The 114584-nt window shown below is 60.7% G+C and carries 98 protein-coding genes, 1 tRNA gene and 7 pseudogenes (2 of these 106 only partly in view); 71 read left to right on the forward strand and 35 right to left on the reverse strand.

The window, feature by feature from the left end; all coding sequences use genetic code 11:
* From ACPDZI_RS05080 to galE, 10 genes and pseudogenes are all read left to right on the forward strand, one after another.
* Positions 1-128: the 3' end of a DUF1365 domain-containing protein gene (locus ACPDZI_RS05080; RefSeq protein WP_438834127.1), read on the forward strand. It extends 655 nt beyond the left edge of the window; only the last 128 of its 783 coding nucleotides appear in the window; the start codon falls outside the window, past its left edge; the stop codon is at positions 126-128.
* Entirely contained in the window at positions 128-1384 is a 1257-nt protein-coding gene (locus ACPDZI_RS05085) for a cyclopropane-fatty-acyl-phospholipid synthase family protein (RefSeq protein WP_323899562.1), read from the forward strand. The genes ACPDZI_RS05080 and ACPDZI_RS05085 overlap by 1 nt, the downstream gene beginning before the upstream one ends.
* Before the next feature lie 2 nt (positions 1385-1386).
* Positions 1387-1866 (forward strand): DUF2878 domain-containing protein, encoded by a 480-nt coding sequence (locus ACPDZI_RS05090; RefSeq protein WP_146061059.1) that lies wholly within the window; start codon positions 1387-1389, stop codon positions 1864-1866.
* Complete coding sequence (locus ACPDZI_RS05095) at positions 1863-2081, forward strand: TIGR02450 family Trp-rich protein (protein WP_011705034.1); 219 nt, start codon at positions 1863-1865, stop codon at positions 2079-2081. Before ACPDZI_RS05090 ends, ACPDZI_RS05095 begins: the two co-directional genes overlap by 4 nt.
* The gene (locus tag ACPDZI_RS05100) at positions 2038-2589 is read left to right on the forward strand and encodes a chalcone isomerase family protein (protein WP_236662919.1); all 552 of its coding nucleotides are present in this window, start codon (positions 2038-2040) and stop codon (positions 2587-2589) included. The genes ACPDZI_RS05095 and ACPDZI_RS05100 overlap by 44 nt, the downstream gene beginning before the upstream one ends.
* The gene (locus tag ACPDZI_RS05105; protein ID WP_438834128.1) at positions 2589-3146 is read left to right on the forward strand and encodes a DUF3833 domain-containing protein; all 558 of its coding nucleotides are present in this window, start codon (positions 2589-2591) and stop codon (positions 3144-3146) included. The genes ACPDZI_RS05100 and ACPDZI_RS05105 overlap by 1 nt, the downstream gene beginning before the upstream one ends.
* A 123-nt stretch (positions 3147-3269) precedes the next feature.
* A complete protein-coding gene (locus ACPDZI_RS05110; RefSeq protein ID WP_011705037.1) occupies positions 3270-3737 on the forward strand; it encodes a Dps family protein in 468 nt (155 codons plus the stop codon).
* Between the two features lie 287 nt (positions 3738-4024).
* Positions 4025-5674 (forward strand): hydroxylamine reductase, encoded by a 1650-nt coding sequence (gene hcp / locus ACPDZI_RS05115; protein WP_438834129.1) that lies wholly within the window; start codon positions 4025-4027, stop codon positions 5672-5674.
* Positions 5675-5788: 114 nt separating this feature from the next.
* Positions 5789-6809 (forward strand): annotated as a pseudogene (locus tag ACPDZI_RS05120) (FAD-binding oxidoreductase).
* 85 nt (positions 6810-6894) lie between these two features.
* Positions 6895-7908 (forward strand): UDP-glucose 4-epimerase GalE, encoded by a 1014-nt coding sequence (gene galE, locus ACPDZI_RS05125; protein ID WP_438834130.1) that lies wholly within the window; start codon positions 6895-6897, stop codon positions 7906-7908.
* 65 nt (positions 7909-7973) lie between these two features.
* Here the strand turns inward: galE and ACPDZI_RS05130 are convergent, their stop codons facing one another.
* On the reverse strand, positions 7974-8723 hold the full coding sequence (locus tag ACPDZI_RS05130) for a DsbA family protein (RefSeq protein ID WP_438834131.1): 750 nt from the start codon (positions 8721-8723) through the stop codon (positions 7974-7976).
* A gap of 198 nt (positions 8724-8921) precedes the next feature.
* On the opposite strand from ACPDZI_RS05130, the gene ACPDZI_RS05135 reads away from it, so the two are divergent.
* The 11 genes from ACPDZI_RS05135 (at position 8922) to ACPDZI_RS05185 (ending at position 19526) form a co-directional block, all read left to right on the forward strand.
* Positions 8922-9009: transfer RNA gene (locus tag ACPDZI_RS05135), tRNA-Ser, on the forward strand.
* Positions 9010-9573: 564 nt separating this feature from the next.
* Positions 9574-10344, forward strand: coding sequence for a LuxR family transcriptional regulator (locus tag ACPDZI_RS05140; protein WP_168966236.1), 771 nt, complete (start codon positions 9574-9576; stop codon positions 10342-10344).
* Between the two features lie 230 nt (positions 10345-10574).
* A complete protein-coding gene (gene hcp1, locus ACPDZI_RS05145; RefSeq protein WP_005332563.1) occupies positions 10575-11093 on the forward strand; it encodes a type VI secretion system effector Hcp1 in 519 nt (172 codons plus the stop codon).
* A gap of 187 nt (positions 11094-11280) precedes the next feature.
* Positions 11281-11568 (forward strand): hypothetical protein, encoded by a 288-nt coding sequence (locus ACPDZI_RS05150; protein WP_438834132.1) that lies wholly within the window; start codon positions 11281-11283, stop codon positions 11566-11568.
* A 10-nt stretch (positions 11569-11578) separates the two neighbouring features.
* Positions 11579-13624 (forward strand): type VI secretion system tip protein VgrG, encoded by a 2046-nt coding sequence (locus ACPDZI_RS05155; protein ID WP_438834133.1) that lies wholly within the window; start codon positions 11579-11581, stop codon positions 13622-13624.
* Positions 13624-14493 (forward strand): DUF4123 domain-containing protein, encoded by an 870-nt coding sequence (locus ACPDZI_RS05160; protein ID WP_438834134.1) that lies wholly within the window; start codon positions 13624-13626, stop codon positions 14491-14493. The genes ACPDZI_RS05155 and ACPDZI_RS05160 overlap by 1 nt, the downstream gene beginning before the upstream one ends.
* Positions 14490-16337 carry a toxin VasX gene (locus tag ACPDZI_RS05165; RefSeq protein WP_438834135.1) on the forward strand — a complete coding sequence of 616 codons (1848 nt, stop codon included), beginning with the start codon at positions 14490-14492 and terminating at the stop codon, positions 16335-16337. The genes ACPDZI_RS05160 and ACPDZI_RS05165 overlap by 4 nt, the downstream gene beginning before the upstream one ends.
* The gene (locus tag ACPDZI_RS05170; protein WP_438834136.1) at positions 16334-17668 is read left to right on the forward strand and encodes a hypothetical protein; all 1335 of its coding nucleotides are present in this window, start codon (positions 16334-16336) and stop codon (positions 17666-17668) included. Before ACPDZI_RS05165 ends, ACPDZI_RS05170 begins: the two co-directional genes overlap by 4 nt.
* Positions 17668-18399: a hypothetical protein gene (locus ACPDZI_RS05175; RefSeq protein ID WP_438834137.1), complete on the forward strand. Its 732-nt coding sequence runs from the start codon at positions 17668-17670 to the stop codon at positions 18397-18399. Before ACPDZI_RS05170 ends, ACPDZI_RS05175 begins: the two co-directional genes overlap by 1 nt.
* A 60-nt stretch (positions 18400-18459) precedes the next feature.
* A complete protein-coding gene (locus ACPDZI_RS05180) occupies positions 18460-18726 on the forward strand; it encodes a hypothetical protein (RefSeq protein ID WP_438834138.1) in 267 nt (88 codons plus the stop codon).
* Positions 18726-19526, forward strand: a complete 801-nt coding sequence (locus tag ACPDZI_RS05185) for a hypothetical protein (RefSeq protein ID WP_438834139.1) — start codon at positions 18726-18728, stop codon at positions 19524-19526. Before ACPDZI_RS05180 ends, ACPDZI_RS05185 begins: the two co-directional genes overlap by 1 nt.
* 448 nt (positions 19527-19974) lie before the next feature.
* On the opposite strand, the gene ACPDZI_RS05190 is transcribed toward ACPDZI_RS05185, so the two are convergent.
* A complete protein-coding gene (locus ACPDZI_RS05190) occupies positions 19975-20883 on the reverse strand; it encodes a LysR family transcriptional regulator (protein WP_438377851.1) in 909 nt (302 codons plus the stop codon).
* 109 nt (positions 20884-20992) lie between these two features.
* Between ACPDZI_RS05190 and budA the strand changes: the two genes are divergently transcribed.
* Together budA and alsS are read left to right on the forward strand one after the other, a co-directional pair.
* Positions 20993-21772: an acetolactate decarboxylase gene (gene budA, locus ACPDZI_RS05195; protein ID WP_044799392.1), complete on the forward strand. Its 780-nt coding sequence runs from the start codon at positions 20993-20995 to the stop codon at positions 21770-21772.
* Between the two features lie 27 nt (positions 21773-21799).
* Complete coding sequence (gene alsS / locus ACPDZI_RS05200) at positions 21800-23470, forward strand: acetolactate synthase AlsS (protein WP_438834140.1); 1671 nt, start codon at positions 21800-21802, stop codon at positions 23468-23470.
* A gap of 97 nt (positions 23471-23567) precedes the next feature.
* On the opposite strand, the gene ACPDZI_RS05205 is transcribed toward alsS, so the two are convergent.
* Complete coding sequence (locus ACPDZI_RS05205) at positions 23568-24143, reverse strand: DJ-1 family glyoxalase III (protein WP_438834141.1); 576 nt, start codon at positions 24141-24143, stop codon at positions 23568-23570.
* 33 nt (positions 24144-24176) lie between these two features.
* Positions 24177-25124 (reverse strand): ketopantoate reductase family protein, encoded by a 948-nt coding sequence (locus ACPDZI_RS05210; RefSeq protein WP_438834142.1) that lies wholly within the window; start codon positions 25122-25124, stop codon positions 24177-24179.
* Between the two features lie 357 nt (positions 25125-25481).
* Between ACPDZI_RS05210 and ACPDZI_RS05215 the strand changes: the two genes are divergently transcribed.
* Complete coding sequence (locus ACPDZI_RS05215) at positions 25482-25964, forward strand: YajQ family cyclic di-GMP-binding protein (RefSeq protein ID WP_011705055.1); 483 nt, start codon at positions 25482-25484, stop codon at positions 25962-25964.
* Positions 25965-26066: 102 nt separating this feature from the next.
* On the opposite strand, the gene ACPDZI_RS05220 is transcribed toward ACPDZI_RS05215, so the two are convergent.
* From ACPDZI_RS05220 to ACPDZI_RS05245, 6 genes and pseudogenes are all read right to left on the reverse strand, one after another.
* Entirely contained in the window at positions 26067-26873 is an 807-nt protein-coding gene (locus ACPDZI_RS05220) for a nucleoside-specific channel-forming Tsx family protein (protein WP_171282339.1), read from the reverse strand.
* A 156-nt stretch (positions 26874-27029) separates the two neighbouring features.
* Positions 27030-28409 carry an AmpG family muropeptide MFS transporter gene (locus tag ACPDZI_RS05225; RefSeq protein WP_073349185.1) on the reverse strand — a complete coding sequence of 460 codons (1380 nt, stop codon included), beginning with the start codon at positions 28407-28409 and terminating at the stop codon, positions 27030-27032.
* Between the two features lie 85 nt (positions 28410-28494).
* Positions 28495-28824, reverse strand: coding sequence for a hypothetical protein (locus ACPDZI_RS05230; protein WP_202010944.1), 330 nt, complete (start codon positions 28822-28824; stop codon positions 28495-28497).
* Between the two features lie 116 nt (positions 28825-28940).
* Positions 28941-29491, reverse strand: a pseudogene (locus tag ACPDZI_RS05235) (peptidylprolyl isomerase).
* 15 nt (positions 29492-29506) lie between these two features.
* Positions 29507-30079 (reverse strand): YajG family lipoprotein, encoded by a 573-nt coding sequence (locus tag ACPDZI_RS05240; RefSeq protein ID WP_011705058.1) that lies wholly within the window; start codon positions 30077-30079, stop codon positions 29507-29509.
* A gap of 24 nt (positions 30080-30103) precedes the next feature.
* Complete coding sequence (locus ACPDZI_RS05245) at positions 30104-31246, reverse strand: methyltransferase (protein ID WP_073349189.1); 1143 nt, start codon at positions 31244-31246, stop codon at positions 30104-30106.
* A gap of 206 nt (positions 31247-31452) precedes the next feature.
* On the opposite strand from ACPDZI_RS05245, the gene ACPDZI_RS05250 reads away from it, so the two are divergent.
* The 9 genes from ACPDZI_RS05250 to nqrM all read left to right on the forward strand — a co-directional run bounded on the left by ACPDZI_RS05250 (position 31453) and on the right by nqrM (position 39302).
* Positions 31453-31761, forward strand: coding sequence for a BolA family protein (locus tag ACPDZI_RS05250; RefSeq protein ID WP_011705060.1), 309 nt, complete (start codon positions 31453-31455; stop codon positions 31759-31761).
* A 440-nt stretch (positions 31762-32201) separates the two neighbouring features.
* Entirely contained in the window at positions 32202-33545 is a 1344-nt protein-coding gene (locus tag ACPDZI_RS05255) for a Na(+)-translocating NADH-quinone reductase subunit A (RefSeq protein WP_011705061.1), read from the forward strand.
* A 3-nt stretch (positions 33546-33548) separates the two neighbouring features.
* Complete coding sequence (locus ACPDZI_RS05260) at positions 33549-34778, forward strand: NADH:ubiquinone reductase (Na(+)-transporting) subunit B (protein WP_011705062.1); 1230 nt, start codon at positions 33549-33551, stop codon at positions 34776-34778.
* Positions 34768-35556, forward strand: a complete 789-nt coding sequence (locus tag ACPDZI_RS05265) for a Na(+)-translocating NADH-quinone reductase subunit C (RefSeq protein ID WP_011705063.1) — start codon at positions 34768-34770, stop codon at positions 35554-35556. The genes ACPDZI_RS05260 and ACPDZI_RS05265 overlap by 11 nt, the downstream gene beginning before the upstream one ends.
* Entirely contained in the window at positions 35549-36181 is a 633-nt protein-coding gene (locus tag ACPDZI_RS05270) for an NADH:ubiquinone reductase (Na(+)-transporting) subunit D (protein ID WP_005303545.1), read from the forward strand. Before ACPDZI_RS05265 ends, ACPDZI_RS05270 begins: the two co-directional genes overlap by 8 nt.
* 3 nt (positions 36182-36184) lie before the next feature.
* Positions 36185-36781, forward strand: a complete 597-nt coding sequence (gene nqrE, locus ACPDZI_RS05275) for an NADH:ubiquinone reductase (Na(+)-transporting) subunit E (protein WP_005303538.1) — start codon at positions 36185-36187, stop codon at positions 36779-36781.
* A gap of 17 nt (positions 36782-36798) precedes the next feature.
* Positions 36799-38022: an NADH:ubiquinone reductase (Na(+)-transporting) subunit F gene (nqrF, locus tag ACPDZI_RS05280; RefSeq protein ID WP_011705064.1), complete on the forward strand. Its 1224-nt coding sequence runs from the start codon at positions 36799-36801 to the stop codon at positions 38020-38022.
* Between the two features lie 3 nt (positions 38023-38025).
* The gene (locus ACPDZI_RS05285) at positions 38026-39066 is read left to right on the forward strand and encodes an FAD:protein FMN transferase (RefSeq protein ID WP_073349191.1); all 1041 of its coding nucleotides are present in this window, start codon (positions 38026-38028) and stop codon (positions 39064-39066) included.
* An 11-nt stretch (positions 39067-39077) separates the two neighbouring features.
* Positions 39078-39302: a (Na+)-NQR maturation NqrM gene (gene nqrM, locus ACPDZI_RS05290; RefSeq protein WP_011705066.1), complete on the forward strand. Its 225-nt coding sequence runs from the start codon at positions 39078-39080 to the stop codon at positions 39300-39302.
* A gap of 87 nt (positions 39303-39389) precedes the next feature.
* Here the strand turns inward: nqrM and ACPDZI_RS05295 are convergent, their stop codons facing one another.
* On the reverse strand, positions 39390-39602 hold the full coding sequence (locus tag ACPDZI_RS05295; RefSeq protein ID WP_076361099.1) for a hypothetical protein: 213 nt from the start codon (positions 39600-39602) through the stop codon (positions 39390-39392).
* Between the two features lie 132 nt (positions 39603-39734).
* Between ACPDZI_RS05295 and dinB the strand changes: the two genes are divergently transcribed.
* The 6 genes and pseudogenes from dinB (at position 39735) to rlmM (ending at position 46337) form a co-directional block, all read left to right on the forward strand.
* Positions 39735-40787, forward strand: coding sequence for a DNA polymerase IV (dinB, locus tag ACPDZI_RS05300; protein ID WP_187268120.1), 1053 nt, complete (start codon positions 39735-39737; stop codon positions 40785-40787).
* A gap of 68 nt (positions 40788-40855) precedes the next feature.
* Complete coding sequence (locus ACPDZI_RS05305) at positions 40856-42997, forward strand: methyl-accepting chemotaxis protein (protein WP_438834143.1); 2142 nt, start codon at positions 40856-40858, stop codon at positions 42995-42997.
* A gap of 283 nt (positions 42998-43280) precedes the next feature.
* Positions 43281-44201 (forward strand): transcriptional regulator GcvA, encoded by a 921-nt coding sequence (locus tag ACPDZI_RS05310; protein WP_005303519.1) that lies wholly within the window; start codon positions 43281-43283, stop codon positions 44199-44201.
* Positions 44194-44831: pseudogene (locus ACPDZI_RS05315) on the forward strand (alpha/beta fold hydrolase). The gene ACPDZI_RS05310 and the pseudogene ACPDZI_RS05315 overlap by 8 nt, the downstream one beginning before the upstream one ends.
* Before the next feature lie 32 nt (positions 44832-44863).
* A complete protein-coding gene (locus ACPDZI_RS05320) occupies positions 44864-45250 on the forward strand; it encodes a DUF423 domain-containing protein (protein ID WP_146062294.1) in 387 nt (128 codons plus the stop codon).
* Positions 45243-46337 (forward strand): 23S rRNA (cytidine(2498)-2'-O)-methyltransferase RlmM, encoded by a 1095-nt coding sequence (rlmM, locus tag ACPDZI_RS05325; protein WP_016349849.1) that lies wholly within the window; start codon positions 45243-45245, stop codon positions 46335-46337. Before ACPDZI_RS05320 ends, rlmM begins: the two co-directional genes overlap by 8 nt.
* A 70-nt stretch (positions 46338-46407) precedes the next feature.
* Here the strand turns inward: rlmM and ACPDZI_RS05330 are convergent, their stop codons facing one another.
* The 7 genes from ACPDZI_RS05330 to queF all read right to left on the reverse strand — a co-directional run bounded on the left by ACPDZI_RS05330 (position 46408) and on the right by queF (position 55527).
* A complete protein-coding gene (locus tag ACPDZI_RS05330; RefSeq protein WP_438834144.1) occupies positions 46408-46848 on the reverse strand; it encodes a hypothetical protein in 441 nt (146 codons plus the stop codon).
* Between the two features lie 121 nt (positions 46849-46969).
* Positions 46970-47977 carry an isocitrate dehydrogenase gene (locus ACPDZI_RS05335; RefSeq protein WP_438834145.1) on the reverse strand — a complete coding sequence of 336 codons (1008 nt, stop codon included), beginning with the start codon at positions 47975-47977 and terminating at the stop codon, positions 46970-46972.
* Between the two features lie 146 nt (positions 47978-48123).
* Complete coding sequence (xni, locus tag ACPDZI_RS05340) at positions 48124-48927, reverse strand: flap endonuclease Xni (RefSeq protein WP_168966200.1); 804 nt, start codon at positions 48925-48927, stop codon at positions 48124-48126.
* 130 nt (positions 48928-49057) lie between these two features.
* Positions 49058-50413 carry a nucleotide 5'-monophosphate nucleosidase PpnN gene (gene ppnN / locus ACPDZI_RS05345; RefSeq protein WP_011705076.1) on the reverse strand — a complete coding sequence of 452 codons (1356 nt, stop codon included), beginning with the start codon at positions 50411-50413 and terminating at the stop codon, positions 49058-49060.
* 150 nt (positions 50414-50563) lie between these two features.
* Positions 50564-52183, reverse strand: coding sequence for a diguanylate cyclase (locus ACPDZI_RS05350; RefSeq protein WP_438834146.1), 1620 nt, complete (start codon positions 52181-52183; stop codon positions 50564-50566).
* A gap of 90 nt (positions 52184-52273) precedes the next feature.
* Positions 52274-54544: a hypothetical protein gene (locus ACPDZI_RS05355; protein ID WP_017408616.1), complete on the reverse strand. Its 2271-nt coding sequence runs from the start codon at positions 54542-54544 to the stop codon at positions 52274-52276.
* A gap of 134 nt (positions 54545-54678) precedes the next feature.
* Entirely contained in the window at positions 54679-55527 is an 849-nt protein-coding gene (gene queF / locus ACPDZI_RS05360; RefSeq protein ID WP_438834147.1) for an NADPH-dependent 7-cyano-7-deazaguanine reductase QueF, read from the reverse strand.
* Positions 55528-55684: 157 nt separating this feature from the next.
* Between queF and syd the strand changes: the two are divergent.
* A pseudogene (gene syd / locus ACPDZI_RS05365) lies at positions 55685-56232 on the forward strand (SecY-interacting protein).
* A gap of 69 nt (positions 56233-56301) precedes the next feature.
* Here the strand turns inward: syd and ACPDZI_RS05370 are convergent.
* The 5 genes from ACPDZI_RS05370 to ACPDZI_RS05390 all read right to left on the reverse strand — a co-directional run bounded on the left by ACPDZI_RS05370 (position 56302) and on the right by ACPDZI_RS05390 (position 59167).
* The gene (locus ACPDZI_RS05370; protein ID WP_438834148.1) at positions 56302-57087 is read right to left on the reverse strand and encodes a Zn-ribbon-containing protein; all 786 of its coding nucleotides are present in this window, start codon (positions 57085-57087) and stop codon (positions 56302-56304) included.
* 3 nt (positions 57088-57090) lie between these two features.
* Complete coding sequence (locus ACPDZI_RS05375; RefSeq protein ID WP_016349858.1) at positions 57091-57387, reverse strand: hypothetical protein; 297 nt, start codon at positions 57385-57387, stop codon at positions 57091-57093.
* Between the two features lie 88 nt (positions 57388-57475).
* Positions 57476-57712 (reverse strand): DUF2789 domain-containing protein, encoded by a 237-nt coding sequence (locus ACPDZI_RS05380; RefSeq protein ID WP_438834149.1) that lies wholly within the window; start codon positions 57710-57712, stop codon positions 57476-57478.
* A gap of 57 nt (positions 57713-57769) precedes the next feature.
* Complete coding sequence (locus tag ACPDZI_RS05385) at positions 57770-58069, reverse strand: DUF3301 domain-containing protein (protein ID WP_011705083.1); 300 nt, start codon at positions 58067-58069, stop codon at positions 57770-57772.
* A gap of 69 nt (positions 58070-58138) precedes the next feature.
* Positions 58139-59167 (reverse strand): DUF3549 family protein, encoded by a 1029-nt coding sequence (locus ACPDZI_RS05390; RefSeq protein WP_438834150.1) that lies wholly within the window; start codon positions 59165-59167, stop codon positions 58139-58141.
* Between the two features lie 262 nt (positions 59168-59429).
* On the opposite strand from ACPDZI_RS05390, the gene ACPDZI_RS05395 reads away from it, so the two are divergent.
* The 6 genes from ACPDZI_RS05395 (at position 59430) to ptsG (ending at position 65770) form a co-directional block, all read left to right on the forward strand.
* On the forward strand, positions 59430-59765 hold the full coding sequence (locus ACPDZI_RS05395) for a YqcC family protein (protein ID WP_005303485.1): 336 nt from the start codon (positions 59430-59432) through the stop codon (positions 59763-59765).
* A complete protein-coding gene (gene truC / locus ACPDZI_RS05400; protein ID WP_029303719.1) occupies positions 59762-60535 on the forward strand; it encodes a tRNA pseudouridine(65) synthase TruC in 774 nt (257 codons plus the stop codon). The genes ACPDZI_RS05395 and truC overlap by 4 nt, the downstream gene beginning before the upstream one ends.
* Before the next feature lie 76 nt (positions 60536-60611).
* The gene (locus ACPDZI_RS05405) at positions 60612-61052 is read left to right on the forward strand and encodes a flavodoxin (RefSeq protein ID WP_438834151.1); all 441 of its coding nucleotides are present in this window, start codon (positions 60612-60614) and stop codon (positions 61050-61052) included.
* A 528-nt stretch (positions 61053-61580) separates the two neighbouring features.
* On the forward strand, positions 61581-62855 hold the full coding sequence (locus tag ACPDZI_RS05410) for a maltoporin (RefSeq protein ID WP_039212957.1): 1275 nt from the start codon (positions 61581-61583) through the stop codon (positions 62853-62855).
* A gap of 182 nt (positions 62856-63037) precedes the next feature.
* Positions 63038-63907: a MalM family protein gene (locus ACPDZI_RS05415; RefSeq protein WP_438834152.1), complete on the forward strand. Its 870-nt coding sequence runs from the start codon at positions 63038-63040 to the stop codon at positions 63905-63907.
* A 432-nt stretch (positions 63908-64339) separates the two neighbouring features.
* Positions 64340-65770 carry a PTS glucose transporter subunit IIBC gene (gene ptsG, locus ACPDZI_RS05420; RefSeq protein ID WP_016349865.1) on the forward strand — a complete coding sequence of 477 codons (1431 nt, stop codon included), beginning with the start codon at positions 64340-64342 and terminating at the stop codon, positions 65768-65770.
* A 182-nt stretch (positions 65771-65952) separates the two neighbouring features.
* Here the strand turns inward: ptsG and ACPDZI_RS05425 are convergent, their stop codons facing one another.
* The 4 genes from ACPDZI_RS05425 to map form a co-directional block, all read right to left on the reverse strand.
* Positions 65953-66336, reverse strand: coding sequence for a DUF3461 family protein (locus tag ACPDZI_RS05425; RefSeq protein ID WP_011705091.1), 384 nt, complete (start codon positions 66334-66336; stop codon positions 65953-65955).
* Between the two features lie 127 nt (positions 66337-66463).
* On the reverse strand, positions 66464-67291 hold the full coding sequence (gene dapD / locus ACPDZI_RS05430) for a 2,3,4,5-tetrahydropyridine-2,6-dicarboxylate N-succinyltransferase (RefSeq protein ID WP_005303473.1): 828 nt from the start codon (positions 67289-67291) through the stop codon (positions 66464-66466).
* A 166-nt stretch (positions 67292-67457) separates the two neighbouring features.
* Complete coding sequence (gene glnD / locus ACPDZI_RS05435; protein ID WP_168754599.1) at positions 67458-70112, reverse strand: bifunctional uridylyltransferase/uridylyl-removing protein GlnD; 2655 nt, start codon at positions 70110-70112, stop codon at positions 67458-67460.
* Between the two features lie 97 nt (positions 70113-70209).
* Positions 70210-70998 (reverse strand): type I methionyl aminopeptidase, encoded by a 789-nt coding sequence (map, locus tag ACPDZI_RS05440; protein ID WP_438834153.1) that lies wholly within the window; start codon positions 70996-70998, stop codon positions 70210-70212.
* 359 nt (positions 70999-71357) lie between these two features.
* Here map and rpsB point away from each other — a divergent pair, with 359 nt between their 5' ends.
* The 21 genes and pseudogenes from rpsB to pdxY all read left to right on the forward strand — a co-directional run bounded on the left by rpsB (position 71358) and on the right by pdxY (position 97868).
* Positions 71358-72086, forward strand: coding sequence for a 30S ribosomal protein S2 (gene rpsB / locus ACPDZI_RS05445; protein ID WP_005303470.1), 729 nt, complete (start codon positions 71358-71360; stop codon positions 72084-72086).
* 104 nt (positions 72087-72190) lie between these two features.
* On the forward strand, positions 72191-73072 hold the full coding sequence (tsf, locus tag ACPDZI_RS05450) for a translation elongation factor Ts (protein WP_016349867.1): 882 nt from the start codon (positions 72191-72193) through the stop codon (positions 73070-73072).
* Positions 73073-73143: 71 nt separating this feature from the next.
* On the forward strand, positions 73144-73878 hold the full coding sequence (gene pyrH, locus ACPDZI_RS05455) for a UMP kinase (protein WP_011705095.1): 735 nt from the start codon (positions 73144-73146) through the stop codon (positions 73876-73878).
* Positions 73879-73972: 94 nt separating this feature from the next.
* On the forward strand, positions 73973-74530 hold the full coding sequence (frr, locus tag ACPDZI_RS05460; protein ID WP_011705096.1) for a ribosome recycling factor: 558 nt from the start codon (positions 73973-73975) through the stop codon (positions 74528-74530).
* A 72-nt stretch (positions 74531-74602) separates the two neighbouring features.
* Entirely contained in the window at positions 74603-75379 is a 777-nt protein-coding gene (uppS, locus tag ACPDZI_RS05465) for a polyprenyl diphosphate synthase (RefSeq protein ID WP_438834154.1), read from the forward strand.
* Positions 75380-75405: 26 nt separating this feature from the next.
* Entirely contained in the window at positions 75406-76263 is an 858-nt protein-coding gene (locus ACPDZI_RS05470) for a phosphatidate cytidylyltransferase (RefSeq protein ID WP_005303453.1), read from the forward strand.
* A gap of 63 nt (positions 76264-76326) precedes the next feature.
* Positions 76327-77520 carry a 1-deoxy-D-xylulose-5-phosphate reductoisomerase gene (gene ispC, locus ACPDZI_RS05475; RefSeq protein ID WP_438834155.1) on the forward strand — a complete coding sequence of 398 codons (1194 nt, stop codon included), beginning with the start codon at positions 76327-76329 and terminating at the stop codon, positions 77518-77520.
* An 82-nt stretch (positions 77521-77602) separates the two neighbouring features.
* On the forward strand, positions 77603-78955 hold the full coding sequence (rseP, locus tag ACPDZI_RS05480; protein WP_438834156.1) for a sigma E protease regulator RseP: 1353 nt from the start codon (positions 77603-77605) through the stop codon (positions 78953-78955).
* Between the two features lie 34 nt (positions 78956-78989).
* The gene (bamA, locus tag ACPDZI_RS05485; RefSeq protein WP_039212963.1) at positions 78990-81413 is read left to right on the forward strand and encodes an outer membrane protein assembly factor BamA; all 2424 of its coding nucleotides are present in this window, start codon (positions 78990-78992) and stop codon (positions 81411-81413) included.
* A 148-nt stretch (positions 81414-81561) separates the two neighbouring features.
* Positions 81562-82074, forward strand: a complete 513-nt coding sequence (locus ACPDZI_RS05490) for an OmpH family outer membrane protein (RefSeq protein ID WP_011705101.1) — start codon at positions 81562-81564, stop codon at positions 82072-82074.
* Between the two features lie 3 nt (positions 82075-82077).
* Entirely contained in the window at positions 82078-83097 is a 1020-nt protein-coding gene (lpxD, locus tag ACPDZI_RS05495; protein ID WP_011705102.1) for a UDP-3-O-(3-hydroxymyristoyl)glucosamine N-acyltransferase, read from the forward strand.
* A 24-nt stretch (positions 83098-83121) separates the two neighbouring features.
* A complete protein-coding gene (gene fabZ, locus ACPDZI_RS05500; RefSeq protein WP_010634777.1) occupies positions 83122-83583 on the forward strand; it encodes a 3-hydroxyacyl-ACP dehydratase FabZ in 462 nt (153 codons plus the stop codon).
* 5 nt (positions 83584-83588) lie between these two features.
* The gene (gene lpxA, locus ACPDZI_RS05505) at positions 83589-84380 is read left to right on the forward strand and encodes an acyl-ACP--UDP-N-acetylglucosamine O-acyltransferase (protein WP_438834157.1); all 792 of its coding nucleotides are present in this window, start codon (positions 83589-83591) and stop codon (positions 84378-84380) included.
* A complete protein-coding gene (lpxB, locus tag ACPDZI_RS05510; RefSeq protein ID WP_263675772.1) occupies positions 84373-85512 on the forward strand; it encodes a lipid-A-disaccharide synthase in 1140 nt (379 codons plus the stop codon). Before lpxA ends, lpxB begins: the two co-directional genes overlap by 8 nt.
* A gap of 75 nt (positions 85513-85587) precedes the next feature.
* The gene (rnhB, locus tag ACPDZI_RS05515; RefSeq protein WP_268030229.1) at positions 85588-86178 is read left to right on the forward strand and encodes a ribonuclease HII; all 591 of its coding nucleotides are present in this window, start codon (positions 85588-85590) and stop codon (positions 86176-86178) included.
* Positions 86179-86216: 38 nt separating this feature from the next.
* Positions 86217-89695: pseudogene (gene dnaE, locus ACPDZI_RS05520) on the forward strand (DNA polymerase III subunit alpha).
* Between the two features lie 16 nt (positions 89696-89711).
* Positions 89712-90663: pseudogene (gene accA, locus ACPDZI_RS05525) on the forward strand (acetyl-CoA carboxylase carboxyl transferase subunit alpha).
* A gap of 402 nt (positions 90664-91065) precedes the next feature.
* Positions 91066-92586: a lysine decarboxylation/transport transcriptional activator CadC gene (gene cadC, locus ACPDZI_RS05530; RefSeq protein ID WP_438834158.1), complete on the forward strand. Its 1521-nt coding sequence runs from the start codon at positions 91066-91068 to the stop codon at positions 92584-92586.
* Positions 92587-93385: 799 nt separating this feature from the next.
* The gene (gene cadB / locus ACPDZI_RS05535; protein WP_438834159.1) at positions 93386-94720 is read left to right on the forward strand and encodes a cadaverine/lysine antiporter; all 1335 of its coding nucleotides are present in this window, start codon (positions 93386-93388) and stop codon (positions 94718-94720) included.
* A 77-nt stretch (positions 94721-94797) separates the two neighbouring features.
* On the forward strand, positions 94798-96930 hold the full coding sequence (locus tag ACPDZI_RS05540; RefSeq protein ID WP_438834160.1) for a lysine decarboxylase CadA: 2133 nt from the start codon (positions 94798-94800) through the stop codon (positions 96928-96930).
* 72 nt (positions 96931-97002) lie between these two features.
* A pseudogene (gene pdxY / locus ACPDZI_RS05545) lies at positions 97003-97868 on the forward strand (pyridoxal kinase PdxY).
* 9 nt (positions 97869-97877) lie between these two features.
* On the opposite strand, the gene ACPDZI_RS05550 reads toward pdxY, so the two are convergent.
* Both ACPDZI_RS05550 and ACPDZI_RS05555 read right to left on the reverse strand, forming a co-directional pair.
* On the reverse strand, positions 97878-99299 hold the full coding sequence (locus ACPDZI_RS05550; RefSeq protein ID WP_438834161.1) for an MATE family efflux transporter: 1422 nt from the start codon (positions 99297-99299) through the stop codon (positions 97878-97880).
* 106 nt (positions 99300-99405) lie between these two features.
* Entirely contained in the window at positions 99406-100314 is a 909-nt protein-coding gene (locus ACPDZI_RS05555) for a LysR substrate-binding domain-containing protein (RefSeq protein WP_438834162.1), read from the reverse strand.
* Positions 100315-100818: 504 nt separating this feature from the next.
* On the opposite strand from ACPDZI_RS05555, the gene ACPDZI_RS05560 reads away from it, so the two are divergent.
* A complete protein-coding gene (locus ACPDZI_RS05560; protein WP_175610219.1) occupies positions 100819-102114 on the forward strand; it encodes an HAAAP family serine/threonine permease in 1296 nt (431 codons plus the stop codon).
* Positions 102115-102291: 177 nt separating this feature from the next.
* A complete protein-coding gene (gene yjeH, locus ACPDZI_RS05565; protein WP_263675777.1) occupies positions 102292-103572 on the forward strand; it encodes an L-methionine/branched-chain amino acid transporter in 1281 nt (426 codons plus the stop codon).
* 40 nt (positions 103573-103612) lie between these two features.
* Here the strand turns inward: yjeH and ACPDZI_RS05570 are convergent, their stop codons facing one another.
* The 4 genes from ACPDZI_RS05570 to ACPDZI_RS05585 all read right to left on the reverse strand — a co-directional run bounded on the left by ACPDZI_RS05570 (position 103613) and on the right by ACPDZI_RS05585 (position 108921).
* Positions 103613-104152 (reverse strand): GNAT family N-acetyltransferase, encoded by a 540-nt coding sequence (locus ACPDZI_RS05570; RefSeq protein ID WP_438834163.1) that lies wholly within the window; start codon positions 104150-104152, stop codon positions 103613-103615.
* An 83-nt stretch (positions 104153-104235) separates the two neighbouring features.
* The gene (locus ACPDZI_RS05575) at positions 104236-105978 is read right to left on the reverse strand and encodes an ABC-F family ATP-binding cassette domain-containing protein (protein WP_438834164.1); all 1743 of its coding nucleotides are present in this window, start codon (positions 105976-105978) and stop codon (positions 104236-104238) included.
* Positions 105979-106342: 364 nt separating this feature from the next.
* Entirely contained in the window at positions 106343-106780 is a 438-nt protein-coding gene (locus ACPDZI_RS05580; protein WP_016349890.1) for a PliI family lysozyme inhibitor of I-type lysozyme, read from the reverse strand.
* 110 nt (positions 106781-106890) lie between these two features.
* Entirely contained in the window at positions 106891-108921 is a 2031-nt protein-coding gene (locus ACPDZI_RS05585; RefSeq protein WP_438834165.1) for a M13 family metallopeptidase, read from the reverse strand.
* A gap of 128 nt (positions 108922-109049) precedes the next feature.
* On the opposite strand from ACPDZI_RS05585, the gene tilS reads away from it, so the two are divergent.
* On the forward strand, positions 109050-110390 hold the full coding sequence (gene tilS / locus ACPDZI_RS05590; RefSeq protein WP_438834166.1) for a tRNA lysidine(34) synthetase TilS: 1341 nt from the start codon (positions 109050-109052) through the stop codon (positions 110388-110390).
* A gap of 75 nt (positions 110391-110465) precedes the next feature.
* Here tilS and ACPDZI_RS05595 read toward each other — a convergent pair whose 3' ends face one another.
* Complete coding sequence (locus ACPDZI_RS05595; protein ID WP_102989180.1) at positions 110466-111386, reverse strand: GGDEF domain-containing protein; 921 nt, start codon at positions 111384-111386, stop codon at positions 110466-110468.
* A gap of 100 nt (positions 111387-111486) precedes the next feature.
* On the opposite strand from ACPDZI_RS05595, the gene ACPDZI_RS05600 reads away from it, so the two are divergent.
* Positions 111487-113439, forward strand: coding sequence for a monovalent cation:proton antiporter family protein (locus tag ACPDZI_RS05600; RefSeq protein WP_187268144.1), 1953 nt, complete (start codon positions 111487-111489; stop codon positions 113437-113439).
* Between the two features lie 85 nt (positions 113440-113524).
* Here ACPDZI_RS05600 and ACPDZI_RS05605 read toward each other — a convergent pair whose 3' ends face one another.
* Positions 113525-114584 carry the 3' portion of a patatin-like phospholipase family protein gene (locus ACPDZI_RS05605; protein WP_024946021.1) on the reverse strand. It continues 86 nt past the right edge of the window, so the window shows 1060 of its 1146 coding nt (coding positions 87-1146); its start codon lies off the right edge, out of view; the stop codon is at positions 113525-113527.

Here is a 114584-nt window from a genome sequence, read left to right on the forward strand (position 1 = left end):
AGGGGCTGGTGGCCCTGCTGGCCCGCTGGCCCTGGATGACCATGAAGGTGCTGCTCGGGATCTACTGGCAGGCCCTGCGTCTTTTTATCAAACGAACACCCATTTTTAGCCATCCGGAGAGCCGCTAATGGAACTTGTGCAATCAACCCTCTCTGCCTCTTTCATCGACAAGGGGGCCAGGCAACTGCTGCTCAATCTGCTGGGGCGTCTCGAACATGGCCAGCTGCTGCTGCGGGATGGCGCTGAGCGCCACAGTTTTGGCGTGGCGGGCACCGATTTGCACGCCGAGCTGGTGGTGCAGGATCCGGCCTTCTATCGCCGCCTGCTGCTGGGGGGCAGCATCGCTGCCGGGGAAACCTGGGTGGAGGGGCTTTGGACCAGCCCGGATCCGGTGGCACTGGTGCGCTTGCTGGCCCGCAACCTGGCGCTGCTCGATTCCCTTGAGCGGCGCCTCGGCTGGCTCAGTTTCCCGTTCAACAAGGTGCGTCACTGGCTTAACCGCAATACCCTGACCGGGTCGCGCTCCAACATCGCCGCCCACTACGATCTCGGCAATACCCTCTATCAGGGTTTTCTCGACAGCCACATGCAGTACTCGAGCGCCATCTATCCCCATGCCGAGGCCACTCTCGAAGAGGGGCAACAGGCCAAGCTGCGTACCATCTGCGAGCGGCTGGCGCTCGGCCCTGAGGATCATCTGCTGGAGATTGGCACCGGCTGGGGCGGCCTCGCCGTCTATGCGGCCCGTCACTACGGCTGCCGGGTGACTACCACCACAATCTCCCGGGCCCAGCACGATTACGCCAAGGAGTGGATTGCGCGGGAGGGGCTGGGGGATCGCATCACCTTGCTGCTGGAGGACTACCGCAAGCTGGAGGGCAGTTACGACAAGCTGGTCTCCATCGAGATGATCGAAGCGGTGGGTCACGCCTTCCTGCCCGACTATTTCCGCCAGCTGTCGCGGCTGCTCAAACCCGGTGGTCGCCTGCTCATTCAGGCCATCACCATCGCCGATCAACGCCATGCCCAGTATTTGCGCGGGGTTGATTTCATCCAGCGCTACATCTTCCCCGGTGGCTGTCTGCCGAGCGTCTCCCAGATGGCGGGTCTGCTAGCGCGCGAGACCGACATGCAGCTGGTGCGGCTGCACGATCACGGCCACCACTACGCCCGTACTCTGGCTCACTGGTGCGAGCGCTTCCTGGCGCTGGCGCCCGAGCTGCCAGCCCTCGGCTACAGCCAGGACTTCATCCGCTTGTGGCACTTCTATTTCGCCTACTGCGAAGGGGGCTTCTGGGAGCGCACCATCAGCCTGGTGCAGCTGGAAGCGGCCAAACCGGGCCCACTCGGCTGGAGTGGAGATCTGCCCGTCGGCGGTCGCTGATCATGTGGCAGTGGGCCCATCTGCTGGGGTTCAACCTCTACTGGTTGCTGGCGGTGAAGTGGCAGCAGCCGGGCCCGCTGCTGGCACTGCTGCTGCTTCATTTTCTCTTCTCTCCCCGCCGCTGGCACGACTGGCGGCTCATCCCGGTCGCCCTTGCCGGCAGCCTGCTCGATGCCCTGCTCTGGCAACTCGGGCTGTTTTATTTCAACACCGGTTTTCCACTCTGGTTGGTGCTGCTCTGGTGCGGTTTTGCCCTGACCCTCTGCCACGGCCTGCGTTGGTTGCGGCCCTTGCCGCGCTGGCAGCAGGGGCTGTTCGGCATGGTGGGGGGGGCCTCCTCCTATGTGGCGGGAGCTGCCATGGGGGCAGTACACTTACCTTGGGGCATCGGGATCAGTGCGGCACTGCTGGCGGTGATCTGGATGTGGTGGTTACCCGTACTCCTGTGGGTAACGGTCAAGCTGGAGGGTGAAGCGAGATGAACACCTTTTCGACCGACACCTTGTTGTTTTCCAAATGGACCAAAGAGAGCCGGCACGAGCTGACCGAGCGTTTCTATCTGGTGGTGGCCTGTCAGCGTGACGCGCAGGGGCAGCTGCAGCAGGTGGTGATGCAGGACATCAACACGCTGCTGGAACAGGAGATGGACTGGCATGAACTCGAAGATCCCGCCCATTGGCACATGGGGTGGAATTAGCCTGCTGCTGGCAGGCTTGAGCCTACCGCTGACCCCTTTCGCCCAGACCGGGCAAGCCCTAGTTACTCCCTGGCAGCAGCTGCAGCCGGTCGGGCGCGGCGAGATGAGCTGGCTCTGGTTCAAGCTCTATGACGCCACCCTCTACAGCGAGAACGGCCGCTATCGGCCGGGTCACTATCCTCAGGCGCTCAGCCTTACCTACGCCAGAGCCATAAAGCGGGACGATCTGTTGAGCGCCACCGCCGCCGAGTGGCAGCGACTGGGGCTTGGCAGCGAGCAGCAGCGTCAGGGCTGGCTTGGTCAACTCGCCGCGCTCTGGCCCGATGTTCAGGCGGGTGACCGACTTACCTTCTATGCCGACAGGGGCGGTGCGGGCCATTTCTGGTGGCGGGACAAGCCGCTCGGCACCCTTGCCGATCCGCAATTTTCGGCGGCCTTTCTTGCCATCTGGCTGGCACAAGGGAGCCGCGATCCGGCGCTCACCCGCCGCCTGCGGGGAGAACGCTGATGCAAAAAGGATTCATGAAATACACCCACGCCTGTCGCTACCTGCTGTTGTTGCCGCTGCTGCTGTTGGCTGGTTGCGGCAGCAGTCTGGAGGATTATCGCGGCCAGGGCCCTGAATGGGATCTCGCCCGCTTCTTCAATGGCAAGCTGACGGCGCACGGTCTGGTGACCGATCGCAGCGGCGAGGTGACCAGCCGTTTTCGGGTGGAGATGCGCGGGCACTGGCAGGGGGGAAAAGGGGAGCTGTTCGAGCAGTTCTACTTTGATGACGGGCGCCAGCAGACCCGCACCTGGTTTTTGAGCAAGGGGGCGGATGGTCACTGGCGCGGCACGGCGGCCGACGTGGTGGGGGAGGCGGTAGGCAAGACGGCAGGCTTTGCCCTCAACTGGCGCTATCAGCTCGATCTGGCGCTGCCTGACGGCAGCGTGGTGCGGGTGAGTTTCGATGACTGGATGTACCTGCTGGATGAAGATCGCCTGCTCAACCGGGCTGCCATCAGCAAGTTCGGCATCCAGCTGGGGGAGGTGATCCTCTACATCGAGCGGCAGCCTGACTGAGCCGCCTTGCCGGCAGGCTACACGGATGATAGCCGTACTCTATCAATCAGTTAGATCCTAACTATTACCTTTTGAGTCTGATGAGTTCTAAGATGACCAGGTCGTCAAATCTGGAGGTGAAACATGAAGAGTCCGATTGGTCTTGATACCGTTCAATCACAAGCGCTGGCCGCCGAGCTGAACAAGTTGCTGGCCAGCTACCAGATCCTTTACATGAACGTTCGCGGCTTCCACTGGAACATCCGCGGCAACCAGTTCTTCGAGCTGCACCTTAAGTTCGAAGAGATTTACAACGACCTGCTGCTGAAGGTCGATGCTCTGGCCGAGCGCATCCTGACCCTGGATGGCGTGCCGCTGCACAGCTTCAGCGACTACCTGAAAGTTTCCGCCATTCCCGAGCAGAAGGGGCTGCACGACGGTCGTGCCTGCGTCGAATCCCTGCTGGAGAGTTTCCGCGAACTGCTGGTGGCCCAGCGCCGCATTCTGGGGCAGGCCGCCGATGCCGGTGATGAAGGGACTGCGTCCATTCTCTCCGACTATGTGCAGCAGCAGGAGAAACTGGTCTGGATGCTGCGCGCTTACCTGGCCTGATAGTTAACCAGGCCGGACGCTGCGAAGTATGCCGGCTTGATGAAGTGAAGGGCTGGATCTGCCTGACTAGACGCCAGCCCGACCCATTCCGTTATCGTGTTCTGTTGCAAACCTGAGTTGTCTCTCCTTTTATCCACCCGCTTGCCGCCCTGTTTGGGCGGCTTTTTTGTTTTTGATCTGCATCAATGAAAATTGAATTGGCAAATTGAATGCCTATTAAGTTCTGAGCCGTAGGAATAGAATCGCCACAAAACAAACAACTGAAATGTCCAATTAGGAGAGGCATGATGTTTTGTGTGCAATGTGAACAGACAATTCGTACCCCGGCAGGCAACGGCTGCGCCTATGCACAAGGCATGTGCGGCAAGACGGCGGAAACCTCCGACCTGCAGGATGTGTTGATCTATACCCTGCAAGGGCTCAGTGCCTGGGCCCTGGCGGCCCGCGAGCACGGCATCGTCGACAGCGAGATCGACGTCTTCGTGCCCAAGGCCTTCTTCGCCACCCTCACCAACGTCAACTTCGACTCCGCCCGCATAGTGGCGTATGTCAACCAGGCGCTGACCTATCGTCAGCAACTGGCCGCCAAGCTGGCACCGCTGGCGGTACAGGCCGATGCACTGTCCGCTGCCGCCCGCTTCGAGCCGGGTGCCGATCTGCTGGCCCAGTTGGCCCAGGCGCCGCAGACCGCAGTCAACCGCGGCAAGAACGAGGTCAACGAAGACATCATGGGGCTGCGCCTGCTCTGCCTCTACGGCCTCAAGGGCGCCGCCGCCTACATGGAGCACGCCCGGGTGCTGGATCAGCAGGATGCCGGAGTAGCCGCCGAATTCCATCGCATCATGAGCTGGCTCGGCACGGATCCGAGCGATCTGGATCCGCTGTTCAAGTGCGCCATGGAGATTGGCTTGCTCAACTTCAAGATCATGGAGATGCTGGATCTCGGTGAAACCACCGCTTTCGGCCACCCCGAGCCGACCCAGGTTCGCGTCACTCCGGTACCGGGCAAGTGCATCCTGGTCTCCGGTCACGACATGGTGGATCTTAAGCTCATCCTGGAGCAGACCAAGGGCACCGGCATCAAGGTCTACACCCATGGCGAGATGCTGCCGGCGCTGGCCTACCCCTTCTTCAAGCAGTACCCACACCTGGTGGGTAACTATGGCTCCGCCTGGCAGAACCAGCAGAAGGAGTTTGCCAACTTCCCGGGCGCCGTGGTGATGACCTCCAACTGCATCATCGACCCGAACGTGGGCAACTACTCGGATCGCATCTTCACCCGCTCCATCGTCGGCTGGCCGGGCGTGACCCATCTGGAAGGGGAAGATTTCTCCGCCGTGATCGCCAAGGCGCAAGCGCTGGAAGGCTTCAAACACGTTGAGCTCGAGCACTTCATCACCATCGGCTTTGCCCGCAACGCCCTGATGCAGGCTGCCCCAGCGGTGATCGACAAGGTCAAGGCCGGCGAAATCAGCCACTTCTTCCTGGTCGGTGGCTGTGACGGTGACCGTGCCGAGCGCGCCTACTACACCGAGTTTGCCAAGGCGATCCCGCAGGACAGCCTGCTGCTGACCCTGGGCTGCGGCAAGTACAAGTTCAACAAGCTCGATTTCGGCGACATCGGCGGCATTCCCCGTCTGCTGGACGTGGGTCAGTGCAACGATGCCTACTCTGCCATCCAGCTGGCGCTGGCGCTCTCCGAGGCGTTCGAGTGCGGCGTCAACGATCTGCCGCTGACCCTGGTGCTCTCCTGGTTCGAGCAGAAGGCCATCGTCATCCTGCTCACCCTGCTGGCGCTGGGTGTGAAGGACATCCGTACCGGCCCGACCGCCCCGGCTTTCCTCACCCCGGCTCTGCTCAAGGTGCTGGAAGAGCAATTTGGCCTGAAAGGAACCACCACCGCAGAAGCCGATCTCGCCGAGATTCTGGCGGCCTGAGCGGCGCCATATCCGCCTTACACGCTCAGCATGTTGTAAGCCTTTGGCGAGCCTGATGGCTCGCCTTTTTTTAACGACACCTGTCCAACATTTTTCAGCAAGAGGAGCCTTGCGATGACCTCCACCTCCCTCACCCTCAGGTGCATCGGCCCGCCGGGCGGATACCCACGATGTGTCTAGCTGGCAGTTCGTGCCGCAGACGGGCAGCCTGCCTGCCGTGCTGGCTGGCCAGTGCGTGACGCTGCACACCGAGATTGACGGCAAGCCCCACTGCCGTGCCTATACCCTCTCTTCCAGCCCGCAGGATGCCTGCTGGCAGGTCACCATCAAGGATGTCGGACTGGTCTCCCACCATCTGCACCAGACCCTGCAAGTGGGGGACGAGATCCGGGTGGATGGCCCCTTCGGCGACTTCAACCTGACAGCCTTGCCCTGCGAGCAGCCGCTGCTCTTGAGCGCCGGTTCCGGCATCACCCCCATGTGGGCCATGCTGCGGGACGAGCTGGCCAAACGGCCGGATGCAGACATCCGCTTCATTCACAGCGCCCGCTCGCCGGAGGATGTGATCTTCGCAGATGACCTGGCTGCGCTGGCCGCTGCCCATTCCGGCGTGCGCCACGCTTTAGTGCTGGAGAAAGTAGGGGAAGAGGCGCCGACGGCTTATCCCTGGGTTGGCCGGCTCACACCGGAGATGCTGAGGGAACTGGCGCCAGACCTGCTGGCGCGCCACGTCTATCTGTGTGGCCCAGCCCCCTACATGACCGCCGTCTGCACCATGCTGGCGGAGCTGGGACTGCCGGCAGCACAGTTGCACCAGGAGTCGTTCGGCCTGCCTGCTGGAACATCGAGTGCGGCGCCAGTTGCGGCCGGCAGCGACCACTTCTGGCTGACCCTCAAAAAGAGCGGCAAGAAGGTGAAGATCCTGCCGGGTCAGACCCTGCTGGCGGCACTGGAAGGGGCGGGTGAGACCATGATGGCGGCCTGCCGTGCCGGGGTGTGTGGGGCCTGTCGCTGTACCACGGAGGGAAAAATCGAGCGCCAGAGCGTAATGACCCTGAGCGCGCAGGATTTCGAGCACGGGGTGGCTCTGGCCTGTTCCTGTACCGCCAGCGGGGATGTCAGCGTCGACTATTGAAGCGCGTTCCTGGCATCTCGCGCTTTTCCCGAGTGGGCCAGGCAGGTAGACTCAGCTCCAGTTTCAGTCGAAGACGGGATAAAAAATGACAATTCTGGTTACAGGGGGCGCCGGCTATATCGGCTCCCATACCCTGGTTGAACTCTTGAACGTCGGGCAGCAGGTCGTGGTGCTGGACAACCTCTCCAACTCTTCTCCCGAATCGCTCAAACGGGTCGAGCGGATCACCGGCAAGCCGGTCATCTTCGTCGAAGGGGATGTGCTGGATCGGGCTTGCCTGCAGCAGCTGTTTGCCGCCCACCAGATCGAGTCGGTGATCCATTTCGCCGGGCTCAAGGCAGTCGGCGAGTCGAGCCAGATCCCGCTCACCTACTACCAGAACAACATCACCGGCACCCTGGTGCTGTGCGAAGAGATGGCCAACGCCGGCGTGTTCCGGCTGGTATTCAGCTCCTCGGCCACCGTTTACGGCGATCCGGCTTCGGTACCGCTGCGGGAAGATTTCCCCACCAGCGCCACCAACCCTTATGGCCGCTCCAAGCTGATGGTCGAAGAGATCCTGCGCGATCTCGCCAAGTCCGATCCGCGCTGGGCCATCGTGCTGCTGCGCTACTTCAACCCGGTCGGTGCCCACGAGAGCGGCCTGATTGGTGAAGATCCCAACGGCATCCCCAACAACCTGCTGCCCTATATCAGTCAGGTCGGCGTGGGCAAGCTCAAGGAACTGGGGGTGTTTGGCAACGACTACCCGACGCCGGACGGTACCGGGGTGCGCGATTACATTCACGTGGTGGATCTCGCCATCGGTCACCTAAAAGCACTGGCGCGCATCGCGTCGGATACCGGCGTCTTTACCTACAACCTGGGTACCGGTCAGGGCTATTCGGTGCTGGAGATGATCAAGGCATTTGAAACGGCCAGCGGTCGCACCATTCCCTACCAGATCAAGCCCCGTCGCCCGGGCGACATCGCCGAGTGCTGGGCCGAACCGCACAAGGCCCGTGCCGAGCTGGGCTGGCAGGCCGAGCGTGGTCTGGAGCGGATGATGGTGGATACCTGGCGCTGGCAAAGCCAGAATCCGAACGGCTACCAAGCCTGAGGATGTGAAGCCTGAATAACAAACGCCCCGGCATGCCGGGGCGTTTTTTATGTGTCGGAGCGGGATTACTGAATGCTCTTGCCGGCGCGCACATCCTTGATGAAGCCTTTCAGGCTGGCCAGATCACGGGGGGCGCCGCGCAGGATCTGATCGCCGATGATGAAGGCCGGTGTGCCCGAGATGCTCATGGCTTCGGCCAGCGCCCGGTTGCTGCCGAGATTCTGATCGATGCTGCCATCCTTGATCTTGGCTTCAACCTTGCTCCAGTTGACGCCGGCCGCTTCCGCCAGCTGCTTCACCTGTGCCTCGTCGGCCAGCGGGCCCTGATGGGCGTACAGCTTCTCGTGGAAGGCCTGGTACTTGTCAGGCTGACCCAGCTGTACCGCCAGGGCGGCGCGGGCGGCGAAGTAGGAGGTTTCGCTCAGGATCGGGAACTGCTTGTAGATGTAGCGAATGTCCTTGTCTTCCGCCAGCAGCTGCTTGATCAGCGGGTGAGCGCGTTTGCAGTAGCCGCAGTTGTAGTCGAAGAACTCGACCACGGTCAGGCTGCCCTTGGGATTGCCGCTCTCCGGATCCTGGTTGCTATAGAGCTGCTTGGCGTGTGCCTTGATCAACGTCTTGTCGCTGGCGGCCTGCTGGCTCTCCTGCTTGGCGCGCAGGGCGTTGGACATCTCGACCAGGATCTCCGGGTTCTTGACCAGATAGTCGCGTACTATCTGTTCCACGTTGCTCTTGGTCAGTTCGCTTGCCTGAACCGGCGCCGCAAGCAGGGTGGCACCCGACAGGGCGCAAAGCAGGGCATGTTTGATTTTCATAAGTCCATCTTGCTGGGGATTTCGTGATGCTGACTATAGTGGGTGAGTCTGTTTTCAAGTCAAGTTATCTGGTTGAAAAAGCGCTGGTTATGCTCAAATTGGCGGCTTTGTGCGTAATTTAGCCCAATAAATCGGCAAACGAGCGGCGAGGGGATTTACAAGGGCAATCGCCATGGGTAATATTCGCCGCACTGTCGCGGAGGGGTGGCAGAGCGGCTGAATGCACCGGTCTTGAAAACCGGCGATGGGCGACCATCCGTGGGTTCAAATCCCACCTCCTCCGCCATTTATTCAGCCAAAAAGGCCATCCGAAAGGATGGCCTTTTTGCTATTCAAATCCCCGCCGTCATTCTGCCTCTGATTGGTCAAGCCATCTTTATCCACGTTTTTCAGGCAGTTGGCCAAGGCTGACGCTTGCGATTTTTCTGCCTGTTTTCTCTGCGTTTATTGCGAGACTATCACCGGACAACCAGCGTCTTGATCGTCTCCGTTGGCCCTGATATTCGCACAGCTCGGTAGGTATCTCGTCTCGCTGGCTCATCCGTCACAACTTGGACTCCTTCTGCTGCTTGATGCAGGAACAGCGAGGGTTGTTGGCCGCCCATGAGGGGGAAAGCCACGACCAATGTTGCAACGCTTAACATCCCTAGGGGCTGTGAGTGGTCGCTGGTAGAACGATTTTGGTTTTCTGTAGCATTTCATTACAAAAAATACGGTTCGATAGCATAAAGTGTGGGAGAGCTCTGATTTTCCGACCTGCCGGAGTGTGTCATCTGTTGACGCTTGTTAACATTTGGCATGTTTCCATGTTTGGCTGGCCTACCTTGTGCATGATCCTCATACCCCAGAAATGAATACCCTGCACGCGCTGGAGCTCATCGCCCAGTTCGAGACGGCCGCTGACGAGCGCACCATAGTGACCCTGCTGCGCGAGCTGAGCGGGCGCATGGGATTCGACTATTTTCGCCTGGCCCTGATCTTTCCCAGTACCATCCAGCGTCCTGACGTCATCATCTTCAACGGTTGTTCGCAGGCCTGGGTTGATACCTACACCAGCAGCGGCTTCTTTGCCATCGACCCCATTGTCAAGTGCGCCATGACCAGGAGCACCCCCATTCTGTGGGCCGATGTGGTGAACGATGAGGCGCGTTGTGATGAGCAGGGCCGGGAGGTGATGCAGCTGGCCAGCGAGTACGGCATTTGCGATGGCATCACCCTGCCCTGGCACGGTGCCAACGGTCATGTCGGCTTGCTCTCTTTTATCACCAGTACGCCTCGCACCCGACAGCAATGGCTCTCTGCGGTGCCCTTTATCAGCTGGCTCTCCATGCATATTTTTGAGGCGGTGGCCCGTGTCTGTCTGGCGAGTCTGTCACCGCACGATGCGCTGAGTTTGCGGGAGCTGGAGGTGTGTCGCTGGGCGGCGGAGGGCAAGCAGGTGAGCGATATTGCCCAGATCCTGGGGATCACTCCCCGTACCGTGACGTTTCATCTGAACAATGTGGTCAGCAAGCTGGGGGCCAGCAGCAAGAGCCAGGCCATTTCATGGGCATTGAAGCAGGGGATGGTCAGGTTGAACGTGGAGATGGCGCTGGTCGCCAATGTGGATGAAAAGCAGTGATTATGTTTGTTTCAAGCAACTTGTTGCGTAGGTGGCGAGATGTTCCACTGCGAGTGCAATAGATAATGGTGCAATAGTCTGCTGGTTGCAACTTTTTGCGCCATGTATCCGGCAGGGCTGCTTGTTTTTTGCTTAAGCATTTGAAAAATAAATATAAAAAAGAGTGGCATGGTCGCTGCTAACTGGTTCGGTCGAGTGTCATTACCGTTCAACCAATCAGGAGCAAACTCATGCCAACTCCATGTTATATCAGCATCGAAGGTAAAACCCAGGGCAATATCACCGCTGGTGCCTTCACTTCCGATTCCGTCGGCAACATTTTCGTGCAGGGTCACGAAGACGAGATGCTGGTACAAGAGTTCCAGCACGTCGTGACCGTGCCGACTGACCCGCAATCCGGTCAGCCTGCGGGTCAGCGTGTCCACAAACCGTTCAAGTTCACCGTTGCGCTGAACAAGGCCGTGCCGCTGATGTACAACTCGCTGGCGTCCGGCGAAATGCTGCCGAAAGTGACCCTGAAGTGGTACCGCACCTCTGTCGAGGGCAAGCAGGAGCACTTCTTCTCTACCGTGCTGACCGATGCCACCATCGTTGACATCGACTGCCAGATGCCGCACTGCCAGGATCCGGCGAAGTCTGACTTCACCCAGCTGATCCAGGTCTCCATGGCCTACCGCAAGATCGATTGGGAACACACAGTTGCCGGTACTTCCGGTGCAGATGACTGGCGCGCACCGATCGAGGCCTAACTCTCGATCTCTTATTTGCCGTTATTCCTTGTAGTGCACCCCATGGCCTGACGATGGCAGTGTCAGCTGTCGTCAGGCCCGTGCAAGTTTTCTCCGACCTGTTCAACTGGATGCGGTCGGAGCTTTTGTGTTTTGCCATATGGCTGCGAGGCGACCTTATGGCAAAGCACAACAGAGGCCAGTCGTCATGTGTTCCACCATTGCATCGTCCGGTGACGTGCTCATCGAGCGCGATGGGCTTTTCCCATCTCCCGTGATTTCAGTCAGCTCTGAGCGTTTTCTCGGTAACAAATTGGCGTCCCGGCAGGACGAGCCGCTGGCCCCTTACGATAAATCCGACAAACCCCTCCGTCCGCGCAGCACCTCTGGTCGCCAGCGTACTTTGCGGTGTGGCGGCCAACCCATCACTGTGACCGGCACTGCCGTCGGCTGCGGCGGCGTGGTGATTGGCTCAGGCAGCGGACAGGCAGGTTAAGGAGCGCTTCATGGCAGACAGCACAGGATTACAATTTACCGTCAAGGTAGGGGCCCTGCCCGAGAGCACCTTCGTGGTGGCCGAGTTTGCGCTGGATGAAGCGCTCAACCGGCCGTTCAACCTGCGCCTGGAGCTGGCAAGTGCCCAGCCCGACATAGACTTTGGCGCCGTGCTGGACCAGCCGTGCGAGCTGCTGGTGTGGTACAACGGCGAGCTGCAACGCCGGGTGTGCGGGGTGGTGAGTGACTTCGCGCAGGGTGACAGCGGCTTTCGCCGCACCCGCTATCAGCTGCTGGTGCAGCCGGCGCTGTGGCGTCTGTCGCTTCGCCAGAACTCCCGCATCTTCCAGGCGCAAAAGCCCGATGAAATCCTCTCAATTATCCTGCAAGAGCACGGCATCACCGACTACGCCTTTGCCCTGAAAAACGAGCACGCCAAGCGGGAATACTGCGTTCAGTATCGGGAAACCGACCTCGATTTCGTGAACCGGCTCGCCGCCGAAGAGGGGATGTTCTACTTCCACGAGTTTGAAGCGGGCAAGCACCGCATCGTGTTTGCCGATGACGCAGCCGCCCTGACCGCCGGCCCCGAGCTCTTTTTCAACCTAGGCAATCGTTCCCTCGAGCAAGGCCCCTATGTCCGCCAGTTCCACTACCGCGAGGCGGTACGCCCCTCGGATGTGGAGCTCAAAGACTACAGCTTCAAGACGCCGGCCTATGGTCTCTCCCACAAGAAACAGGGCGCAGAGCTCGAACACCAGCGCGATACCTACCAGCACTTCGACTATCCGGGTCGCTACAAGCAGGATGGCAGCGGCAAGGCCTTTGCCCAGCATCGGCTCGATGCCCTGCGCAATGACGCCGTGGCGGGCAGCGGCAAGTCGAACAGCGCGGCTCTGCTGCCAGGCCAGACGTTTTCACTCACCGAACACCCCAACGGCAGCCTCAACACCGACTGGCAAATCGTGCGCATCCAGCACACCGGCTTGCAGCCGCAGGCGCTGGAAGAGGAAGGCGGCAGCGGCCCCACTGTCTATCACAACGAATTCGGGGTGGTGAAAGCGAGCACTACCTGGCGAGCACGCATCGGCAGCCCCGAGGCCCCCCACAAGCCCATGGTGGATGGCCCGCAAATCGCCATGGTGGTGGGTCCCGAGGGGGAGGAGATTTACTGCGACGAGCATGGCCGGGTCAAGCTGCAATTCCCGTGGGACCGCTACGGCTCGAGCAACGACCAGAGCTCCTGCTGGGTGCGGGTCTCCCAGGGCTGGGCCGGCGGTCAGTACGGCATGATGGCCATCCCGCGCATCGGCCACGAGGTCATCGTGAGCTTTTTGGAAGGGGACCCCGACCAGCCTATCGTCACCGGTCGTACCTACCACGCCACCAACCGGCCGCCCTATGAGCTGCCAGCCAACAAGACCCGCACCGTGCTGCGCACCGAAACCCACCAGGGTGAGGGCTTCAACGAGCTGCGCTTTGAAGACCAGGCGGGGCAGGAAGAGATTTACATCCACGGTCAGAAAGACCTGAACGTACTCATCGAGAACGATGCCGCCTGGCACATCAAGCACGACCAGCACACCGATATCGACAACGAGCGGGTGACCCGCATCAAGGCCAACGATCACCTGACGGTGGAGGGCGAGAAGCGTGACCAGATAAAAGCCGACTACTCGCTGACGGTGGATGCCAGCCTGCATCAGAAGCTGGGGCAGTCGCTGCTGGTGGAGGCGGGAAGCGAGGTTCATCACAAGGCGGGCATGAAGATCGTGATGGAGGCCGGTGCCGAGCTGACCCTCAAGGTGGGCGGCAGCTTTGTGAAGCTCGATGCCGGTGGCGTTACCCTCAGTGGTGGCTCCATCAAGATGAACTCCGGCGGCAGCCCGGGTTCTGGCTCTGGCTGGGGTGGCCAGATGCCGATCCAACCGAAGGTGGTTGAGGTGGTGGCACCACCACCTCCCATGGACCCCGCACGTCAGATTGCGACGCTCAAGTCTGCCGAACCTGTGTGCGAGATCTGTGAGCAACTGGCCAGACAGGAGGGTGGTGGCTGATGGCCATGGCTTTCGTCGCAGAGCGTCCCGACATCGAGCTGAACAGCGGAGAGCAACTCTATCTGTTGCTCGATGGGGCGCGCATTCCCGCGCTGGAGCGCGCGTTGTTCGAGCAGGACCCATCGCCTTCCTATCAGCCCGTCTACCTTCACGCCCCCTGGGACAGCTTGCGAGAAGTGAGCCCCTGTCTGGTCTGTGCAACGCCCAATCTGCTGGATTGGTTTATGCAAAACCGCGATGCATCATGGGGTTACCTGTTATCGTCCCCTCATTCTTTGTTGCCGTTGGCCGAGCGACTGCGTGGGCTTATCGAGGTGGAGAGTCCCTATGGCAGCAGGATTTTGCTCAAGCTGGCCATGCCGGAGACCATGTGGCGGCTGTTTATGGATGATGAACCCTGGCTTTGGCAGGGGGTGGCTCAAGTCTGGATCCAGACCCGGCAGGGGGAGAGGCAGGTGTGGCAGCACAAGGTTGCCGCGCCTGGAATGGGATCCCCCATGGGGGATCGCCTGCGACTTTCCGACGTACAGTGGCGCCGTCTGGGAGAGGTGAGCTGGTTGCACACCCTCGATGGGATAAGAGCACACATGCACACCTGGTTTGGGGCTCGCATGCAGACGCTGCCAGAACCCATGGCCTGGATTGCCCATTGGGCTGATTACGCCTATGCCCAGGGATTCGAAAGCGAGCGGGATCTGCTGCTGTTTTTCAATGTGATGGGGTATCTCGGCAGTGACTGGTTTGATGAAGATGAGCATCCCCGGATCAAGGCGTTGATTACCCAGCGTTCACCCCAGACCCCTTCGCAACGTATCGAGCAGGCCGCCGAGCTTGCTGCCGCATTGAGCAACAAGGATCAAGACGCATGAGTACGCCCAATCAAGCCGCCCAGTGTGCAAACACGACCGACAGCAAGAGCCCGGCAGGAGTCTGTCCGCTCAAGAACAAGAAGATTGCCATCATCCCGGTGCGTTATGCCCTGGATGAGCCGTTCTCCCCGCCACAAAAGCAGCCTCACCCAGTCCCCGCCGGAGCAGGCTTTGTGGTGCCTCTCAAGTTGAAAGAGAGCGGTTATGCCTTGCGCCAGTTGCGTGATGGCTGGCTCTATGTGTATGACGAAAAGACCAAGACATTTGATGAGTACGAGATAAAGGGAGCGACCTTCATCAGCCAGAGCAAGGGAAGCAAGGGGCATCTGCTCTACCCGGCGAGCCATACCCTCTCCCTCGCTTATTCTCCCCAGCGCTGGACGGGGCGCATCAAGAATGAGATGGAAAAGAGCGGCGGTTTGCGCACCACCTGGATGCGGCAGGTGAAACTGGGCAGTTTTGCCAGCACCATGAAGGCCCCTCATTGCGGTCTGCCAGATGTGCTCGACAAGGTTGCGGACCTGGGGATGTCCAACAAGGGATTTGTGCTCTCTTCAACCCCCCTTGCCAAGCCTGCCGAGGAGGACAAGCAGGGGATCAAGTTGCTGGCTCACAAACCTGCGAGTTCACCGACTGCCTACAAGGCGGGCATACCGGATCCCAAGAGCGCCATGGTGGTTGCTCTGGAGGACCCGCTGGCCGACCTTGCCGACCTTTCCATGAAGGTCAATCAACTGCTCGCCAAGCGCGAAGCTCTGCTGGGGAAAGATGATGCCACCATCAAGGTCAACAGCCACAAGCTGATGATGGCGGAGGTCACGCGCAACCTGGCCAGGGTGCGGCTCGACGAGAAGGAGTTACCCGCCTCCGTCAGGGGCAATGTCGCTAGGACCCAGGCCTTTGAAGAGGCGTTGGATGATTATCTTGGGGATCGCTACCTCGCCGACATGGAGAGCATGACGGCAGAGCCCGGGATGGTGCGGTTCAACTCCCCCATGGGGAAACGGGCTGATGAGAAGCTGAAAATCTTGCGGGAACAATATGGTTTCAACCCATCCCAACAACAGGTCGCCCAATGGAAAGAGCGCTCCGCCTTCCAGGATGAGGTCAACTGGAGCGGGCTCAATGCCTTTATCAAGCAGTATCAGGTGCCACTCAATGAGCTGGAGCTGGCCCTGACGCGGGCTCATGAAGATCTGTTCAACGGTGTGACTCGTCTCAAGGCCGATCCGCTGCCCTTTGGTCTGGACAACAGAACACCCAAGGGACAAGCCTATCTGCAGACCCTGTTTGCCGAGGCCGGGCCGGTTCTCTCTCTTAGCTGCCGCACGGAGGAGAGGAAGAAAGCGCTGGAGAAGCTGCTGGGCGAAAAGAGCCGCGACAACTTGCTGGCGCTGGCCCCTTATGGCTTTGATGCCGCGTTGCACAAGGGACTGAGCGAGCTGACGGTAGACAATGTCTGGCTCAGCACCTCCTCTGGCGATATGACGGCTCTCTTTGGCAGAACGGCTGATCTGGAGACGCTACTGGGGGACGAGAGATTCAAGCAAAAATCCTGGTTCCAGACGATCGAAGCCGTCATTGAAGCCATGAAAGTGGCTGGAAAATCCATGGCCAAGGGGGCTCACGCCCAGATCATGGCGGCCATCTTGCCCCATGCCTGGAAAAACAGCTTGGCGGGCAACCTCAGACTGGTACTGCTGGAATCCCTGCTCGGCGATCAGCCGCTGCAGGTCAACCGAGACTATCGGATGCTCCACAACCGCTTCCAGCAGAAGGTCTGGATCATTGTGAAGGAGATGTCGGCCATCAGCTCCCCCCTCCCGGGCGCAGCACCACGGTGAAGGCCATCAACGGTCAGCTAAAAACCTTGCAACAACAGCTTGATACCCTGATTGCCAGCGAAATGCCCCTGCTGGTGAAACTGAAAGGCGATCTCTACCAGCAACAAGCCAGACAATATGTTGGTGACTATCTGGCGAGCGTACGTAGCGGCGTGAATCAACGCATCACGGCCATGAACGAGAGAATTCCCAATCTGGCGACCTTTGGCGGGCTGGTTGCCCTGCTCAACCTCTGGAATCTGACAGTGGTCATCGCAGGGACGGCGCAAAACGCCCAGTCCATCGGCCGGGAACGGGCAAATATGCAGCTGGGCTCTGCCTTCGCATGGACGGGTAATGCCATCGCCGCGCTCTATCAGGGGGCGACGTGGGAGAAGTTAAAGCCGCTCACTACTGATGGGGGTAAACGAGCCCTGACAGCAATCTCGATAAAAGCAGCAATAAAAGAAGGTGGGCATGCGGTCTGGGTTAGAAGCTTTGCCTGGCGTATGGTGGCTTTTTCTAGCCTGGGGATGGCGGCGGCCGGGGCAGAAATGTGGGATACCTTTCAGGCCAGCAAGGATCCCTTGATAAGCAGCATGGAAAAAACACTCTTGCAGATGAAAGCAGGGGTATTGCTGGGGCAAGGAATCATCTTTGGCGCACAACTCTTCTATCTGTTGGGGAATGGATTGGGTTTCTCATCAATCGCTGCGATTTTTGCGCCTTGGATGCTGGTAGGGCTCTTTGTGCTAGGTGCCGCCTATCTGGTGCTGACAGTGCTGCTGAATATCTTCAAACGCTCGGATCTGGAGAAATGGTTGCTGCAATCAACCTGGGGCAAGCAGCCTGCCAACTGGTCTACCGAAGATGAGCTGGCTCGCTTTGAAATGTTGGTCAATAAGCCTGGGGCCAGTTTGACTGTGGTACGTACCGTACCTCAGGGGTGGATGGACACAGGTCGTTCCCAGTGGCAGTTGCAACTCTCGCTCCCTGCGCACTTGCGAGGGCAGAGCATAGGGCTGAAGGTCATCGGCCAGCCAATTGCTCGCGCCGGTCAAATGGTACCGGTGCGCTCCAAAGAGGATCTGGCGCGCTATCAGGCAGCCATGCAGCCTAGGACGCTGGAGACACAACGCGGACGTTGGGATGAGATGGTCTATACCCTGCCGCTGGGGATTGATACCAATACGGCTATCAAACTGGAACTGGGCTATCTCGGGGGCATGGGTCAGCGGGAGTTTATTTTCAAGGGCAGCAGTAATAGTAGCGGTCCTGTTACATTGAATAGCAGTAGCGGTGATCTGGGTACCATGCACGCGTTGGTGGCTGGCAAGCAAGGGAATAAATAATGGAAAAGACACACGAAATTATTGAGGGCAATGAGCAGGAGACTCCTTTCCATCTGCTACCTCAAGAAGAGCAACAATGTATTCTCGATGCCAATCAGGAAAAGGTGCGAGAGGCACCAACTCTTCATGAATGGGACATCCGAGTTCCAGCTGCATTTGCCTGGCTGGGGATACTCTTTTTAATCGGAATACCTACCTTGATTGGTAGTGCCATGATATGGAATGAGTCATCCAATGGTTGGGTATTTATTATAGTGGGGGCGATAATGTTTCCCTACCTACGCTATTTAGTTATGGCGGATAAAGATTACCATTATCGGTTAACTACGGAGGGTGTAGTCGTTACTTATCAAGATGCTATTCCCGAGGTGGCCTACAACATAGTGCGTGGTTTGGCTTGGCTTGGTGTGGTGGTATGTGTCGTAGCGGTCGCCATATTGGGGCCACTAGCCTTGGTTGGCGCTGGGGGTATGGCGCTCTTTGCTGTATTTTTCACTGACTTTAAAAGTGAAGTTTCAGAGCATGAAACCATGTTTAGAAAAGACTGGCCCTACACGCTTTCTATTTCCAATAGGAAAAAGGCACTGAGATTTGAATCCACCCCCTTTAAAGTCGCATATAGCGACAATTTATATTGTAAGTCTGAGGATTTTGAACGTGTTATTGAAATGATTAAAAATCAAATCAGGTGTGTCGATATAAAAAATATAAAAGGTCATCCAATTATTTGATTCTAATGTCTCGACTGCCATTGAGAAATAACTGTTATTGCTATTCACTAGGAGGCCAGTTTGTTCGGTGGACAAGCTGGCTTACCATCCGGTGATCTTCTTGAGCCTCAATACGGAAGTTTAGGTGGCATGGTCTATACCCTGCTGCTGGGGATTGATACCAATTCGGCTATCAAACTGGAGTTAGTTTATTTCGAGGGGATGATTCTGCGGGAGTATATTTTCAATGGTGGTAGTAGCAGTGGCGGTCCTGTCACATTGAGTGGCAGCAGCGGCGAGCTGGACACCATGTCTGCGTTGGTAGTCGGCAATAGGGGGAATAAATAATGGACAAAGTGAATGAGGTAATAGAGATGAGTGAGCAAGAGACCCCCTTCCATCTGCTGCCGCATGAGGAGCAACAACGCATTATCGATACCAATCAAAAAAGGGTGCGTGAGGCTCCTACGTTACATGAGTGGAACATTAGAGTGAGAAACCCCCATACTTGGCTGATCATATCAATACCAATAGGGATTTTGATCTTGATTGGGGTTTGGTTAGCGTCAGGCGATAATATGATATCTCTAGGTTGGGGATTTATTGTGATGGGCGGGGGGCTAGCCCTCTATTTTCGTTATTTGGTAATGGCGGATAAAGATTATCATTACCGACTTACCTCTGAAGGGCTTATTGCTATTTATCAGGATGCTATTCCTGATGTAGCTTATAAAATGGTTCGAGGATTGGCTTGGTTAGGTGTACTTGTATGTGTTATGGCCGTGGCCGTATTAGGCCCGTTATCCTTGGTCGGTGTTGGTGGTATGGCACTTTTTGCAATTTTCTTCACTGATTTCAAAAAGGAAGAAAGTGTAGAATATACATTGTTCAACAAAAGTAAAGTCAATGTTATTAAGGTGGTCAATAATGCAGCCTTCGTTCAAGTCGAAACCATCCCATTCGGTTACTCAGGGTTTGCAAGCTTTTACTGCTATAAAAATGAATTAAATAAAATATTGGCATCTTTGCTGCCAATATTAAATCGCCGGGAGTATAGGGAATTTAAAACTATATTGTCATTAAATAGAGCTCCTCACAGTTCTCTGGATGTAGGCGTACCAAGAAGGCTAGATGAGCTTACCAAGTAATTTTAAAGGGGCTCTCGCTTGTTGATATACATTTAGATTTTTCGTGCTGTTCAATATTTTAAAATGCTCAGGGCTAGATAAATGGTTGCTGCAATCGACTTGGGGAAAGAACAGGGAAAATTGACCTGTCAATGAAGGACTCTCGCGTTTAAGCAACTGGCGAACAAGCCTGGAGCAAGTCAAACCTGACAGTTATATATCTGGTACTCCAAGGCTGGACGGACGCTGGCCATGCCCAGTAGATATCACTGCTATATTTTCCTACTCACTTTAAAGGGCACACCATCGGTTTGATTGCCATAGAGGAACCTTTGGTGCGAGTTGGTTAGGTGGTGTCGTGGGAGTGCCAAAATGGATCCGTATCGTTATCCTACCAAAAATATATGCTGACAAAGACTCAGCACAGCCCTGTAACCAGCCCTTGTCTCTAAAGTACCCCTCTTTATCATCAAGTTCTGCATGACTTTGATTCAAGGTTGGCGCGGGAGATCAGCCCAATCAGATGCTGCAGGCTTTTCTGGCGGGGATGGCGGCGGGTGGCGAGGCTGATGCGAGTGGTGAGCGGCTCATCTGCGATGGGGTGATAGCTGACGCCGTGGGGATGCAGCTCGCTGACCGAGCGCGGGATGATGGCGACCCCGAAGCCGGCTTGCACCATGCCGACGGTGGAGATCACCTGCGGGCTCTGGCTGCCGAGACGGGGGCTGAAGCCGGCCCGCTGGCAGCGCTGGGTGATGGCGTCATGCAGCCCGGGCCCGAGCTCGCGGGGGAACAGGATGAAGGGATCCTGCGCCAGCGCCTCGATGGGAATGGCACCACTGCCGGCCAGCGGATGGTGCGGGGGCAGGGCGATCAGCATCTCCTCCTCGTCTATCAGGTGGTGGGCCAGCGCCGAGCTGCTGCTGCAGGGCAGGCGCAGAATGGCGGCATCCAGCTCTTCGCTCACCAGGTCGCGCACCAGATTGGGCATGCTGTTCTCGATGGGGTGCAGGCTGACCTCCGGCCAGGCCTGGCGAAAGTCGTGGATGAGTTGCAGCACGCTCGGGTGCAGCACGGTGGAGCCGGCAAAGCCGAGGCGCAGCGAGCCCAGCTGGCCACGAGCGATACGCCTGGCCTTCTGCATGGCCTGCTCGGTCTGCGCCAGTATCCCCTTGGCATCCTGATAGAGACTCAGCCCCGCCTCGGTCAGCTCCACACTGCGGGTCAGCCGGTGAAACAGCGGCGTGCCTACCTCCTGTTCGAATTTGCGGATCTGCTGGCTGAGCGGCGGTTGGGCCATGCCCAGCGCCTCGGCGGCGCGGGTAAAGCTCTGTTTGTCTGCCACGGCCACCAGGTAGCGCAGGTAACGGAATTCCATATCTGGTACGTCTCGAAGCTGATGGGTTTGGATATTGGTATCAAACTGTGATCTTGGTCACTATTGAATCCTGGTTTGCCAACCTAACAGGATTGGAGGTGAAATCCAAATGGAAACCAATTCGTCATGTGACTGCGCCATCGAGATAAGCCAGCAGTTTGCCCGCTGGCAGGCTCGCCAGGGGGGCGGCGAGGTCTACCAGAGCTCCCTGATGAGTGCCCTGCTGGCGGGGGTTTACGAGGGGGAGACCACCATGGCCGACCTGTTGCGCCACGGTGACTTCGGCCTCGGGACCTTCAACCGGCTCGACGGCGAGCTGATTGCCTTCGAGCGCCAGATCCACCAGCTCAAGGCTGACGGCTCGGCCCGTCCGGCCAAGGCCGAGCAGAAGACCCCGTTTGCGGTGATGACCCACTTTCGCCCCTGCCTGCAGCGCCGCTTCGATCATCCCCTGAGCCGCGAGGAGATCCACCAGTGGGTGGATCGGTTGGTGGGCACCGACAACGTCTTCGTCGCCTTTCGGCTCGACGGCCTGTTCGAGCAGGCGCAGGTGCGCACCGTCCCCTGTCAGAGTCCCCCCTACAAGCCCATGCTGGAGGCCATCGAAGCCCAGCCGCTGTTCTCGTTCAGCCAACGGCGCGGCACCCTGATCGGCTTTCGTTGCCCGCCCTTCGTGCAGGGGATCAACGTGGCCGGCTATCACGAGCACTTCATCACCGAGGATCGCCGGGGTGGCGGCCACATCCTTGACTATGCCATGGGCCACGGCCAGCTGCAGCTGTCGGTGGTGCAACATCTCAACATCGAGCTGCCCCGTAATCCGGCCTTTCAGCAGGCCGACCTCAATCCCGCCGATCTGGACCGCGCCATCCGCGCCGCCGAAGGCTGAGCCCTTCGCTTAACAAGGAGTGACATCATGGAAAATCAACACTGGGCCTGTGGGGCCGAACTGGTGGTGCGCCATCTGGAGGCGCAAGGGGTCAAACAGGTATTCGGCATTCCCGGGGCCAAGATAGACAGGGTATTCGATGCGCTGGAGGACTCCCCCATCGAAACCATAGTGGTGCGTCACGAAGCGAACGCCGCCTTCATGGCCGCCGCCGTCGGCCGGCTGACCGGCAAGGCCGGGGTGGCGCTGGTGACCTCGGGGCCGGGCTGTGCCAACCTCATCACCGGCCTTGCCACCGCCACCTCGGAAGGGGATGCCATGGTGGCGCTGGGCGGTGCCGTGCGGCGGGCCGATGGCCTCAAGCTGACCCACCAGAGCCTGGATACCGTCAGCCTGTGCCGGCCTGTCACCAAGTTCAGCGCCCAGGTGGGCACCGGCTCCGCCCTCTCCGAGGTGATGGCCAACGCCTTTCGCAGCGCCGAGCTGGGGCGGCCCGGGGCGGCCTTCGTCAGCCTGCCGATGGACATCATCAACGAGCCGACCGACGGCGCCATCCTGGTGCCGAGCGCCATCCCGGAGCCTGGTGCGGCCGACGATCGCGGCATCGATCGAGCGCTGAGCTTGCTGGCGCAGGCTCGCAAACCGGTGGTATTGCTCGGCCTGCTGGCCAGCCGGCCGGAAAACTCCCTCGCGGTGCGCGCCTTCCTCGACAAGAGCCGGTTGCCGGTGACCGGCACCTATCAGGCGGCCGGGGTGGTGGATACCCACCATTTCGATGACTTCGCCGGACGGGTGGGGCTGTTCAACAACCAGCCGGGGGACAAGCTGCTGCAGGATGCGGATCTGGTGATCTGCATCGGCTACAGCCCCATCGAATACGATCCCGTGTTGTGGAACGGCACCGGTGAGCGCAAGCTGCTGCACATCGATGCGCTGCCGGCGGAGATCGACAGCAGCTACTGCCCAGCGGTGGAGCTGGTGGGCTCCATCAGCGCCAACCTGGCGCGGCTGACCCGGATGCTGCACCAGCCGCTGGCGCGGGATCCGGCCATTACCGCGCTGCTCGGCGAGATCCGTGCCCAGCGCCATCAGCTCGCCGAACATGCCGGCCGGTTGGGAGGCACCCCCATCCATCCGCTGCGCATCGTCAAGGAGCTGCAGGACATCATCGGGCAGGACATGACCCTGTGCGTGGACATGGGCAGCTTCCATATCTGGATTGCCCGCTATCTCTACAGCTTCCGGGCCCGCCAGGTGCTCATCTCCAACGGCCAGCAGACCATGGGGGTGGCGCTGCCCTGGGCCATCGGGGCCGCCATGGTGCGCCCGGGGGAGAAGATCATCTCGGTGTCCGGTGACGGCAGCTTCATGCAGTCGAGCATGGAGCTGGAGACCGCGGTGCGGCTCAAGTCCAACATAGTGCACATCATCTGGGTCGATAACGGCTACAACATGGTGGCGATGCAGGAGGAGAAAAAGTACTGCCGCAGCTCCGGAGTGAGTTTCGGCCCCATCAACTTCAAGGCCTATGCCGAATCGTTCGGGGCTGCCGGGTTTGCCGTCACCTGTGCCGAGGATCTGCGAGCGACCCTGCGCGCCGCCATGGCGGTGAGCGGGCCGGCGGTGGTAGCCATCCCGGTGGATTACAGCGACAACCACCTGCTGATGGAGCAGCTCAGGCCCGAAATGCTCAGTTGAGCCGGATCTGAGGGAGGCTGCGAAGCGGCCCGACCAACGCAGAGCGCCCCTTGCCAATCGGCAAGGGGCGCTCCGTCATTGCGAGAGGGCAATTTACTCAGGGCATGAACGAGGGGGGCAACACCATGGGGCCGGCCACCGCACAGGCAGCCTCGTCACCGCGCAGCACCCGTACCAGCTCGAGGGCGAACTCGATGGCGGTGCCCGGCCCCTGGCTGGTGATCAGGCGATGGGCCTGATCGGTTACCACCCGCGCCGTACTGAGCTGCGCCGCAGGGAGGCGGTCCTGAAAACCGGGATGGCAGGTGGCACTGGCATCCCCCAGCAGAGCATGGTGTTGCAGCACCACGGCGGGGGCGGCGCAGATGGCTGCCCGCCAGCGCTGCGTCGACGCCTGCTGCTTGAGCAGGGCGATGGCGCGCGGCGTATCGCGGATGATCTCGCTGCCGGGCAGGCCGCCCGGTACTACGATGGCCTCGAACACCTGGTCAGCCAACTCGTCGAGGTGGCAATCCGCCACCAGCTGCACCCCGCGGGAGGCGCGGATCTGGCGCTGCCCGGCGGGGCAGCAGGAGGCCAGCACTACCTCGATGGCCCCGCGCACCAGGGTATCGACGATGGCGACTGTCTCGATCTCTTCCGACCCGGGGGCCACCAGTACCAGTACGCTCATCTTTTGCTCCTTGCGTTGGCGAGCCCGCCGGGCTCACTGCTTCTCTTTGATGGCCTGATAGAGACCCTGATTGACCGGCACCGCGATGCCGTGGCAGGCAGCCCGGGCCAGCAGGAAGCCGGTGATGGCCTCGATCTCGGTCTCGCGCCCCTGCTCCATGTCCTGATACATGGAAGAGTAATTGTCGGCGGTGAGCTCCACCACCGTCATGACCCGGCGCAGCAGTTCGTCGCTGTCGGTGGGCTGGCCTTCGGCCTGCATCACGTCCGCCACTTCCACGCAGATCTGCTGCAGGGCATCGGCAAAGCGCGGGCCGGCCAGCTCGCCATTCTTGAGCTTGTAGAGTGCGGTGAGCGGGTTGATGGCGCAGTTGACCGCCAGCTTCTGCCACTGGCGCGCCTGGATCTGTTCATCCCAGCCGGCCTGGCCGAGGGCCACCGCCAGATCGTCAGCCAGGGCGGCGTGGGCTCTGGCCGCCTCGTTGACCGGGCCGAGCCAGGTTTCGCCCTTGCCGGTGTGGCGGAACACGAAGTGGCCGCTCTGCATGGCGCCATGGCTGGTGACGCCGGCGATGATCGGATTGTGCGGGAACAGGGTGACTACCTGCTCGGCGATCCCCATGCCGTTGTGCAGCAGCACGATGGGCACGTCGGTCGCCAGCTGGCCCACCAGCGGTGTCAGTGCCTCGATGACCTGGCCGGCCTTGGTCATCACCAGCAGCCGTTTGACTTGGCCGGGCTGGCTGATGAAACCGCGCTCGATGTTGATGAGCTGGGTGTGGCCCTCCAGCGAGGTGAAGTCGATGCCGGGGTGCAGGGTGGCGCGGTGGCGCTCGCGCAGCAAGACGCGAGTGGCCTGGCCGCTTTGAGTCAACAGGGAGGCGAAGACGCCGCCCAGGGCGCCGCAGCCCAGCAGTGTCCATTGGGGGGAGGAGGTGTGTCGACTTTGTGTCAGGTTGTAATCGCGTGATCCGCTTGGCATGGAGAGACTCAATCAAGGTAGGGGCTGCATTCCAGTCAACCGCCTGCCGGGGATAAGTGAAGATGTCGCCTGGCGGACACCAGAAACGAGTTCATCATCTTGCTACGAGGTCGTGATCAAGGCTTGTATGAGACTTGCTTATAGGCAACCGTCAGCTGATATATTCATATACACGCCGGTTCCTGCGCAGCACTTTACCTTCTGGACGACCTCTCGCGGCAGATCTTGAACAGGTTCTAACGGGTCTCGCCATTCCTGTGCGCAGGGGATTCTAGCAGAGCAGCCCCATCGAAATCAGCAAATTTGCCGTAATTCTGGTAGATTTGCCCCCTTATAGCGCAACATGAGGAGCCCACTATGCCGTCATTCGATATTGTCTCTGAAGTCAAAATGAACGAGGTGTTGAACGCCGTCGACAACGCCAATCGTGAACTGGCGACCCGTTTCGATTTTCGTGGTGTCGAAGCCAGCTTCGAATTGAACAAGGAAGAGGTCAAGCTGGAGGCCGATGCCGATTTCCAGCTCAAGCAGATGGTCGAGATCCTGCGCGCTGCCCTGCTCAAGCGCAACATCGAGAACAGCTCCATGGACGTGGGCGACAGCGTTCACTCCGGCAAGCGCTTCCACCTGACAGTGAAGTTCAAGCAGGGGATCGACAAGGAAGTCGCCAAGAAGCTGGTGAAGCTGATCAAGGATTCCAAGATCAAGGTGCAGGCAGCCATTCAGGGTGACGAAGTGCGCGTCACCGGCAAGAAGCGCGACGACCTGCAGGAGACCATGGCCCTGGTGCGTGGCGCCGAGCTGGGTCAGCCGATGCAGTTCCAGAATTTCCGCGATTGATGATGGCCGGGGGAGGGCACGGCTCTCCCCTGTTGCCGGCAGCAAGCCATAAAAAAACCGGAGCAGCTGCTCCGGTTTTTTGTATCTCTGATACCCGTTCGATTAGAACTTGTAGGTAACGGAGAAGTAGTGGCCGAAACCAGTGGTCTTCAGACCGTAGGAACCGTTCTGGATGCCGTAGATGTCGTTGAAGTACTTCAGACCGTAACCGACGGCGTAGCGGTCGGAGTGCCAGTACAGGCCGTTGAACATAGCGGTACCGTCGGTGGAAGTGTCCTTGGCATCAAACAGGTGATCCAGGTAACCCTGATAGGCTACGAAGCTGCCGTTGGAGAAGGTGTAGAAAGGCTTGAACCAGTTCATGGAGAACTGATAGCCGTTCCAGCCTTGTTCGCCACCGCCTTCATTAACGTGACGTGCGTACAGGTTCATGCCCATTTTGCCGAACCAGGGCACCATGACGTCCGCACCCAGACCGGTCATGGCTTCGAACAGGCCATCCGGACCACCTACGTTGACCAGGTTAGCGATGTAGACCTCTTGCACCGGACCAAAGGAGAGATCTTTGCCGGTCATGGCATCGATGGAGATACGCGGAGCAAATTTGATGAACAGGTTATCTTGGTTGTGCTTGTCGTCGTGACGGTTCTGGAAGATGTCGAAGACGTCGACGTAACCATACAGATCAAAGATACCGGAACGGCCACCAAACTCCATTTCGAAGTAGGTATCGTTGTAGCCACCTTCAGCATCCTTGTAAGGCATCTGGTCGATGGTGTGCATGACGTTGAACTGCATCCACTTGTAGTCATTCTTGTGGATGTCACCGCTGTAGTCAGCAGCGAAGGCCGGGGTAGCGGCGGCAGCCAGCAGACCGGCAGCGATCAGAGTCTTGGTAAATTTGGCCATTTTATTGGTCTCTTGTGCGTTAGTTGAGGTTTTCCGTAGCCTGCCCACAAGGAGCGGAAGGGATTCTAGCCAAATAAATTCATCGGAGAAACCAGCATCGGGGAACTTTATTCGGAAGTGTGAATCTAATCACCCCCAATTTTACGCAAACGCTTGCTATTTATCCGATTCCGATAGCAAGTGTCTTCCTCGTTTGGCAACCAGCACGATCAGGATCAGCACCGGAATACCGAGCAGGCTGGTGCTGATGAAGAAGCTGCTGTAGCCGAACTGTTCGACGAAACGACCGGAAAAACCCGCCAGCAGCTTGGGCAGCAGCAGCATGACCGAGCTGAACAGGGCGTACTGGGTGGCGGAGAAGGCCACGTTGGTCAGGCTCGACAGATAGGTCACGAAGGCGGCCGTGGCAATACCGGCGCTGAGGTTGTCCAGCGAGATGATCAGGGTCAGCAGCTCCAGGTTGTGGCCCACCTCGTTGAGCAGGGCGAACAGCAGGTTGGTGCTGGCGGTGAGCAGGGCGCCGAGGAACAGAATGCGCAGGGTGCCAAAGCGCATCACCAGCACACCGCCCAATGCGGCCCCCACCAGGGTCATGATGACCCCGTACACCTTGGTGATGGTGGCTACCTCGGTCTTGCTGAACTGCATGTCCACGTAGAAGCTGTTGGACATCACCCCCATCACCACGTCCGAGATGCGATAACAGGCGATGAGCCCGAGGATCAGCAGGGCCGAGCCGCCGTAGCGGCGGAAGAAGTCGGCAAACGGACACCAGATGGCTTCGTGGCTCCAGGCGCCTAGCCCGGCCAGCGAAACGGGCCAGCCACGGGCGAGCAACAAGGCCTTGTGGGCCGCCTGCTGCTCATTCTGGCTGGCAAGGTCGATCACCGGTTCATGACAACAGAGGGTGGTGATGACGCCGAGGGACATCAATCCCGCCATCAGCAGATAGGTGAGTCGCCAGCCGTTGTAGTCATAACCGCTGTTGCTGCCGAGCCAGGCGGCCAGCGCCAATGCGCCGGCGCCGGCCATGATCATCGCCAGCCGGTAACCGGTCATGTAGGAGGCCGCCATGGCCGCCTGCAGCCGCTCGGGGGCCGACTCGATGCGATAGGCGTCGATGACGATGTCCTGGGTGGCGGAGGCAAACGCTACCAGCAGGGCGAACAGGGCGAGCTGGGCGAGCTGGGTTTTGGGATCGCAGAAGGCCATGCCCACCAGCGAGGCGGCGATCAGCAACTGGGAGAACAGCATCCAGCTGCGGCGCCGGCCCAACCAGCGAGAGAGCAGTGGGAGCGGCAGCCGATCCACCAGCGGTGACCACAGCCACTTGAAGCCGTAGGCCAGCGCCACCCAGCTCATGTAGCCGATGTCGGTCAGGCTGACATCCGCTTCGCGCAGCCAGAACGACAGGGTGCCGAACACCAGCAGCAGCGGCAGGCCGGAAGAGAATCCCATGGCAAACAGGATGAGAACCCGAGTCTCAAGGTAGACGGCGAGCGAGTCTCGCCAGCTCGGTGTACGGACAGTGTTCAAATACCTGACTCCTCTGGGAAAATTGCGCCATTTTGTCAGGTTCGAGAAGGATAGCCAAGGCAAGCCGGGGGTGGCGTTGTGCGATTCAGGGGCGCAGACCGATGCAGTGGCGCGGCAGCGGCCCGTCCGTGGTCAGGTAATTGGCGCACTCCATCAGCTGCAGGCGCAGCCAGACGTCGGCGATGATCTGCTGTTCATCCCATTGATGCAGGCTGTGCAGCAGGTGCCAGAATACCCCCTCCTGCTCGGAGGCGGGGGCCTTGTCGGCGGGAACCTGGGGCAGATCCTGCCAGTGGGACAACAGCTGCCAGCTCAGATCTTCCAGCTGTTGATAGGGGATCTCTCGTGCCAGAAAGTGACGAACCGTCTGGGCCAGCGGGATGGCGTGCTGGGCGATGTAATCATTGCAGGTCACCGGAACCTCCTTCTCCTCTATGTGGGCCTAGTCCCGAACAGCGGGGCAAGGCCAGAGTATAGAAAGGGGCGCCGGCGACCCAGCGCGCGGGGTGGTGGAATGTGATCCGCTCCGCGTTATTTGTCTGCCAGCAGCACCACTTTCTTCAGGATGATGGGGCTGGTGGGAACGTCATTGGCACGCAGGATCGGGCTGTAACCGGTCTGCACCTGGGCCAGCTTGTCCAGCACCTCCATGCCCTGCACCACCTGGCCAAACACGGTATAACCGGCGCCGGCATTGGCGTTGAGGTTGTTGTTGTCGACCAGGTTGAAGTAGAACTGGCGAGTGGCACTGTCGACCGCCTGGGTGCGGGCCATGGCGATGCTGCCGCGCTTGTTGGGCAGGCCGCCCTTGGACTCGTTGACCACGGGATCGAAGGTCGGCAGTTGCTGGAACTGCTGGTTGTAGCCGCCCCCTGCACCACGAAGTCCTGGATCACCCGGTGGAAGATGCTGCCGTCATAGCTGCCATCCGCCACGTAGCGCAGGAAGTTCTTCACCGTCTGCGGCGCCTGTTTGGAGGCCAGCTCCACCACGATATTGCCGTGGTTGGTCTCCATCCTGACCTTGGGGCCGGCGAACGCCAGCGGGGCGATCAGCATGGCCAGTAACCAGAGTTTTTTCATCTATCCGCTCCTCGCTCAGCTCGGCTGACCCTTGAGATAACCGCGCAGGGCGTTGTCCGCCATGATCTGCTGCAGCAGGCTGCCCAACTGCTGGTTCAGGATGGATTCCAGCTCGGCCATACTCGGCTCACCCGGGCCTTCCTTGCTGGAGGACATGTTGAACTGCTTGGTCAGCTTGCTGCCCTGGAAATCGGCGATCACCTGCAGGCTGACGCGGGACTTGGTGACATAGGTGAAGGTCTTCTCTTCCACCGTGACCGCAGCGCTGGAGATGGCGAGGGTCAGGTTGGTGGTACCGCTGTTGCCCACTTCCAGCCCCTGGCTGCGCAACCCTTCTGCCAGCTTTTCGGCCAGCAGGTTGTTGAGCGGCTGTTCGCTGTTGACCAGCACGGCAGCCTTCTCTTTCTTCTTGATGGAGAAGACGTAGGCGGCTTCACGCTTGTCCACCCCTTCCAGGGTGATGCGGTTGCCGGAGTAGTACTGCTGATTGGAGGGGATCACCTGCGGGTTGAGCAGGGCGGTCTCCGGCCAGTGAGTCGCACAACCACCCAGCATCAGGGCGGCCAGCAGCAAGAGTGACTTTTTCATCATGGGTTTCCTTTAGCTTTCTGTTTAGCGTTTGATGGCTTTCAAAATAACGAATTTGCTGTTCGACGCAACGACTTGTGCGTTTGCAAACAGGCGCTTGAGCTTGTTGTGATAATCCAGGTGACGGTTGCCTACTATCCAGAGTTCGCCGCCCTTGGGCAACACCCGATGGGCATCGCTGAACATCTGCCAGGCGATATGATCGGTGATCGCCTGCAACTGGTGGAACGGCGGGTTGCAGAGGATCCGGTCGACCGAGCCGACCGCCACGCCGTCGAGACAGTTGTTGACCAAGAAGTGGGCACGGGGCAGGGCAGCCGGCAGATTGTGTTCGACGTTGAGCCGGGCCGAGGCGACCGCCATGTGGGACTCGTCGATGAAGGTCACCTCCACCTCGGCGTCCCGCGCCAGCAGGGAGAGCCCCAGCACGCCGTTGCCGCAACCCAGATCGATCACCTTGCGGGCGCTGTGGATCGGCAAGTTGTCCAGCATGAAGCGGGCGCCGATGTCTAGGCTGGTGCGTGAAAACACGTTGGCGTGGTTGTGGATGAGCATGTCGGTGCCCTCCAGCTGCCAGACCGTGGGAAAGGGATTGGCCAGCGCAGGCCGTTCGGCAGGCGTAGCCGCCGGGGTGCAGTGAATCAGGCGGGCCTTCTTCCAGGCCAGCGAGGTGCGGGTCGGCCCCAGGTATTTTTCAAACAGCGCCAGAGTGGAGCTGTGAATGTCTTTGGCCTTGCCGGCGGCGATGACGCGGGTAGCGGGGGTGGCCACCTGGCGCAGGGCCAGCAGTTGCTGCTCCAGCAGTGCCTGATACTTGGAGACCTTGATCACCACCAGCGCGGGGGCATCGGGCAGGGGGGTAAGTGCATCCTGCAGGTGGATGGCATGGGGATCCAGGCCGTTCTCGGCCAGATTGGCCAGGGTGGCCCGCTCGCTGATATGAGAGTCGGTCACGCTGACGGGAGCATGGCCGTGCAGATAGGCGGCCAGCGCGCCGAAGCCGTCATTCATGATGATGACCGGGCCGTCGCGCTCGAGAGGATCTTCGGCCAGGGTGTTGATCAGGTACTCGTCTGCGGCGTCCCAGGCCTGCAACGGATCCTGGAGCTGGCGTGGATAGCGATACAGGGTCAGGCGACAATGGGCCGTGTCGAGAAGGGTTTGCATAGGCGAAGTGTCCAGCTGATTCATGTAACGGGCGCCGACGGGGCGCAAAGTGGCGCTATTCTAGCGGGGGCGGAGAATTTCACCAGTCCCGGCCGCTGCGGCAGAACGGGAAAAGCGTGCCATTTTCCCGTTCTGGGTGATTTCGTCATACGGCTAACCCTGGCTACAATGGCCGGACATCCACTTTGGGAGTTTTGCTCGTGACCATGCAACAACAGATCGAGGCCAAGCTGGCCGCCGCCTTGTCCCCCAGCCATCTGGAAGTGATCAACGAAAGCTACATGCACCGGGTGGCACCGGGCTCCGAGAGCCACTTCAAGGTGGTGGTGGTAAGCCAGGCGTTCGAAGGACAGCGGCTGCTGGGTCGTCATCGTCAGGTCAACGGGGTGCTGGCCGAAGAGTTGGCGGGGGCCATTCATGCATTGGCGCTGCATACCTATACCGAGCAGGAGTGGCAACAGCGGGAACAGGCTCCGACCACCCCCAGTTGCGTCAGCAAAAACGGCCTCTCCTAAGGCTATTGACGAATTGATTACTCAATCTGCGACCAGTTAACAATTCATAAACGTTTTTCGGTGGCGTCCCGGGCTGTGGAACGGGACGTCAACCTCCCGCCGTGACATCAAGATTTCTAATCTTTTTTTGAACATAAATTCATTACCTATTTTTAGGTAATAATGGCTAACTCGAAGTCGTGCCTGAGGTTTCGTGAAAAAAAACCGCATGATTAAATTTCGATGATTTTGTGATAGAGCGGGGATTTTCCCCATTTTGCATGGCAGGCAACTCGCCATAAGTGGTAAACTCAGGCGCTTTTGAATGACTCTGTATGTTGCTGATTTGTTTGTTTCTTCGACATCATCCAGCAACATCAACGGGCTCATTCAACAACTCGTCGTGATGTATTTCTCGGCGCTAACCAACCTGTCTTCCCTTAACGGTAGTGCAAGTGAGTATGATTACAATTAAAAGAGGACTGGACATCCCCGTGCTGGGTGCTCCGGAGCAAGTAATCTACGATGGCCCGGCCATCACCCGTGTTGCTACACTCGGCGAAGAGTTCGTGGGGATGCGTCCTACTATGTTTGTCAAAGTAGGTGATCGCGTCATTAAAGGTCAGGAGCTCTTCGAAGATAAGAAGAATCCCGGCGTTAAATTCACGGCCCCCGCCACCGGTGTGGTTTCAGAGATCAACCGGGGTGCCAAGCGCATTCTGCAATCCGTTGTCATCGATATCGATGGGTCCGACGAGCAGGTGACCTTCGAGCACTTTGCGTCTGCCGAGCTGGCCAAGCTCGAGCGCAGCAAGGTGCAGGAGATCCTGGTCGCATCCGGCCAATGGACCGCGTTGCGTACCCGCCCGTTCAGCAAGGTGCCGGCCGTGGGTTCCACCCCTCGCGCCATCTTCGTCACCGCCATGGACACCAACCCGCTGGCTGCCAGTGCGGAGCTGATCATCAAGGAACAGGCCCAGGCCTTCCTCGACGGTCTGGCCGTGCTGACTCGTCTGACCGATGGCACCGTCTACGTCTGCAAGGGCGAGGCGAGCCTGCCGCACGCTTCCCTGGCGCAAGTCAAGGAAGAGGTGTTCGTCGGCCCGCACCCTGCCGGTCTGCCCGGTACCCACATCCACTTCCTGGACCCGGTCGGTGCCAAGAAGGTGCAGTGGCACATCAACTATCAGGATGTGATCGCCTACGGCAAGCTGTTCACCACCGGTCAGATTTTTACCGACAAGGTGATCGCGCTGGCCGGCCCGAACGTGGTCAAGCCGCGTCTGCTGCGCACCCGCATGGGCGCCTGCATCAGCCAGCTGACCAACAACGAGCTGCGTGCGGACGAGAATCGCATCATCTCCGGTTCCCTGCTGAGCGGTGCCAAGGCCGAAGGGGTACATGACTACCTGGGTCGCTACCACAATCAGGTCAGCGTACTGGGTGAAGGTCGCGAGAAAGAGTTCCTGGGTTGGGTCAATCCCAGCGCCAGCAAGTTCTCCATCACCCGTACCACCCTCTCTCACCTGATGAAGGGCAAACTCATCAACTTCACTACCACCACCAACGGTAGTGACCGCTCCATGGTGCCTATCGGCAACTATGAGCGGGTGATGCCGCTCGACATCCTGCCGACCCTGCTGCTGCGGGATCTGGTCTCCGGCGACACCGACAATGCGCAAGCACTCGGCTGTCTGGAACTGGATGAGGAAGATCTGGCGCTCTGTACCTTCGTCTGCCCCGGCAAGACCGAGTACGGCCCAGTCTTGCGTGAGTGCCTGACCAAGATCGAACTGGAAGGTTAAGCGATGAGTTTCAAGCAACTTCTTGAAAATATGGAACATCACTTCGAGCCGGGTGGCAAGTACGCCAAGTACTATGCCCTGTTCGAAGCGGCGTACACCCTGTTTTATACCCCGGGTTCCGTGACCCGAAATGCTGCCCACGTCCGTGATGCAATCGATCTGAAGCGCATGATGATCATGGTGTGGCTGGCCGTGTTCCCGGCCATGTTCTGGGGCATGTACAACGTCGGCAACCAATCCATCGCCGCCATCGCCCATCTGGGCACGGCTGCCGGTGCCGACACCTGGCAATACACCATCGCCACCCTGCTGGGTGCTTCGCTGGATCCGGCCGTCGCCGGCATCGGCAGCAAGATGCTGATCGGTGCTGCCCACTTCCTGCCCATCTACCTGACCGTGTTCCTGGTCGGTGGTTTCTGGGAAGTGCTGTTTGCCATGGTGCGCAAGCACGAGATCAACGAAGGCTTCTTCGTGACCTCCATCCTGTTCGCGCTGATCGTGCCGCCCGAGCTGCCCCTGTGGCAAGCTGCCCTGGGTATCACCTTCGGTGTGGTGCTGGCCAAGGAAGTGTTCGGTGGTACCGGCAAGAACTTCCTGAACCCGGCGCTGGCGGGTCGTGCATTCCTGTTCTTCGCCTATCCGGGCCAGATCTCCGGTGATGCAGTCTGGGTTGCCGTCGATGGCTACTCGGGTGCTACCGCACTGAGCCAGTGGGCCCAGGGCGGCCAGATGGCGCTGATCAACGGTGCTACCGGCCAGACCATCAGCTGGATGGACGCCTTCCTTGGCAACCTGCCCGGTTCCATCGGTGAAGTCTCCACTCTGATGATCCTCATCGGTGCAGCCATGATCGTCTACATGCGGATCGCCTCCTGGCGCATCATCGCCGGTGTGATGATCGGCATGGTAGCGACCTCTCTGCTGTTCAACGTCATCGGTTCCGATACCAACCCCATGTTCAACATGCCGTGGCACTGGCATCTGGTGCTGGGCGGCTTCGCCTTTGGTATGGCCTTCATGGCGACCGATCCGGTCTCCGCTGCCTTCACCAACAAGGGCAAGTGGTGGTATGGCGCCCTGATCGGGGTGATGGTGGTGCTGATCCGGGTGGTGAACCCCGCCTTCCCGGAAGGCATGATGCTGGCCATTCTGTTTGCCAACCTGTTTGCCCCCTTGTTTGACCATTTCGTGGCGCAGGCGAACATCAAGCGGAGGATCGCTCGTGGCGTTTAATAAAGACTCTACTGTCGGCACCCTCACCATAGTGACCGGTCTGTGCCTGGTCTGCTCCATCGTGGTCTCCGTGGCCGCCGTGGGACTGCGTCCTGCCCAGCTGGAAAACCGGGCGCTGGACAAGCAAAGCAACATTCTGTCCGTCGCCGGTGTCGACATCAGCAGCGTGGCCAAGCGCGATCTGGCCCAGCTGTACGGTGACAAGATTGAAGCGCGTCTGGTTGATTTGACTACCGGTGAGTTCGTTGACGGCGATGCCGACAACTTCGATACCAAGCTGGCGGCAAAAGACCCGGCCAAGAGCATTCGTCTGGCCCCGGCCGACGACAAGGCCGGCCTGCGTCAAATCTCCAAACTGATCCCGGTGTTCTTCGCGAAAGATGCCGAGGGCAAGGTCGACAACATCATCCTGCCGATCTACGGCCAGGGTCTGTGGTCCACCATGTACGCCTTCGTGGCGGTCGCGGCCGATGGCCAGACCATCAAGGGCATCACCTACTACGACCACGGTGAAACCCCGGGTCTGGGCGGCGAGATTGAAAACCCGGCCTGGCGCGAGCTGTTCGTCGGCAAGAAGCTGTTCGATCAGGATGGCATGCCGGCACTGCGGGTGATCAAGGGTCATGCTCCGGCTGGTTCCGAGCATGAGATCGACGGCCTGTCCGGCGCGACCCTGACCGGTAACGGCGTACAGCATACCTTCGACTTCTGGATGGGTCCCAAGGGCTTCGGTCCTTTCCTGGCCAAGGTTCGTGCAGGAGAAATCAACAATGGCTGACAAGAGCGAAATGAAAAAGTTGCTGTTGACGCCTGTGCTCGGCAACAACCCCATCGCACTGCAGGTGCTGGGGGTCTGTTCCGCGCTGGCCGTTACCAGCCAGATGAAGACGGCGTTCGTGATGACGCTGGCCGTTACCGCGGTCACCGCCTTCTCCAACCTGTTCATCTCCCTGATCCGCAACCAGATCCCGAACAGCGTGCGGATCATCGCCCAGATGGCGGTGATTGCCTCGCTGGTTATCGTGGTTGACCAGGTGCTCAAGGCGTATGCCTACGACATCTCCAAGCAGCTGTCGGTGTTCGTCGGCCTCATCATCACCAACTGTATCGTGATGGGTCGTGCCGAAGCCTATGCCATGAAGAGTGCCCCGCTGCCCTCCTTCCTGGACGGTATCGGCAACGGTCTGGGTTATGGTGCCGTGCTGCTGACCGTGGCCACCGTGCGCGAGATCCTGGGCTCCGGTACCTGGTTTGGCATCGAACTGCTGCCGCTGGTGAACAATGGCGGCTGGTATGTGCCCAACGGCCTGCTGCTGCTGCCGCCGAGTGCGTTCTTCATCATTGGTCTGATCATCTGGGGCGTACGCACCAAGGATCCCAAGCAGGTGGAGGCGAAGGATTAAGGTATGGAACACTATATCAGTCTGTTGATTCGCTCGATCTTCATCGAGAACCTGGCTCTCTCCTTCTTCCTGGGGATGTGTACCTTCCTGGCGGTGTCCAAGAAGGTCAAGACCGCCATGGGCCTGGGGATCGCCGTTATCGTGGTTCAGACCGTGGCCGTCCCGGCCAACAACCTGATCTACAACTACGTCCTCAAGGATGGCGCCCTGGTTTCCGGCCTGGATCTCAGCTTCCTGAGCTTCATCACCTTCATCGGGGTGATCGCGGCACTGGTGCAGATCCTGGAGATGGCGCTGGACAAGTACTTCCCGGCTCTCTACAACGCGCTCGGTATCTTCCTGCCGCTCATCACCGTGAACTGCGCCATCTTCGGTGGCGTCTCCTTCATGGTGCAGCGTGACTACAACTTCGTTGAGTCCGTGGTCTATGGCGTGGGTTCGGGTGCCGGCTGGATGCTTGCCATCGTCGCGATGGCGGGGATCCGCGAGAAGATGAAGTATTCCGATGTTCCGGAAGGCCTGCGCGGCCTCGGCATCACCTTCATCACTGCGGGTCTGATGGCGCTGGGCTTCATGTCCTTCTCTGGTATTTCCCTGTAATCGGAAAGGAAATATAGATGGAAATTATTCTGGGTGTGGTCATGTTCACCGTGATCCTGCTGGCCTTGGTGGCAGTCATTCTGTTCGCCAAGTCCAAGCTGGTGACCGCCGGTGACGTGACAATCAGCATCAACGGCGACCCGGCCAAGGCTGTGACCAGCCCGGCGGGTGGCAAGCTGCTCGGCGTGCTGGCCGGCAGCGGTATCTTCGTCTCCTCCGCCTGCGGCGGCGGCGGCTCCTGTGGTCAGTGCAAGGTACGGGTGAAATCCGGCGGCGGCGATATCCTGCCGACCGAGCTGGATCACATCAGCAAGGGCGAAGCCCGTCACGGCGAGCGTCTGGCCTGTCAGGTCACCGTTCGTTCCGACATGGACATCGAACTGCCGGAAGAGATCTTCGGGGTGAAGAAGTGGGACTGTACCGTCATCTCCAATGACAACAAGGCCACCTTCATCAAGGAGCTCAAGCTGCAGATCCCGGATGGCGAGAGCGTACCGTTTCGCGCCGGTGGTTATATCCAGATCGAAGCGCCGGCTCACCACGTGCAGTACAAGAACTTCGATATTCCCGAGGAGTATCGTGGTGACTGGGATCGCTTCAAGATCTTCGAGCTGGAGTCCAAGGTCAACGAGCCGATCATCCGTGCCTACTCCATGGCGAACTATCCGGAAGAGTTCGGCATCATCATGCTGAACGTGCGGATCGCAACGCCACCGCCGAGCAACTGGACAGCACCTCCCGGCCAGATGTCCTCCTACATCTTCAGCCTGAAGGCTGGCGACAAGGTGACCATCTCCGGTCCGTTCGGCGAGTTCTTCGCCAAGGACACCGATGCCGAGATGGTGTTCATCGGTGGTGGTGCCGGTATGGCGCCGATGCGTTCCCATATCTTCGACCAGCTGCGCCGTCTGAAGACCAAGCGCAAGATGAGCTTCTGGTACGGTGCCCGTTCCAAGCGCGAGATGTTCTATGTCGAAGACTTCGACATGCTGCAGGCCGAGAACGACAACTTCCAGTGGCACGTCGCCCTGTCTGATCCGCAACCGGAAGACAACTGGGACGGCTACACCGGCTTCATCCACAACGTGCTGTTCGAGAACTATCTCAAGAACCACGAGGCGCCGGAAGATTGCGAGTTCTACATGTGCGGACCTCCCGTCATGAACGCTGCCGTCATCAACATGCTGAAAAACCTCGGTGTTGAAGACGAAAACATCCTGCTGGATGACTTTGGTGGTTAATCAATGCACAGTGTTGTAAAGACCTGGCTAGCCTTCGGGCTAGCCTTTTTCTTGACTGGGTGCGGTCAGGAACAAACGGTCCAATCGAAGCCGGAGATCCACATCACCGGCAGCACCATGGGTACCTATTACTCCATCAAGGTGGCGGACAGCGTCATCACGGATCCCGCCAAGTTCCAGGCCGAAGTCGATGTGTTGCTGGAGCGGGTCAACGATCAGATGTCGACCTACCGCCCGGATTCCGAGCTGTCGCGCTTCAACCAGCATCGCGGCTCGACGCCGGTGGTGGTCTCCCGCGATACCGCGCGGGTGGTGACCGAGGCCATTCACATTGGCCGTGAGAGCCGCGGGGCGTTGGATGTCACCGTCGGCCCCTTGGTCAATCTGTGGGGCTTCGGGCCCGATGCGCGCCCGACCAAGACGCCGTCCGACGAGCTGATCACCCAGACTCGCCAGAAGACCGGACTCGGCAACCTGCACGTGATCACCTCGGCCGATGCCGATACCTTACAAAAGGACATCCCGGATCTCTACGTGGATCTCTCCGCCATCGCCAAGGGCTTTGGGGTCGACAAGGTGGCCGAGTATCTGGAGTCCATGGGCTCGCGCAACTATCTGGTGGAGATCGGTGGTGAGCTGCGGATCAACGGCGTCAACGGCAAGGGGCACCCCTGGCGTGTCGCCATCGAGAAGCCCACCGCCAACGCCGGTTCGGTGCAGGAAGTGATCGTGGCCGGTGACAACGGGGTGGCTACCTCGGGCGAGTACCGCAACTATTACGAGCTGGACGGCAAGCGCTTCTCCCACACCATCGATCCCATGACCGGCAAGCCGATCCAGCATCGGATGGTGTCGGTGACCGTCATTCACCCCTCCTGCATGACCGCAGACGGGTTGGCGACCGTGTTCATGGTGCTCGGGCCCGAGAAGAGCCTGGCCTATGCCAAGGAGCGGGGATTGGCTATCTTCGTGATCACCAAGACGGATGATGGTTTCGAGGAGTCCTACTCCGATGCCTTCAAACAGTATCTGGTTAGAAAATAAGGGGCGGTAACATGCAGATTTTTTTGATCACCTTCGGGGTATTTCTGGCGGTAGTGGTGGCCATGGCCATCGGTTACATCTTCCAGAAGAAGACCATCTCCGGCTCCTGTGGCGGGCTTGGCAGCATAGGTATCGAAAAAGAGTGTGATTGCCCGGAACCCTGTGACAACCGCAAGAAGAAGATGGCCAAGGAAGAGGCCCGTCGCAAGATGCTGGCCGAAAACCGGATCATCTGAGCGGACAGGGCGCCGAGTCGTACTCGACCCCGTGCCGGATAACCGACGGGCTGACCTGATGGTCAGCCCGTTTTTTTTGCAAAAGACTCAGTAGTCGTATTGTTGGCAGGCTTTCTTCTTGAACTCGGCCCGCCAGCGTGCCAGCTCCTCCCGGGTGCCCAGCTCGTCACCCTGTTTGATGGCCTGCTCCAGCGCCGCGATGCGGTCATAAAGCCAGCTGCATTCGGCGGTCGGGTCGTCCTTGCTGCTGCCCGGCTGTGCCAGCAGGCAGAGCCCCAATCCCAGCCAAGCTATCTTCAGCTCACCCTCCTTGCGTGATGCGCTAACCAACGGTGCCTTAAGAGTCTATATCTGACCCTCATTTCATGCCGATGGCAGAATTGGCAGCACTGGGTTAGCATAGGCAGGTTACCTGTTTATTCGTACAGTGGTATGCGCAAGATCATTCACATCGACATGGACTGCTTCTATGCCGCGGTAGAGATGCGGGACAACCCGGCGCTGCGCGAGGTGCCGCTGGCCATCGGCGGCTCGGCGGACAGGCGCGGCGTCATCTCGACCTGTAACTATGTGGCGCGCCGCTTCGGGGTGCGCTCCGCCATGCCGAGCGCCCTGGCACGCAAGCTCTGCCCGCCGCTGGTGCTCATCCCCGGCCGGATGGCGGTCTACAAGGAGGTTTCCCGCCAGCTGCGGGCCATCTTCCTGCGCTACACCGAGCAGGTGGAGCCGCTCTCCCTCGATGAGGCCTATCTCGACGTGACGATGAGCCCCTGCTGTGACGGCAGTGCCACCCTGATGGCGGCGGAGATCCGCGCCGCGATCAACACCGAGCTGGGGCTGACCGCCTCGGCCGGGGTGGCGCCGAACAAGTTTCTGGCCAAGCTCGCGTCGGAGCAGCGTAAGCCGGATGGCCTGTTCGTGATCCGCCCGCAGGAGGTGGATGAGTTCGTGCGTCAGCTCCCCCTTGGCAAGTTGCCCGGCATCGGTCGCAAGACTGCGGATCGGCTGGAGTCGCTCGGCCTTTACTCTTGCGAAGATGCCCGCCAGCTCGGCAACGAGGAGCTGATCGCCCGTTTCGGCAAACTCGGAGAGATGCTGGCCGGACGGATCTGGGGCCATGACGAGCAGCCGGTACAGGCCCAGCGGGTGCGCAAGACCATCGGGGTGGAGACCACCCTGGCCAGCGACGTGCTGGATGAGGCTGCCTGCTGGCAGGTGCTGCGCCAGCTCATCCCCGAGCTGGAGCAGCGTTTCTCGGTCAGCCACAGCAAGGAGCTGCTGATGGGGCAGGGGATCAAGCTCAAGTTCGCCGATTTCCAGCAGACCACCGTCTACCGGCGCGGTAGTTACCAGCCGGAGCGGTTTCACGATCTGCTGCACGAAGGCTTGCTGCGGGCACAGGGCAAACCCATTCGGCTATTGGGATTGGTGGTTGGCCTGCCTGCAGCCGGCGAAGTGAACCAACTTGCCCTGGATTTAGCGTGATAAGGTTAAGTTTTTGTTTCTAAAACCGATACACTGATCATATCTGTAAAAAGCTAGGAAATGGTGGCATGAGTTCTCTTTCTGTTCAGGGGCGGATCACCCTGATTGCCGGTTGTTGTTTGTTGGCCAGTGCCGGAGCCTTGGTGGCCTCCTCCCTCTTCAGTGCTGCCAACATGCAGGACCAGGTGCTGACTTCCACCACGGCGGAAGCCCAGAGTGCGGCCGAAAACTGGATGAAGGCGATGGGTTCGGAGCAGGCGGCCAAGGTCACCAGCTATCTGGACGAGGCCTACTTCCGGGCTACCCTGCTGGGTCAGGGGATACTGTTCCAGCGCAAGAATGCGGCCGACAACTTCGGCTCCTCCGAAACGCTGCGTACCGCCGTCAATCAGCAGCTGCACGATGCGGCTGCATCCTCTGACAACCTGCTCGGCGTCTATGCGGTGTTCGAGCCGGATCAGCTCGACGGTGAAGACAGCAATTATCATGGCTCCAGTGCGTTGGGCTCCAACGATCAGGGCCGCTTCTCCACCTATTGGGCGCGGGTCGACGGCAAGATCGAGCCCGAGGTACAAAACGAATCCGTGCTGGCGGATGAGAGCCCGACGGCGGCCGGCGGGGTGGAGAACGAGTGGTATCGCTGCAGCATCCGCAGCAAGGCGCTCTGTCTGCTGGAACCTTACCTCGATGATGTGGGCTCACAGAAGGTATTGATGACCTCGGTGACCGTGCCCCTGCTGGAGCAAGAGAAGCTGCTCGGCATGGTCGGCGTCGATATCTCGCTGACCGCGCTGCAAAGCCTGGTCAAAGAGATGGATCAGGAGCTCTATGAGGGGCAGGGCAAGGTGCTGCTGGTCAGCAGCCAAGGCCGTGTCGCCGGTGTGGACGGCTTTGATGTCACTCTGGGCAGCCCGCTCGGCCAGCAGTATCAGACCCTGGCAGGAGAGCTGCAGGGCTGGCTGGGTCAGGGGCAGATCAGCAGCCGCTGGAGCCCTGATGGTACCCTGCTGCAGACCTTCGTGCCGGTCAAGATGCGGGGCACCGAGCAGAAATGGGGCATCTACATCGAACTGCCGCGCAGCGTGGTACTGGCGTCGGCCCTCCAGCTGCAGGACGATCTCTCCGGTCAGGCCAGTCGCAGCGTGATGACCCAGCTGCTCATCGGCGGCCTCATCTCGGCGGTCGCCCTGATCTGCATCTGGCTGATGGCCCACCAGATAGTGGCCCCCATCCGCGCCGTGGTGGCCCGCCTCAAGGACATTGCCAGCGGCGAGGGGGATCTCACCCAGCGCATCGAGCTGCGTCGTGACGACGAGATTGGCGAGCTGGCCAAGTGGTTCAACAGCTTCTTGAACAAACTGCAGAGCACCATCAGCCAGGTCATCGATACCGTCGCTGGCACCCGGGCCAGCGCCGAACAAGCCGCCAGCGTTGCCGAGCGCACCAGTGCCGGCATGCAGGCCCAGTATCAGGAGGTGGATCTGGTGGCGACCGCGTTCGAGGAGCTGAGCGCTACCGCCCTGCAGGTGGCGGGCAATGCCAACTCGGCGGTGGCCGCGGCCAATCAGGCCGATACGGCGGCGCAGGAGGGCAAGTACGTGGTGGCGGATACCCAGGAGGCGATGCGCAAGCTGATGGCGGTGATCAGCGATGCCAAGCCGGTGGTGGAGCACCTGTCAGACAACAGTGAGAACATCAATGACATCCTGGTGGTGATCCAGGGGATCGCCGAGCAGACCAACCTGCTGGCGCTCAACGCCGCCATCGAGGCGGCGCGGGCCGGTGAGCAGGGCCGTGGTTTTGCGGTGGTGGCAGACGAGGTACGCAATCTGGCGGGTCGCACCCAGAACGCCATCGTCGAGATCCAGACCCTCATCGGCCAGCTGCAGTCTGGCACCGAGGCCGTGGTGAAGGCGATCATGACCGGCCACAGCCAGGCGGATCTGACGCTCACCAAGGTGGATTTGTCGGTGAGCGTGCTGGAGCAGATCATCCACGCGGTGGCGACCATCCATCAGATGAACGAGCAGATTGCCAGGGCGGCGCAGGAACAGAGCGGGGTGGCGGACGAGATCAATCGCAACGTCAGCAACATTCGCGATGTGAGCCACACCATCCGCGCCGAGGCGGCCAGCTCCGCCGAAAACGGTCGCGAGTTGTCGGCGCTGGCCGACAAGCAGCAGCAGCTGGTGGGGCAGTTCAAGGTATAGGGATAAGAAAAAAGGCGCCATCCGACTGGAGGCGCCAAACACATTCAGATGACAGACTGGGTTAAATCGGTCCGATTTAAGCCCCTCTTCCCGCAGAGGAAGAAACACAACACCACAATCGCAGTCCAGTGACTCACAAAAATCACATGTAAACCAACATGGAAGAGAAAAAGTGAGCCATATGACAACGGATTGCGAGGCGAATTATGTTTATTCACTGGTCGACCCGCAACCGACAAATTATAATGCGGCCCATTAGAAAAACTCATCGTCGGCTGGTATCATGTCTCGTCGTTTACCCCCGCTCAATGCACTGAAAGCATTTGAAGCCGCGGCTCGTCATTTAAGCTTCACCCGGGCTGCGGAAGAGCTTTTCGTGACCCAGGCTGCCATCAGTCACCAGATAAAGGCGCTGGAAGAGTACCTAGGCATCAAGTTGTTTCGCCGCAAGAACCGCTCCCTGCTGTTGACCGAGGAGGGGCAGGGTTACTTCCTCGACATCAAGGACATCTTCACCTCCATCTCGGAGGCGACCGACAAGCTGCTGGCGCGCAGCGCCAAGGGGGCGCTCACCGTCTCTTTGCAGCCGAGCTTCGCCATCCAGTGGCTGGTGCCACGGCTGGTCAAGTTCAGCGAGCGCCACCCCGACATCGATGTACGGATCAAGGCGGTGGACATGGACGAGGGCTCGCTCACCGACGATGTGGACGTGGCAATCTATTACGGTCGCGGCAACTGGCCTGGGCTGCGTGCCGACAAGCTGCACACCGAGTATCTGATCCCGGTCTGTTCACCGCTGCTGCTGACCGGTCCCAAGCCGCTGCGCACCCCGGATGACTTGACTCGCCATACCCTGCTGCACGATACCTCGCGCCGCGACTGGAAGGCCTGGTTTCGCCAGCTCGACATCGATGCGCCTAATGTCAATCAGGGGCCCATCTTCAGCCACTCCACCATGGTGATCCAGGCGGCCATTCACGGCCAGGGGGTGGCCCTTGGCCACAGCGTGCTGGCCCAACCAGAAATAGAGGCCGGCCGCCTCATCTGCCCGTTCGAGCAGGTGTTGGTGAGCAAGAACGCCTTCTATCTGGTGTGTCAGGAGCAGCAGTCCGATCAGGGCAAGATAGTGGCCTTCCGCGACTGGATGCTGGAGCTGGTGGAGCAGGAGGAGGCCCGTCGCCGGGCACGATTGGCCGATGCCTGAGGTGATCCGGGAGGGGGCTGTCGATGCCCCCGTTCGCATTCTGCTGGCCCATGGCGCCGGCGCGGGCATGGATCACGCCTTTCTGGCCGAGCTGTCGCGTCTGCTGGCCGGGCCGGACATCGAGGTGGTGCGCTTCAACTTCCCCTACATGAGCAAGCGCGCGCTGGATGGCAAACGCAGACCGCCGGACAGGCAACCCGTGCTGCTGGCGCACTGGCGCCAGATGGCGAAGGAGTTTGCTCATCCTCGGCTGTTTCTGGCCGGCAAGTCGATGGGTGGGCGGATGGCGGCTGAGCTCTATCAGGATGGCGAGGACGAGATGAATGCTGCAGGATTGCTCATTCTCGGGTATCCTTTCCACCCCCGGCCAACCCCGACCGCTGGCGGGGTGACGTGCTCAAGCAGATCAAGACGCCGACCCTGCTGTTGCAGGGGGAGCGCGATACTTTCGGCACCTGTGCCGAACTGGCTGATTTTCCCTTCTCACCCACCGTATCGGTCCATTGGCTGACCGATGGTGATCATGGCTTCAAACCGCGCAAGAGCAGCGGGGTGAGCGAGCAGGAGAACCTGCGGCAGGCGGCCGGGCAGATCAAGAACTTCATCGCGACCATCCCGATGCGAACCTGAGGATGGGAAGCGAAACGACGAGGAGGCAAGGGATGCAATTTCATCGACATTGGCTGGTGCTGGCGGGCTTTTTCGGCCTGACGGCAACCCTGCTGGGAGCCTATGGCGCCCATGGTCTGGCGGCCAGCGGGATCGAGCCTTCACGTCTGGCGGCGTTCAATACCGCCGTGCAATATCAGTTTTTCCACGCCCTGGCCCTGCTGGTGCTGGGGTGGTGCGGTGTGCGCAGCAAGGTCATCACCTTTGCCGGCACCGCCTTCGTGCTGGGGATCCTGGGATTCTCCGGCAGTATTTATGCCATGGTGCTGCTCGGCAGCAAGGGGCTAGGGCTGATTACCCCGGCCGGTGGCCTCTGTTTTATGTTGGGATGGGCGGCTCTGATATGGGCTGGCTGTCGTCTTGGAGGAAAAAATGAATAATCTGCTGCTTTATTGCCGCCCCGGTTTTGAGAAAGAGGCGGCGGCAGAGATCACCGAGCGTGCCAGTAACATGCAGTGCTACGGTTTCGCCCGGGTCAAGGACGACAGCGGTTACGTGATATTCGAGCTGTATGACGAGGAGCAGGCCGATCTGCTGGCGCGCAAGCTGCCGTTCAGAGAGCTCATCTTCATTCGCCAGATGCTGGTGGTGACCCATGAGCTGAAGGATCTGGACCTGTCGGATCGCATCACCCCCATCCTGGAGGCGACCCAGGGTTACGCCATCTGCGGCGATCTGCGGGTGGAAACCGCCGATACCAACGAGGCAAAAGAGCTGTCGGCCTTCTGCCGCAAGTTCACCGTACCGCTGCGTCAGGCACTGCGCGGCAACGAGTTGCTGACCAAGAAGGAGACCCCGCACCGGCCGGTGTTCCACGCCTTCTTCCTGGCCAATGATCACGTGTTGCTGGGGTACTCCTACTCCTTCAACAACTCCGAATTCCACATGGGCATCCCGCGTCTGCGCTGCCCGGCCGATGCCCCGAGCCGCTCCAGCCTCAAGCTGGAAGAGGCTTTCTATGTGTTCGTGCCACGGGAAGAGTGGGATCTGCGCCTCACCTCCGGCATGAAGGCCGTCGATCTGGGCGCCTGTCCGGGTGGTTGGACCTATCAGCTGGTACGTCGCGGCATGATGGTGACGGCGGTGGACAACGGCATGATGGCCCAGTCCCTGATGGATACCGGTCAGGTGAAGCACATCCGCGACGATGGTTTCGTGTGGCGGCCGAGCAAGAAGAATACCTATTGGCTGGTGTGCGACATGGTGGACAAGCCGGCACGGGTTACCCACATGATCGCCGACTGGTTCCGGGAGAGCGATTGCCAGGAGGCGATGTTCAACCTCAAGCTGCCGATGAAGAAGCGCTACGCCGAGGCAGTGCACAACATCGAGGTGCTGCGTGAGCTGCTCAAGGAGATCGACAACGCCTTCGTGATCCAGGCCAAACAGCTCTATCACGATCGCGAAGAGATCACGGTGCACGTCTACAACAAGTACTGGGTATCCAAGCTCTCCGCCAAGGAGTAATTGCTGGCGACGAGCCACTGACCACAAGGCCGACAACCCACGGGGTGTCGGCCTTGTCATTTCTGCGTCCTCAGAAACGGTAATCGAAGCGCAGCGAGGATTCGCCGTCGGTGAGCTTGAGTTCGATGTCGAGCGGTATGGTGCGATCGGTCGGACTGAACTCCAGCTTCACGCCGTTGCCGCGCAGCTTGATGGAGGTGTTCATGCCGGCGGTCTTGAACTTGATCCTGGGTTTGTGCTGCTCGAAGGAGAGGCTCACGCTCTTCTCGGCGGTCAGGTTCAGTTTTTGGTAGGGGGTAACCTGACTGTTGCCATCGCTGTCGGTCACGACATCCATCCCGAAGGAGAGCGGTTTGGGTGCCTTGAGCAGGTCGTTGGTATCCACGTTGGAGCGCCAGACCTGGCTGGCCTGCTGAGAAGAGGGGGGCAATTGCGGCCAGGCATTCTCGACCGGTCTGTCTACTGCCATGGCGTTGCTGCTGACGAGCAGCAGGGTAACGATAGCGCGCATAATGGATCTCCTTATCCCTTATCTATTGAACATAGTAGCCAATCGACAAAGGGGGGAGAGCAGCGCGAGATAAAACAAAGGGAGCACAAGCTCCCTTTTAAAATCAATATCTTGGGTGTGATTACAAACGGTCGATGATGGATTGGGTGAACTCGCTGGTGGAAGCGGTACCCCCCAGATCCCGGGTCACCCGGTCGCCTGATTCGATGGTGGCGCGCACCGCCTCACGGATCCGTTCGGCCTTGTCCTGCATGCTCAGATACTCCAGCATCTGGATGGAGGCGAGGATCACCGAAGTGGGGTTGGCGATGTTCTTGCCGGCGATATCCGGCGCCGAGCCGTGCACCGCTTCGAAGATGGCGGCGCCGTCGCCGATGTTAGCACCCGGTGCCATCCCTAAGCCCCCCACCAGACCGGCGCACAGATCCGACAGGATGTCGCCGAACAGGTTGGTGGTGACCATGACGTCGAAGCGCTCCGGGTACATCACCAGGTTCATGCAGGCAGCATCGACGATCATCTCTTCGCTCTGGATGTCCGGGTAGCGGCTGGCCACTTCACGGGCCACTTCCAGGAACAGGCCGGAGGTGGACTTGAGGATGTTGGCCTTGTGGATGATGGTGACTTTCTTGCGCCCTTCCTGGCGCGCCAGCTCGAAGGCGAACTTGACGATGCGTTCTGCCCCTTCGCGGGTGATGATGCTCATCGCCTCGGCGCTCTTGTTGTCATCGCTGCGCTTCTGACCGGCGCCCGAATACATGCCTTCGGTGTTCTCGCGCACCGTGATGATGTCGATGTTGTCGTAACGGCTGCGGGTCCCCTTGAAGGAGAGCACCGGGCGGACGTTGGCGTATAGGTTGAATTTCTTGCGCAGGGAGACGTTGATGGAGGTGAAGCCACCGCCGACCGGGGTGGTGAGCGGGCCCTTCAGGCTGACCTTGTTCTTCTCGATGAGATCCAGCGTCGCCTGGGGCAGCAGCTCGCCGTGCTTCTCCAGTGCCACCAGGCCGGCGTCCGCGTATTCGTATTCGAAGTCACAACCGGCGTGGGTCAGGATCTGGATGGCGGATTCGATGATGCTGGGGCCGATGCCGTCGCCCGGGATGACGGTAATTTTTCTTTTTGACATGAGACGTATCCACTTCTAGGGAACAGAGGGGGAGGATTCGGCGGTTTTATACCATTTCTACACCTAACCCTCCATGTTTCTTTACATTCTATCTGTTTTTGTCAACAGCGAGAGTGAGTCCGGTCATGCTTGGCGGTTTCGCTTGCTCAGGATTCGGGAGCCGGTGGGTAGCGGATCTCCCGCAGGTTGAAGCCGAGCGGAATGTCCCGCTGCAGCCGCACCAGCCGTTGGGCCAGCAGGGCCTCGTCCTGGTGCTGGCGCAGCTTGAGCAGCGCCTTGGCGGCGTCTTCCTGCTGGCAGGCCGCCAACAGGCTGGCCAGATCGCCGTATTGCTGCAGCAACTGGGTAGCTGTCTTGGGGCCGATGCCGGGCACCCCCTTGATGTTGGAGCCGCCGATGCCGGTCAGAGCCCAGAAATCCACTAGCTGCGCCGGCGCCACCCCGTACTGCTGCTCGACGAAGGCGGCATCCAGCCAGCGCTTGTTGAAGTAGTCGCGGATCTGGATCTGCGGGCAGATGAGCTGGCAGAACCCCTTGTCGGTGGAGATGATGGTGGCCCTGGCACCGTGCTGGGCAATGCCGCTGGCCAGGGTGGCGATGAGATCATCCGCCTCGTCGGTCTGGGAGAGCAGGGCGTCCACGCCGCACTCCCAGAAGGCATCCTGCAGCTCGTTCAAGCCCTCACGCAGCTCGGTCGGCATGGGGGTTCGCCCCTCCTTGTAGGCCGGGTAGACCTCCTTGCGCCAGCTGTGTACCTCGCCGTCGAACACCGCGATGACGTGGGTCGGCTCGCTGGCGGCCAGCAGCTTGCGGCAGGTGTTGATGAGGTTGGCACGGGTGGCGATCAACGCCTGGGTCGGGGTCAGCGCCTGCTGGGCCTGTACCGCGTGCAGACGGCGAATGAGATTGAGGGCATCGATGATGAGCAGGTGTGGCCTTGGGTTTGACATGGGGCACTCTTGGCAGTCGGGACGCCCCATTGTAACAAACCAGCGGGCTCGATGGGGGATTGATGGCCGCGGGCATTCCCTGCGACAAAAAAGGGGCGCCATGCGCCCCTCGTTTCAGCGGTGCTGCCCGTCAGCGCACGATTTCGTAGCAGGGCACATACTGGCTGCCCGGCAGCTTCATGCGCTGCTGCTTGACGAAGCTCTCCAGCAGCTTGTCCATCAGGTGCATCAGCTCCTTGTCGCCGTGCAGCTTGAAGGGACCCTTCTTCTCGATGGCTCGGATGCCCCCTTCCTTGACGTTGCCGGCGACGATGCCGGAGAAGGCACGGCGCAGGTTGGCCGCCAGCAACTGGGGCGGCTGGTTGCGGTGCAGATCCAGGCTGGCCATGTTGGCGTGATCCGGCTCGAACGGCAGCTGGAACTCCGGCTCGATCTTGAGCGACCAGTTGAAGGAGTAGGCATCGCCGACCGATTTGCGGTATTCGCGGATCTTCGGCATCGCCTCTTTCATGACCCGGGCCACTTCCGGGGCATCGCCGACGATGATCCGGTAGAGGCTGGTGGCCGGTTCGCCCAGGGTCGCCTTGACGAAGTCGTCGATGGCGCGGAAGTAATCGGCGCTCTCCTTCGGGCCGGTCAGGATGATCGGCATGGGTTGCCGTTCGTTGGCCGGGTGCATCATGATGCCGAGCAGGTAGAGCAGCTCTTCGGCGGTACCAACCCCGCCCGGGAAGATGATGATGCCGTGACCGAGGCGCACGAAGGCCTCCAGCCGTTTCTCGATGTCCGGCAGGATCACCAGCTCGTTGACGATGGGGTTGGGCGGCTCGGCGGCGATGATGGAAGGCTCGGTGAGGCCGATGTAGCGGCCGTTGCGCACCCGCTGCTTGGCGTGGCCGACGGCAGCGCCCTTCATCGGGCCCTCCATGGCACCCGGACCACAGCCGGTGCAAATGTTGAGCTCACGCAGGCCCAGTTCGCTGCCTACCGCGCGGGTGTACTGGTACTCGATCTCGTTGATGGAGTGACCGCCCCAGCAGACCACCAGATTGGGATCGGCGCCAGGCAGGATCGCCTTGGCGTTGCGCAGGATGGCGAACACCACGTTGGAGATGTGGGTGGAGCTGGTCAGGTTGACCAGCCGGTTCGACTCCAGCTGGGTCGACACATAGAGGATGTCGCGCAGGACGGAGAACAGGTGCTCCTGAATGCCGCGGATGATCTCGCCATCGACGAAGGCGTGCTCGGGGGCGTTGAACAGCTCGAGTTTGACCCCGCGCTCGCGCCGGATCACATGAATATCGAAGGATTTGAAGCGCTCCAGTATCTCTTTGGAGCTGTCGGTATGGCTGCCGGAGTTGAGTACCGCCAGCGAGCAGTTGCGAAACAGTTGATAGATATCGCTGGAGGCGGTTTGCTTGAGGCGGTCCACCTCGAGCTGGGACAGCAAGTCCATGCTGCCGACTGGATTGATGTGCGTAATCATAGGTTCCCCTTTCACTCGCTTGTTATCGTTGTGCTTTTCCCTGGGGAGAAAACGGGATGCCCTGTGGCATCCCTTGAATTTGATAGTAGATGTAAGCGGTGGGGCAGGGGAATAGGGGGAAAGTGCGTTTGCTGCTTTTTTAGTCGCCTATCAGGCCAGATTGACCTGATCACGACCCGAGTTCTTGGAGCTGTAGAGCGCCTTGTCGGCCCGCTCGAACGCGTCCGTGGTGTGATCCCCTTCCCTAAACAGGGTGGCACCGATGGAGATGGTGATCTCGACCCTGGCATCCCGAAAACGGAACGGAATGCTCTTGATGGTCTGGCGCAAGGTCTCCAGCGGCTTCTGGAACTTGTCCGGGTTGATGTTCGGCAGCAGCACCACGAACTCCTCGCCGCCGAAGCGGGCGATGAAGTCGGTGTCGCGCAGGGCACCCTGCAGCGCCTTGGCCACCACCTTCAACGCCTTGTCACCGGCCATGTGGCCGTAGTTGTCGTTGATGTGCTTGAAGTGGTCGATGTCGATGATGGCCAGGCACAGCGGCGTGTTGTAACGCAGCCAGCGTTTGTATTCGAGCTCGAGCCGCTCGTCGAGAGCTGCCCGGTTGTGCACCTGGGTCAGGCTGTCGAGGAACAGCTTGTGTTTCTGGATGGTGAGCCGCTTCTTGTATTCGGCGGTCTCCTCCTTCATCAGCCGCAGCTTGGCCTCCATGGTGGAGAGGCGGGTCAGCAGGTGGCGCTCGCGGGCGGCCATGGCCTCCCTGTCCTGTAACAGCAGGTTGATGGCCCCCATGTGACCGGAGATGGCCCCCTTGAGGTCATCAATGGTGTCATGGCTGGCCAGGGTATGGTCGATGGCCTTGAGCTCCCTGTCGATGGCCTTGCGGGTATCCAGGGTGGCGCTTTGCAGGGCGCGCCCCTCGTCGAGGGATTCGGTAAAGCTGAAGTGGACCGCCGAGAGGCTCTCGTTGAGGGTGCTGAGAAACGCCTGGGAGGCTTTGCGCTCCTCGCGGGTGCCCTCGATGATGAGCTCTATCACCTGCAGGCAGATCTCCGCCAGCAGGGGAGGGGTGATGCCATTGAGCAGCTGGCGGCGAATGTCCGCCAGGCTCTCGCCGACGGCGCCGGCAAAGTCGAGTTCGGTGATGAGCCGCTGCAGCTCGTCGGCGATGTGGGCGTGCACCTTGACGTCAAAGGGGGCGCCCGGCTCCGGCGCGGCAAGGTCGGCGACCGTTTCGGTCTGATTGCCGGCGGGCGTGCTCTGCGCCAGCAGGGGTTGGGTGGGCAACAGCTGGATCTTGATGGCCTGCTGGTAGAACTCCAGCAAGCGGATCACCTTCTTCTGGTGATCGCCGATGCCATAGCCATCCGGGCTTGCCAGAAACTCCTTGAGGGATTTGCGGGTCTCCTCCGGAAAGCCCTTGAGAGCCTTGAGCTGTTTGCTGCCGAGCTCGATGGCGGACTTGGTCAGGGAGATGGACTCTTCCAGTGCATTGCCGTGCTGCTGCAGCAGCTTCTCGATGACGGCGAGGTCGGCATCGAGGGAGGAGAGCGGCGGGTTGCCATCGAGTTTCTGCTTGAGCTTGGCGAGCTTGTTGTCCAGTTCGCGATCGTGGCCGCGACAGGCCTGCATCAGCTTGGCGATGAACTGGATGCTGCGGGCGCGTTCGGTGTCGGAGAAAGAGACGACACCGTCCAGCTCCAGCTGCTTTTGCTGAAGGGATTCCCTGAGTCTGGCCAATTGTCCGGCTACGGCAGCGATATCATTCATTATTCAGGTCGCCCTGTTGTCATTATCGTTGTTGTGTTGGATAGCAACAGCGGTCGAACCCAGTTCCAGACCCAGTTGATTATCTATTTGTCATTGATCAACCGGCGCTTTCGTCCGTGAAAGTCGAAGCCAATTAACCCATTGCTTTTCATGAGAAGAATTTACTTTTACCAGTCCCTTGTCAATTGCCATCAAGCAGCATTGCCACACATCCCCATTAAAAAATGCGGCCTGCTGGCAATCGATGGCGGCCAGCTCCAGCCAGACGCTTTGCTGGTGTTTTTCACTGAGCTGAATGGCTCCTGCCAGTGCCAGATAACAGAGGTCGAATAGGCCGTGATGATCGAGAGCGGTGGCCGCCTTGGGCAGGAAGGGGTGGCTGACGATGCCGAGGCTGATGTGGCGATCGAGCGGGTGCTGGCAGGGGAATTCGGCCAGTGCCGCGAGCAGTTCGCGGGCCAGTCGGTGCAGGTCTTCCACATGGCGCTGGGGCACTACATAGAGCAGGTGGCCTTCACGCAGGTCGTAGATGCGGCCATCCTGCGGGGTGAGGCCGTTGACGTAGGCGCCGAAGGCCTGCTCTATCTCGCGGCTCACCTGATAACCGTGCTGTTCCAGGCTGTTGACCAGGAAGGGCACCCGAAACAGCAGGTAGTGCAGCTTGTCGTCGAACTCGCTGGTGGGTAGCTCGCTTAAATACCAGCGCTCGGATTTTTGCTGGCGCTTGGCCATCTCCCGCGGCCAGCGGCTCATCAGTCGCTGCCAGTTGGCCAGCCCGGTGCGTGGCTCGAGCAGCAGCGCCTCGCCCAGCTGTTTGCCCTGCAGCCGGGCGACCCGCAGCTTGAGCCAGAGGGTGAAGAACAGATAGATGAACAGGGTCAGCAACAGACCGGTCACCACGCTCGACCAGAGGTAGCGATCCTGCTGATGCTTGCTGGTGCTCAGCTGCTGCTGCAGCTCCTTGATCTGCTGCTCCCGCTCCACCTGGGCGTAGTTGTCGCGGATCGCCTCCTGCTCCAGATCGACCTGCTGCTGGCGGACCTGCTCGCTGCGCTGGTGGAAGTTCTTGTAGCTGTCCAGCGCCTGCTGCAGATAGCCCTTCTGCTCGTAGGCCGCCGAGAGCAGGCGGAAGATCTCGAACTGGCGCTGGGCGTCGCCGATCTGGTTGGCCAGTGCCAGCGCGTTTTCCAGTTGCAGGATGGCGATGCCCGCCTCCTTCTGCTTGAGGTGCAGCTCACCCAGCAGCAGCAGAGTGTCGATCAGCGGCTCCTTGTCGTCCCCCAGCTCGTGGGACTGGCGGGCCGCGGTGAGGTAGTTGCGGGCCAGGGTCAGGTTGCCGGTTTCCAGATAGGTTTTGCCTATCTCGTACTTGAGGTGGGCAATGCGGGTGCGGTTGTTGCCCTCGTCCAGCAGATCCAGGGCATTGAAGAAGTAGACCAGCGCCATGTTCATCTCGCCCTGCTCCCGGTTGAGGCGGGCCAGCACGATGAGGGCGTCGCTCAGCAGGGAGGGATTGCCGAGGGCATGGAAGTAGTTGGCCGCCTCGTTGGCGTATTGCAGCGCCTTCTGCGGCTCCTGCTCCTCCTGATAGAGGTTTACTATCTGGTTCGACAGCAGGCCGAGGAACAGCGGATCCTGCAACCCTCTGGCCTGCTGCTGGGCATCGATGTAGTCGCCCAGCGAGAGCTGGGGTTGCTTGAGGGCGTGGTAGAGGTCGCCGCTCACCGCGCTGACCCAGGCGCTGGCCAGCGGATTCTTGGTCTGATCCGCCCAGCGGCGGGCTTCGGCCAGCTGGCGCTTGGCCTCGTCGAACTGGTGCGCCTCTATGCTGGCGTTGGTGCGCAGCAGCCGGCTGTACACCTGCAACTGGCTCTCTTTCAGGCTGGGTGTACTGAGCAGGGTCTCCAGCTGGCCGAGCAGGCCGCCGCTGGCGCCGTGGGAGCGCTCCTGCAGGTTCTGGCTGCGGATCTTCAGATAGAGGCCGTGGGCCTGCAACTCCAGTTGCTGCTCCTTGGCCGCCATGGCAATGCCCTGATCGAGGGATTTCTGCGCCGCCTGGAACTGGCCGAGCTGCAGCAGGCACTCCCCCTTGAGCAGGTGGGCACCGGTGGCCTGGGCGGCGGTACCATAGCTCAGCAGCGGCTCCCGATAGCCGTACTCCTGGCGATTGCTGATGATTTGCTTGGGATTATTGGCCGTGCGGGTGAGGAAGGCGGAGGTGATCTGCACGCATCTGGCGGGATCGGTCAGCACCAGGGTCTGGGCCTGTTGCAGGTCGATGGACAACTGCTCCTTGGCCAGATCCAGATCAGGAGCCGACAGGGAGGACATCATCATTGCCAGAAAAAACAGTTGATTCATTGGATTAAGGGCAGCACGGGAGTGAGGGCATGTTATCCAAGCCCGCCCCCGTGCGTCCAGAGTTTACTGACAGATTGCGCGCCGGCCCCGCGATCCGGGCCGTGGCAGCACTGCAGACCCGGCGGGTTGACCGGTTATTGCCGGATCAGGCGCAGGTTGGCCGGCACCACTTCCCAGTCGCTGCGAAACGGGTTGATGTCCAGGCCGCCGCGGCGGGTGTAGCGGGCGTAGACCGTCAGCTGGCTCGGGCGGCAGAAGTGCTTGAGATCGGTGAAGATCCGCTCGATGCACTGCTCGTGGAACTCGTTGTGCTGGCGAAACGAGATGAGGTAGCGCAGCAGTTTTTCCCAATCCAGCTGCGGGCCGCGATAGTGGATCACCACGGAGCCCCAGTCCGGCTGGCTGGTCACCAGGCAGTTGGACTTGAGCAGGTGGCTGTGCAGGGTCTCCTCCACTTCCTGGCTGCCGGCCGCGCCTTGCAGCAGGTCGGCATCGAACTCGTAACAGTCCACGGCGATGTCCTGCTCGTCGATGCACTCGCCCGGCAGGGCGGCAATGTGGTGCGGAGCCTGGGCCAGCGGGAACAGGGCGACGCTAACGTCGCTACCGGCACAGGTGCTCAAGTCCTTGACCAGCATGGCCTGCACCGCTTCCAGCGAGTCGCAGCGGGTCTGGTTGAAGGAGTTGAGATAGAGCTTGAACGACTTGGATTCGATGAGGTTCGTGCTGGTGGCGGGCACCGAGACCTCGCCGACGGCGACCATGGGCTTGCCCTTGGCATTGAGCCAGGAGAGCTCGTACAGGGTCCAGACATCGCAGCCCTGGAACGGCAACTCGCCGCCAAGACCTAGGTCGTCGCGGTTCAGGCTGCGGGGCACCGGCTGCAGCAGGGCCGGGGTGTACTGGCTGATGTAGGCCGACTGTTGACCCAGGCTCAGCCCCTGCAGGGCGCTGGCTCCGGCGTATCTCTCTTGTTTGCTCATGTGTGCTGACTCGAACGTTGAATGGGCGATGGCAGAGCATGCGCCCGATGGGGGCGGCAAGGCGGGGAGCGCCGGCTGGCGATCCGCGCTGCACCTTGTCTGCTCATGGCTTTGATGGTGCAATAGCGAACTTTGGCAGCAATTGTGGGGAATTTCGATGTCGGATCAAGTCTTGTCTGCCCTGGAACACTTTTTTTGCGCTGGCAGCGCGACGGCGAGGCGAGGCGAGGGCTGCCCCTGTGCGAGTGGGAAGCCGACTGGCGCTCCCCCTGCGAACTGGATGAGCCCAAGGAGGGGCGGGTGGCTTGGCGCCCGCATCGTCGCGCCGAACCCGCCGATTTCACGGCGATGAACGAGGCGCTCGAGCTGACCCTGCATCCGGCCGCACAGGCCCTGTTTGGTGGCTGGTTCAGCCGCCCTGTGCCCTGCCTCTACAAGGGGTTGCGGCTCGAGTTTGTGCTGCCCTGGAACGAGGCGGATCTCGACTTGCTCAAGGAGAACCTCATCGGCCACCTGCTGATGCTGCGCAAGTTGAAGCGCTCACCCTCTTTGTTCATCGCCACCACCCGCAACGAGATGACGCTGGTGTCGCTCGACAACGAGAGCGGGCAGGTGTGGCTGGAGTGGCTCGACTCGGGTCGTCGGTTGGTGCTGGCCCCCTCACTGCCGGCGTTCCTCGCGCGGCTGGAGACTTTGCCGCAATAAACAGCGTCAGTTGCAATGAAAAACGCCTTGCCGACCGGCAAGGCGTTTTTGTTTGGTTCACCGCCGGGCTCAGTCCTTGAAATCCCAGGAGAGGTTGGCGACCAGCCGGCAGGGATCGCACTTGAAGTCGAAGATCTCGTGCAGAGGTTCGGCCAGCGCCCACTCGCCGCCGCAGCTCGGACAGGGACGGGCTTTCTCCTCGGCCGCACTCCGGCCGCCCACCCGGTAGAGGTAGTAGTAGGTGGGGATGCCGGTCAGGGCTTCCAGCCGCTTGCCGAGATCGCTGCCACGGCGCTGGAGCCGGCTGCCCACCTCGCCGATTTCATGCAGCGCCGCATGCTCGGCGATGGAGCCGTTCATCTGCAGCTGATCGCACGCCTCCCAATCCTCCTGCCACTTGATGATCTGCTTGTGGTCGCCGTTGGCGACGGCCGGCAGCCGATAGAGCGGGATGGGGGCGAAGTGGTCGCCGCAGCGCAGCGGCGAGCAGGTGTGCAGGAAGCTGGTGTAGAGCAGCATCCAGCTGGGGCGCTCGCCATCATGGCCGCAAGGGTCGGTGCTGTCGGAGAGCAGATCCGCCCCCTGCAACTGGAGTTTGGGGGCGAGCAGGCCGGCCTGATTGAGCTGCTGCTCTGCGAGCTTGACCTGCTCGCTCTGGTTGTCCGGGTGCAGGCTGTCCTGCTCCGGGCAGACCACCCGGCTGACGAAATAGCCCTCGTGCATGCAGGTGGGAAACTCCCGGCCGAGGATCTGGCCCTGATAGCGCAACATGTCGAGGTAATTGACGATGGCCCGCTCGGCCTCGCCCAGCGAGGTGTCACGGTAGCACTCAAAGCAAAGTTCAAGGATGTACATGGCTTACTGCTGCCCCTGCTGGAGCAGCAGCTCGGTCAGTCGATCCACCTTCTGTTCGAGGCGCTCGAGCCGTTCGGCAAGCTGCAGCAGGGTGGGCTCTGCGGCGGGCGAGGGGGGCATCTGCGCTGTGCTTCCGACTTCCGGGGTGCTGGCGGGCTGCTGCTTCCACTGGCTCAGCACTTTGAGCAGCTCGGCCATAGGGACGGGCTGGCTGAGGCGGGCCTTGACCATGGCGGTGGAGGGGGTGATCCCCTTGGCGGCCAGTTCATTGGCGATGCGGATGATCTCTTGGGCTGACATGGGTCTCCTGCGCAGGATGAAAAGTGGTTCGGGCTGGACGGGCAGAGAGCTTAACCAAAGCGCGGGGCGTTGAACAGCGGGGCAAGGGTCAGTCAGGGCGGCGCAGCAACACGTCCAGTTCATCGATGGCTTCCGACCAGTCCGCGTCGTTCCACAGGGCATCGCGCAGAAAGTCGGCCTGGGTGCGGTTCCAGAAGGGGGCTTCCGGCAGCAGGGTCTGGTTGTCCAAGCGGTGCTCGTGAATGAAGCGGTGCAGGCTCAGCTCGTCGTTGGCCAGCCCCAGCTGGGCAAACAGGGCGGCCAGGTCGTGGGTCAGGAATTCCATCTCATCTCTCCCAAGAGGCATTCCTGAACATTATAGGCCTGCCCCGTGGCGGCAGATTTACAGGGTGGGCACCCGGTGGGGTGGCAGTTCGACGCCGACCACCTGCAGCCCCTGCATGCGCAGTTGCCCCAGATAGTGGCTCTCACCATCGCTGGAGAATTCAAACTCGTAATAGGTGAGTAGCCGCAGCGGCTGGTGGGCCAGTGCACGGTGGCTGCGGGCCAGCGACAACAGTTGCAGGTCGTGATGCTGGCAGTAGCGGCGCATGTATTGCCAGGCGAGCTCTGCCTGACGCCGCTGATGCCAGAAGGCACCGGCGCCGAGGATAAGCAGCAAGATTGCGAACATTTCACCCATCGCGGGCTCCTTCCGGGGTGTGATCCGTGGCGACAGGCGACCCGCCATGGTGACGGGCCGCCGACATCATCAGGCCGAGGCGAACAGGCGACCGATGGCCTGGCCCAGGGCGTCACTGCGCTCGGGGTCGCGCAGCCTGGCCAGCATATCATTGCGTAGGGCCGGCAGGGTCACCAGCTCGGCAAATACCTGATTGAAGAACTGGGTCGGCTGCAGGGCCAGCTGTTCCAGGAACAGGCTGAGCAGGCCGGCATCCTTCAGATCAAGCCAGAGCCGGCCGGCGATGGCCAGCAGCAGGGCCGGGCTCGGCTGGGTTTGCAGCAGGGTCAACAGCTTGTTGGTGCGCATGTTGCTGCCGTTGCAGGAGGCCAGTGCCCGGCACAGATAGGCCAGGGTCTCGGCATTGGGCTCGGCACACTCCTGCTCCTTGCCGATGCGCTCGAACAGGGCACCCTGCACGGCCGGCGGCAACGGGGCGTTTTCCAGGCTCTGGCAAAGTGCGTAGAGCGGCTCTTGCGGCAGTTTTGGCAGTGCCTTGCACACCAGAGCCAGGTTGCGTTCATCCTGCAGCCGCTCAGCGAGATCGGCAAACCCCTGTACGCCGAGGGTCTGCCATCCCTCTGGCGCCGGGGCAGACAGATAGTGGCAGAGCCCCTCGAAGTAGGTCGAGGGGGCCTGTTCCAGCTGACGGGCCAGTTTGGCGTGCAGGCTGGCCATCTTGGCCTCGGCCGGGCGGAAGGTGTAGGGGTTTTCCGCCAGACGCTGGGCCTTCTCTTCGTCGAGTTCGCCGGTCAGCTTGTAGCCCAGAGTTTCCACCACCTGATCCATGAAGTGTTTGGGGCCGCTGGCGATGAGCAGACCGCGCTCGTCGAGGGCAAACTTGAGAAACCACAGATAGTGACGGGATTCGGCCGGCTGGAAGAAGTGGACGCCGAGCCAGGCGTGCTGCTGTAGGGGCCAGGGGTAGGGCTCCTGCTGCTGTTCGATGCGCTCGAAGATGTCGCTCGCCAGTGGTCGCACCTGGCGGCCCATGTCGAACAGTTGAAACTGGGTGTCGGCCTGGGTCAAGAATTCGGTCAGCGTATTGATGGTGGACATGAGGTGATCCGGCTAAGGGTGATGCGGGCCGATTATAAGGAGGTTGCACAAGATAGCCAGTGGGGGCGCGCCGCTCGGCATCCGGCCCGGTACGCAGGGGCTGGAGCCGCCATGGCTCTTCGCCCCTGTTGTCGGCCGCAAGGGGCATGGCAGAGGATAGGGGGGAGGGTGTATAGTAACGCCTTTTTTTGCAAAGTTCGGCCTGCCGCCAGCGACACAGGATTGGCGGCGGACGGTGTGTGGTGATGAGGAAGAGAACGCAATGAATCAATATCTGCTGGTAGCTGGCCTGTTGGGTGAACTGACCGCCGAGCTGCAACGTCTGGAACGCTGGCAAGCGACCCATCCGGGTGAAGAGGCCCTGGCCAGCGAGCTGCCATTTTGCGTCGATACCCTGAGCTTCGATCAGTGGCTGCAGTTCGTGCTGATCCCGCGCATGGAGCAGCTGGTGCTGCTGCAGGCGCCGCTGCCCAGCAGCGTCTCCCTCTATCCCATGGCCAGCGAAGTCTACAAGGAGGAGCTGGCCGAGGTCGAAGCCCTGCTGCGCCTGATCGCCCGCTTCGATCTGCTGCTCTCCGGCAAAGTGGTTGAGCAATGATGCGTGAGCAGGCACAGGAAGAGAACGCCTTGCAACTGACCCTGCTTTATCAGGATGACTGGCTGGTGGCGGTCAACAAGCCCTCCGGCCTGCTGGTGCACCGCAGCTGGCTCGACAAGGCCGAGACCCGTTTCGCCATGCAGATGACCCGGGATCTCATTGGCGGTCGCCACGTCTACCCGGTACACCGGCTCGACCGGCCCACCTCGGGGGTGCTGCTGTTTGCCCTCGATCCCGCCGTGGCCCGCACCCTGACCGAAGCCTTTGCCGCCCGTCAGGTGCACAAGGAGTATCTGGCGCTGGTGCGCGGCTGGGCCCCCGAGCAGGGGCTCATCGACTATCCGCTCAAAGAGCAATTGGATAAGATCGCCGACGCCATGAGCGACCCAGATCGCCCGGCCCAGGAGGCGGTGACCGCGTTTCGTCGTCTGCATCAGGTCGAGTTGCCCCATGCGGTCTCCAAGAAACACCCCACCAGTCGCTACAGCCTGGTTCGGCTGTTCCCCAAGACCGGCCGCAAGCATCAGCTGCGCCGCCATATGGATCATCTGTTCCACCCCATTGTCGGTGACACCACCCATGGCGATGGCCGCCACAACCGCTTCTTTCGCGAGCACTATGGCTGCGATCGCCTGCTGCTGGTGGCTCGCACCCTCAGCTTTGAGCACCCGGTGCTGAAGGTGCCGATGCGGATCCAGGCGCCGTTGGGGCAGGAAGTGTTGCAGCTGTTTGCCGAGCTGGGATGGCCTGCCAGCGAGAGCGACTACTGAGCCTGATGACCACGGGGTTTTGCCCGAGCTTTCACTGTGGCATGCTGGGCATCCATGTTGGTCAAAGGGGTCCGTGATGGCGCAGATAGACATAGTGGTGGGAACGGTATACGGCGCGGCCATGCTGGTGGCCGAGACGCTGGCTGCGCAGCTGGAGCAGGCGGGGCACGGCTGCCAGGTGTTCGAGGAAGCCGAGCTGGCAGATCTGGATTCGAGTCGATTCTTGCTGGTCATCACGGCTACCACGGGGCAGGGCGATATTCCGCCCAATCTGCAGCCACTGGCCACCGCCCTGGCTGACCGGGCCCCTTACATGAAAGGGTGGCGTTATGCACTGGTCGCCATGGGAGACAGCAGCTACGAGCACTTTTGCGGTGCCGGTCGTCACCTCGATGCGCTGTTGCAGGAGCTCGGTGCCAGTCCTCTGCTGTCCCGGCTGGAGATAGATGCCACCGTCGACGATGAGCCGGAAAAGGTGGCGCTGGCCTGGCTCAATGGCTGGCTAAATAAACTGTAGCGATCGCCCGTTTTTATCCTTTATTCATCCCCGCTCAGCCCGTCTGGCGGGGATGTTTATTTTACGGTAATCAGCAGTCTCAACTGACCATATTTGCCCGATATTTATCCGATTATTTTCTACGCCATCTCCTCTTTGCTCTGCGATTTATTTCGGGGGCAGCTGACATGCCTCAAATTTAAAAGTTCCCCATTGAAAGCGATTTCAGTCATGTTTTTGTCATCAATTTGAATATTTATAACTTATTCATCGAAGCGAATTAATGGTTGGTAGCGGTTTCATGGTGGATCTTTTCGCTTTTAAGTATGCATAAGTGGTGAGTTATTGCATGGTTAGGTTGATTATCATTGCACAAAACCCTCCACGGCCCATGCTGGGCGATTTGTCGCCATTTTGTGAATCAGCTCATGTTTGTACCGAAATTGGCTACCTATAATCGGCCTCGGTTATCACCTAAACGTTTTTATGGTGATAAGAACTTGGATATTCAGGATCACACTCCTCTCAGCGGGAATAAGGAAAATGAAAATGAAAGCAAAGTGGCTCCCGATCGCTGCAGCAGTAACCGCAGCCCTGGCTTCCCAAGCCGCCTTCGCCGTTGATTTCCACGGCTACATGCGTTCCGGTGTCGGTACTTCCGATAACGGCAGCCTGCAAACTTACAGCAAACAGAAAGTCGGTCGTCTGGGCAACGAAGCCGAGACATACGGCGAAGTGCAGCTGGGTCAAGAGGCTTACAACAAGGATGGCAAGTCCTTCTACGTAGACTCCATGTTTGCAATGGTTTCCGGTCAGCAAGGTCGTGACTGGGAGAGCACCAGCGGCAGCGATGCCGACTTTGCGCTGCGCCAATTCAACGTGCAAGCCAAGGGCGTGCTGGGTTTCGCACCGGAAGCCACCCTGTGGGCTGGTAAGCGTTACTACCAACGTCACGACATCCACATCTCTGACTTCTACTACTGGGATGTGTCTGGTGCCGGTGCTGGTGTAGAAAACATCCAGGCTGGTCCGGGCAAGCTCTCCTTTGCATGGCTGCGTAACGACCCGTGGGAAGATTACGATCAGTTTGTAGGTGGTGTGGGTGTCGACAAACGTGTAGATACCGACGTACTTGACCTGCGTTATGCTGGTATCCCGCTGTGGAAAGACGGCTCCCTGGAGCTGGGCTATGACTACGCTCGTGGCAACCTGACTGATGAGCAGAAAGCTGCTCTGGGCAGCAAGGATTACGAGAAAAATGGTCATATGCTGACCGCCGAGCTTACCCAATCCATGCTGGGCGGCTTCAACAAGACCGTAGTTCAGTATTTTGCAGACGGCTATGCCTCTCAAGCAGTTGATTACGGTAGTGGCTCTGGTAATGGTCTGAGCCAATCTGCCGCCAAGGGTGATGGTTGGCGCTTCATCAACTGGGGCGTACTGCCGGTTGGCGACAAGGTCGAGTTTGGTCACCAGCTGGTTTACGGTACTGCCAGTGACATCGACAATGACAGCGCTGACAAGGACACCTTCTCCGTTGTCGTTCGCCCGATGTACAAGTGGAATGACACCATGAAGACCATCGCCGAGCTTGGCTATCACCATGATAGTTACAAGCCGAACAATGGTACCGAAACCAGCACTATTGGTAAGAAATACACCCTGGCTCAGGCCTGGTCCGCCGGTTCCAGCTTCTGGGCCCGTCCGGAGATCCGCGTCTACGCTTCCTACCTGGATTCTGACGGCCAGTTCCGCCCGGATGCCAATGGCGTGAAGCAGGACGACTCTTGGAACTTCGGTGTTCAAGCTGAAGCTTGGTGGTAATCTGTTAACGTCATGACTGCAAGTGCCCCCGCATGACGGGGGCTCTTTTTTTACAACACGTTTCTTAGGGTCACGCGATGAGATATTCCAGATTAGCCTTGACTGTATTCTGTTCTGTTGTGCTGGGTGGTTGCGCCACGTTGGAAACGACGGTAGCGCCGACTCAGGAGTTCAAGTCCATCATGGGAAATCGCGACGTTGCGATGAGCCAATTGGGCACTACTAACAGTTGCTGCCGTGATGTCTCCAGTCTGCCGTTCCAGGACATACAACCGGGCGCAACCAAGCTTATCCCCATTGATGGCAGCTCCCCCGTTTTCAGTTTCAGTGAAGGGAAAAGCCACTTCGCCGCCTTTCGCTTGCCGGTCAACTCCGGCGACCTGCGTATCACGGTTGATGGGTTGATCGACAAATCGCTGTTCAACCCGACCGTTTTGATGCTGGACTCCAAATTCAATGTGACCCGCAAGTTGGGCAGCGACGTGTTCAAGTATGAACCTGCACGCATGCTGCAGGGGGATCGCATGGAGGCCGTGTTTACCGTGGATCGCTCCTATGTTGGCAACCCCAATAACGAAAGTTACATGGTGATCTACACAGACCAGGGCGGTCTGGACAAAACGACCACCATTTTGAGCCCTTCCAAGCTGATGACCAAGTCGCTGGGGGTAGTTGATTATGGTGAGAAAGACCCCGTCATTCCGCACTCTCCCTGGGGCGTGGTCAGCCTCTCTGTGGAGGACTTGAGTGGCGTCAAAACCGAGAGCAACTATTACAAGCCTGTCTATCAGGATGTGATTGATGCCAACACCCCGGTAGTCAACACGGCACCAAACAAGCTTGTCGTGCCCCTGGCGACCGCCGGCGTAGTCAAGAGTAGTGCCCCTATGCTGAGCGAAACCGAGGCCTTCTATCAATCCCAGATCGAAAAAGCGGTGAAAACCGGTGATATCGACAAGGCGATGCAACTGGTCAGCGAGGCGGAGCGGGCCGGTTCGACCAAGGCGAAATCGGTCTTTATTGATGCGGTCAAGCGTTCCCAAAAAGGCTGAATATTGCCCGGTCATTAAAATATAATATTTATTTGAGGCCTCCCTTGTTGGAGGCCTTTTTAATCGGTAGACTAAAATAGAAAAAACAGCAAATGGTTACATTAAGTTACAATGCGTTTCGTTAGGTATTGTTTTGATTGGCTAAAATACAATGCGAAACAGCACTTTTCATATTTATGGCTTAGCATGAAGATGCCAAAATATATCTGTAATTAGCTGAAAATTCCCGCCGAAATTATCTTGTGATCTCCCCTCCAAATTTTTTATTCGCTTACCCCTGATGGAAGATATTTGCGATCTGCTGGGTTATATTCAGCTGGTCAAAATAAACAAACCCGCGTCGAATTCATGCCGATGAGAGATGATGTTGATGATCGTCTATAAATTGGACTGAAGCGTCTACGGTAAGACATTCCATTCAGGAGCGCACACATGTTAAAAAATGCTTTCTCTAATCTGCAAAAGGTCGGTAAGGCGCTGATGCTGCCAGTATCGGTCTTGCCCGTTGCAGGTATTTTGCTGGGGGTGGGTGCTGCCCACTTCAGCTGGTTGCCGGAAATTGTCTCCCAATTGATGGAGCAGGCCGGTGGTTCCGTATTTGGTCAGATGGCCCTGCTGTTCGCAGTGGGTGTGGCCCTCGGCTTTACCAATAACGACGGCGTATCCGGTCTGTCAGCCATCGTCGGCTACGGCATCATGGTCGCCACCCTGAAGGTCATGGCACCCGTGATGGGCGTTGAGACCATCGAAACCGGCGTCCTGGGCGGTATCCTCGCCGGTGGCGTGGCCGCATGGGCGTTCAACCGCTTCTACAAGATCCAGTTGCCCGAGTATCTGGGCTTCTTCGCCGGCAAACGCGCCGTGCCCATCATCACCGGCTTCGTCTCCATCGGCCTGGGCGTGATCCTGTCCGTCATTTGGCCGCCGGTGGGCGCTGCCATCGGTGCCTTCTCCGACTGGGCTGCCAACCAGAACCCGGTACTGGCTTTCGGTATCTACGGCGTGGTTGAGCGCTCCCTGATCCCGTTCGGTCTGCACCACATCTGGAACGTACCTTTCTTCTATCAGGCTGGTACCTGTGTCAACGCTGCCGGTGAAACCGTACACGGCATCATGACCTGCTTCCTGACTGCTGACGACGCTTCCCGCGCTGCTGGCAACGGCTTCGGTCAGCTGGCCGGTGGCTACCTGTTCAAGATGTTCGGTCTGCCTGCCGCCGCGTTTGCCATCGCGCACTCCGCCAAGCCGGAAAACCGCGCCAAAATCGTAGGTATCATGGCCTCTGCCGCCCTGACCTCTTTCCTGACCGGTATCACCGAGCCGATCGAATTCTCCTTCCTGTTCATCGCGCCGGTACTGTACGCCATCCACGCCGTGCTGGCTGGTCTGGCCTACGTGCTGACCAACTCCCTGGGCGTGGTACACGGTCACACCTTCTCCAACGGCTTCATCGACTTCGTGGTGCAATCCCCGCGTGCCGATCACATGCTGCTGCTGGTGGGTCTGGGTCTGGTCTATGCCGTCATCTACTATGTGGTCTTCACCGTGGTCATCCGTGCCATGAACCTGAAAACCCCGGGTCGTGAAGACGAAGCGGCCGAAGAGAGTGTTGGTCAGAGCAAGGACGAGATGTCTGCCGCACTGGTCTCTGCCTTCGGTGGCAAAGAGAACATCGCTTCGCTGGACGCCTGCATCACCCGTCTGCGGGTCGGTGTGAAAGATGTGGCCAAGGTTGACCAAGCTGGTCTGAAGAAACTGGGCGCTGCCGGTGTGGTAGTGGCAGGTTCCGGCGTACAAGCCATCTTCGGTACCAAGTCCGACAACCTGAAAACCGACATGGACATCTGGATGAAGAGCAACTAATCCTGTTGCCTGAATACCAGAGTTGTTGAAAAGGGGAGGCGCAAGCCTCCCTTTTTGCTGGGCGTCATAGGGGCAGACAGATGCCATGGTGCATGTTTCGACCGGCGGGGTATCAATGTTGTCATCGGTCTTCAGCTCAAAGAAAAAGGCGCCCATGGGCGCCTTTGCTGCATCAGACCGGCTTAGAGCTTTTCCAGATCCCGCTCGATTTCGCTGATCTTGTTCTGCACCACTTTTTCCAGGTGGCGCAGGTCGCGCAAGATCTTCTGCTTGATGTCCGGGTCGGCCTGCACGTGCACGCCCTGAGTCAGGTTGTCGAGCTCATCCACCACGTACTTGAGATTGGCGTTGATCTCGGTGACATCCTTGTACTCGTGGGTGCCCGAGTCGACCAGCATGGTCTTGCGCTGGCGGGGATACTTGAACTTGACGCTCTTGGCGAAGAACTCGCCCTTCTGTTTCTTGAAATAGATCTTGAGGATGTCGTGATTGGCTTCCTGGCGCAGGGTATAGCTGTCCACTGAGGTGGGTTCCTGGATCCCCAGGCTCTTCAGATTCTCGTACATCGGGCTTCCTCGGTTTGAAACGATCCTGACCAATCTATCTTAACCGAGTCGGTGTGGCTTGCCTGTGACAGGGGCGCCAAAATCAAAAGGGCGCCATCAGGCGCCCTTTTAAATTAACGTAAACCGCTTACTCGTCGATGGAGCGCAGCAGGGCGTTGATGCCGACCTTGGCACGGGTCTTGGCATCCACCTTCTTGACGATGACGGCGGCGTAGAGGCTGTACTTGCCGCACTTGGAGGGCAGGGAGCCGGAAACGACCACCGAGCCGGCCGGGACGCGGCCATAGTGGATCTCGCCGGTTTCACGGTCATAGATGCGGGTGGACTGGCCGATAAAGACGCCCATGGAGATGACGGAGCCCTCTTCCACGATTACCCCTTCCACCACTTCGGAACGGGCACCGATGAAGCAGTTGTCTTCGATGATGGTCGGATTGGCCTGCAGCGGCTCCAGTACGCCGCCGATGCCGACGCCGCCGGAGAGGTGCACGTTCTTGCCGATCTGGGCGCAGGAGCCCACGGTGGCCCAGGTGTCGACCATGGTGCCTTCATCGACGAAGGCGCCGATGTTGACGTAGGAGGGCATCAGCACGGTATTGGGGGCGATGAAGGAGCCTTTGCGGGCGGTGGCCGGCGGCACCACGCGCACACCGGCAGCTTTGAACTGCTCGGCGCTGTAGTCGGAGAACTTGAGGGGAACCTTGTCGTAGTACTGGGCGTCGTCACCCTTGATGATGCCGTTGTCATTGATGCGGAAGTAGAGCAGTACCGCCTTCTTCAACCACTGGTGTACCACCCACTCGCCGGCAATCTTCTCGGCAACGCGAGCCTTGCCGGAGTCCAGCAGGTCGATGGCTTGCAGGATGGCGGCCTTGGTGGCGGCATCGACGGAGCCGGGAGTGATGGAATCACGGCGCTCGAAGGCCGCTTCGATGATCTGTTGCAACTCGGTCATGACAGGTTTCCTTTAAAAAATTCCGTTTGTTGTATCACACTTTTCCAATTGTTTTTAAGGGCTCGGGCCGATTTCTTCACGGGAACGCTGATTTATTGTGCTGGCGTAGTCCAACCATTTGTTCTGCTTGATAAATCAGGGGCAGACTCGGCGTCTTGTGAAGCCTTCACAGGCCCGGCCTGCCCTCATCATCGGCCGACTCTTGTGGGTTGAGCTGGTTGACCAGCCGCTCCTCCAGCGCCTGCTGCTCGGCCTGGGTCAACGGCTCGCCGGCCAGGGTAGTGAGGCTGAAAAAGTCCTCCACCCGCTCGCCGATGGTGGTGATCTTGGCGGCATGGAGCGACAGGCCGCACTGCTGGAACACGGCGCCAATGCGGGCCAGCAGCCCTGGGGTATCGAGCGCGGTCAGCTCCAGCAGGGTGTGGCGGGTCTCCCCTTTGTGGGGCAGGAAGACCACCCGGGTCGGCACGCTGAACTGGCGGTGGCGCCGTGACAGGGGCTTGCTGCGCAGCACCAGCTTGCCCGGCTCCTGCAGCGCCTTCTCCAGCGCCTTCTTGATGGTGGCGGTGCGGTTGGGGCTGATGGGCTCGCCGTTGGGTTCGAGCACTACGAAGGTATCGAGCACGTAGTCGCTGCGCGAATTCATGATCTGGGCGTCGTGGATGTTGAGGTTTTTCTGATCCAGCGCCGAGGCCACGGTGGCAAACAGATTCGGGGTGTCACGACAATAGATGAACACCTCGCTGCCGCCGCGGGTCGGGTGCTTGCCGATGATCACCAGCGGCGCCGGGTTGTCGCCGTGTTCGATGATCTTGCGGCAGTGCCAGGCGATCTGCTCCGGCGTGTGGCGCAGGAAGTAGTCGGCCTTGAAGTCGCTCCAGAGCTGGTTGATGGCCTCCTCCGGCACGTCGCGCTGAGCTAGGATCTGCTTGGCCTGGCGCTGGTTTTCGCGGATCTTGAGGCGCATGTCGGGCGGGTTTTCCAGCCCCTGGCGCAGCGCTTTCTGGGTGGCGAAGTAGAGCTCGCGCAGCAGGGTGCCTTTCCAGTCGTTCCAGAGGGTGTCGTTGGTGGCGCAGATATCGGCCACGGTCAGGCAATACAGCAGGTCGAGGTGCTGCTCGTCGCGCACCTTCTGGGCAAAATCGGTGACCACTTCAGGGTCATAGATGTCGCGGCGCTGGGCGGTGACCGACATCAGCAGGTGATGGCGCACCAGCCAGGCGACCAGCCGGCTCTCGTAGCGATCCAGACCGTGCAGCTGGCAGAATTCCAGCGCATCGACGGCGCCGAGCTCTGAGTGGTCGCCACGCCGCCCCTTGGCGATGTCGTGGAACAGGGCGGCGATGCTGAGCAGCTCGGGTTTGCGCAGCCGGGTGAACACCTCGTGGCAGAGCGGATGGGTCTGACGGCTGGCCGGGTTGGGAAACTGATGGATGTTCTTGAGCAGCCGGTGGGTGTGCTCATCCACAGTGTAGGCGTGGAACATGTCGAACTGCATCTGGCCGACGATGAGGTTCCACTGCGGCAGGTAGGCCGCCAGGATGCCGTACTTGTGCATCAGGGTGAGCGGCTGACCGATGCCGTTGGGGTGGCGCAGCAGCGCCATGAACAGGCGGCGGCAGTCGGGCAAGTCCTGTAGCCAGCAGTTGAGCTTGCGGCGCGCCTCGCGTAGCTGGCGCAGGGTGGCGGAGTGGATGCCGGCAATCTCCGGATGCTGGGCTATCTGGTAGAAGAGGCGCAGGATGGCGGCGGGCTCGCGGCCGAACAGTTCGGAATCCACCGCATCGATGAGGCGGCCGCGCAGCTGGAACTCGTCGGAGAGACGGCGCACGTCCATGGCGGTGTTGCCGAGGATCGCCTCGTCAAACAGCTGCAGCAGCATCTCGTTGAGCTCGGAGACCCGCCGCACCGTCTGGTAGAAGCGCTTCATCATCTGCTCGACCGGGGCATTGCCTTCCCCCTCGAAGCCCAGCATCTGGGCCACGGTACGCTGGCGATCGAACAGCAGCCGGTTGTCGCCCTTGTTGATGGCCATGTGCAGGGCGAAGCGCACCTTCCACAAAAAGTTCTGGCAATCGAGCAGCTCGCGATACTCGGCCCGGTTGAGAAAGCCGTGGCTAGTCATCTCGAACAGGGTGGTGGCGCCGAAGTGGCGGCGAGCGACCCAGGCGAGGGTCTGGATGTCGCGCAGACCGCCGGGATTGCTCTTGAGATCCGGCTCCAGCTTGTAAGCGGTGCCGAGAAACTGCTGGTGGCGCTGGGCCTGCTCTTCGCGTTTGGCCTTGAAGAACTGCTCGCTCGGCCAGAAGTGCTGGGGGCCGGTGGCCTCCTTGAGCTGCTGGAAGCCCGCCTCGCGGCCGGTGATGTAGCGCGCCTCGATAAGGTTGGTGGCGACTGTGATGTCGCCGCGTCCCTGCTCGAGGCACTCGGCCACGTTGCGCACCGCCTGACCCACCTCCAGCTTGAGATCCCACAGCAGGGTAATGAATTCGCCGATGCGCAGCCCCAGCACCTCGTCCAGTTCGTCCCCTTCATAGAGGATCAGCAGGTCGATGTCGGAGTGGGGGTGCAGTTCGCCACGGCCATAGCCACCCACCGCGATCAGGGTGAGTTCCGTCTTGTCGAAGCCGAACTTTTGCCACAACCGGGTCAGCAGCTCGTCCATGTATTCGGAGCGGGTGGCCACCAGTTCGATGATGTTGTCACCGGCATCGAAGCGGGCATGCAGCCAGCCGAGAAAACGGCTTAGGTACTCCTTGCAGTTCTCGCGGGTGAGCTGAGCGTCGGGTAACAGGTGGGGGGAAAGCAGGCTGGCATCCATGGCGTCTCACACTCTACTGTCGCACGCATGTGCGCTGTTCTCGCACAGGTTCGCGGCTGATAAAAACAAAACCCCGGCGGGAGGCCGGGGTTTGATGTTAACCGTGTTTGATGAGACGGTCGATAGTGTCATCCGGGCGCAGCGTCAGCACCTCGCAGCCATCCTCGGTCACCAGCAGGGTGTGTTCCCACTGGGCGGAGTCGCCGCCATCCTTGGTGGTCACGGTCCAGCCATCCTTCGGATTGACCTTGCAGTGGTACTTCTTGCTGTTGACCATGGGTTCGATGGTGAAGCACATGCCCGGCTTGAGCTCCTGCTTGCCGCCGTTGCGGTAGTGCAGGATCTGCGGCTCTTCATGGAACTCGGCCCCGATGCCGTGGCCGCAGTAGTCGCGCACCACGGAGAAACCGGCCTTCTCGACGATGGGCTGGATCACGGCACCGATCTCGGTGATGCACATGCCCGGACGCACCTGCTTGATGGCGGCGTAGAGGCTCTCCTGGGCGACCTTGCACAGCTGACGGCGCAGCGGGGTGGTCTCACCCACGATGAACATGGCCGAGGTATCGCCGTGGTAGCCATCCTTGATGACGGTGATGTCCAGGTTGATGATGTCCCCTTCCCGCAGTTTCTTGTGGTTCGGGATGCCGTGGCAGATCACATCGTTCACCGAGGTGCAGATGGACTTGGGGAAGCCGTGGTAGTTGAGCGGCGCAGGGATGGCCTGCTGCACGTCGACGATGTAGTTGTGGCAGAGGGTGTTCAGTTCATCGGTGGTGACGCCCGCCTTGACGTGGGGGGTGATCATGACCAGCACATCGGCGGCCAGTTGGCCGGCAACGCGCATCTTTTCAATCTCTTCCGGTGTCTTGATTTTAATGGACATGGGATCTCTCTTGGGACCTGACCGCGCATCTATCGATGTCCGGCAATCAGGTAATGAAAAATAGATGCGTTTGCAATCAGGCCAAAATTTTATCCCCAACCCCCGTTTACTTCCAGTGTGATTGTCATCACAGCGTCAAATCGGCGCTTCAGCATGCTGCCCAGGGATCCATTTTTAGCGGTTCGGCTGGTGGTGTCCTGACCAAAGTTATGGTATAAAGCGCGCCGGAATGAGGAACTTGTGTCCTCATGCCATCACCCTTACTTAAACAACACACACACATCGACACATATGCCGGGGTGCCTTAACGGGTCGGTTATATGGGATGTGTGGAGGCCTAACCCCAATAGAGGTATAAAATGGCTAAAGTTTCTATGCGCGACATGCTGCAAGCCGGCGTTCACTTCGGTCACCAGACTCGTTACTGGAACCCGAAAATGAAATCCTACATCTTCGGTGCCCGCAGCAAGGTTCACATCATCAACCTGGAAAAAACCGTTCCGATGTTTGACGATGCCATGAACTTCATCAGCTCCGTAGCTGCCAAGAAGGGCAAGGTACTGTTCGTAGGTACCAAGCGTGCCGCGTCTGAAGCCGTAAAAGAAGCCGCTGAGCGTTGCGACCAGTTCTATGTTAACCACCGCTGGCTGGGCGGCATGCTGACCAACTGGAAAACCGTTCGTCAGTCCATCAAGCGCCTGAAAGATCTGGAAACCCAGAGCCAAGACGGTACCTTCGACAAGCTGACCAAGAAAGAGGCGCTGATGCGTACTCGCGAAATGGAAAAGCTGGAGAAGAGCCTGGGTGGTATCAAGAACATGGGCGGCCTGCCTGACGTTCTGTTCGTTGTCGATGCCGACCACGAGCACATCGCTATCAAAGAAGCCAACAACCTGGGTATCCCGGTAGTTTCCATCGTTGATACCAACTCCAACCCGGACGGCGTTGACTATGTCATCCCGGGTAACGACGACGCTATCCGTGCCGTTCAGCTGTACCTGAATGCTGCTGCTGACACCGTACTGGAAGCTCGCGCTCAGGACATCGTTGTTCAAGCCGAACAAGATGGCTTCGTTGAAGCTGAGTAATTGATAAGGACTGCAAAGCCCTTATTAACCAAGCTGATGTAATTGGTTAGCAGGGGCCCTTGTGGCCCCTGTTTCTTGTCAATTCAAGACCGAGGATACTGGACATGGCAAACATTTCTGCCGCCCTGGTAAAAGAACTGCGCGAGCGCACCGCCGCTGGCATGATGGATTGCAAAAAAGCACTGGAAGAAGCCAACGGTGATATCGAACTGGCTATCGAAAACATGCGCAAATCCGGTCAGGCCAAAGCCGCCAAGAAAGCTGGCCGTATCGCCGCTGAAGGTGTGATCTTCGCCCGTACCGAAGGCAACGTTGCCGTCATGATCGAGCTGAACTGCGAGACTGACTTCGTTTCCAAGGATGCCGGCTTCCTGGCCATGGGTCAGAAAATCGTTGAAATCGCCGCTACCCAGAAGATCGCTGACGTTGACGCGCTGAAAGCCGCCGACTTCGGCAACGGCGAGTCCGTTGAGCTGACCATCACCAACCTGATCGCCAAGATCGGTGAGAACATGAACCTGCGTCGCGTGATGCTGGTTGAAGGTGACAACCTGGGCACCTACGTTCACGGCTCCCGCATCGGTGTTATCACCAAGCTGGCCGGTGGTTCCGACGAGCTGGCCAAAGATCTGGCCATGCACGTTGCTGCCAACAGCCCGCAATTCGTCAAGCCGGAAGATGTGTCTGCCGAAGTCGTTGCCAAAGAGCGCGAAATCCAGATCGACATCGCCATCAACTCTGGCAAGCCGAAAGAGATCGCCGAGAAAATGGTTGAAGGCCGCATGAAGAAGTTCACCGGTGAGGTTTCCCTGACTGGTCAACCGTTCGTGAAAGATCCTTCCATGACCGTTGCCGAGCTGCTGAAGAAAGAAGGCGCTGACGTTGTTTCCTTCACCCGTTTCGAAGTGGGCGAAGGCATCGAGAAGCAAGAGACCGATTTCGCTGCGGAAGTTGCAGCCCAAATCGCGGCCGCTCAAAAGGCCTAATCGAACCGGTTTTTCCGTTTCCCCAGACCGCGACTTATGTCGCGGTCTTTATATGACCAGGAATCTGTGACATGAGTACCAATCCCAAGCCTGCATACAGACGTGTTCTTCTGAAGTTGAGTGGTGAAGCCCTGCAAGGATCCGAGGGTTTTGGCATTGATCCGGCGGTGCTGGATCGGATGGCCCAAGAGATCAAAGAACTGGTTGAGCTGGGTGTTCAGGTCGGTCTGGTCATCGGTGGCGGCAACCTGTTCCGTGGTGCCGGTCTTGCCAAGGCGGGCATGAACCGCGTGGTGGGCGACCACATGGGTATGCTGGCTACCGTGATGAACGGTCTGGCCATGCGTGATGCCCTGCATCGTGCTTATGTGAATGCCCGTCTGATGTCTGCCATCTCCCTGCAAGGCATCTGTGACTCCTATGTCTGGGCCGAAGCCATTAGCCAGCTGCGTGCCGGCAAGGTGGTGATCTTCTCCGCCGGTACCGGCAACCCCTTCTTCACTACCGATTCTGCGGCCTGTCTGCGCGGGATCGAGATCGAAGCTGACGTCGTGCTCAAGGCCACCAAGGTCGATGGCGTGTTCACCGACGATCCGGTCAAGAACCCGGATGCCGTGCTGTGTCATGAACTGAGTTATGATGAAGTTCTTGAAAAAGAACTCAAAGTAATGGATCTTGCTGCTTTTACTCTGGCCCGCGACCACGATCTGCCGATCCGGGTGTTCAACATGAACAAGCCGGGTGCGCTGCGTCGGGTGATCATGGGCGAGCCGGAAGGTACCCTGATCCATCACGTCAGCAAGTGAGACAAGCGTGAGCTTCGGCTCGTTTGTCCATGACGCCAGCCAATAAGATAGATACGGGCCGGTTGACGGCTCGTTCGCCAAAAGGAAAACCACTGTGATCAACGAGATTAAAAACGACGCCAAGGACCGCATGGCCAAGAGCGTAGAGTCGCTCAAGACCCAGATGTCCAAGATCCGTACCGGCCGTGCTCACCCGAGCCTGCTCGACGGTATCCAGGTGGAGTATTACGGTGCGGCCACTCCTCTGAAACAGTTGGCCAACGTGGTGGCTGAAGATGCCCGCACCCTCTCCATCTCCATCTTTGACCGCTCCATGATCCAGGCGGTGGAAAAGGCCATCCTGACCTCCGATCTGGGCCTCAACCCGTCCAGCAACGGCCAGACCCTGCGTGTGCCGCTGCCGCCGCTGACCGAAGAGCGTCGTCGCGATCTGACCAAGATCGTGCGTGCCGAAGCGGAAGGCGCCCGGGTTGCCGTGCGCAATATCCGTCGCGATGCCAACGCCGACCTCAAAGCGCTGCTCAAAGACAAAGAGATCTCCGAAGACGACGACCGTCGTGCTCAGGAAGAGATCCAGAAGCTGACCGATTCCTTCATCAAGCTGGTAGACGAAGCACTGGCTCTGAAGGAAAAGGAGCTAATGGAAATCTAAGCCTCTGACAGGTATATTACGAGCGCCGTGTAGTGCCCCTGCACGGCGCTTTTGTCTTTGTGGGAGAAATGAATGTCGCTTTTGGCAGCCGTAGGTGATTGCGCCAATTCGTCCTTGCCTCGTCACGTCGCCATCATCATGGACGGCAACGGACGCTGGGCCCAGAACCGTGGCAAGATGCGGGTCTATGGCCACAAGGCAGGCGTGAAGTCTGTTCGCGAGGCGGTAACCTTTGCTGCGCGGGCCAAGATAGACGCGCTTACCCTGTTTGCGTTTTCCAGCGAGAACTGGCGTCGCCCGGAAGGGGAGGTCAGCGCCTTGATGGAGCTGTTCATGACGGTGCTGGGCCGTGAGGTGCAGAAGCTGCACAGCAACGGCATCCGGCTCAAGGTGATCGGCGATACCGCCCGTTTCAGCGAACGTCTGCAGGCCAAGATTGCCAAGGCGGAGGCGCTGACCGCCAACAATCAGGGGCTGACCCTCAATATCGCCGCCAATTATGGTGGTCAGTGGGACATCGCCCAGGCGGCCCGCAAGCTGGCCCGTGCCGTGGCGAGCGGGGAACTGGCTGCCGACCAGATAGATGAAGCCATGCTTGGCCGCGAGGTATGCATGGCCGACCTGCCGCCGGTGGATCTGCTGATCCGCACCGGGGGCGATCATCGCATCAGCAATTTTGTGTTATGGCAGCTCGCCTATGCCGAGCTCTATTTTACCCCGGTGCTGTGGCCTGATTTCAACGAGGCCGAGTTCAGCGAGGCCGTTGCCTCCTTCGTGACCCGTGAGCGTCGTTTTGGCTGCACGGGTGAACAGATCCGGGAATTGATCGCCGAGCAACAGACCGGCTAACCCCCCTCCCAAGAGAGAGGCTTCTTTTGCTAAAACAACGAATTATTACCGCATTGCTATTGGTTCCCCTGGTGTTGGGGGCGCTGTTTTTTCTGCCGTTGAAATTCTTTGCCCTGTTGGCATCCCTGGTATTTCTGTTGGCCAGCCGCGAGTGGAGCGGCTTCGTCTCTGCCAAGCCGCAGCAGTGGCTGCCGCTGGTGTACTGCCTGCTGCTCGGGGCCAGCCTGTTCTGGCTGCCGGTGGAGCAGCTGTGGACTCCTCATCTGCATCCGCTTGTGATGGGCGTGCTCTGGACCGCCGTCAGCTGGTGGCTGCTGGGGCTGCTGCTGGTGTTGCGCTATCCCCAGAGCGCCAAGCTGTGGAAGGAGTCCATCTGGCTCAAGTCCCTGTTCGGCCTGGTGACCCTGGTCCCCTTCTTCTGGTCCCTGGTGGCCATCCGTGGTTACAACTTCTATCACGACCCCATGATGGGGGCCTGGATCCTGCTGTTCGTGATGGGACTGGTCTGGGCGGCAGATTCTGGCGCGTATTTTTTCGGCAAGGCGTTCGGTAAACACAAGCTGGCGCCGGCCGTGAGCCCCGGCAAAACCATCGAAGGCATGTGTGGCGGCCTGTTTACCGCCAGCCTGCTGGCGGTCGGGGTAACCTGGTTCATGGGCTTCGTGCCCGCCAAGATGGCCATCGTGCTGTTCTGCTCCTTGCTGGCGGTGCTGGCCTCTGTGCTGGGCGATCTCACCGAGAGCATGTTCAAGCGCGAAGCCGGCATCAAGGATTCAGGCACCCTGTTGCCTGGCCACGGTGGCATCCTCGATCGGATCGACAGCCTGACCGCCGCGCTGCCGGTGTTCCTGCTCAGCTATCTGCTGCTCAGCCAGGAGTTTTGATGCTCAGCCTGATGCGTCAGCCTGCAGCGGGCGCCATCCATTCGTCATACAGCGGGAGTTTTGATGCATAACCTGGTGATTCTGGGAGCCTCCGGCTCCATCGGTCAGAGTACGCTCAAGGTACTGCGGCACAATCCGGGGCGCTGGCAGGTGCTGGCGCTGACCGCGGCCCGCAGCGTGGAGGCCATGCTGCGCGACTGCCTCGAATTCTCTCCCCGCTTCGCCGTCATGGTGGACGAGGCCGCCGCCAGCGAGCTGGCCGCTCAACTCAAGACCCACGGCAGCGCGACTCATGTCATGGCTGGCCCGGCCGCCCTGTGCGACGTGGCTGCTCACCCCGATGCCCACAGCGTGATGGCCGCCATCGTCGGCGCTGCCGGGCTTGCGCCCACCATGGCTGCCGTGCGTGCCGGCAAGCGCATCCTGCTGGCCAACAAGGAGGCCCTGGTGATGTCCGGCGCCTTCTTTATGGAGGCGGTGCGCGAGCACGGGGCCGAGCTGCTGCCCATCGACAGCGAACACAACGCCATTTTCCAGTGCCTGCCCGAGGCCATCCAGCGCCAGCCGGGCTTTTGTGACCTGGCGGGAGCGGGCATCAGCAAGATCCTGCTGACCGGCTCCGGCGGCCCGTTCCGTTATACCGACATCGCTGAACTGGCCCGCGTCACCCCGGCTCAGGCCATCGCCCATCCCAACTGGTCCATGGGGGCCAAGATCTCGGTCGACTCCGCCACCATGATCAACAAGGGGCTGGAGTATATCGAGGCGCGCTGGCTGTTCAACGCGGCGCCCGAGCAGATCCAGGTGGTGATCCATCCCCAGTCGGTGATTCACTCCATGGTGCAGTACAAGGACGGCTCCGTGCTGGCCCAGCTCGGCAATCCGGATATGTGCACCCCCATCGCCCACGCGCTGGCCTATCCGGCTCGAATCGAGTCCGGTGTGGAACCTTTGGATTTCTTCAGTGTCGGAGAGTTCAGCTTTATCCGTCCCGACTATGAGCGCTATCCCTGCCTGCAGCTTGCCATGCATGCCTGTCAGCAGGGGCAGGCCGCAACCACGGCCCTCAATGCCGCCAACGAGGAGGCCGTGGCGGCTTTCCTTGCAGAGCGGATCGGTTTTATGGATATTGCCAGAGTCAATGAGGCCACCATGCTCGCCCTGGGCGGTACGGCGGCCGGTTCGCTGGACGATTTGATTGCGCTGGATGGGGCGGCCCGTGCCCGTGCTCACAATTTGATTGAGGAGCTTAGCTGATGAGAGCTGTTTCGTGGCATTGTGCTGCCTTCACCCTGATTGTCGGAAACAGGACCATGCATGAAAGCGAGGTGATGGACTGATGGGCGGTGTGTTGTGGAACATCGGTGCCTTTATCGTCGCCCTCGGGCTGCTGGTTGCGGTACATGAATTCGGCCACTTCTGGGTGGCCCGTCGCTGCGGTGTCAAGGTGGAACGTTTCTCCATCGGTTTCGGCAAGGCCATCTGGCGTCGGCTCGGCAAGGATGGCACCGAGTACGTGCTGGCCCTGATCCCCCTCGGCGGTTACGTCAAGATGCTGGACGGCCGGGTGGACGAGCTCAAGCCCGGTGACGAGCAATACGCCTTCAATCACAAGAGCGTCTGGGCGCGGATGGCCATCGTCGCTGCCGGCCCCATGGCCAACTTCGTGTTTGCCCTGTTCGCCCTCTGGCTGATGTTCATGATCGGCGTGCCCGCCGTCAAACCCGTGGTGGGCGAGGTGCGTCCCGCCTCCATCGTGGCGGCGGCCGGGGTGGAGCCCGGCATGGAGATCGTCGGCGTCGGCGGCGAGGAGACCGGTGACTGGGAGAGCGTGACCTATGCCCTCATCAGCCACCTTGGCGATGACTCGGTCCAGCTCAAGCTCAAGGCGGCCAACACCAGCTATGCGGTGGACAAGACCCTGCAGCTGGCCGGCTGGAAGTTTGACCCCGACAAGGAGTCTCCCATCGGCAGCCTGGGCATAGTGCCGCTCGGTGGCAAGGTGCTGCCGGTGGTCGATGCGGTGGTGGCCGCGAGCGCCAGCGAGAAGGCCGGCGTTCAGGCGGGCGATCGCATCAAGCGGGTAGGGGAGCAGGAGATCACCGAGTGGGCCCAGTTTGTCCACCAGGTGCAACAGTCGCCCCAGCAGCCGCTTGAGGTGACCGTCGAGCGGGCGGGCAGCGAGCTGACCCTGACCCTGACGCCGGATGCCAAGAAGGTGCGGGGCCAGCTGGTCGGTTTTGTCGGCCTGTCGCCGCAACTGGTTCCATTACCGGATGAGTATCGGATTCTGTTACAGTATGGGCCTTTGCAAGCCCTGTGGCAGGGCGCCCAGAAGACCTGGAGCCTGACCACCCTGACCTTCGACATGATCGGCAAGCTGATCGGTGGCATCGTCTCGCTGGACAATTTGAGCGGCCCCATCTCCATTGCCAAGGGCGCGGGCAGCAGTGCCGACTACGGTCTGGTCTACTTTCTCGGCTTTCTGGCGCTGATCAGCGTCAACCTGGGGATCATCAACCTGTTCCCCCTGCCGGTGCTGGACGGTGGCCATCTGGTCTACTTCCTCATCGAGGTGGTCACCGGCAAACCGGTATCAGAAAAAATTCAGGAAGTGGGTTTCCGGATTGGCGCCGCCATTCTGATGTTACTGATGGGTATTGCGCTGTTTAATGATTTCGCTCGCCTCTGAGGCCAGAGCATCAACAAGGACACATAAGAACAAAATGGCTGTTAAAAAAGCATTGGTGTTGAGTTGCCTGCTGGGTGCCAGTTTCCTGGCCCAGGCGGCCCCTGCCTCTTTTGTGGTGCAAGATATTCAGGTTGAAGGTCTGCAGCGGGTGACCCTGGGGGCTGCCCTGCTGAACCTGCCGATCCGGGTGGGCGATTCCGTCGATTCCGTGACGCTGGCCAACGCCATCAAGAAGCTCTATGCCTCCGGCAACTTCGAGGACGTCAAGGTCTACCGCGACGGCCAGGTGCTGCAAGTGGCGGTCAAAGAGCGGCCGACCATCTCCAGCATCGAGTTCTCCGGCAACAAGGATATCAAGGAAGAGCAGCTGACCCAGAGCCTGGAGTCCTCCGGCATCCGGGTGGGTGATCCGCTGGATCGCACCGTGCTGAGCTCCCTTGAGAAGGGGCTGGAAGATTTCTACTACGGCGTGGGCAAGTACTCCGCCAAGGTCAAGGCCATCGTTACCCCGCTGCCGCGCAACCGGGTCGACCTCAAGTTCACCTTCGTGGAAGGGGAAGCGGCCAAGATCCAGCAGATCAACATCGTCGGCAACAACGTGTTCCCGGAAGAGAAGCTGCTGGCCCAGCTCTCCCTCAAGGACGACGTGCCCTGGTGGAACTTCACCGGTGACCAGCGCTACCAGAAGCAGAAGCTGGCCGGCGACATCGAAACCCTGCGCTCCTACTACATGGACCGCGGCTACATCCGCTTTACCCAGGAGTCGACCCAGGTCTCCATGACCCCGGACAAGAAGGGGGTCTACGTCACCCTCAACGTCAAGGAAGGGGATCAGTACAAGGTGTCCGGCATCCAGCTCAAGGGCGATCTGATCGATCGCGGCGGCGAGATGAAGGGGCTCATCCCCATCGAGACCGGCAGCATCTACTCCGCGAGCCAGGTGACTCACACCGAAGAGGTGCTCTCCAAGTTCCTCGGTCGCTACGGCTACGCCTACCCGAAAGTGGTCACCTTCCCGCAGGTCAACGATAAGACCAAGGAAGTGGAGCTCATCGTCAACATCGAGCCGGGCCCCCGCGTCTATGTGCGCAACATCAACTTCACCGGCAACGTCACCACCAAGGACGAAGTACTGCGCCGCGAGATGCGTCAGATGGAGGGCACCTGGCTCTCTTCCGACAGCGTCGAGCAGTCCAAGACCCGTCTCAACCGTCTCGGCTTCTTCGAAACCGCCGAAGTGGACACCAAGCGGGTGCCGGGCAGCGATGACCAGGTCGATCTGGACTTCAAGGTCAAGGAGCAGCCGGCCGGTTCCATCAACGCCGGTGTGGGCTACGGTACTGAATCTGGCCTGAGTCTGCAGGCGGGCCTGCAGCAGGACAACTTCATGGGGACCGGCAAGAAGATCGGTATCTCCGCCAGTACCAACAAGTACTCCAAGAGCGTCGACCTCAGCTACAACGATCCCTACTTCACCGTGGACGGGGTCAGCCTCGGCGGTCGTCTCTACTACAACCAGTTCAGTGCGGCCGACGCCAACATCGTGGACTACGAGAACACCACCATCGGCTTCCGCCTCTCCAGTGGTTTCCCGGTCAACGAGAACAACCGTCTCGACTTCAGCCTCGGGGTCGAAAACAACAAACTGTCCCAGCCCAACCCCTATCTGCAGGTGGATGAGTTCTGGAAGGTGTACAGCGAGAACAAGGATGGCGACAACCGCATGGTGTTCAACACCGTCGACGTCACCGCCGGCTGGACCCGTTCCACCCTCAACAAGGGCCAGTTCCCCACCGCCGGTGACCGTCAGCGGGTCAACGCCAAGGTGACCGTGCCGGGCATGGATCTGCAGTACTTCAAGCTCAACGCCGAAGACGCGCACTACTTCCCGTTCGATGCGGATCACAAGTGGGTGCTGATGGCCAAGGCGCGTGCCTCCTACGGCAACGGCTACGGCAGCAACGGCAGCTATGACCACGTATTGCCGTTCTTCGAGAACTACTTCGCCGGTGGTTTCGATACCCTGCGCGGCTTCAAGAGCAATACCGTGGGTCCGAAGGCGCTCTACTACTACAACCTGAGCGGCAACGACGTCATCCAGGGCACCGACAGCTCGGTGGGCGGCAACGCCCTGGCGGTCGCCTCCCTCGAGATGATAGTGCCGACGCCGTTTGCGTCCGAGACCTATCAGCCGCAACTGCGGACCAGCTTCTTCATCGATGCCGGTTCCGTGTGGGATACCACCTTCGACTATGACCAGTACCGCAACCGTTGCTTCAGCGGCTGCAACTATCTGGCCGACTATTCGGATCCGACCAACTACCGCGCCTCGGCCGGTCTGTCGCTGCAGTGGCTCTCCCCGATGGGCCCGCTGGTGTTCGCGATTGCCCGTCCGCTCAAGCAGTACGAGGGCGACCGGACCGAGTTCTTCTCATTCAACATCGGCCGTACCTTCTAAGGACGGACTCTGCCCCCACCCAGCGGTGGGGGTATTCAATGATGGGACGCGCAGCTTGCGTGCCTCACCAGGTAACAAGTCGGTCCGGGTACCACTTGCATAATCAGGTAAATCAGGTAGCCCTCACATGAGGGAACAAGGAGTAAGTGTGAATAAAGCGTTGAAAGTAGCTGGTTTGAGTTTTGCACTGATGGCTGCCGGCATGGGCTCCGCCTTGGCCGAGACCAAGATCGCCGTGGTCGACATGGGCGAAGTATTCCAAAAGCTGCCCCAGCGTGAAGCAGTCTCCAAGAAGCTGAAAGGCGAATTCGAGCCGCGCATGCGTGAGCTGCAGAAGCTGGAATCCGACGGTCAGAAACTGGTCGAGAAGTTCAAGAAGGACGAAGCCTTCATGAGCGCCGAGCAGAAGAAACAGAACCAGGAGAAACTGGCCAAGCTGCAGATGGAGTTCAACCAGAAGCGTCAGGCGTTTGAACAGGACAACGGTCGCCGTCAGTCCGAAGAGCGCAACAAGATCCTGACCAAGGTGCAGGCTGCCATCGATTCCATCGCCAAGAGCAATGGTTACGATCTGGTGCTGGAGCGCAATGCCGCCCCGTATGCCGCCAGCAAGCTGGACATCTCTGCCCAGGTTATTTCTCAGGTAAGCAAGAGCAACTAATTGATGGCATTCACTCTCGCACAGCTGGCCCAGCAACTGGGGGCCCAGGTCCATGGCGACGGAACCCTGGAAATCCGCAAGGTAGCGACACTGGAAAAGGCCGGGGAGGGGGACATCACCTTCCTGTCCAATAAAAAGTACCGGCATTATCTGGAGCAGAGCAAGGCGACCGCCGTGCTTATCACAGAAGCGGATCTGCCATTTTGTCCCACCAATGCCCTGGTGCTCAAAGACCCCTATGTGGGCTTTGCCCGGGTAGCCCAACTGCTGGACACCACCCCGCAGCCGGCCACGGATATCCATCCGAGCGCCGTTATCGCGGCGGACGTGCAACTGGGCGAGAGAGTGGCCATCGGGGCCAATGCGGTGATCGAATCCGGCGTCGTGCTGGGGGATGATGTACGCATTGGCCCGGGCTGTTTCGTTGGCAAGAATACCCGACTGGGAGCTCGCTCCCGGTTGTGGGCCAACGTCACCCTGTATCACAACATCACCATGGGCACCGACTGTCTGGTTCAATCCGGCACAGTGATCGGGGCCGATGGGTTCGGTTATGCCAACGAGCGCGGCGAGTGGATCAAGATCCCCCAGCTCGGCGGCGTGACCATCGGCAACCGGGTCGAGATCGGTGCCTGCACCACCATCGACCGCGGCGCGCTGGAAGATACCCGCATCGCTGACAACGTCATCATCGACAACCAGTGCCAGATCGCCCACAACGTCGAGATCGGCTACGGCACCGCCGTGGCGGGCTCCACCGTGATGGCAGGTAGTCTCAAGGTCGGCAAATACTGTATCATTGGCGGCGCTTCCGTCTTTAACGGGCACATGGAGATCTGCGACCAGGCCACCGTTACCGGCATGGCCATGGTGATGCGACCCATTACCGAGCCCGGTGTCTACTCTTCCGGCATCCCCCTGCAAACCAATAAAGAGTGGCGCAAGACCGCCGCCCGGGTGATGCGTATCGAAGAGATGCACAAGCGGTTGAGCAAGCTTGAGAAGAAGCTGGACCAAGAATAATCACGATTGGTATAGGGTACTGTTTTGACTACTGAAAAGAAGAGCCTGGGTATCCAGGAAATAATGGATCTGCTGCCCCACCGTTATCCGTTCCTGATGGTGGACAAGGTGGAAAACTACGAGATCAGCGATGAGCGCAAGACCTTGCGTGCCATCAAGAACGTCTCGTTCAACGAGCCGATCTTTCAGGGCCACTTCCCGGCCAAGCCGGTGTTCCCCGGCGTGCTGATCCTGGAAGCCATGGCACAGGCCACCGGTATCCTGGCGTTTACCATGGTGGGCAAGCCGTCTCCCAACGAACTCTATTACTTTGCCTCAATCGACAACGCTCGTTTCAAGCGTCCGGTGGGCCCCGGCGATCAGCTGGTGCTCGACGTGGAATTCCTGAAAGAGCGTCGCGGTATCGCCAAGTTCACCGGTGTGGCCACGGTCAACGGTGAAGTGGTCTGTACCGCCGAGCTGATGTGCGCCAAACGCGAGGTTTAACACACGTGATCGACCAGACTGCCATCATTCACGATACTGCCGTCGTCCATGAGTCTGCCGTCATCGGTAAAGGGGTTGAAATCGGCCCCTTTTCTGTCATCGGTGCCGAGGTGGAAATCGGCGACAACACCTGGGTCAGCTCCCATGTGGTGATCAAGGGCCCGACCAAGATTGGTCGCGGCAACAAGATCTTCCAGCACACCTCCATCGGTGAGGATTGCCAGGACAAGAAGTACGCCGGCGAGCGCACCTTCCTCGAGATCGGCGACAACAACGTCTTTCGCGAGAACTGCACCGTGCACCGTGGCACCATCCAGGATCAGTCCCTGACCAAGATCGGCAGCAGCAACCTGTTCATGGTCAACGTCCACGTGGCCCACGACTGCATCATCGGTGACAACTGCATCTTCGCCAACAACGCGACCCTGGCGGGCCACGTGGTGATCGGCGATTTCGTGATCTTCGGCGGTCTCTCCGCGATTCACCAGTTCGGCCGCGTCGGCTCCCACGCCTTCGTCGGTGGTTGCGCCGCCCTCAACAAGGACGTGCCGCCCTACGTGATGGCCGCTGGCAACTACGCCAAGCCGTTCGGGGTCAACTCCGAGGGGCTGCGTCGCCGCGGTTTCAGTGCTGAGGCCATCTCCGCCGTCAAGCGCGCCTACAAAGAGATCTTCCGCTCCGGCAAGACCATCGAAGAGGTGCTGCCGGTGCTGATCGAGATGGCGGCCAGCGAGCCGGCAATCCAGCTCTACGTGGATTTCCTCAAAGACAACGAGCGCGGGATCATCCGTGCCTGATCCCGTTCGCATCGGTATCGTCGCCGGAGAGGTTTCCGGCGACATTCTGGCTGCCGGCCTGGTGCGCGAGCTGCAGGCCCGCTACCCGGACGCGCAGTTCGAAGGGATCGCCGGGCCGCGCATGCAGGCCCTCGGCGTGAAGGCACTGTTCGAGATGGAAGAGCTTTCCGTCATGGGGATCACCGAGGTGCTGGGCCGTCTGCCGCGCATTCTCAAGGTCCGCCGCGAACTGCTGCGCCACTTCATCGCCAATCCGCCCGACATCTTCATCGGGGTGGATGCACCGGATTTCAATATCGGGGTGGAGCTCAAACTGCGCCGCGCCGGTATCAAGACGGTTCACTACGTCAGCCCCTCGGTGTGGGCCTGGCGCCAGAACCGCATTCACAAGATCAAGGCCGCCACCGACATGGTGCTTGCCTTCCTGCCGTTCGAGAAAGCCTTCTACGACCGCTTCGATGCCCCTTGCCGCTTCGTCGGCCACACCATGGCGGACGACATCCCGCTGGTGCCGGATCAGGCCGCGGTACGCAGAACCCTCGGCATCGACGCCAACCGACGCTGGTTGGCGGTGCTGCCGGGCAGTCGCAGCGCCGAGGTGGGCTTTATGTCGCCCCTGTTTCTCGAGGCCTGCAAGCACCTGATGGTGCGCTATCCGGATCTCGGCTTCATCGTGCCGCTGGTCAACCAGAAACGGCGTGAGCAATTCATGGCCATCAAGGCCGAAGTGGCGCCGGATCTCGACATGGTGCTGCTGGAAGGGCAGGGCCGCGAGGCGATGATCGCCGCCGACGTGGTGATGCTGGCCTCCGGCACCGCGGCGCTCGAAGCCATGCTGGTGAAAAAGCCGATGGTGGTGGGTTACAAGCTCAAGCCGTTCAGCTACTGGCTGGCCCAGCGGCTGGTGAAGACCGAATTTGTCTCCCTGCCCAACCTGCTGGCCGGGCGCATGCTGGTGCCCGAGCTCATCCAGCACGAGTGCACCCCGGAGAATCTGGTGGTCGAGGTGAGCAAATATCTCGAGCACGACAACAGTGCGCTGGTGAATACCTTCACCGAGCTGCACCAGCTCATCCGCTGCAACGCGGATCAGCAGGCGGCCGAAGCGGTGGCCGAGCTGCTCGGCAGATAATTTCCGGGCGGCCGCAGGGGCTGCGCCAACGTGACGCCAGGCCCTGCGGGGCCTGTTTTGATTCAAGGCTAGAAGATGATGATCGATATTCCTGAGGACAGGCTGGTTGCCGGTGTGGACGAGGTGGGCCGTGGCCCGCTGGTGGGTGACGTGGTCACCGCCGCGGTGATTCTTGACCCGGCCAATCCCATCATCGGGCTGAACGACTCCAAGAAGCTCTCCGAGAAGAAGCGCCTCGCCCTGTTTGACGAGATCAAAGAGAAGGCGCTGGCCTGGTCGGTTGGCCGTGCCAGCCCGGCGGAGATCGACGAGCTCAACATCCTGCACGCCACCATGCTGGCGATGCAGCGCGCCGTGGCGGGGCTCTCCATCGCGCCCGAGCTGGTCTTCATCGACGGCAACCGTTGCCCAAGTTTGCCGATGGAAGCCCGCGCCGTGGTCAAGGGTGACAGCCTGGTAGCCGCCATCAGCGCCGCCTCGATCCTGGCCAAGGTGACTCGCGATGCGGAGATGACCGAGCTGGACAGCCGTCATCCCGAGTACGGTTTCGCCCGCCACAAGGGCTATCCGACCGCGGAGCACCTCGCCATCCTGGCCGAGCGCGGTCCGCTGCCTGAATATCGCAAAAGTTTCAAACCGGTGCGTCGCGCACTGGGGATCGAATAGACCATGCAATTTAGTCCGAGCAACGAGAGGGGATGACGATGGCTGAACCCCGTTTTATCCACCTGCGGGTCCACTCCGACTTCTCCATGGTCGACGGCCTGCAGAAGATCAATCCCATCGTCGGCGCGGCAGCGGCTAACAACATGCCGGCGCTGGCGCTGACCGACCAGATGAACATGTGCGGCCTGGTGCGCTTCTACGGCGCCGCCCACGGCAAGGGCGTCAAGCCCATCGTCGGGGCCGACTTCTGGGTGCAGAGTGACGAACTCGGCGACGAGCAGTTCCGCCTCACCCTGCTCGCCATGGACAATGACGGCTACCAGAACATCACATTGCTCATCTCCCGCGGCTATCAGCGCGGTCACGTGCAGGGGCGCCCGGTCATCGACAAGGCCTGGCTGGCCGAGCACGCCAAGGGAGTGATCGTCCTCTCCGGCGGGCGCGAGGGGGACGTGGGCAAGTTCCTGCTCAAGGGCAACCGCCAGATGACCGAGCAGTGTCTCGCCTTCTATCAGAGCCACTTCCCCGACGCCTATTATCTGGAGCTGCTGCGTACCGGCCGCCCCGATGAAGAGGTTTACCTGCACATGGCGGTGGCCATTGCCACCGAGTTCGCACTGCCGGTGGTGGCCACCAACGAGGTGGTGTTCCTCACCGCCGAAGACTTCGATGCTCACGAGATCCGGGTCGCCATCCACGACGGTTATACCCTGATGGACAAGCGCCGCCCGCGCCGCTACAGCCCGCAGCAGTATCTGCGCAGCCAGGAGGAAATGGCGGAGCTGTTTGCCGACATCCCTGAGGCGCTGGAGAACACGGTGGAGATCGCCAAGCGCTGCAACGTGACGGTGCGCCTCGGTGAATACTTCCTGCCCAACTTCCCGACCGGTGACATGACCACCGAAGACTTCCTGGTCATGAAGTCGAAAGAGGGGCTGGAGGAGCGACTCGAATTCCTGTTCCCGGATCCGGCCGTGCGGGCCGAGCGTCGTCCCGAGTACGACGAGCGTCTCGACATCGAGCTCAAAGTGATCAACCAGATGGGCTTCCCGGGTTACTTCCTCATCGTGATGGAGTTTATCCAGTGGTCCAAGGACAACGGCATCCCCGTTGGCCCGGGCCGGGGCTCGGGGGCGGGTTCCCTGGTGGCCTACGCACTCAAGATCACCGACCTCGACCCGCTGGAATTTGACCTGCTGTTCGAACGTTTCCTGAACCCCGAGCGGGTATCCATGCCCGACTTCGACGTCGACTTCTGCATGGACAGACGGGACGAGGTGATCGACCATGTCTCCGAGATGTATGGCCGGGAAGCGGTATCGCAGATCATCACCTTCGGCAGCATGGCGGCCAAGGCGGTGGTGCGGGACGTGGGCCGAGTGCTGGGCCACGCTTATGGTTTTGTGGATCGCATCTCCAAGCTGATCCCGCCGGATCCGGGCATGACGCTCGCCAAGGCGTTCGAGGCCGAACCCAAGCTGCCCGAGCTCTACGAGCAGGATGAGGAGGTCAAGGACCTCATCGACATGGCCCGCCGGCTGGAAGGGGTGGTGCGCAATGCCGGTAAACACGCCGGTGGCGTGGTGATCGCGCCCACCAAGATCACCGACTTCGCGCCGCTCTACTGCGATGACGAAGGCCATCACCCGGTCACCCAGTTCGACAAGAACGACGTGGAGTATGCCGGGCTGGTGAAGTTCGACTTCCTGGGTCTGCGCACGCTCACCATCATCGACTGGGCGCTCGGCATGATAAACCCGCGCCTTGCCAAAGAGGGCAAGCCGCCGGTCGACATCGCCGCCATCCCCATCGACGACAAGCGCTCGTTCGACCTGCTGCAGCGCTACGAGACCACCGCGGTATTCCAGCTGGAATCCCGTGGCATGAAGGATCTCATCAAACGGCTGCAGCCTGACTGCTTCGAAGACATGATCGCACTGGTGGCGTTGTTCCGCCCGGGCCCGCTGCAGTCGGGCATGGTGGACAACTTCATCGAGCGCAAGCACGGCAAGGAGGCCATCTCCTATCCGGACGAGAAGTGGCAGCACGAGAGCCTCAAACCCATACTCGAGCCCACCTACGGCATCATTCTCTATCAGGAGCAGGTGATGCAGATTGCCCAGACCCTGGCGGGTTATACGCTGGGTGGCGCTGACATGCTGCGCCGGGCGATGGGCAAGAAAAACCCGAAGAGATGGCCAAGCAGCGGGCCGGCTTCGAGGAGGGGGCGGTCAAGAACGGCGTCGACGGCGAACTGGCGATGAAGATCTTCGATCTGGTGGAGAAGTTTGCAGGCTACGGCTTCAACAAATCCCACTCTGCCGCCTATGCGCTGGTCTCCTACCAGACCCTCTGGCTCAAGACCCACTTCCCGGCGGAGTTCATGGCGGCGGTAATGACCGCCGACATGGACAACACCGACAAGATAGTGACCCTGGTGGACGAGTGCCAGCGGATGGGGCTGACCGTGATCCCGCCGGACGTGAACACCGGCCGCTACCGCTTCAGCGTCAACGAAGATGGCCACATCGTCTACGGCATCGGCGCGGTGAAGGGGGTGGGGGAAGGCCCCATCGATGCGATCCTAGAAGCGCGGGATCGGGACGGCCCCTTCCGGGATCTGTTCGACTTCTGCAACCGGGTCGACATCAAGAAGCTCAACAAGCGGGTGATGGAGAAGCTCATCCTCTCCGGCGCCATGGACCGGCTCGGCCCCCACCGCGCCGCCCTGATGGCGACCCTGGAGGAGGCGATGCGCGCCGCCGAGCAACACGCCAAGGCGCAGGCGGTGGGTCAGGTCGACATGTTCGGCGTGCTCACCGAAGAGATAGACGACGTCAAGAAGGCGTTCGCCAACGTGCCGCACTGGCCTGACAAGGTGTGGCTGGAAGGGGAGCGCGAGACCCTCGGGCTCTACCTCACCGGTCACCCCATCAACCAGTACAGCGGCGAGCTGCGTCGTTATACCTCGGGTCGTCTGTGCGATCTGCACCCCACCTCCCGCGATACCGTGACCACGGCCGCAGGCTTGGTGATTGCGGCGCGCAGCATGGTGACCAAGCGTGGCAACAAGATGGGGATCTTTACCCTGGACGACCGTTCCGGTCGCCTCGATGTGACCCTGTTCAGTGAAGCGCTGGAAAAGTATGAAGAATTGATGCAAAAAGACCGTATTTTGGTGGTTTCTGGACAGGTCAGCTTTGATGACTTCTCCGGTGGCCTTAAAATGTCGGCCCGTGAATTACTGGATATCAACGATGCGAGAGAGCGTTTTGCCAGGGCGATCCGCATCTCTCTCGATGAACAGCAGATTGATGATCGTTTTTTCCCGCGTTTGTGCGAGATTTTGGAACCCGCCCGTGCCGGAGTTTGTCCGGTTCAGGTAAACTATCGTCGCCCCGGCTCCCGGGTGCGATTGACGCTCGGTACCGAGTGGCGGGTGACGCCCACCGATCAACTGATAGATGACTTGCGCGTCCTGCTTGGACGAGAGCGGGTTGAATTGGTTTTTGATTAGAGGATCTATAGTCCCTATGAGTCTTTTTCTGGATTTTGAACAGCCGATCGCCGAGTTGCAGGCACAGATCGATGAACTGCGCCATGTGAGCGAGCACAACAGTGCCGTGGATCTCAACGAAGACATTCGCCGGCTGGAGAAGAAAAACGAAGAGCTGACCAAGAAGATCTTCGGCGATCTGGGGGCCTGGCAGGTATCTCAGATGGCGCGTCATCCCCAGCGCCCCTATACCCTCGACTACATCGAGCACATCTTCACCGACTTCGACGAGCTGGCCGGCGATCGCGCCTATGCCGATGACAAGGCCATCGTCGGCGGTATCGCCCGTCTCGACGGCGAGCCGGTGATGGTCATCGGCCACCAGAAGGGGCGTGAGACCAAGGAGAAGATCAAGCGCAACTTCGGCATGCCGCGCCCGGAAGGGTACCGCAAGGCCCTGCGTCTGATGGAGATGGCCGAGCGCTTCAAGATGCCGATCATCACCTTCATCGACACCCCGGGCGCTTATCCTGGCGTCGGTGCCGAGGAGCGCGGCCAGTCCGAGGCGATTGCCCGCAACCTGAAAGTGATGGCCGGTCTGACCGTGCCGGTGGTCTGCACCGTGATCGGTGAAGGCGGCTCCGGCGGCGCCCTGGCCATCGGCGTCGGCGATCGCGTCAACATGTTGCAGTACTCCACCTACTCGGTCATCTCGCCGGAAGGGTGCGCCTCCATCCTGTGGAAGAGCGCCGACAAGGCGCCGGTCGCGGCTGATGCCATGGGCATCACCGCCCAGCGGCTGAAAGAGCTGAAACTCATCGACAACATCGTCGAGGAGCCGCTCGGTGGTGCCCACCGCAATGTGGAAAAAGATGGCCAAGCGCCTGAAAGACCGCATTCAGCAGGATCTGAACGCCCTGCGCCCGCTCGAGACCGAGCAGCTGCTGGAGCAGCGCTACCAGCGCCTGCTGGGCTACGGCTACTGCTAAGCCCGCTTCGGTATCGCACCATGCTGGAAGGCCCCCGCTCTGCGGGGGCCTTCTTTTTGGGCGAGAGTTTGGGCGAAAGCGGGGCAGTGAAAAATCCTGTTCATATGGATACCTGTTGGCACGATGTTTGCCAAAACCACCCTGTTGGATCAATTCAACGGCGATTTGTAGCCAAAAAAAGTGGGATCCCGCTCCCGTTTTGCTTAAAGTGATTGTTTCCGATCGACCTGATCGGCATGCCCGCAAGGACGCTCTGCGGACGTAAACAGGCCAGCCCGGCCTGATTCACAGGAATGTTCACCTTCCCGGCGGCCCAGTCTTGTGCAGCACCCTGCTGCGTCCAGCCGCCCCGGTGTTACGTCACTCTCATCGTGCATCGTCTCCATCTGCAGCGAGTGAATCATGAGCGAATCGGTTTTTGAGATCCATGACTGGACCCTGAGCGTCGACGACAACATGCTGTGTCGTCCCGACCGCGAGGTCTACCTCGAGCCCCGGCTAGTCAATCTGTTGCGCTTCCTGGCCAGCAACGCCGGCACGGTATTTGGGCGTGACTGCCTGATCAACGAGGTGTGGGACGGCGCCGAAGTGACCGATCAGGTGGTGACCCAGTCCATCTTCGAGCTGCGCAAGATCCTCAAAGACGGTCGCAACGATGCCGCCGACTACATAGTCACCGTGCCCAAGCGCGGCTACAAGCTGGTGGCGCCGGTGAGGCCGCTGCAAGTGGTGTCGGTGGTGATGGCGCCAGCTGGCAACGAAGTCCAGAGCGATTTGAGCCCGCCGCTGGCAGAGGAGGACGTGGAGGCCGTGGTCACCGCGGCCCCCTTCCCGGCCGGCCCATTGACCCGGGCCATCTCGAGCCACGCCCAGGATGGCCGCAGCCGCTGGAAGATGATCGGCTTCGATGTTTTCGTCGCGGTGATCCTGGTCTCCATCGTCAGCCTGCTCAGCTATCAGCACGCCAGCCCCCAGGTGCACTCCATGCTGGATCCCGACCTGCTGGTATTTCGCTTTCACTCCGGCATGGATGGCAGCAACGAGAACGTGCGCCTGGCCGACGGCATCACCCGCGCCCTGATGGGGGAGGTGGCCGCCGCCACGCCGCTGCGGGTGCAGTATGGTGCCAACACCCTGATGGGGGGCATCCTGCCCGGCAAGGAGCTGAGCGTGCGGGTCTCCCGTCAGCCGGGGGGCACCTATCTCGATCTGGAGTACCGCAACATCAACACCAACCGGGTGCTGTTCAGCCACCAGTACCAGCTCAGCCGTCACAACGTGCACGGGGTATTGCAGGCGAGCAGCCAGGATCTGCTGCACGCCCTCGATCAGCCGGACGTGCTGCCCGGCATGGGCTGGCCGACGGATGACGGGGCGCTGATGGCCATGATGGAGGCGCACTACTACATCAACAGCCAGGACCCGGTGGCCCTCAAACGCGGTGTCGAGCTGCTCGACAAGTCGCTGGCCAGCCAGCCGGATCAGCCGCTGCTGCTGGCGGAGCGTTATCTGGCCGGGGAGGCGCTGGCGACCCTGACGGGGACGCCCCAGAGCGAGCGCCTGCAGGGCATAGGTGCCCATCTGGCCAGCGTGGTACGGGATCAGGCCGCCCTGCCGGCCCGGGTCTGGGAGGCCCTTACCTTGCAGGCGATCCTGAACGGGCAGCAGCAGGAGGCTACCCGCCTGCTGGCCGAGGCAGCCAGCCGGGGCCGCTCCGTGCTCTATCACATTCTGCGTGGCAAGCTGGCCGAGCTGGATGGCCGCCCCGAGGCGGCGGGGGATGCCTACAGCCAGGCCTTCCTGATGGAGGCGACCGAGCAGACCTATCTGCTCTGCCAGCAGCTCGGTTTTTACAGCAACATGGAAACCCTCACCCCGGCCCTGTTCAATGCCCTTGGCCAGAGCAAGGTGAAGCTGTTCTGATTCCTTTCGGGGCCATCTTGGCCCTGTCGTCAAGGCGGCGCTCCCCGCCGGTTGCCTAGGGGCGCCGGCGGGTGCGCCGTCTGACCTTCTCTCAGCCATATCCATCCCCATCCCAGGTCTGCCCCGTGCAGGCATGAGTCATGGTTGCCGCCATCCTTGGCGCCAGCATCGAACTGTCTCTCTGTCTCCCCGCCGAACCTCTGAACCGCCGAACCAGCCGAGCTGGCGCCGGTTTTTACCGTGCTGCAGGCACTCAAGGTGCCCGATCTCAGCCTTGATATTGTCTTGAGTTGTCTTGAGTTGTCTTGAGCCAGGAGCGCGGCGCGGTTGTGGGCACCAGCCGGTGCCTGTTGCGGCGGCCGAGCATTGGCAAGGCGCTGCCGGCCGAAGGAAATAGCGCGCTCACGGTCGACGGGGTGCAAAAACACCCAGCAAAAAGGGTCGTGCGAACCCGTCTGCCGGGCATGGCCGGACTCGGTGGGTCATGAATGACGCTCTTTCTGCCGCGACGCCCCTCAGAAAAATATCAAGGCGTGTCGACTGGCGCTCATCGCCCGCATCAAGGGGGGCGGTGGATATCAAGGTTTTATCAAGGTGCTTGATGGCGCATCAGCCAGCCGATTGTTTTTAAAGTGTTTTTATCGATTTAGGCCACCTGCTCGAAAAAGTTCACTCATGTTTTTATCCCTTAGCTGGTCTTTATGTTTTCCGGGGACGAGGAGCCTAGTCTGTGGCCATTGGTTGGCGGGAGGCTCCGCCAAGCGTGTGTTTGATGCCTTAATATCGACCCGGAGATTTTATGTCCCTAAATACGAGCAAGAAGATCGGCCTTGTCGCCTGTACAGGTGTGGTGGCCGGCAACATGATGGGAAGCGGTATTGCACTGCTGCCCTCGGCCCTGGCCACCATAGGTTCCATCTCTGTGTTCAGCTGGGCCATCTGCCTGGTCGGCGCCATGGGGTTGGCTTTCGTGTTTGCCCGCCTCGCCACCAAGAACCCGCAAGAGGGTGGTCCCATCGCCTATGCTGGCGAGATCTCCCCGGTGTTCGGTTTCCAGACCGGTGTGCTTTATTACCACGCCAACTGGATCGGTAACCTGGCCATCGCTATTACCGGCGTCTCCTACCTCTCCGTCTTCTTCCCCATTCTCAACAGCCCAATCCCGGCCGCCGCGGCCACCATCGCCGCCGTCTGGATCTTCACCTTCGTCAACCTGCTTGGCGGCAGCTGGGTGAGCCGGCTCTGTACCCTGGGGCTGGTGCTGATCCTGTTGCCGGTAGTGGGTACTGCCGTGATGGGCTGGGGCCATTTTGATGCCACCGTCTACAGCCAGAACTGGAACACCACCAGCGGCAGCGACCTGCATGCGGTCATCAGCGCCGTGCTGATCTGCCTCTGGTCCTTCGTGGGCGTGGAGTCCGCCGCCGTCTCTTCCGGCATGGTGAAGAACCCCAAGCGCACCGTACCGCTCGCCACCATGCTGGGTACCGGTATCGCGGGTGTTATCTACATCCTCTCCACCCAGGTGATCAGCGGCATGTTCCCGGCCGGTGAAGTGGCTGCCTCCGGCGCCCCGTTTGCCATGGCCTCTTCTGCCATCTTCGGCAGCTGGTCTGCACCGTTCGTCTCCGCCTTCACCGCGCTGGCCTGCTTCACCTCGCTGGGTTCCTGGATGATGCTGGTGGGCGAGGCGGGCAAGCGCGCCGCCCACGACGGCAACTTCCCGAAAATCTACGGTGAAGTGGACAAGAACGGCGTCGCCAAGAAGGGCCTGATCCTGGGCTCCCTGAAGATGACTGCGCTGATGGTCGGCCTGACCGCCTTCACCTCCCAGTCCGCTCACGCTGCCGACCTGTTCAACGTGCTGACCACAGATGCGGTGCTGCTGACCATGCTGCCCTACTTCTACTCCAGCATTAACCTGATCCGTTTTGAAGGCATGACCTCCCGCAGCATCGGCGCCATGATCTTCTCCGGTGTGGCCTGCGTCTTCTGTCTGGTGGCCCTGATGGGTGCCAAGGGTTCCAACCTCACAGCTACCTTCGTGGTGTCGCTCATCATCCTGATGTTCTACGCCAAAAAACTGGGTCTGCGTCAGCACGATGCCCTGCTGAACGAACAACCCAGCAACTGATTTCCCCTTTTATCTTCCGAGCGCTCTTCACTCACCATCCCTGATGGAGAGCGCCCCTTTACGTGTGGAGCATTACGATGAATATCATTGCCATCCTCAACCACCTCGGCGTTTTCTTTAAAGAAGAGCCCATTCGCCAGCTGCAAGCCTCCCTCGAGCGCAAGGGTTTCGAGGTTGTTTATCCGGTCGACGTCGCCGACCTGCTGCAACTGATTGAGAAGAACCCCCGCGTTTGCGGCGCCATCTTCGACTGGGACAAATACTCTCTGGGTCTGTGCAAGGAGATCCACGATCGCAACGAGAAGCTGCCGATCTTCGCCTTCGCCAACGACCAGTCCACTCTGGATATTCACCTGACCGACCTGCGTCTGAACGTGCACTTCTTCGAGTACCGTCTCGGCATGGCTGACGACATCGCCCTCAAGATGGGTCAGGCCACTCAGGAGTATCAGGACGCCATCTTGCCGCCATTCACCAAGGCACTGTTCAAGTACGTGGAAGAGGGTAAATACACCTTCTGTACTCCGGGTCACATGGGCGGTACCGCCTTCCAGATGAGCCCGGCCGGCAGCATCTTCTATGACTTCTATGGCCCGAACGCGTTCAAGGCCGACGTCTCCATCTCCATGCCGGAGCTGGGCTCCCTGCTGGATCACTCAGGTCCGCACAAGGAAGCTGAAGAGTACATCGCCCGTACCTTCAACGCCGATCGCTCCTATATCGTTACCAACGGCACCTCCACTGCCAACAAGATCGTCGGTATGTACTCAGCGCCGGCCGGCAGCACAGTGCTGGTTGACCGTAACTGCCACAAGTCGCTCACTCACCTGATGATGATGAACGACGTGACGCCGATCTACTTCCGTCCGACCCGCAACGCCTACGGCATTCTGGGTGGTATCCCGCAGAGCGAATTCAGCCGCGACACCATCGCTGCCAAGGTTGCCGCGACACCGGGTGCCCAGGCTCCCCGTTACGCCGTAGTCACCAACTCCACCTATGATGGCCTGCTCTACAACACCGGCTTCATCAAGGAGAGTCTGGATACTCCTTACATCCACTTCGACAGTGCCTGGGTGCCTTACACCAACTTCAGCCCGATCTATGAAGGCAAGTGCGGCATGAGCGGCGAAGCCATGCCGGGCAAGGTGTTCTACGAAACCCAGTCCACCCACAAGCTGCTGGCGGCCTTCTCCCAGGCCTCGATGATCCACATCAAGGGTGACGTGGAGGAAGAGACCTTCAACGAAGCCTTCATGATGCACACCTCCACCTCGCCGCAGTACGGCATCGTGGCCTCTACCGAGATCTCTGCTGCCATGATGCGTGGCAACACCGGCAAGCGTCTGATCAAGGACTCCATCGATCGCGCCATCTCCTTCCGCAAAGAGATCAAGCGTCTGCGTGATCAGAGCGAAGGCTGGTTCTTCGACGTATGGCAGCCGGACAACATCGACACCGTCGAGTGCTGGAAGCTGGATCCGAAAGATGACTGGCACGGCTTCAAGGGCATCGATGACAACCACATGTACCTGGATCCGATCAAGGTCACTCTGCTGACTCCGGGTATGGGTCGTGATGGCCAGCTGCTGGAGAAGGGCATCCCTGCCTCTCTGGTCTCCAAGTTCCTGGACGAGCGCGGCATCGTGGTCGAGAAGACTGGCCCTTACAACATGCTGTTCCTCTTCTCCATCGGTATCGATCAGTCCAAGGCGATGCAGCTGCTGCGTGCCCTGACCGAGTTCAAGCGTGGCTACGACCTGAACCTGACCATCAAGAGCATCCTGCCGAGCCTCTATCGTGAAGACCCGAGCTTCTACGAAGGGATGCGTATCCAGGAGCTGGCGCAGCGCATTCATGAGCTGACCAGCAAGTACCGTCTGCCGGAGCTGATGTTCAAGGCGTTCGACGTACTGCCGGAGATGAAGATGACTCCGCACGCCGCATGGCAGCAAGAGCTGGCCGGCAACGTGGTGGAAGTGCCGCTGCGTGACATGGTTGACCGCATCAGCGCCAACATGATCCTGCCGTACCCGCCGGGAGTACCGCTGGTTCTGCCGGGCGAGATGGTGACCCAGGATTCTCTGCCGGTGCTCGAGTTCCTCGAGATGCTGTGCGAGATCGGGGCCCACTATCCAGGCTTCGAGACCGACATCCATGGCCTCTATCGTCAGGCCGATGGCAGCTACACCGTCAAGGTGCTGCGTTAAGCGAGAGTGACAACAACGGGCCGCAAGGCCCGTTTTTCCCATCAGGGTTCATCCATTTTTTTGCGAGTCAGCATGAAGCGAGTTCTCTCCATCCAGTCCCACGTGGTGTTCGGCTGTGCCGGCAACAGCGCCGCCGTGTTTCCCATGCGCCGCATGGGGCTGGAGGTGTGGCCCGTCAACACGGTGCAATTTTCCAACCATACCCAGTACAGCGCAGGCTGGCAGGGGATGGTGATGCCAAACGGCCATATCCGCCAGTTGATGGCGGGGCTGGCCGATATCGGCGTACTGGGGCAGTGCGATGCGATCCTGAGCGGTTATCTCGGCTCGGCCGAGCAGGGGGAGGAGATCCTGGCGGCGGTGGCTCACCTCAAGGCACTCAATCCGCATGCCCGCTATTTTTGCGACCCCGTGATGGGGCATCCCGACAAGGGGTGCATAGTCGCGCCCGGCGTCGCCGATTTTCTGAAAAACCGGGCGCTGGCCTGCGCCGACCTGCTGGCGCCCAATCTGCTGGAGCTGGAGCAGCTGACCGGCGCGAGATCTGCAATCTGAGCGAGGCGCTGGCGGCTTGCCAGCAACTGCGTGAGGGGGGAGTCGAGCTGGTGATGGTCAAGCATCTGGGCCGCGCCGGCTTGAGCCTGGACCGGTTCGAGATGCTGCTGGTGTGCGAGGAGGGGGCGTTTCATATCTCGCGCCCCCTCTATGAGTTTCAGCGTCAGCCCATCGGGGTGGGGGATCTGCTGAGCGCCACCATGCTGGCCAACCTGTTGGCGGGCTTTACGCCGGTGGCGGCGTTCGAGCGCACCAATGCCAGCGTGGATGCGGTGCTGGCCCAAACCTGGCTGGCGGGCGCCTACGAGCTGCAGCTGGTCGCCGCCCAGCAGGCGATGGTCGAGCCCGAGATCCGCACCTGTGCCCGCCGGCTGCCGGCCTGACGGTGGCGCTTAGCCGGCGCGCCTGGCCAGTTGTACACCTTGGTGCGCGCCAAGCGGCTTGCGACCGGGCCGGCTGAGCGGGGCACAGGCCAGCTTGAGGCGGCGCCACTCGCGCCACAGCAGCCAGCACAGCGGCAGGGTCAGCAACACCACGGTCGTGGGCTGGGCCAGCAGTACGCCGACCCGGCCCCACCAGAGCGGCAGCATGAAGATCAGCGGCAGCAGCAGCAGGGTCTTTGCGGCCGAGATGAGCAGCGCCTGGCGGGTACGGGCCATGGACTGCAGCAGTACGATGCCGAACATGATGATCCCTTCCAGCGGAATGGCGCCGAGGTTGAGAGTCAGGCTGCTGATGGCGGCCGCGAGCAGCTCGCCATCTTGATCGCCGGTGTAGAGCATGGCTACCTGGCGCGGCAGCAGCTGGATCAGCAGCCAGACCGCCAGACCGTAGATGAGCGTGATCTTGAGCCCCATCTCCATCAGGAACTTGAGGTCACGATGGCGTTTGGCGCCGGCCGCCTGGCTGACCAGCGGCTGAATGCCGAAGGCCAGCCCCTGCAGGATGACGATGAACACCGCCTCGGTGTAACCGGCCACGGTGAAGCCGGCCAGATCCTTGACCGAACCGTGCACCATCAGCTGGCTGTTGTGCAGCAGCAGCAGCAGACCGAGGTTGAACTGGGCGATCAGGCTCGGCAGGCCGGTGAACAGCAGGTTCGGCATGGTCGGGAAGTCGGGCACCAGGTGGCGCCACTCTATGCGCAGTTTGGCATGGCGGGTAAAGAAATAACCGAGCCCGAGCAGGCTGACGACCCCTTCCGAGATGAGGGTGGCCTGCGCCGTACCGATCAGACCCAGCCCCAGCCGGCCCACCATGATGTAGTTGAGGATGATGTTGAGGATGGCGCCGCTGCTGACCAGCAGCATGGCGAGACGGGGGCGGCCGTCGTTGCGCAGCAGATAGGGGACCGCCAGGTTGCAGGCCAGCAGCAGGGTGCCGCCGCCAATCCAGTAGAGGTAGTCGCTGGCCTGTTGCCAGGTGTCGGTACCCTGTTCAATGCCCAGTGCCAGTAGGATGTCGATGTGCCAGTAGTGCAGCAGCAGTGGCGCCACGGCGCCCAGCAGTCCCAGCAGCCAGAGCGCATTGACCAGTGCCTGGCGGGCCAGACCGAAATTTCTGGCGCCCTGCTGGAAGGAGATGGCGGTGGCCGCCCCCATGCTGATCATGGCGGCGAGACCGATCAGTACCATGATTACCGGGTAGACCAGGTTGATGCCGGCGAGGCCGGCGGCCCCCACGTAGTGACCGACAAAGATGCCATCGACCAGGTAGTAGGCGCCGGATACCAGCATGGCCATGATGGAGGGGAGGGCATAGCCCCAGAAACGGCGGGTCATCGCCCGCTGGCGCAGAGTGAAGTAGGCAGACATATCTGTTCTCTTGGGGAGTTCGATTATCGAGCAGATAGTCTAGATTAATATTTTTTTATCGATAATCCGGTTTCTACTTGATGAATTGATGAGCCATATTCATCAATCAGCGTGACTGGTAGTGTCCCTTGAGCATGTCGATAAGGGCGCGCAGCCCGTTGCCCAGCTGATGGCGACTGGGATAGAAGAGCGAGAAACCGACGAAGGTGGGGCACCAGGGCTCCAGTACGCTCACCAGGGTGCCCTCGGCCAGCTGCCTGCTCACCTCCTCTTCCAGACAGTAGGCCAGTCCCAGTCCCGCCTCGGCGGCCCCCAGGTAGAGGGCCGGCGTGCTGGTGGTGAGCGGCCCGGTCACTTCGATCTCCAGCATGGCGCCCTCCTCGCCGGCAAAGGCCCAGCGATAGTGATGGGAGGGGGTGAGCCGATAGCCGATGCAGGCGTGCCGGGTCAATTCGCGCGGGTGCTGCGGGGTGCCGTGCTCGGCCAGATAGGCAGGGGAGGCCACCACCAGATAGCGCTGGGGCGGGCCGAGCGGGACCCCGATCATCTCCTTGGGCAGCAGATCCCCATAGAAGAGGGCGGCGTCATAGCCATCTTCGATGAGGCGCGGCATCAACTCCTGCTCCACCACCTCCACCTGCATGCGCGGGTAACGCACCATGTAATCGATCAGCACCGGGGCCAGCAACTCATCGATGGCACCGCGCGGTGCGCTGATCTTCAGCCTTCCTACCGGTTCGTCGCTGTGACGGGCCAGCTCACCCAGTGCGCTCTCCAGATGGCTCAAAGTTGGCAGCAACTGGGTCAGCAGGCGCTGACCCGCATCGGTGGGGACCACGGCGCGGGTACTGCGATTGAGCAGCCGTACCCCCAAACGGGTCTCCAGCCCTTTCAGGCTGTGGCTCAGGGCGGAGGCAGACACGCCGAGTTCGAGGGCGGCCTTGCTGAAACTCTGGTGGCGGGCGACGGCGGCAAACACCGCCAGTTCGGCGAGATCGGTACGGGTGATGGCCATATCAATTCAGCGAAAAAATGTTGAGCAACAGGGTACGTCAGCGGACGGCGAGGCACAACCCGAGCAATAAATAGTCGAATGTAAACAATTTGTTGTACCTACAAGGATATAGATACGGGTGAAACTACCTCTGTTTGTTAACGGCTGTTCACAAAATTGGGCTCGTAACGTGATCTATGACGCCAGAAAGGCGATTCCAGTCAAACTTTGGTTGATTAATTCAAAAAAACACTGTGATCGCTAAGGGGATTTAATTAGAGTCAGCGCATCGGAACAAAAGCGTGTTAGCGAGTTGTAAAGTCTGACGCGTTTGTGGCCCTCTGGCCTATGACCCGCTGGCTTGTTTGTTGCAATTTGGTTGTTACATGGAGTGATGACCAGCTTGCCGGGCTGGCGGGATGAGAATAACAGGGATGGACTGCAGGAGTTCCAGGGAGATGGGACAGGGCATTGCGCCCGGTTGACTAGAACTTTTCTATTTTCCTTGATGACAGGAACACCCCTATGTCTGACATGAACATTGCAGTAGAAGGCCGCTTAGCCAGTAATGCGTCTTCCCGTGGCATCAACAAGGCCGATGTGGTCTGGATGCTGGGTCTGTACGGTACCGCCATCGGTGCCGGTGTACTCTTCCTGCCGATCAACGCCGGTGTAGGTGGTCTGTGGCCGCTGGTCGCCATGCTGATCCTGGCCCTGCCGCTGACTTTCTTTGCTCACCGTGGCCTGACCCGTTTCGTGCTCTCCGGTTCTACCCGTGATGGCGACATCACCGAGGTAGTGGAAGAGCATTTCGGCAAGACCGCAGGCAAGTTCATCACCCTGCTCTACTTCTTTGCCATCTACCCGATCGTACTGATGTACTCGGTAGCCATCACCAACACCGTCGAGAGCCTGATTGTTCACCAGCTGGGCATGACTGCACCTCCCCGTGCCATCCTGTCACTGGCGCTGATCCTGGGTCTGATGGCGGTTGTTCGTCTGGGCGGCCAGGTTATCGTCAAAGCGATGAGCGTGCTGGTATTCCCGTTCGTGATCACCCTGATGGGTCTGGCGTTCTACCTGATCCCGCACTGGAACGGTGCCATCATCACCGAAGCGCCGGCCCTGTCCGACGCCTTCAACGGTGACTTCATCAAGACCCTGTGGCTGGCTATCCCGGTCATGGTGTTCTCCTTCAACCACTCCCCGATCATCTCCTCCTTCGCGGTGGACAACAAAGGTCGTTACGGTGAAGGTGCCGAGAAGAAGTGCAGCAACATCCTGCTGGGCGCCCACGTCATGATGGTAATGACCGTTATGTTCTTCGTATTCAGCTGTGTACTGAGCCTCTCCCCGGCTGACCTGGCTGCTGCCAAGGAACAGAACATCTCCATCCTGTCCTACCTGGCCAACCACTTCGACAACCCGGTTATCGCCACCGTGGCTCCGCTGATCGCCATGGTAGCCATCAGCAAGTCCTTCCTGGGTCACTACCTGGGTGCACAAGAGGGCATGAACGGTCTGATGGCCAAGGCGCTGCGTGAGAAAGGCAAGAACGTTGACGTCAAACAGCTGAACAAAGTGACCGCAGTGTTCATGATCCTGACCACCTGGGCCATCGCCACCATCAACCCGAGCATCCTCGGGATGATTGAAGACCTGGGCGGCCCCATCATCGCGATGCTGTTGTTCCTGATGCCGATGTACGCCATCACCAAGGTGCCGGCCATGCGCAAATACGCTGGCAACATCAGCAACGCGTTCGTGACCATCATCGGCCTGATCGCCATGTCCGGTATCATCTACAAGCTGATTGCCTGATAACACGGGTTACCCGGTTGAATGAAGCAGCCGCCTCGCAAGAGGCGGCTTTTTTTATGGCCGCTGTCCATGGATACGGCCTTGCATAAAACCGGGCATATTCTTGCCATCGTGCTTAACAAAGGGGCGGGGCAGGCCTAACATGGCGGGATGTTTTTCTAGTCGGGACAAAAGGATATGTCTGGGTTGAAAAAGGATCTCGGGCTCTGGCAGGGAATGGGGCTGCTCGCTACCTCGCTGCTCGGCACCGGGATCTTCGTGGTGCCGGCGACCGCCGCCTCGCTGGCGGGTGGGGCCTCGCTCTGGGCCTGGTTGCTGTTGATTGCGCTGGTGCTGCCGATTGCCTTCACCTTCGCGCGCCTCGGCCGCCGTTATCCCCACGCCGGCGGCGCGCCGCACCTGATTGGCCTTGCCTTTGGCAACGGCGCCGAGCGCTTCTCCGCCTTCCTGTTTTTGGCAGTGTTGCCGGTGGGCTTGCCCGCCGCCTTGATGATCGCCGCCGGCTTCTGGCACGCCCTGTTCGATCTGGGGGAGTGGACCCTGTGGGGCATCCAGCTGCTCACCCTGCTCGGGGTATTTTTGCTGGGGCTGCGCGGTGCGCGCTCCTCCGGCAACCTGCAACTGTTGATAGCTCTGGCCATTCTGGGGCTCACCCTGCTCATCTGGTTCAAGGGGGATATCAGCTGGCGCGACGCCGCCCGGCCGCTGCCGACGACGGACGAGTGGCCTGCCATGGCCACCGCGCTGGCGGTGATGTTCTGGTGTTTCGTCGGGCTCGAGGCCTTCGCCCACATGGGGGAGGAGTTCAAGCGGCCGGAGCGGGACTATCCCATCGCCCTGCTCGGCGGGGTGCTGCTGGCAGGGCTCATCTACTGGGTGCACTCGCTGGTGGTGCTCAAATACGGGCTCTACGGCGATGAGGCGACCAACGCCACCGCCATTCCGGCCCTGCTCTCGCTGCTGTTCGGTCCCACCGCCAAGTGGCTGGTGGCGGTGCTCGGCTATCTCTCCTGCTTTGCCAGCATCAACATCTACCTGCAGGGATTTGCCCGGCTGATCTGGAGCATGGCGCGCGAAGGCAAGCTGCCGGTCTCGCTGGCCCGTCTCACCGCCCGCGGCGCGCCGCTGCGGGCCTTGAGTCTGGTGCTCGCCATCTGTCTGGTCTGCATCACCCTGATCATCTGGCTGCGACTGCCCCTCGATGAGCTGATCCGCTATGCCAACGGCAACTTCGTGCTGGTCTACCTGCTCTGCATGGCGGCGGGCTGGCGCCTGCTCGGCGGGGTGGGCAAGGGGCTGGCGGGGGTGAGCGTGCTGCTCTGCGCCCTGGTGCTGGTGGCGCTCGCCTCCCAGGTGCTCTATGCCGTCGTGCTCAGTCTGGGGTATGGCTGCTTCTCGCTGTGGCGGCGCAGACGCCGCCGCTCGGTATCCGATGAACGTGTCTGCGCCATCAAGTAACCCGAAAAAAGCCCCGCAGTGCGGGGCTTTTTGTTGCAGGTCACAGGTTGGCGGGCAGGTCGCTGCGCAAGATGGCGTAGTGGCGCAGGGAGATAAAACCATCTCCCTTGCGTTCACACTCCCGCGCGGTGCCTTCGTAGTGAAAGCCCGCCCGCTCCAGTAGGCGGGCGGAGGGGAGATTGGGCTCCTCCACCACTGCCAGCAGCCGGTGCAGGTCGGTAGTGTGGTAAGTGAGCGGCAGCCACAGTTGCAGCGCCGCGCTTATCACCCCCTTGCCCCAATGCTCGGGATAGAGCCAGTAGCCCAGCTCGGCGTGCCGGTGAGTCGGGTCGGCATCGTTGTAACCGATGGCGCCGAGCGGTTCGCCCGTGTGCCGGTCACTAATGAGGTGCCAGGCGCCGCGGCCGGTACGGGTCAGCTCGGCATACCAGGCCATCTGGGCCTGGCACGCTGTCAGGCTGTCGTAGCTGACGCCGTAGTAGGCGACGACCCGCGGATCGGACAGGCCGCGGTAGATGTGGGGCAGATCGGCGTCGCTCACCGGATCCAGCCTGATGTGGGGTTGTTGCGTTGCTGTCATGGTGGCTCCTTGCGGCCAACCGGAGTTGGCCGCGAGTGTTGGGTCAAACAGGGATGGCTGGCAAAGCCGGTTGATGGCTCTGCTCATGATCCGACCAGCCCGAGCTGGTCGGTGAGCCTGGCCAGCTCGTCACGCCACTGCTGCTGCAGGCGCGGGGTCTGGTGCCTGGGCTTGCGGGCCAGATCGGCGGCGAGCAGGGCATCGAGTTCATACCAGCGTGCCAGCAGCGCCTCTTCGTCATCCGCCGGGCCGGCTGAGGCCTGCCCCATGGCGGCGGGGGCGGCCAGGCTTGCCTTGTCTGCTGCCGGCGAGGGCGCATCGCCGAGCAGCTCGGCATAGGCCCGCTCGGCACTGTGAGCCTCCTGGATGCGCCCATCTTTTATCAGCCAGAAGCGGTTGCAACTGCGCTCGATCAGCTCCCGATCGTGGGAGACAAGCAGCACGCCGCCCGGGAAGGCGGCAATCGCCTCGGCCAGCTCCTCCTTGCCCGCCAGATCCAGGTGGTTGGTGGGTTCGTCGAGCCAGAGCATGTGGTGGCTGCCGAGCGACAGGGCGAGAAACAGCAGCCGTGCCCGCTCGCCCCCGCTCAAGGTACGTACCTGCTGGCCGTGACGGGCATAGGGGAAGCCCGCCCGGATCAGCGCCTGACGCCGCGTCGTCTCCGGCAGAGGAGCCAGCGGGTAGAGGGCATCGCTCAGGGTGGCGTCGTCAGCCAGCTGCTGCAGGGACTGATCGTAATAGGCGATGCTGGCGCCGGGGTGGCAGTACCAGCCAGCCTGCGGGCTCTGCGCGGCCAGTTCGCGCCAGCACTGGCGCAGCAGGGAGGACTTGCCGGTGCCGTTGGCTCCGAGCAGCGCGACCCTGTCCCCCGCCCGCAGCCAGAGCCCTTCGGCGCGCAGAAGCGGCGGCAATGCTGGCGCTGGCGATACGTCGAGTGCCTCCAGTCGCAGCAGCGTGTCGGCAGGCAAGCTCACTCCGCTCAGCTCGAGCAGCCAGGGGGCCAGCGCTGCCACCTGGCTCTGCTCCTCCTGCAGGCGGGCGATGCGCTTCTCCATGGATTTGGCCTGACGCACCAGCTTCTCGTTGTCATGCTCTCGCCCCCAGATGGCGAGGCGTTTGCTGCTGGCGCTCAGGCGGTCGATCTCTTTTTGCTCGTCAGCCCGGCGCAGGCGGGCCTGCTCATCCTCGGCGGCCAGAGCCGCTCGCGCCTGGCTGCAGGGCAGGGCGAAGCGGTGCAGCTCGCCATCGCGCAGGATCAGGGTCTGCTCGGTGACCCGGTCCAGCAGACGGCCATCGTGGGAGACCAGCACGAAGGCGCCGCGCCAGCCCAGCAGAAACTGCTCGAGCCAGAGCAGGGCGGGTAAGTCCAGGTGGTTGCTGGGCTCATCGAGCAGCAGCAGGTTGGGTTGGCGCAGAAGGGCACGGCCTATCTGCAGCCGGCTGTGCTGGCCGCCGCTCAGTGTACTGACCGGCAGCGCGGCCTGGGCCTCCAGTTGCAGCTCGGCCAGCAGCTTGTCCACTTGCCATTCGGCGCTCGGATCGTTGCCCAGCACGTCAAACAGCACGGCGCGGGTGCTGAGGGTAGAGAGCCCGGCGGGTAGTTGCTGGGCCACGAACTCGCAGCGGCAGGCTGCGGCCTGCACGACACGGCCAGCTTGAGGCATGCGCTCGCCCGCCAGCAGCGCCAGCAATGTGCTCTTGCCGCAACCGTTGGCGCCAATCAGGCCGAGCCTGTCACCTGCGCGTATGCCGAGTTCGAGGTGGTCAAATAACGGAAGGTGCCCCGCACTCATCTGCAGGGAATGGGTACTCATCAGGGTTGTCATGCTCTTGCTCTCTTAAATCGCGGGATCGGAAATCCCTGTCATCAGGAGCGCTGGCGACAACGGCAGAGTCGAGAAAGGTCTCGGTATGGAAGGGAGTCGGCTTTGCTCGAACCCGCTATCGCAGCGCGATGGTATGCAGGCAAGAGCACTCGAATGTGCCGAACAGGCGAGCCGAGAACATCGGACACGCTTGGATAACCATTTTTTACCTCCTTGTGTTTCGTTATGGCACGGTGCGGCGATTATAAGCGCAGAAAAAATAACCGTCTATCCACGGCGGTGCCCTGCGGGTGAGGCGGGAAGGCGCTTTGTCAGCGGCGGGACAAAAAAACGCCCCGCTGGGCGGGGCGTGGTGATGGGGATGTCAGTCGCGCGGGGTCTTGAGCGCCTGGATTACATCTTCATTGGGGGCCAGCCCCTCCACGTGGTTGAAGCTGTCCAGCCCCTCCTGTGGATTGATGGTGAAGGCGTCGGCGCTCAGGTAGCTGCCGCTGCCGGCACTCTCGACCACGACGATGAGCTCGGGCTGCTTGTCGCCGTTGAGATCCAGCAGCTTGAGCTCCTTGATGCTGCCATCGCGCGGTAGCACCTTGCCGTCGATGAACTGATCCAGCGGGAACTGGGGGTTGGCGCCGGAGTAGAGGCGCACATCGTAGCTGCCGGTGGAGGCCGGTTCGCCGCGCCCTTCGCTGACGGTCACTACCTGGCCTGAGGGGAGCGTCAGCTGTTTGAAGAACCCGTCCGCCGCCTGGCTGGCGAGGGGCAGGGTGAGCAGGCCGAGTGTCATGAGCAAGGCTTTCATCGGTTTGACCCTTGTTACTGCGGCGGCGGTTGCCCGCCACCTGTGTCACTGTGCGAACCGGCCGGGCAATCCCGCCGGTTCGCGTCATCCGCCCCTCATCGGGGCGGTCATTACCAGATCTTGACCCGCTTGGCCGGGTCCAGATAGAGCTTGTCACCCGGCTGGATCTTGAACGCCTCGTAGAAGGCGGGGATGTTCGGCACCACGCCGTTGACCCGGTATTCCGGCGGCGAGTGGGGATCCGAGGCGAGCAGCATCTGCATCAGCTCGGGGCGATACATGCCCTTCCATACCTGGGCCCAGCCGAGGAAGAAGCGCTGCTCGCCGGTGAAGCCGTCCAGCACCGGGGCTTCCTTTCCATCCAGCGACAGCAGGTAGGCCTTGTGGGCGATGGTAAGGCCGCCCAGATCGCCGATGTTCTCACCCAGGGTGAACTGGCCGTTGACGAACTGCCCCTTGATTGGCTCGAAGCGGTTGTACTGGGCCACCAGCCGGCTGGTGCGGAAGCGAAACTCCTTGAGATCCTGGGGCGTCCACCAGTCGCGCATCACGCCGTCACCGTCGGATTTGGCACCCTGATCATCAAAACCGTGGCCCATCTCGTGGCCGATCACCCCCCCGATGGCGCCGTAGTTGACCGCATCATCCGCCGTCATGTCGAAGAAGGGGGGCTGCAGGATGGCGGCCGGGAAGACGATCTCGTTGTTGCTCGGGTTGTAGTAGGCGTTCACCGTCTGCGGCGACATGTGCCACTCGTCTCTGTCTACCGGCTTGCCGAGGCGCGCCAGGTTGTCGGCGTATTCGAAGGCGCGGGCCCGCTGCAGGTTGCCCACCAGATCGTCGGCACGGATCGCGATGGCGCTGTAATCCTTCCACTTGTCCGGGTAGCCGATCTTGGGACGGAACTTGGTGAGCTTCTCTTTGGCCTGGGCCTTGGTGGCCGGCGACATCCAGTCCAGCTCCTCGATGCTCTGGCCATAGGCGGTGCGCAGGTTCTCCACCAGCTGCTCCATGCGGGCCTTGGCCTGGGGCGGGAAGTAGCGCTCCACGTAGAGCTTGCCTACCGCCTCGCCCAGATGATCGTCCAGCACGCCGAGGGCTCGCTCCCAGGGGGCGCGCTGCTTGGGCGTGCCGTTCAGGGTGGTGCCGAAGAAGGCGAAGTTCTGGGCATCGGTCTGGCTGTCGAGGTAGGGGGCGTAATCGGTGATGAGATGCCACTTGAGGTAGGCCTGCCAGTCGCCGATAGGGGTCTGCTGCATCACCTCATTGAGGGCCGCGAGATAGGTGGGCTGGCCGATGACGAGGCTGCTCTGGCCGGCGAGGCCGGCCTGGGTCAGGTAGGCATTCCATTCGATGGTGGGGGCGAGGCGTTTGAGCTCGCTCTGGGGCCCCTTGTTGTAGTTCTTCTCCCGATCCCGCAGGGTGACGTTGTCCCATTGGATCCGGGCGAGTTTGCTCTCGAGGGCCAGGATGCGTTTGGCCTTGGCCCCGGCATCCGCCTCGCCGAAGCGGCCCAGCATGGTGGCGATGTGCTGCTCGTATTTTTGACGCAGCGCCTGGCTGGCGGCATCCGTCTTGAGGTAGTAGTCCCGATCCGGCAGACCGAGCCCGGCCTGGTAGAGGTAGACCGCATAGCTGTCCGGCGCCTTGGCGTCGGCATCGACCCAGAAACCGAACGGGGCACCGCCGCCGTTACGACCGCTCTGGGCGAAGGCCCGGGCCAGATCCTGTGGCGTGCGGATCTGCTCGATCTCGCTCAGCATCGGCATCAGCGGCGCCGTGCCTTTGGCGTTGCGGGTCGTCTGATCCAGATAGCTCTGGTAAAGGTCGTGGATCTGCTGGGCCGGTGTGCCAGCGGCGGCCTTGCCGTCCAGCCCTTCCACCAGCACTCGCACGTCCGCCAGGGATTTGTCGCGCAGCATGTAGAAGGCGCCGTCGGCGGGCCTGTCGTCCGGGATCTTGGCGGTGGAGAGCCAGTGGCCGTTCACGTAGCGAAAGAAGTCGTCACCGGGTTTGACGCTGGTGTCCATGTTGGCCAGCGCGAGGCCGGAGTGTTTGTCTGCGCCGGCCGGGGCCTGACTGCAGCCGGCCAGCAGGGCCAGCCCGACGAGGGCGGCCAGTATGCTTTTTTTGTTGTTCATTATGATGGATTCCAATTCGGGTTATGCGGCTTCCTTGCCCACGCAGGGAGCGTCTCACTCTAGCAGCCGGGTTAGCGCTTGATAAGCCCGAGTCTGCTAAGATCGGCCTGGTCGTATTGGGGAAGCCTATGATTTCTCGTATTTATTCTCGTTTTTGTCAGACTCTGCCCGCGCCGGAAGGTTCCCGTGGTCTGCTGGTGGCCTTCAGCGGCGGACTCGACTCCACCGTGCTGCTGGTGCTGGCGGCCCGTTTTGCCCGTGCCTACGGCCTTGCCCTGCGTGCCTTGCACGTCCATCACGGCCTGAGCCCAAATGCCGACGAGTGGGTGGCCCACTGCGAAAAGGTGTGTCAGCAACTGGCGGTGCCGCTGCTGGTCGAGCGGGTGCAACTTCAGCGAGGCAGTGGCGACAGCCTGGAGGCGCAGGCGCGGGAGGCCCGCTATCTGCGCCTCGCCGCTCAGCTGGGGGAGGGGGAGTGGCTGCTCACTGCCCACCATCAGGACGATCAGCTGGAGACCCTGCTGCTGGCGCTCAAGCGCGGCGCCGGCCTGCGCGGGCTTGCAGGCATGGTGCCGAGCCAGCCCTTTGCCGGCGGCCTGTTGCTGCGCCCCTTGCTCGAGGTGAGCCGGGCCGAGCTGGCCGACGCGGCGGCCAGCCTCCCCTATGGCTGGGTGGAGGATGAGAGCAATCAGGATGAGAGTTATGACCGCAACTTCCTGCGCCAACGGCTCATTCCCCAGCTCAAGGCCCGCTGGCCCGCCATGGCCCAGACCGCGGCGCGCAGCATGACGCTGTGCGCCGAGCAGGAGGCGCTGCTGGAGGAGCTGGCCGAGGCCGACTGGCGGCTGGCGGCAGCAGGAGAGGCGCTGCAGATCGCGCCGCTGCTGGCCCTGTCAGCTACCCGGCGCAACAACCTGCTGCGTTACTGGATCCGCTGTCAGGGGGGCGAGATGCCCTCTCGCGAGCAGCTTGGTCTGCTCTGGCAGGAGGTAGCGCTGGCACGGGAAGACGCCAATCCCCAGCTCAATTGGGGCGGGCAGAGCTGCCGCCGCTTTCAGGGCCGGCTTCATCTGGTGCGACCCGGGCTGCAGCCTCGCCACGAACAGCTGACATTGGCCGTGGGGGAGACGCTGATCCTGCCGGATGGGCTGGGGGAGGTGCGCCTGCTGCCGCGCCTGGAAGGCGAGGGGCTGCGGCTGCCAAGGGCGGACGAGCCGCTGTCGGTGCGCTTTGGGGTGGCCGCTGGCAGCATGCTCAAGCCGGTAGGGCGTGGCGGCAGCCGACGCCTCAAGAAGCTGCTGCAGGAGTACGGGGTTCCCTCCTGGCAGCGCGGCCGGATTCCCATCCTATATTACGGCGAGCAGGTGGCGGCGGTGGGCGAGCTGTTCCTCTGTGACGGATTCATGACGCAGGGCGCCGGTCTGGCCTGGCACTGGCTGCCGGCGGCGGCCTGTCAGCCCCCGGCGTGACGCTCTCATTCGCCAACGCGGATAACGGACAAGGCCGGCATATGCCGGCCTTGTCGTATTCAGCGGCTGGCCGGTTCAGTCCAGCAGGCCGGCCTTGCCCGCCTTCTTGCGGGCATAGAGGTGGGCATCGGCGGCCTCGTACAGGCTGTGCACGTCCACCCCGGACTGCCAGCTGGCGGCTCCCAGGCTGCAGCCGACAGAGAAGGTACTGAGTTCCTTGTTGGTCATCAACATGTGCTGCAGGCGCAGCCAGACCGGGCGCCAGGCCTCGGGTTCGGCGGGTTGCAGCAGCAGGGCGAACTCGTCGCCGCCGAGGCGAAACGCCTGATCCGTGCTGCGGATGCAGTGAGTCAGCAGCTGGGCGAAGCGGCTCAGCACCAGATCGCCGACCGGGTGGCCCCAGGTGTCGTTGATCTGCTTGAAGCGGTCGAGATCCAGCAGCACCAGCACCAGGCCGTGGGATTCCCGGCTGTGCTGCTCTACCGCCCGGCCGATGGCCTCGTCGAAGTAGGAGCGGTTGCCGAGCCCGGTCAGGTGATCGAGCCTGACCTGCAGCTCCAGCTGTGACAGGCGCAGATAGAGGGGCAGAGGCAGGCAGAGCAGCTGGTGATACTGCTGCAGGATCCGCTGCTGGCTGCCGCTCAGGGTATGTTCCAGGGTGTAGTGCAACTGGCCGATCAGCTGGCCATGCTGGCCGCGCAGCTCGAACGGGTAGCTGTGCAGGGTCAGGCTGGCCTGGGGCGGATGCTGGATCAAGGTGTGAGACTGGCCGCAGTCGAAGTGCAGGCTGTGGATCCGGACAATTCTTGCCGCACGATCGGCAAAGGTTGCCAGCAGGCTGCCGAGGTCCATCTGCACCAACAACAACTCGAGCAACTGGTTGCGATCCTGACTGGCCAGCGGCGTGAGCCGCTCCATCTGGCGAACCCACTGCTCGATGCCATGTCCCAGACCATTCAATGATGATGTGTTTTCCACGGTACAGCCCTCAAACAACCTACTTCCTGACACTTACCTGCAATCCTTGTGCCCAAAATATGTTCGATGCGAACAAGAGTGGCTGGCTAGGCTTAAGTAGATAAAAAGGGAGGAAATATTGTACGCAGATGTGTTGATCCTGCTGCTTGCCGCCGTGCTGTTGGTGGCGATTTTCCGGCGCCTCGGCCAGCCGGTGATCCTCGCTTACCTGCTTGCCGGGGTACTGCTCGGCCCCTATGGCGTCGCCGTGATCACCGGCCAGGCGATCATGCAGACCATCGCCGAGCTCGGCATCGTCTTTCTGATGTTCTCGCTTGGGCTCGAATTCTCGCTGCCCCGGCTCATCGCCATGCGTCGGCTGGTGATCGGGGTGGGCGGCCTGCAGGTGTTGCTCACATCATTGCTGTTTTTCGCCATCGCCTGGTGGTGGGGCCTGAGCCTGCCCCAGGCGCTGGTGGTGTCGGGCACCCTGGCGCTCTCGTCCACCGCCGTGGTGATCAAGCAGCTGGGGGAGCAGAAGCAGCTGCACACCCGCCGCGCCCAGCTCGGGGTGAGCGTGCTGCTGTTTCAGGATCTGGCGGTGGTGCCGCTGCTGGTGATGATCCCCATCCTGGCCAGGCCCGAGATCCAGGGTAGCGCCCTGCTGGCGGAGATCGCCTGGGCCACCCTCAAGGGGCTGTTTGCCCTGCTGAGCCTGCTGGCGGTGGGCAAGTGGCTGTTGCCGCTGCTGTTTCACGAGGTGGCGCGGGCCCGCTCCGACGAACTGTTCGTGCTGAGCGCCCTGCTGGTGGCGCTGCTGGCCGCCTCGCTGACTCAGTGGATGGGGCTCTCCATGGCGCTGGGGGCCTTTCTGGCGGGCATGATGCTGGGGGAATCCCACTATCGCCATCAGCTGGAGGTGGATATCCGGCCATTTCGGGACGTGCTGATGGGGCTCTTCTTCATCACCATCGGCATGACCATGGACTGGCAGCGGGTGGCACAGGACTGGTGGCTGGTGGCCACCAGCGTGCTCTGCCTGATCCTGTTCAAGTCGCTGCTGGTGCTGCTGGCCGGCCGGCTGATGGGGGAGCGCAAGCGCGATGCCATGGCGGCGGGGATCATGCTGAGCCAGGTGGGGGAGTTCGGCTTCGTGCTGCTGGCGTTGGCCAACCACCACGGTCTGCTCGACCATCGGCTGGTCTCCCTGCTCATCGGCATCGGCGTCACCTCCATCGCCATGACGCCCTGGCTGGTGTTGCAGGCCCATCATCTGGCCCGCTCCCTCACCGATCCGGCCCTGCTTACCCGCTCCGAGGTGGCCCAGTCGGGCCTGAGCAAGAGCCAGCACGTGATCATCGCGGGCTTTGGTCGGGCCGGCCAGACCTGCGCCCGTTTTCTCAAGCAGGAGGAGATCCCCTTCCTGGCGCTGGATCTCGACCCGGAGCGGGTGAGCGAGGCCAAGTCGGCGGGGGAGCAGGTGGCGTTCGGCGATGCCAGCCGCCGCGACATCCTGCTGGCCGCCGGCCTGCTGCGGGCCCGGCTGGTGATCATCACCTTTGACGATCACAAGCGGGTCGAGGCCATGCTGGCGTTGATCAGGGAGCTGGCGGGGGAGGTGAAGGTGCTGGTGCGCACCCGGGATGACAGTTTTCTGGAGGCGTTCAAGCGGGCGGGCGCCTTTGAAGTGATCCCCGAATCCCAGGAGGGGGCCCTGATGCTGGTCTCCCACCTGCTGCTCAACTGCGACATCCCCATCGGTCGGGTTATCCGGCGGATGGAGCACGAACGCAGCAGCCAGTACCGCTTTCTGCACGGTTTCTACTGGGGGGATCAAAGCGCCGGCAATCTGGAGACGGATCAGCTGCTCGAACGGCTGCACCCCGTGCTGCTGCACGAGCAGGCCTGGGCCGTGGGGCGCAGCGTGCAGGCCCTGGCGTTGGAGACGGTGCGGATCAAGGAGGTACAGCGCGGCGAGCTGCGGCTGGAACCCAAACCTGAGCTGGTGCTGGCGGCAGGGGATCGGCTGGTGCTGTTCGGCAATGGGGTGGCGGTGGAGCAGGCGGAGCAGCGTCTGTTGGAGGGGCGCTAGTTCTCCCTCAAGGTGTATTTATCCTCGCCGAAGATGAATGAGCCGCTTGCTGGTAGGCGTGCCGGCCCACCCTCAAGAGGCCATTTCAGGCTTCGACCGGTACCATCTCCTCTATCCCCAGAAACGCTTCGACCCGCCGGCGCTCGTTCAGAGTATCCAGGTAGCCCAGCTTGATCAGCTGCTGGCAGTAGCCGGGATAGAACATCAGGAAACTGGCCAGGCTGCTGGTCTCGTCCCCCGTCACCCCCAGTACCCGCAGCAGGCGGCGCAGGTGTACTGGCAGCTTGCGCAGATAGGCCAGCGCCAGCAGGTCGAGATCCTGGCTCGGCTTGAGCACGCAGGTCTCCACCCGTTTGAGTTTCAACCGGTTGCGCTCCCGCTCCGGGATGAGATCCAGGGTCTGGTTGATGCGCCACAACCGCTCCAGATCCGAGTTGAGGGTGTCGGTGAAGACGGTATCCAGCAGGTGGCTGGCGATGTTGGAGCTGGTCAGGTGGCCATGGTGGAAGGTGGGTGCCGTGTGCGCCGGCGGATCCAGGGTGATCAGCAGGATCCGCTCCGCCCCCAGGTGGATGGCGGGACTGAGCGGGCTCAATTGATGGATGGAGCCGTCGCCGTAGAATTTGTCGCCGATGTGAGTGGCCGGGAAGACGAATGGCAGCGCCGAGGAGGCGAGCAGGTGATCCGAGGTGAGCAGGGTGCGCAGCCCGCGCCGTCTGGCCCGCTCCCACGGCAGGTGCTCGGCTCGCCCCTGAAAGAAGGTGGTGGAGAGGCCATCGTCGTAGTCGGAGGCGGTGATGGCCAGCGCCTCCAGGCTGCCGTAGAGGATGTTGTCGTCGATGCGGTGATAGTCGATGAGTTGATCCAGCAGGCGGCGCAGCGGCGCATTGTCGAACAGGTGAAAGGCGTGGTTGGTGTGGGGGTTGATGAGCCCGGCCGAGCCCTCGTACATCAGCCGCCACAACAGGCGTCCCGGGTGAAAGTCGAAGATGTGGTGGGTCTCGAAGCGGCGCCAGACCCACTCCAGCTTGCGTACCCCCAGATGAAAGCAGGAGGCGTAGCAGGCCAGCGCGGTGACATTGATGGCGCCGGCCGAGGTGCCGCACAGGATGGGAAACGGAATGCCGAGATTGCGGGGATAGAAC

The organism is Aeromonas oralensis (genome assembly GCF_049665575.1).
GTDB lineage: Bacteria > Pseudomonadota > Gammaproteobacteria > Enterobacterales > Aeromonadaceae > Aeromonas > Aeromonas hydrophila.

Bases quoted from the DNA above. Each gene is read 5' to 3' on its own strand.
- lpxD (WP_011705102.1), top strand. From the start codon at position 82,078: ATGGCATTCACTCTCGCACAGCTGGCCCAGCAACTGGGGGCCCAGGTC.
- ppnN (WP_011705076.1), bottom strand. From the start codon at position 50,413: ATGATTACGCACATCAATCCAGTCGGCAGCATGGACTTGCTGTCCCAG.
- map (WP_438834153.1), bottom strand. From the start codon at position 70,998: ATGTCCATTAAAATCAAGACACCGGAAGAGATTGAAAAGATGCGCGTT.
- ACPDZI_RS05355 (WP_017408616.1), bottom strand. From the start codon at position 54,544: ATGAATCAACTGTTTTTTCTGGCAATGATGATGTCCTCCCTGTCGGCT.
- ACPDZI_RS05380 (WP_438834149.1), bottom strand. From the start codon at position 57,712: ATGGAATTCCTGACCCACGACCTGGCCGCCCTGTTTGCCCAGCTGGGG.
- ACPDZI_RS05550 (WP_438834161.1), bottom strand. From the start codon at position 99,299: ATGTCTGCCTACTTCACTCTGCGCCAGCGGGCGATGACCCGCCGTTTC.
- rlmM (WP_016349849.1), top strand. From the start codon at position 45,243: ATGAATAATCTGCTGCTTTATTGCCGCCCCGGTTTTGAGAAAGAGGCG.
- ptsG (WP_016349865.1), top strand. From the start codon at position 64,340: ATGTTAAAAAATGCTTTCTCTAATCTGCAAAAGGTCGGTAAGGCGCTG.
- ACPDZI_RS05105 (WP_438834128.1), top strand. From the start codon at position 2,589: ATGCAAAAAGGATTCATGAAATACACCCACGCCTGTCGCTACCTGCTG.
- tsf (WP_016349867.1), top strand. From the start codon at position 72,191: ATGGCAAACATTTCTGCCGCCCTGGTAAAAGAACTGCGCGAGCGCACC.
- ACPDZI_RS05215 (WP_011705055.1), top strand. From the start codon at position 25,482: ATGCCGTCATTCGATATTGTCTCTGAAGTCAAAATGAACGAGGTGTTG.
- ACPDZI_RS05385 (WP_011705083.1), bottom strand. From the start codon at position 58,069: ATGGGTGAAATGTTCGCAATCTTGCTGCTTATCCTCGGCGCCGGTGCC.
- ACPDZI_RS05540 (WP_438834160.1), top strand. From the start codon at position 94,798: ATGAATATCATTGCCATCCTCAACCACCTCGGCGTTTTCTTTAAAGAA.
- ACPDZI_RS05375 (WP_016349858.1), bottom strand. From the start codon at position 57,387: ATGTCAGCCCAAGAGATCATCCGCATCGCCAATGAACTGGCCGCCAAG.
- ACPDZI_RS05350 (WP_438834146.1), bottom strand. From the start codon at position 52,183: ATGAATGATATCGCTGCCGTAGCCGGACAATTGGCCAGACTCAGGGAA.
- alsS (WP_438834140.1), top strand. From the start codon at position 21,800: ATGGAAAATCAACACTGGGCCTGTGGGGCCGAACTGGTGGTGCGCCAT.
- ACPDZI_RS05285 (WP_073349191.1), top strand. From the start codon at position 38,026: ATGCACAGTGTTGTAAAGACCTGGCTAGCCTTCGGGCTAGCCTTTTTC.
- dapD (WP_005303473.1), bottom strand. From the start codon at position 67,291: ATGACCGAGTTGCAACAGATCATCGAAGCGGCCTTCGAGCGCCGTGAT.
- nqrM (WP_011705066.1), top strand. From the start codon at position 39,078: ATGCAGATTTTTTTGATCACCTTCGGGGTATTTCTGGCGGTAGTGGTG.
- cadC (WP_438834158.1), top strand. From the start codon at position 91,066: ATGAGCGAATCGGTTTTTGAGATCCATGACTGGACCCTGAGCGTCGAC.
- ispC (WP_438834155.1), top strand. From the start codon at position 76,327: ATGCATAACCTGGTGATTCTGGGAGCCTCCGGCTCCATCGGTCAGAGT.
- budA (WP_044799392.1), top strand. From the start codon at position 20,993: ATGGAAACCAATTCGTCATGTGACTGCGCCATCGAGATAAGCCAGCAG.
- ACPDZI_RS05085 (WP_323899562.1), top strand. From the start codon at position 128: ATGGAACTTGTGCAATCAACCCTCTCTGCCTCTTTCATCGACAAGGGG.
- ACPDZI_RS05245 (WP_073349189.1), bottom strand. From the start codon at position 31,246: ATGCAAACCCTTCTCGACACGGCCCATTGTCGCCTGACCCTGTATCGC.
- ACPDZI_RS05585 (WP_438834165.1), bottom strand. From the start codon at position 108,921: ATGAACAACAAAAAAAGCATACTGGCCGCCCTCGTCGGGCTGGCCCTG.
- xni (WP_168966200.1), bottom strand. From the start codon at position 48,927: ATGTCAAACCCAAGGCCACACCTGCTCATCATCGATGCCCTCAATCTC.
- ACPDZI_RS05555 (WP_438834162.1), bottom strand. From the start codon at position 100,314: ATGGCCATCACCCGTACCGATCTCGCCGAACTGGCGGTGTTTGCCGCC.
- ACPDZI_RS05330 (WP_438834144.1), bottom strand. From the start codon at position 46,848: ATGCGCGCTATCGTTACCCTGCTGCTCGTCAGCAGCAACGCCATGGCA.
- ACPDZI_RS05260 (WP_011705062.1), top strand. From the start codon at position 33,549: ATGAGTTTCAAGCAACTTCTTGAAAATATGGAACATCACTTCGAGCCG.
- glnD (WP_168754599.1), bottom strand. From the start codon at position 70,112: ATGGATGCCAGCCTGCTTTCCCCCCACCTGTTACCCGACGCTCAGCTC.
- ACPDZI_RS05335 (WP_438834145.1), bottom strand. From the start codon at position 47,977: ATGTCAAAAAGAAAAATTACCGTCATCCCGGGCGACGGCATCGGCCCC.
- ACPDZI_RS05095 (WP_011705034.1), top strand. From the start codon at position 1,863: ATGAACACCTTTTCGACCGACACCTTGTTGTTTTCCAAATGGACCAAA.
- tilS (WP_438834166.1), top strand. From the start codon at position 109,050: ATGATTTCTCGTATTTATTCTCGTTTTTGTCAGACTCTGCCCGCGCCG.
- ACPDZI_RS05370 (WP_438834148.1), bottom strand. From the start codon at position 57,087: ATGTACATCCTTGAACTTTGCTTTGAGTGCTACCGTGACACCTCGCTG.
- rseP (WP_438834156.1), top strand. From the start codon at position 77,603: ATGGGCGGTGTGTTGTGGAACATCGGTGCCTTTATCGTCGCCCTCGGG.
- ACPDZI_RS05160 (WP_438834134.1), top strand. From the start codon at position 13,624: ATGGCCATGGCTTTCGTCGCAGAGCGTCCCGACATCGAGCTGAACAGC.
- nqrF (WP_011705064.1), top strand. From the start codon at position 36,799: ATGGAAATTATTCTGGGTGTGGTCATGTTCACCGTGATCCTGCTGGCC.
- ACPDZI_RS05570 (WP_438834163.1), bottom strand. From the start codon at position 104,152: ATGACAGCAACGCAACAACCCCACATCAGGCTGGATCCGGTGAGCGAC.
- ACPDZI_RS05185 (WP_438834139.1), top strand. From the start codon at position 18,726: ATGGACAAAGTGAATGAGGTAATAGAGATGAGTGAGCAAGAGACCCCC.
- queF (WP_438834147.1), bottom strand. From the start codon at position 55,527: ATGAGCAAACAAGAGAGATACGCCGGAGCCAGCGCCCTGCAGGGGCTG.
- ACPDZI_RS05190 (WP_438377851.1), bottom strand. From the start codon at position 20,883: ATGGAATTCCGTTACCTGCGCTACCTGGTGGCCGTGGCAGACAAACAG.
- ACPDZI_RS05320 (WP_146062294.1), top strand. From the start codon at position 44,864: ATGCAATTTCATCGACATTGGCTGGTGCTGGCGGGCTTTTTCGGCCTG.
- ACPDZI_RS05410 (WP_039212957.1), top strand. From the start codon at position 61,581: ATGAAAGCAAAGTGGCTCCCGATCGCTGCAGCAGTAACCGCAGCCCTG.
- ACPDZI_RS05205 (WP_438834141.1), bottom strand. From the start codon at position 24,143: ATGAGCGTACTGGTACTGGTGGCCCCCGGGTCGGAAGAGATCGAGACA.
- ACPDZI_RS05155 (WP_438834133.1), top strand. From the start codon at position 11,579: ATGGCAGACAGCACAGGATTACAATTTACCGTCAAGGTAGGGGCCCTG.
- dinB (WP_187268120.1), top strand. From the start codon at position 39,735: ATGCGCAAGATCATTCACATCGACATGGACTGCTTCTATGCCGCGGTA.
- cadB (WP_438834159.1), top strand. From the start codon at position 93,386: ATGTCCCTAAATACGAGCAAGAAGATCGGCCTTGTCGCCTGTACAGGT.
- ACPDZI_RS05210 (WP_438834142.1), bottom strand. From the start codon at position 25,124: ATGCCAAGCGGATCACGCGATTACAACCTGACACAAAGTCGACACACC.
- bamA (WP_039212963.1), top strand. From the start codon at position 78,990: ATGGCTGTTAAAAAAGCATTGGTGTTGAGTTGCCTGCTGGGTGCCAGT.
- ACPDZI_RS05560 (WP_175610219.1), top strand. From the start codon at position 100,819: ATGTCTGACATGAACATTGCAGTAGAAGGCCGCTTAGCCAGTAATGCG.
- ACPDZI_RS05140 (WP_168966236.1), top strand. From the start codon at position 9,574: ATGAATACCCTGCACGCGCTGGAGCTCATCGCCCAGTTCGAGACGGCC.
- ACPDZI_RS05390 (WP_438834150.1), bottom strand. From the start codon at position 59,167: ATGTCCACCATCAATACGCTGACCGAATTCTTGACCCAGGCCGACACC.
- ACPDZI_RS05165 (WP_438834135.1), top strand. From the start codon at position 14,490: ATGAGTACGCCCAATCAAGCCGCCCAGTGTGCAAACACGACCGACAGC.
- ACPDZI_RS05250 (WP_011705060.1), top strand. From the start codon at position 31,453: ATGCAACAACAGATCGAGGCCAAGCTGGCCGCCGCCTTGTCCCCCAGC.
- ACPDZI_RS05270 (WP_005303545.1), top strand. From the start codon at position 35,549: ATGGCTGACAAGAGCGAAATGAAAAAGTTGCTGTTGACGCCTGTGCTC.
- ACPDZI_RS05090 (WP_146061059.1), top strand. From the start codon at position 1,387: ATGTGGCAGTGGGCCCATCTGCTGGGGTTCAACCTCTACTGGTTGCTG.
- rpsB (WP_005303470.1), top strand. From the start codon at position 71,358: ATGGCTAAAGTTTCTATGCGCGACATGCTGCAAGCCGGCGTTCACTTC.
- hcp1 (WP_005332563.1), top strand. From the start codon at position 10,575: ATGCCAACTCCATGTTATATCAGCATCGAAGGTAAAACCCAGGGCAAT.
- ACPDZI_RS05405 (WP_438834151.1), top strand. From the start codon at position 60,612: ATGGCGCAGATAGACATAGTGGTGGGAACGGTATACGGCGCGGCCATG.
- galE (WP_438834130.1), top strand. From the start codon at position 6,895: ATGACAATTCTGGTTACAGGGGGCGCCGGCTATATCGGCTCCCATACC.
- uppS (WP_438834154.1), top strand. From the start codon at position 74,603: ATGTCGCTTTTGGCAGCCGTAGGTGATTGCGCCAATTCGTCCTTGCCT.
- hcp (WP_438834129.1), top strand. From the start codon at position 4,025: ATGTTTTGTGTGCAATGTGAACAGACAATTCGTACCCCGGCAGGCAAC.
- ACPDZI_RS05575 (WP_438834164.1), bottom strand. From the start codon at position 105,978: ATGACAACCCTGATGAGTACCCATTCCCTGCAGATGAGTGCGGGGCAC.
- ACPDZI_RS05415 (WP_438834152.1), top strand. From the start codon at position 63,038: ATGGGAAATCGCGACGTTGCGATGAGCCAATTGGGCACTACTAACAGT.
- rnhB (WP_268030229.1), top strand. From the start codon at position 85,588: ATGATGATCGATATTCCTGAGGACAGGCTGGTTGCCGGTGTGGACGAG.
- ACPDZI_RS05395 (WP_005303485.1), top strand. From the start codon at position 59,430: ATGAATCAATATCTGCTGGTAGCTGGCCTGTTGGGTGAACTGACCGCC.
- ACPDZI_RS05130 (WP_438834131.1), bottom strand. From the start codon at position 8,723: ATGAAAATCAAACATGCCCTGCTTTGCGCCCTGTCGGGTGCCACCCTG.
- truC (WP_029303719.1), top strand. From the start codon at position 59,762: ATGATGCGTGAGCAGGCACAGGAAGAGAACGCCTTGCAACTGACCCTG.
- ACPDZI_RS05220 (WP_171282339.1), bottom strand. From the start codon at position 26,873: ATGGCCAAATTTACCAAGACTCTGATCGCTGCCGGTCTGCTGGCTGCC.
- ACPDZI_RS05175 (WP_438834137.1), top strand. From the start codon at position 17,668: ATGGAAAAGACACACGAAATTATTGAGGGCAATGAGCAGGAGACTCCT.
- yjeH (WP_263675777.1), top strand. From the start codon at position 102,292: ATGTCTGGGTTGAAAAAGGATCTCGGGCTCTGGCAGGGAATGGGGCTG.
- ACPDZI_RS05425 (WP_011705091.1), bottom strand. From the start codon at position 66,336: ATGTACGAGAATCTGAAGAGCCTGGGGATCCAGGAACCCACCTCAGTG.
- pyrH (WP_011705095.1), top strand. From the start codon at position 73,144: ATGAGTACCAATCCCAAGCCTGCATACAGACGTGTTCTTCTGAAGTTG.
- ACPDZI_RS05240 (WP_011705058.1), bottom strand. From the start codon at position 30,079: ATGAAAAAGTCACTCTTGCTGCTGGCCGCCCTGATGCTGGGTGGTTGT.
- ACPDZI_RS05110 (WP_011705037.1), top strand. From the start codon at position 3,270: ATGAAGAGTCCGATTGGTCTTGATACCGTTCAATCACAAGCGCTGGCC.
- ACPDZI_RS05150 (WP_438834132.1), top strand. From the start codon at position 11,281: ATGTGTTCCACCATTGCATCGTCCGGTGACGTGCTCATCGAGCGCGAT.
- ACPDZI_RS05580 (WP_016349890.1), bottom strand. From the start codon at position 106,780: ATGAAAGCCTTGCTCATGACACTCGGCCTGCTCACCCTGCCCCTCGCC.
- ACPDZI_RS05310 (WP_005303519.1), top strand. From the start codon at position 43,281: ATGTCTCGTCGTTTACCCCCGCTCAATGCACTGAAAGCATTTGAAGCC.
- ACPDZI_RS05305 (WP_438834143.1), top strand. From the start codon at position 40,856: ATGAGTTCTCTTTCTGTTCAGGGGCGGATCACCCTGATTGCCGGTTGT.
- ACPDZI_RS05100 (WP_236662919.1), top strand. From the start codon at position 2,038: ATGAACTCGAAGATCCCGCCCATTGGCACATGGGGTGGAATTAGCCTG.
- nqrE (WP_005303538.1), top strand. From the start codon at position 36,185: ATGGAACACTATATCAGTCTGTTGATTCGCTCGATCTTCATCGAGAAC.
- ACPDZI_RS05255 (WP_011705061.1), top strand. From the start codon at position 32,202: ATGATTACAATTAAAAGAGGACTGGACATCCCCGTGCTGGGTGCTCCG.